The organism is Pelosinus sp. sgz500959 (genome assembly GCF_042610375.1).
In the GTDB taxonomy this organism is placed as follows: domain Bacteria; phylum Bacillota; class Negativicutes; order DSM-13327; family DSM-13327; genus CTSoil-075.
In genome coordinates, this window is record NZ_JBGJZL010000007.1 from 1 (window position 1) to 115,343 (window position 115,343).

Below are 115,343 nucleotides of genomic sequence, written 5' to 3' on the forward strand. Positions count from 1 at the left end.
ATAGTAGTAAACTGAATACCCCATTTACTTCTTTTTTCTGAATTTGCGCTGGTTCTTTTGAATGTTCCAAAATATCAACTCCTAATATACAATTTAATACGAATTTAGACTATCTTCACATGGTTTTACTAGTAGAAAGAGCAACAGTTGCAAGAATGTCCGAATCAGGTGATTTTAAAAGCTCCTGCAAGGCCAGGGCGCAAGAACCGATGACACCTGAATACGCACCGAAGGCGCCGGCAATAATTTTAGTGTCATGAGCCAATTCAGGGAAAGAATGGGATTTAACTGTTTCCTGCAGGATATCAATAAACACCGTCCACCCAGACGCCAGTTTCCCTCCTAAAAAGACAGTCTGCGGATTGTAAAAATTAACTACGTTGGCAACAGCAAGCCCCACATAAACGCCAAACTGGCGCAATAGCTTTTGAGAATAAGACCCTTCGACCTCTGCGGCCCTCATAATATCTTCAATAGTTATAATGCCTTTTTCACGAAAACAGATTGTCAGCGGATCATCACTGCCGATAAGCGGCATTTCTGATTTCACCTTGCGCAGAAGCGCAGGTATACCGCAAATAGATTCAAGACAGCCACGGTTTCCGCAGTTGCACAAAGTTCCTCCTTCCTGCATTACTATATGCCCAATTTGTCCAGTATAACCCTGGTAGCCATTTAGAATTTTATCGTCCACAATAATCCCAGCGCTGATTCCTTCACCTAAATTGATGTACGCCAAATCTCTGTATTTAATGCCACCGCCAAACCAGCGCTCAGCCAACACAGATGCCTTAGAGTTATTTTCCACGCAGACGGGCAGACCTAATTTTTCCTCTAAGAACGCTTTCAGTAAAAAGTTATCCCAACGGTGGCTTAAATTGACTGACCGTTTTACAATTCCACCACGTCCGTCAATCAAGCCTGGAAATGCAATGCCCAAGCTCAGGAAGGTCTTATCAATATTGACCGGATCGTCAATGATGCCTCTAATGGCTTCAACTAGCTCCCGCAAACCACTTTCCGGTTCAGTCATGTCAATCGCTTTTACCTGCATGCTCATCGGGTCATTTTTGAGATCGGCAATACCAAAACTTGTTTCATGCCGCGTTACCTCCACGCCAATCACATACCCTGCCCTACAATTGAATTTCAATTGCAGGGGACGCCGTCCGCCGTGAGATTCTCCTAACCCTATTTCTGTTATAAAACCCAAATCCAACAACTCACGGACAATTCCGGTTATTGCAGCTGGAGTTAAACCGGTATATTCAGATAATTGCTGGCGTGATACCGGTTCTCTTTCTTTGACAATATTCAGCACGGACATGCGGTTAATTTTTTTTACATATTTATTATTGCCCGGAGTTTTGCTCATCCCATCACTTCCTTTCAACCACAGCCAGCCGAGAGACTTATTTAACTTAATTAAGTTAAGCTATTATTATGATAATTAGCTATTTTTTTGAAAATTCCTTCTAAAAATTTTATTCTAAATTTTTTATTTTTTAAAGTGATAGCGAGACAGCGTGGAAGTGGGAGTGAAAGTGGGGATGGTTCTTTTTGTCATATTAGTTTATTTATCACTGGTTGTGAGAAAATCTTCCCGTAAAGGTGTGAAAGAGTCTACCAGAACTGAATCGTCCTCCAATGCCACAACACCATGCCAGACATTCTTGGCAGCATAGTAACAATCACCCTGTTTAGCAATTTTTGTTTCGTTGGCTACAGTAATTTCAAAACTTCCTTTAGCAACATACCCTATTTGCTCATGGTCGTCGTGCTTATGCAGAACGCCGATTCCGCCCTTATCGAAATAGAATTCTACCAGCATAATGTTGTCTCCGGCAACGAGGACCTTTTGTGACGTTTTGTCACCTGTTTTTTTTGTTTGTACATCTTGGTTGGTGATAATCAAGAAAATTCCCCCTTTATAGAACTCTATGCTATATTTCAGCATTTCCAGTTCTTACTATGAATTATATTTCTAGTTTAATATAATCTTCACACTTTGTCTTGATTGCATATTGTGATAAATTATTGTTAAATTGCGATTTCGAAAACTCTCCTCTGTGCTTTTGTGGTAAAAACTGTCTTAAAAAAGAGAACAATTATAGTGATAGCAGTATATGGGTTTAAGTTACATTCAGAATAATCCGATCAAAGCAGGACTAAGTAAAACGGCAGCTGAGTATGAATGAAGTAGTTATAATGATTATATGGGATCAACCAGTTTTATTGATGTAAATTTTGTATGGGGCATGATTACAAAATCTCAATTTATAAATTTACATAGTCAGAATTATCTAGGAGAAATGTTGGAAAGCAATATAAATAGTTTTGGTGTAACTGATACAGAAGCCATGAATATGATTAAAAAGTATGCTGTTTTTAGTAGGAGACAATCCTCCGTCCCCTGCCACCCGTCCTTTGCGTTCCTAAGTGGAGACAAGGTAGCTGCCTGATTGCCCGCAAAAAAATATATAGGAGTAGTGAAAGAAAAAATATTGATATAAGGATGAGATTATTTAATAATTACTATATAGAAATATGTACTGGAAAATGTTATATAGATAAATCGAAAAAGTGGATTTATTGCCGATAAAGGACTGTCATTTGGTAATTTATGAAAGGGGTACAATAAATGCTTAAAAACAAACGACATAATACTCAGAGTCTGTATTTTTCGGAGCAACTTATTGCCGCTTTGAAGCAAATTACTGGTTATCCCCTGACCGTTATTGAAGCACCAATGGGCTATGGAAAAACGACAGCGGTTAAAGAATACATTGCGAATCGTAATTTTGAAGTGCTTTGGCAAACAGTCTATGATAATGTAGACATGCACTTTTGGGGAAGTTTTTGTAAACTGTTTGCCGAATTGGACTTCGCCTGCTCAGTTAAGTTAACGGAAATTGGTATGCCGGAAGACAGTGTAACAAGGCGCGAGGTGGTAGATTGTATTGCTGGCATAGAACGCAAAAATACCACAATCTTGGTTATCGATGACTTCCATCTGATTACCAAGACGGAATTTCACGACTTTATCGTGTATTTGGTTAAGAATGAAATTCCTGATTTTCATGTAGTTATCACGACTCGGATGGCCTCATTTGACAAGTTGGATGAACTGAAAATAAAAGGACTTGCTCAGCATATTACGCAAATGCTCCTAGAATTGCAGCCAACTGAAATTGTGAAATATTATCAGAAGTGCGGTGTTCGGCTAAAGCAAGAAGAAGCCCACATTCTGTATGCCTATACCGAAGGCTGGGTCAGTGCCTTATACTTGTGTTTGCTGGGTTTCTTGCAAGATGGGCGATTAGAAAAGCCGGCTAACCTTCAGGAACTTTTTTCTAAGACTATTTTTCGACCGCTGTCCGGTGAACTTAAGAATTTTATGCTGCACATTTGCCTGTTTGACTATTTTACCTTGCCACAAGCTCAGGCCATGTGGCCGCAGAATAATGCACCAGTTCTATTGAGGCAGCTATTGACGCAAAATGCTTTCATTCAGTTTGATACACGTCGTCAGGTCTATCACCTGCATAATATCTTTATCGGCTACCTACGAGAGCTTTTCGCAGAGCAGGCGGAAGAAACAAAACGGAAAATCTGGCAAGCAGCGGGAGAATGGTATGCCAGTGCGGAAAACTATTTTGCGGCTATGGAAGCTTTCTATCAGGCAGGAGACTTTGATCAGCTGCTTGTTGCTGTGGAACTAGACAAAGGCAATAGTATCAATAGTGAATATAAAGAAACGATTATTCGCTATTTCAGCGAATGTCCAGAAAAAGTTAAGCAAAACCATCCTGTTGCCAGCTTAGTCTATGCTAGGGAATTGCTCATCTTTGGAGAGACAGAGTTGTTTATTCTGCACTGCCGAGAGTTGGAACAGGATATTGCTCAGATTACCGACCAGACAATGAAAAACTGGTTGGGGGGCGAACTGGAACTGGTTTATATGTTTACTAAATATAATGATATATTTGCTATGGCAGAACATGTCCATCGGGCTGATGAACTACTGCCGGGGCGGTCTAAGCTGTGTGATCATAATACGCCTTGGACCCTAGGGGCGCCTTCTGTTCTCTATATGTTTTACCGCAAAAGCGGTGAACTTCAGCAAGAAGTCAAAAGTTTGACTGCCACCATGCCGCTGTATTATAAACTGACTGCTGGTCATGGCTTAGGTGTGGAATATATAATGGAGGCCGAACAATATTATTATACTGGTGATTTAGAAAATACCGAGATTGTTAGTCACAAGGCGTTTCAGATGGCCAAGGCTGGGCGGCAGATTGGCAGTATTGTCGGTGCCTTATTTCTTCAGATCCAAGTGGCCTTTGCCCAGGGCGACTTGGCATTTGCACTGAAACTGTTGGAAGAGATGCGGGCAGAGATTAGAGCTAGCCGGCAAGTGTTGTATTTGCATACTGCTGATTTATGTGAGGCTTTTGTGTTCGCTCATTTAGGTCAACCAGACAAGATTGCCGCCTGGATTGAAGCCGGTGATTTTGCTGCTAGCCGACTTCTCGCTCCTGTCCTTGCGTACTTTAATATAATTTATGGTCGGGTGATGCTAATTAATGGGCAAGAACGGAAGTTGCTAGGTGTGGCGGATCATTTTATGGGTATTGCTGTTTTCTGCCCCAACCTGCTTAGCCAAATATACATTTACATTTATATTGCAGCGGCGAATAAAAAACTTTTCCGTAGGGAAGCGGCGCTTTCGGCACTGAGACGAGGGCTTGACATAGCGGTGTCTGATAATGTGATCATGCCATTTGTGGAAAACATGGATTTGATTGAGCCGTTGTTCGCAGAACTGAGCAGCAAGGGTATCTATCGCGAAGAAACAATGGAGATAATAAAGTTATCAAAGAGTTATCAGCAGGTGATCGCTGCTATGAACAAGACAATTGGTGGCGAGGCAGCAAAACCTAAGTTGACGGATCGAGAACGGGAGATTGCCCTTTTAGTCGTGGACGGATTGACCAATAGGGAGATTGCAGCTGGACTGAGTATTTCTGAAAATACGGTAAAGACACAGCTCAAACGCATTTTTGAAAAGCTAGGCGTCCACTCGCGGGCACTGCTAACAAAATATTTTGAATAAAAGTAATAGTGAAGTGAAAAAAAATCATTTTGTCACCCGATGGGTGATATTACTTGGGTAAAATCCCCTATACAATCATTGGTATAGGGGATTTTTGATTTGGCAGAGAGGAGGATTACATTGCTTCATATCATCAAGGTAAATGCCAGAGAACAGTATCGACTAGAAGTGCTATTAAACAACGATAACACCATCATTCTGAATATGGCTGCTAGACTAAACAGTATCCGCTTTAGTGTACTCAAAGACCAGTCTTTTTTTAAAAGTGCAACTACAGATGGTCAATATATTCGCTGGGGAAAGCAAGTGGAAATTTCGCTTAGTGAAGTATTCCATTTGGCGCAAAAATAAAATTATCAATTGAGATGATATGACGCAGATAGCCAGCGAATTTGTTTAAACCATAGGGTTCCATTACATGAAGAAAATTCAAATAGGATGTACGTTAATAAGAAGCCAGCCAAGATATGCAAGAATTTTTAAGTAATTTTCACGTTGCCGGCTAAAGGGGATTTCATGATGGATGGTATTCCTTGGATTGTAAGCAATAAAATCTATTAATAAATAAAAGATGGAGAGTGAAAAGTATGATAATCAGAATCTTGATGGTGGGAGTACTTGCGTTGTCATTATTACTTTCAGGGTGTTCAAGAAGCCCAGAGGATGCCAAGAAGGAATTATCGGATAAAAAAATTCAATACAATGAACAAAACTTTGTAAAAGCAATAGAGGAAGAAAATGTGGATGTTGTTGAGCTGTTTATTGAGGGAGGAATGAGTCCGAATGTTACGACTGCCAATGGGAGTCCGTTGCCAACCGCAGCTGCAATTGGTAATCTAGAAATAGTTAAACTTTTGGTTGAAAAAGGTGCTGATGTAAATATTAAGAGCAAAGATAAGGGGGATTTGACACCTCTGTTTGCGGCAATTCTCGGGAACGGGAAAGAAAAGCAGGATACGATTAAGTTATTGCTGGAGAAAGGTGCGGATGTGAATGCGCGTTTCATTTCAAAAGGCTTCGAAGCAACACCACTAATGATGGCGGCTGCGCAAAAGGATACTGAGATTGTTCGATTGATATTGGCAAAAAAACCAGATATCCATGCGGTGGATGCTGGTACGGGAATTACTGCTCTAATGATGGCCGTACTCAACAATAATGTTGAAAATGCAAAAGAACTTTTAGCACAGGGGGCAGATGTCAATAAAAAAGCAAAAAATAATGTTACAGCCCTTTCTCTTGCTAAACAAGAAAATAATAAGGAAATGGTGAGTGTCCTAACTAATGCGGGAGCAAAGTAATTTTTATTATGGTGCTTGAACAAAATTACGCTGAAAAAGGATGGTTGTATCAATGAAAAAAATGATTTTTATTGCAACGTTGTGTCTTTTTTTCGTAGGAGTACTGGGGCCGGTCGCCAGCGCAGGAAATCTGGATTGGGAAACAACGGAGGTTTACGAAGACATTGGTTCGATCTATGTAAAAGGGTATTTTACGAACAATATGCCCAACAAGGTGGTCGACAAGATTAATTGGTTTCAACCAAATCTTACGGTAACATTAGCAGATGGTTCGAGGATTTTTCTGGATGAGACCGCTGATTATAAACAAGATTGTTGGATTGAACCAGGCGGCAGCTCAAATATTATGTGGTTCAGAATCGCCGGTACGAATATGGAATGGGTTCGTTGGCATGTCAAGCCCAGATACAATTATCATACAATCGTACCGAAAGGATAATCAGGTTTGACTATGATAAAATAATAGTAGCTCTATACGAATGTTCCGTTGGTATTGGTGACATAAAAAACGATTGGTGTCAGCCATCAAATGGCTTCAACCTGATAGTATACTCTGAGTCTAGAGCAATTAAATCAATGGCATGACAAATTATAATATTGAGTGAGATTGTAAAAACAGCCAAAACCTCTATGAGATGAGAGGATTTAGGCTGTTTTTTTGCTAGAGTAGGGAGTGGAGTGGGTTTTGAAATGCCGGTAATGGATTTTATAAGGTTTCACTTGATAGAAATTGTTTTATCTTTGCTTCTGTATCTGATCCTGGAATGGCGGTGAATATGGACAGTTTTAAATTCGCATCTGATATAATGGCATAACTGGTAAATTCAAAATTCAATTGTCCTAAAACTGGGTGGTTGATAATTTTTACGATCTCCTCATCTTTGTTAACGTCGTGCATTGACCACCATAAAGCGAATTCTTTGCTTTCGTTTCTGAGTTCATTTATAAAATCCTCAATCCATGGATTTCCGACGAATTTTGCATGAAATGTACGAAAACAGGCAATCATCCCTTGTGCTGCGAACTCCCAATCGGCAATTGTCCTTTTATATTCCTCATTTGTAAACATAATTCGCAATAAATTACGTTTAGAAACATTAATCTTACTATAATCGAACAAAATTTTTGCAGTAGCTCTATTCCACGCAATAACATTAAAACGTACATCAAGAATAATTGCTGGAGAAAATTCTAAGTTGTCCAGGACATGCTGTAGCATGGTATTGACAGTATCATTGCAAATTGGAAAATCGACTGGTGGTGTATGTTGAGCAAGCGTGTAAAGATGTCTGGTTTCATGCTTATCAAGTAGTAAGGCTTTGGCTAAACTTTCAAGTATTTGTGAAGAAATTTGTATAGGACGTCCTTGTTCAATCCACGTATACCATGTTAAGCCGATTCCTGACAGAAGAGCGACTTCCTCCCTTCTAAGACCAGGGGTTCGACGGCGCATTCCTTCAGGCAAGCCAACCTGCGACGGCAAAATTTTTGCCCGGCGTGACTTTAAAAAATCCCCTAATTCTTTGTAACGCTGTTTTTCATCATTCATAAACTTTCACCTTTCTTTATCCTAGCAGTAGTAATACTAGTATAAATACATATCTATTACTATGATAAATTAAATGATAGTATAAATAGAATGCTAAGTAAAGATAGGGGGAATTACAAAATGAAAAAAGTGGTTGCTTTTATAGGGAGTCCAAGAAAAGAGGGTAATACAGTCACTCTTATTAAAGAAGTTATTCGAGGAGCACAAGATGCTGGTGCCGAAACAACTATTTTTAACTTGTATGATATGAACATCAAGCCTTGCCAAGGATGTTTTGTTTGTCGAAGGACTGGACAGTGTATTATACAAGATGATTTTCAGAATATGTTTAAGCATATTGTGGAAGCCGATGCTGTAGTTTTCGGCTCGCCCGTATACATGTGGCAAGTTACAGCTCAGATGAAACTGTTATGGGACAGACTTTGTGGCTTGTTCACTGAAGACTTCAAGCCTAGATATGCCGCTAAAAATTTAATCATGGTATATTCTCAAGGCAATCCAAACCCACAAGCTTTTCAAACCGCCTTTCAAACCAATGAAGCTATGTTGAAGATGCTTGGTTTACATGCAGTGAATACCATTTTACTGCCAGGTGGTAGAGAAACTAATGCCGCAGCGAATAATAAAGAGCTTTTATCAAAAGCGTATGAAGCAGGAGCCGCAATTTAAATATCTAATAATCGCGCAATATTTCCACCTAAAACCTCTTTTAAAATCTGCTTGTCATGAACAATCTGTTCTAATATCGTACGGGTGGCAAGCGGTGAAGCGTAGGGAGCATCTGAACTAAAGAGGGTACGTTCGGGATATTCTTGAATAGCAAAGAACGGTGCTATGGTCGTAAAGGTTGCCGACAAATCAAGGTAAATATTGGGCAGACTCCGTACTGCTTTCAGTGTATCTAGCCAATGTATTCCGCCTAAGTGTCCTACGATTAAAGGTACAGTCGAATATTTTTGGGCTAAGTAAAGAAGCTCTTTGATGTCAGCAAAATTTAAAGGAAAAAAAGTATGAACCCAAAGGGGGAGATCGCCGGATTCATGAGATGCCTGAAACAGTGGATCTAGCTTTCCTACTTGTCCTGAACCGGGTGCAAGTTCTCCAATCCCCTTAAAATTATTTGCTAAAATATAGTTATTGATCCACTCCAGATTTTCTTCATAAGACAGTCCAAGCGGAATGGGGCCAAAGCCAATATACTTCTTAGGGTTACTTTTGATTGTTTCTGCCAGTTCTGTGATTGACTCTATTCTTTCTTGGACTGGATTTTTTCTTCCATTTAAAATATCATATAAGTTTTTCAACTCAGTTGAAAAATCATCCATAGTTTGTGCCGTTTCCGGATGAATTGTCGTAGCAAATAAAATAGTACGGTCTATGCCTGCCTGTTTCATCATATCTATTTGCCGATCCTTCGGCAGCATTACATGTGCATGACTATCAATAATCATAAAAGTTCTCCTTTTTAGTTTCTTTCAAGTTCATTAATACGCTCCTTTAGGCGGAGTTTTATATTTTGTAACACGGAAAGCTGCTTATTTACTTCTTCTAGCTTGGTTTTATAGAGTTCATAGGCTGCCTTGCATAATGGTCTGTTTGAGAGTGAAGTTGGACAATCAATAATGTGGGTAATATCCTCTGTCGTTAGTCCAAGACTCAGATATAACTGAATGGTTTTTACTTTTTGGATCGTTGTTTCGTCATAATCACGATAACCATTTTCAAGCCTGTTCGCATTAATTAAATTTTTGGTTTCATAATATCGCAATGAACGAATACTTGCCCCGGTTTTTAAAGATAATTCTTTGATAAGCATCTTTAGTTCCCCTCCATTTTTATTATAAGCTATGACATCAATGTTATAGTCAATCAAAAATTTTGGCTTTGTCTTTTAAAAAATACTGCACTAACTTTCTTAGTGAGACAGACAGGTTTTCGATAATTGCTGAAGAGGATATGCAGAGTCCTGCAGAGGAATTCTTGCCGTTAAAATAAATATCCCCCGATCTGATCGAGGGATATTACTAACGTTATATTCGATATTAAATACTGTCCAGGTTACTTCTCTTCCTTGATGTCTGACGGGCAGTTGGTAAGAGCATCCGGCTTACCGCTAGTTGTAGTTCGAATGGCAGCCGTTATATCTGCTAAAAACCTGCTGGCAAACTCTAATTCACTTTGACTATACGCACTAAAAATTTTTTTGAAAAATTCTTCTGCTTCCTTGTGCAAGGTTTCATGAAAGTCAAAAACCTTTCTCCCCAGCGGCTTTAAGCGGTAGTAGATTTCTTTCTGGTTATCTGTCAGACGATAAGCTTCAATCATATTTTTCTTAATTAATTTGGTTGTTATCTTGGAAATACCGCCTTTAGTGATAGTTAATTTTTTGGCAATCGCCGTTGTGTTGAACAGTTCGTTGCGCTCAATACAATCAATTACATGACATTCCGCCAAAGAGATGCTTACATTACGTAGTTCTTCATGCCCTTGCTCCAGTAGGACAGTGCCTAAGGCTTGCTTCTTATATTCTTCCAGATCATTATAATGGTAGATTAAGACTTGAAACTCGTTAATTAAATTTTCAACTTTTCGTTCTTTGCTTTGCATATTATCAACCTAACTTTTACATATGTTATTTGTAATTAGAAATATTTTTTATTATACAGCATATAAAGATATAAAGCCAAGCGCAAATTGTTTCCTCGTCAACAAAAATATAGTTGACATGGAAACAATAATCTTTTATAATAAAATTGTTTCCATGGAAACTAACGATGCTGCAAGGAGCGATATATAATGAAAATTGATTTGACAGTTACTGTTACCGAAGAAATTAGAAAGTTAATGGAGGATATGACTGCTACTGCTCAAATACCCCCTTATATTCAATTTGGTCATCTCGGCACTCACTTCGATGTTATGGACAAAAAATTTCCGCTGGAGAATACTGAAAGAAGAGGAATACTGTTTGATGTCAGTCACGTGAAAGAAAGAGAAATTGAAGCAGGCGATATCAATATTGACAAAATTACTGAACACGATTTTGTTATATTTTATACTGGATGCCTAAAAGAAAAGAAGTTCGCAACTCCTGAATATCTCCAAACCCATCTCGAATTATCCAATGGGTTAATAACCGATCTTATAAATAAAAAAGTAAGCATGATTGGTATTGACTTTCCTGGTATCCGTAAACCTGCCGAGCATCCCCAGGCTGATCAGTATTGTGCTGATCATGGAATCTTTGTAATTGAGAATCTGGCCAATCTGGATGTATTGCTTGCAGCGGTTAAAGGTCAGGCATTCCTGTTACATACTTATCCAGTCAACTATGAGGGGCTGACAGGATTACCCTGCCGGGTTGTTGCAGAAGTTGAATAGGATATAGACCAGCTAACTTGTACCGCCCCTAAATTTGTCGACTCCAATGGCCGTGTTTGTCCCAAAAGTAATGGCATGCTGCAAAGTAGGCAGCATGCCATTTAAATTTATGAGCCAACTGATCTGATTTCAAGTTTGCTGACTCTTAGTTCAATAAGAGATTAAATAATTTCTAGTCGTCAATGCCTTAAATCAATAGTCACAAGCTTTATTGCTAACCGTAAACTGAAGTTAGTTCGGGGACGCCTTTTTCTCTTTTTCAAAAGAAACCCTTCCTGGCTCTATATATTAATACTTTTTTCGTATATTCTTTTAGGTGCTTTTATTGTAAGTACTATAAGCAACGAAATTGAATATTTTATAACAGTTTTGCAGGATACATCATGCATCATGCAGAAAAGTGGAATAGCCTAATAGTAGGTTGTCGCTTTCTCCATTGCTCGTTTTCTAAATAATGAGAGGCAGGGAGGTGTTCTATTTTGCAAAAACGACTAGGTTTTTTAATCGATCTGGGGAAGTGTGTTGGTTGCAAGAGTTGTGAAATCGCTTGCATGAATGAGCACCAGTTTAGTCGGACAAGATATCGACGCGTGCTCAATATTGGCCCTGGTAATCAGGTATTTGAATTTTTATCATTGTCTTGCAATCATTGTCTGAACCCAGAGTGTATTCGTGTATGCACAGAACGCTGTTACAAAAAACGTCGCGATGGAATCGTATTGAATGATTCAACACGTTGCAATGGTTGCCAGAGATGCGAAGGAGCATGTCCGTTTTCTGTTCCTAAAATGAATCCTCAAACGAAAAAGGTGAGCAAATGTAATTTTTGCAGTGAACTTATTGATCAGGGCTTGGAACCTGCTTGTGTTTCTGTTTGCATTGTTGGTGCTTTGCGTGTAGTTAATTTGATGCAGCCTCTGCCTTTTGGCTCTCAGCAAACATTACCGAACTTCCCAATGATCCAGTTTACTAAGCCGTCTATTCGTTTTTTATTGCCGAAGAATCCAATCTGTTTTGGGAGGATTTCATAGATGGATGAGCGAGAGGGAAAACCGTGCTGTACAGTACAGGAATTATTGGCAATTGAACCGCTGAATAAGTCTGTAATCGCTGCCGGGTGGCTGGGGAAACAGCGAAAAATTTCCAAAGTAGTTGAAATGAGGGCGACAAGCAACATAGCAGGATTAGAGGATACACTGGTTATTGTTTATCCAGATGAAAAAGTATCCGCTTGCGAAAGTGTAATTGAGTTATGTTTGCGCAGTTCTGCAGCTGCTATATTGATTGTCAACCCAAAACAGATATTGTCACAGCGCTTATTAGACGCAGCGGAAACATATCAGATACCGCTCTTATTTCATTATCAGCCTATTGATGAAACCGATGTTGTATTTTCGTTGGAACTTGTAGTAAAGCTAAAAGACAAAGATAAGTTAATCGACTTTGCTGAAAATAGTGGACTTCATCAAGTTACTACTATATTGCAAACCGATTTGCCCACATTTCTAAAAGGGCTCAGCACATATCTGCAAACTACAGTTGCTCTTGTCAATTCGGTCTTTCAAATAGCAGATTATTGCATCAAGGGTGAGAAGATCAAAGAAGATGAATTGAGTAAAATTACCAAAAGGATCTGTCGGCAATATCACCAGCACGAACTAAACCCAAATTTGCAGAATCGCTACCGTGGTGATGTCTGTACGGAAGTTGGGGAACTTATTCATTACTATATTAATAAACTGCAGATTGGTGACCGAATGTTTGGATTTCTATTAGTTTTTAAAACCGGGGATCACCTCAATGGATTGGACTTGTGCAGGATGCGTCAAACAGGCCTGCTGTGCACCAAAGAATTGATGAATCAAAATAATATAAAAAAAATAGAAATGAAATATAAAGATCAATTTATTTATGATTTACTTTACAACAATTTTGAAAATGAGAAAGTATTAGTGCAGCGTGGCCAGTACTGGGGATGGAATCTGAGGGTTCCGCAGCAACTTTTCATTATTGAGCCTGACGATTACAAAAGGCAAATCAATAAAGAACAGTTACTGGAAGAGCTAATTCTGGTAGCGCAGTCGTTTTTAAAGGGTAAGTTCCAGCAATTTATTATTGCTGAGCAACAGGAGCAGGTTTTAGTCATCGTTCCAGTCATCGCGGAAGATGCTAAGACATGCCGGAAAAATATCAAGAACATAACAACGCTGCTGCAAGAGAATATTCGGGAGGCTCTGCCTGATCTTGGTGTCTCGATCGGCATTGGCAAATTTTATTCAACAGGGGCTGACTTATGCCGCAGTTATCAAGAAGCCAAACAAGCCTTGGAACTGGGGCGATTTATTCGCGACAAAGGGCATATTACCCATTTTGAAGATTTGGGCATCATTCGTCTGTTGGCTCATATCAGTATGGAGCAACTTGATGATTTTTATAAGGAATATCTACAGGCAGTTATTGATTATGATGGGAAAAACAATACAAACTTTTTGGAAATACTACAAACTTATTTTGGAATGAATGGTGATTTTAATCTTACAGCAGAAAAGCTATTTATGCATCCGAATACCCTGCGAAACCGTTTGAAGAAGATCGAGGAAATTCTTGATACTGATTTTCAACAAATGGAGAATTTGCTTACGTTATCCGTTGCTTGCAAAATCAGCAAAATATGCAAAACCGGTCTTTAAGACTGGTTTGTTTTTTTTTCTATAAAATCTGAAAAAATTGATAATTTATTACAAAACAGGCCTCATTGCTGTACGGTATAATGAAAACAGAAGATGATGGAGGTGGGGCGATTGTTACATAACGATTTACGTTACTTTCTTGTATTATCGGTAGTGATGGCTGTGACTCTTACAGCATGTGGGAAAGCTACGGATGGTGTCAAAGTACAACTTGATAGCGGTGTTGTCAATGAAAACTATCAAGGGGTAGCAAAACCTGTTGTTGAAAAGAAGTTAAAACTATCGAGTGAAGAACTGACGAATGGAATACAAAAGGCTCCTATAAAATCCAGTACTAGGCAGCAACTCACTCCGGACGTTCAGGTAACAGACACTACAGGTAAGGATAAAGAGGGGCAGGTGAAGGAGGATAATGCTGCAAAACCACAAGTTTAATATGTTAAAAGAATTAGAAACTCGTTACTGCATATATTCTTTATTCAAGAAGTATTATCAGGGTGATTGGCAAGAAATAGGTCAAGCCTTACAAGCAGCTAGCGGCCACCAGAATGATCATTGGCAAGGTGCAGAGCCAGTGTTCAATCGTTTGCTAAAAAAACTATCAGAGATGAGTCTTGTTATCGATGAAAATTCGGTATATGAATATAACAAATTGTTTGTTGGTCCAGGAAAGTTACTGGCACCGCCATTTGAAAGTTCTTATCGCAATAAGCTCGGCCTTGTCATGCAAGAAGAAACACTTGCTGTACGTAATTTTTATAAAAAGATCGGTGTGGAAGTGAAAGCGAAAAACAGTATACCCGATGATCATTTAGTCTTAGAGTTGGAGTTTATCTGCTACCTATTGGCACAAGCCGCAAAGAAAACAGAAAGCGAGCACATAGAAGCCCCAAATGAGTATTTAATATTGTATAAATTGTTTTTTATTGAGCATATCAAGCCTTGGTTGTATGAGCATTGCAACGATGTTTTGCAGCATGCGGTAAATCCATTCTGTCTTGGAATGGCAGAGATATTTGAGGAGTTTTTACAAGGCGAAGAACGGAAAATCTCAATTTAAGGAGGGCGTAAAATGGATAAAAAATACGCAATAACGAGACGCTCATTTTTGAAGAACTCAGCAGTTGCAGCAGCATCTTTTGGATTTGGCAGTTCAATCTGTGATTTCTTTTTTTCGGGACTTACGCCGGTTACCGCTGCTGAAGTGAGTATTGGCAAAAATTTTTTTAATGCTTGTCCACGCAATTGTTATGATACATGTTCTATTGTGTCAACCGTCAAAGATGGTGTATTAACAAAAGTAGAAGGCAGCACGATTAGTTCTTATACCCGGGGAAAATTGTGTGCCAAAGGATATAGTTACACGCGTAGTGTCTATAGTCCAGATCGGATTAAATATCCTATGAAGCAAAAGGTTCGGGGATCAGGCAATTGGGAAAGAATTAGCTGGGAGCAAGCTTATACAGAGATTGCCCAGAAGATATTAGCAATCAAAAAAGAATATGGCAGTACCCTGCCAATTTGTTTGAATAAGTATTCCGGGAATTTTGATATTATGCATTATGGCATTGAAGGAATGTTAACCAGCATTGGTAACACAACTAGGGCAACAGGAACACCATGCTGGCCAGCAGGCATTGACGCTCAGACGTTTGATTTTGGGACCATTTACTGCAATGATCCTGAAGATATTGTAAATTCAAAGTATCTGATCATCTGGGGCGCCAATCCTTCATGGTGTTCTGTTCACTCCATGTATTTTGTTAAAGAGGCGCAGAAACGTGGTTGTAAATTGATTGTTATTGATCCAATTATGACTCAGACTGCTTCCCAGGCTGATATGTATATTCAAATTAAACCAAGTACTGATGGGGCTTTAGCACTGGGAATGGCGCGTTATATTTTCGATAATGAACTTTATGATGGAGAATGGCTGGCAAAAAACAGCAAAGGGGCTGAAGAGTTTTTCAGTTATTTACAAAAGAATATTACCATCGAATGGGCAGCTGAAAAGACCGGCATACCAATACATGTCATTGAAAGCATGGCTCGTGAGTATGCCACAACGAAACCAGCCAATATCTGGATTGGATATGGCATGCAACGTCATACCAATGGCGGGCAGAATGTGAGGGCCATTGACGCTCTGGCAGCGATTACTGGAAATATTGGCAAGTCAGGCGGCGGGGCTCAGTACGCTCAGTTACAAACATGGGGATTCCAATATCACGCCATGGTGCAAAAGAAACCAGAAAATAGTGGAGGAATAGCGGACAGAGCCATTAATATCAATAACTTTGGCGCTGAAGTGTTAAATGCAAATGAACCTCCGATAAAAATGATGTGGATTGCTTGTCGAAACCCCATATCCCAAGATCCAGAAACAGCTGTGGTAAAAAAGGCATTTGAAGCCATGGATCTTGTTGTAACAGCAGATATGTATATGAACCCTACTGTGGAAATGTCAGATATCGTTTTGCCAGTTACGACCACCTTTGAAACACCAGGGGTCAATGTATCTTACTGGCATTACTGGATGAGCCTCAATGAGCAGGCCATTACGCCCATGTACGAGTCGAAGAATGATGTGACAATCGCGATGGAATTATCAGCAAAACTAAATGAACTGGAAAAAGGATCATGCACATTCCCCGTTTCTGGCAACTTAGAAGAATGGGTTGGGAAAGAGTTTAATGACGGTATTTATAAACAGTTTGGGATTAAAGACTGGAAGGAATTGAAGAAAGGGCCTGTAAAAGCCAAAACAGGCTTGATTGCTTGGCAGGATGGGAAATTTAAGACGCCTTCCGGCAAATATGAACTCTGGTCAGATGAGGCCAAGAAATTTGGGCATTTCCCTTTGCCTGTATATGTAGAAGAAATGCAGCCTGATAACAAATTTCCATTACGATGTATATCTTCCCATTGGAAGTTAAATATTCATAGCCAATTTCAAAATTTAGATTGGATGGCTGCCATCAATAACGAGCCATGTTTAGAAATTCATCCGATTGTAGCCAATAAGTTTGGTATTCAAGACAAGGATCAGGTGAAAATGTACAATGACATTGGTTATATCACTTTGCCGGCCAAGGTAACAGAAACCGTTTCCCCTGATATTGTCGTTGTCTATGAGGCTTGGTATAAAGGTAAAAATTTTAATGTTAACTATACGGTTAAGGCCATCCCTGCCGATATGGGGAAAAAAGCAACTGGGTCGCCAGGTATTGCCTTCCATGATAATTTCGTCGCAATAAAAAAAGTGTAATAAGGAGGATTTAATATGGTCAAAAAGGCATTTGTTGTAAAGAGTGATCGCTGCGCAGGCTGCCATGCCTGTGAGATGGCGTGTAAAAATGAATATCAGCTGGAACCTGCAATCCGCTGGCGTAAAGTATATCCGTTGCCAGAGAGTGAATTTGGAATGCCTGGCAGATATTTTGCCTCTCTTGCTTGTAATCATTGCGAAGATCCTGCGTGCCTTAATGCATGTCCAGCGAAGGCTTATACCAAGCGAAAAGACGGAATCGTTGTTCATCATAAAGAACGGTGTATTGGCTGTAAGATGTGTATGTTAGCTTGTCCATACAAAGTCCCTGCATTTAATGAAAAAACAAAAAAAGTAGAGAAATGTCATATGTGCGCTGCCAAGCAGGATAACGGTGAAATGCCAGCTTGTGTTGCTGGATGTCCGATGGAAGCGCTAGCGATTGTGAACCTAGAAGAAGTTAATTTAGATAAAACCCGCAGCTCTCTTCCAGGCTTTCCCGATATTTCAATCACTAAACCGACTACACGGTTTATAAAGCCAACCCTCGGAATCCAGGTTAGGAGGGATCAATAATGGGTGAGTGGGCATTGGTCTTGTTTACGGTATTGTCACAAATGGCGGCAGGTGCTTTTGTTACTCTCTGGGTACTTGATCAAAGGACAAAAAAAATCGATGCTGCGGTGGGAGCTTTTGCCGCAAAGGGGATTGTGATCATCATCGGCATCGGTTTAGCAGCATCGACTGGCCATCTAGGACATCCACTAGAAGCTTATCGTGCTTTAAGCCATATTGGTACATCCTGGCTTAGTGCAGAAGTATTATTGTTTGGTATGTTTTTTGTGATGGTACTGGTTAATTGCTACCAGTGGCAGCGAGGAATTGACAGGAAATTTACTGGTGCAGTTGGCGCTGCTATTGCTTTATTAGCGGTAATGTCTTCGGGAATGATTTATGTTTTACCAGCAAGGCCTGCGTGGAATCATTTTGGACCTGTGTTGTTCTTTTTGCTAACAGCGGCTGTATTAGGACCATTGTTGATTTCCGTTCTGTTTAAAATGAAAAACTATGTAGTAGGTAAAAATGTATATCTTTTTGAAGGTGCAGTCTTGGTTATCGGTTTAATTAACTTTCTGCTGTACCTGTCTATGTTGATGTCGATGGGCGATGTAGCGACCTTGACGGGCAAGAACATGATCATGAGTGCTGCTTTTTGGCCGCGTATACTAGCAGGTTGGCTGGTGCCGATTGGTGTCATTGCTTATACTGCTTTGCAGAGGGAATGGAATATATCCCGATTAATGATAGCTTTGTTTGTACTAACCTTTATCGGAGAAGTTTTGGGGCGCGGGATGTTTTTTGGTTCAGCAACAGCCTTAACTATATTTGGTTTTTAATAATAAGATAAAGGTTTTTCGAGGGTGAAGCGGGAAGATATTCTACAAATAAGTAAAGTATGTGATGATAATGGCCTATTTAGAAAATGGATACCAAGTAACTCGGCATGTCTGTCCACGCAATTGCTATGACACATGCGGCATGCTGGCTTATGTTCGTAATGGTAAATTAGAAAAGATTACGGGAGACCCGAATCATGGTTATACGAAGGGGAAACTATGTTCGAAAGGGTATAATTATATTCGAAGAGTATACGACCCGGAAAGACTGCAATTTCCCATGCGACAAATCGGACGAGGAAGCGGCAGATGGGAACAGATTACGTGGGATAAGGCTATTGAGATTATCGCACAAAAAATGATAGAGCTTAAAGAACGATATCACTCAACGCTTCCGCTCTGTCTTAATAAATATTCCGGTAACTTTGGGATATTGCATTATGCTGTTGAAGGAATGTTTAACAGCTTTGGCCCAACGACCCAGCTGAAAGGTTCACCTTGTTGGTCAGCTGGGCTGGATGCTCAGTTTTACGATATGGGTGGGAATATAAACTCAGATCCTGAAGAAATTGAGAATGCGAAATTGATACTGTTATGGGGAGGGAACCCGGCTTGGACGGCAATCCATTCCCTTCCTTACATTTATCGGGCCCAGGAAAAGGGGGCAAAGGTAATTGTAATTGATCCGCTATATAGCCAGACTGCAAAAAAAGCCGATTGGTTTGTACAGATTAAGCCTGGTGGAGACGGGGCACTGGCCCTCGCTTTGGCGAAGGTAGTTTTTGAACTCGGTAAATTCGATGGAGAATTTATAAGGCTTAATACGATTGGATGGGAAGAATTTACTGCCTATCTTGAAGAAGTTGAACTCCCTTTTCTCTCTGAGCGATGTGGGCAATCAATAGAATTTATCAAAGAGTTAGGAGAAATGATAGGTTCAGTCAAGCCAATGTTTATTTGGGCGGGCTTCGGTCTGCAACGGCACGTAAACGGTGGGCAAAATTTACGAGCCATTGATGCGTTGGCTGCTATGACTGGTAACATCGGAATGGCAGGCGGCGGCGTCCATTATGCCCATCAGCTGACTTGGAACTTTAATGATCATTTTACGAAAGATCCTGGAGGCAATCGGTATCTTAATATTAATCGATTTGCTGATGAAGTCAGTCGTATAAAGGATGTACCAGTAAAATTATTGTGGCTGGCCTGTCGAAATTTACTGACACAGGATGTGTGCAGAAGCAGTCTTTTTAAGGAACTGGATAAGTTAGAGCTTATCGTAACAGTCGATCAGTTCCTGACTCCCACAGCACAATATTCTGATATCGTATTGCCGACAACGACACAATTTGAAGAAATGGATATTGTCCCTAGCTATTGGCATCATTGGGTAGCCCTAAATGAACAAGCCATTCCACCTTATTTTGAGGCTAAAAGCGATTTAGAGATTGCACGGCTGTTATGTAAGAAATTAAATGACCTTCGCCCAGGGACGAGTACGTTTTCTAGTGATAAGTCCCCCGAAGATTTTCTTGATCATGAGTGTACCGAAACATTATATGCAATGTTAGGTATAGAGCATTGGTCGGAACTTGCTAGCGGGGCGCGTAGGGCCAATGTTGGCCAAATTGCTTGGGAAGATAAAAAGTTTGCTACTGCATCGGGTAAATTTGAATTTTTTTCTAAAAATGCAGAAGAACATCAAAATCCTGCACTGCCAGAATATATAGAAGGTATACAGCCTGATGTGAGATATCCTTATTGGTTAATTACAGCACATAACCAGCAGGGCCTTAATTCCCAATTTCAAAACATTGCTTCGAAAATTCATAACTATGAAGCGATTATATTGATTCACCCCCAAACGGCACAGAAGAAAGGAATCCAAGGGGGAAAGTTAGTAAGAGTGTATAATGATTTAGGTAGTATTACTCTAAAAGCCTGCATGTCTGCTGATACACCACTGGATATATTGGTATGTTATCAGGGATGGCTGCCTGGTTATGAAGTACAGTTGAATGACTTGAATGCAGGGTTACCCACCGATATGGGTGAATTGCGTACCGGAAGTAAGGGGGTAGCCTTTTACGATGTTTTTGTCAATTTTGAGTTAGCTTGAATGGGCTACTTATAAGGATAAACTCCTGCAAAAAGTTAATTAGTCTCAAAAGCAATTTAATAATATACTTATGAATTTATATGAGAGGGGGGTATATATGCTAAATTTCAGTATGCCTGAATTGGCATTGGTTCTAGTAATTGCTTTGGTAGTTTTTGGTCCTGGCAAGTTGCCTGAAGTGGGTAAAGCACTGGGAAAGGGAATCCAAGAATTTAAAAGAGCAACAACTGGCGAGGCTATTAAAGATGAATTAGTGAAAGTTGAACAAGTGCCTGTAGAGAAAAGGTGAGGTTGTACAGTTTTCAATGTCCGTACACTATAAATAAAAAAGGATTTTTTGTAAGAGTATAGAATTGTATTAGAATCAAAAGGCTGACTAAAAATTAAAACAAGTTTAACGCCCAAAAGCATCTTTTCCTGTTTCTTTATCAAACAGGAGAAGATGCTTTTTAATTTACTGTTAATAGTGCAAGGGTAGTAGTTGAATTCATTTTGTAAAAAGATAAAGAAAGGTTGAGGTAATATGGAAAACATCAATTTTGTAGAGTGTTTAGGGTATTTGGCTTCAGTTCTAGTGGCTATTTCTTTCTTAATGAAATCTATGAACAAACTGCGTTTTATGAACATGGTAGGTGGCATATGTTTTGTCATCTATGCTGTTGCTATAAATGCAATACCAGTGGCCTTGATTAATTTATTCACAGTCTGTATAAATGTATATTATTTGACTAAAAAAAATACTTCTAAGCAGGCTGAATAAACGATATATCGTCTGAGATACTTCCTGGAGATCCCTCCGTAATCTCTTCAATCTTTGAGAGATCCTTTGACAGATTTTTGTTAATTCGTGAATCCATCTGACATTGGTCTGACGTCCCAGTGTCATAATGTAGAATTAACAATTATCTTGAAGTAATTGTTAATTTTTCTACAAAAACAGGGGGACAGGCACAGTTTCTCAAAATACTACACCTGTCTCCTCTAATGGTGCAAAAGATTTGTACAGTAGTTCATTTCAAAAAATACTGTGATTATAGAAGGAATTGGTAAAAAATTGACGAAAAATATTGATAAATGCAAAATATAATGGGAGGGTTTATTATGCAATGGATAGCAAACTTAAAAATGACCTTCAAATTAGGAATCCTTATCATAGTCGGACTTGTTTCTTTAGGGGCTGTAGATTATACGGGTTATCATTATCTGAAAGAGTCAAACAGCTATATGGGCATTATGTATGATGATCAACTAATGCCAATAAAAATACTAAATGAAACGAGATCTCATATTGTATCATCAAATGGTGCGGTTCTGGAATTGATGTTAACCGACGATGATCGGAAAAATGTAGCGCTTAAGGGCTTTATTGAGCAGAGAGGAAAGGAAATCGACGAAAATTTTGCAAAAGTGAATAAAATACAGCTTGACCCTAAAGCGAAAGAGCTGTTAGAAAAAGTTATAGTGGCAAGACAAAAATATCTTGTTGCACGAGAGCCCGTTATCGCTTTGGCACTGGAGAACAAAAATGCTGAAGCATATGCACTTTATACGGTACAAGTTGATCCATTTAGTAATGCATATATTAAAACTATCGAAGATATTACTGACTATTTTGCTAAATCATCAGAGGAAGTTAAGCGTAATAATGAGATTTCGTTTCAACGCGCTGTGATGATTATGCATGGAATTGCATTAATCTCATTAATCATACTTGTTATTTCTGGTTTGATGATCACCAAAGTAATCACCAAAGCACTAAAAGCTTTGACGATTACTTGTGAAGAATTAGCTGATGGAGACTTTTGTGAAAAGCCACAACGTGTTGTACAAAAGGATGAAATAGGACATTTAGCGGATGCCTTGCTTATGACGCGAAAAAAGGTAAATGATTTGATGGTGAAGATCAATGTAGCAGCGCACCACGTTGCATCTTCTAGCGAAGAGTTAACTGCTAGTGCTGAGCAATCTTCCCAGGCGACCAATCAAATAGCGATATCAATAACTGATGTGGCAAATGGTGCAGATAAGCAATTGGCTGCTGCCAATGAGGCATCCGCAGTAGTGGCAACGATGACAAATAATGTTCAACAGGTCGCCAAAAATACCAATCATGTTGCAGAACAGTCAGCGCAAGCTGCTTATAAGGCCCAAGAGGGAGGCAAAGCTGTTAATAAAGCCATTACACAGATGGGGAATATTGAAAATACAGTTAACACGTCTGCTGGAGTAGTCTCAAAGTTAGGTGATCGCTCCAAAGAAATTGGAGCGATCATTGATACGATTTCTGGAATTGCTGGGCAGACCAATCTTTTGGCTCTTAACGCTGCTATTGAGGCCGCCAGGGCTGGTGAGCAAGGGCGAGGTTTCGCTGTAGTAGCGGAAGAGGTGCGAAAATTAGCTGAGCAGTCTCAGGAGGCGACCAAAAAGATTGCTGAATTGATTGGTGAAATTCAAAAAGATACACAAGATGCGGTTAGCGCTATGAATGATGGCACTCGTGAAGTGAAGACTGGGGCTGAAGTGGTCAATGCTGCAGGGGTCGCATTCCAGGAGATTGCGGAATTAGTAACACAAGTTTCATCTCAAGTCAAAGAAATTTCAAATTCTCTTCAGGAAGTAGTATCGGGAAGTCAGAAAATTGTTAATTCTATGATGAAGATTGATGAACTCAGTAAAAAGTCATCAGCTGAATCCCAAAGTGTCTCGGCAGCCACCGAAGAGCAAACGGCATCAATGCAAGAAGTTGCTTATGCAAGTGAGTCATTGTCAAAAATGGCGTTAGAATTGCAAGCGACCGTAGACAGATTCTGTGTATATACATATGAAGAGTGGAAAAAATAAAAGGATGGATTTGTAAATTTAGTTATCCGGGAAATTGGCAAAGAGGAAAATAGGGTATTCATACTTTTGGATATCGGCAATTTGTTCAGAAGGTAAGAAAAGAAGGTTCTGCCGGGACTGGCAGAACCTTCTTTTAGTGCGCCTAGCATGAGTCCTTACTTGTCGCTAGAAGTCCGAGGGGTTGATCGTGCCAACGTTTAAGAAAAAGGTGTCCACCGTGAGGTGGAATCTAAAGAACATCGACGGAAAAACTCTGGTTTGAGGAACAGCGAATGATTCAGGTGATGGTTCTTTGACACGTCACATCGATTTATAAAATTATTTTAGATACTATATCTTAAAAACAAATACACACTTACCTTGCTGTGGTTTACACAAGGTGATGCAGGAGGACGCTATGCAGAATTTTGAAATCGTATTACAGAGTGATCGGCTATTATTACGAAAAATTACATATGCTGATTTTAACGATCTTTCCAGAATGCTTACCGATCCAACTGTGATGTATGCCTGGGAGCATACCTTTTCGGAACGGCAAATCAAGGATTGGATTGAGAGACAACTAGAATATTATCGTTATGATGGCGTCGGATATTTTGCGGCTATCTCAAAAGAAAGTGGCGATTTTGTAGGGCAAATGGGCTTGCATTGGAGTGACATGAAGGGGACGTGCATTTTAGAAGTATGTTACATGCTAAAAAAGGAATACTGGCACAAAGGCTTTGCATCAGAAGGTAGTAAAGCGTTGATTAGCTATGCCTTTGGAGAGATGCATGTAGATAAAGTGTATGCATGCATACGGACAAATAACTTTGCTTCACTTAGAGTCGCTGAAAATGTGGAAATGAAATATGAAAGCTCGTTTATCAAACATTACAATGGTAGGGATATGGAGCATTTACTTTATTCTAAAGTAAGAGACGATTGGGATGCGTGACGAAGAAATAAGTTATACCTAGGGACAGGTGTATTATTTCTCAAAGATATAGAATTGGTTGTTTTTATTGTGGGATAAGAGATCATAGGATTATTCTAAGTTTTTCAAGAGCAATGAGGGCGACTCATTACCATGTTTCTCTGTTATAACTGATACACAGAACCGTAGCATCTATAACGGCGAAAAAAGACATCAACTCTTTTATAATAAAGGCTGATGTCTTTTATTTTGGTTGGGTAATAAGTGATTCAATTTGCAAAATAATGAGAAAATGTTGCCGAGGAAAGACTGTATATAGATTGAATAAAATAGGATAAAAATAAAAATGCAGGAAAAGGATATATTATGTAGAAATATATGGATTATAATGTTCTCATATATGAAAAAAATTCACATATGAGAACATTATAATTCTGCATGTGCTGATATCACTGGAGGGTGAGGGAAGAAGGACTTCTAGTTCTCGTGGATAGGCTTGGTAAGGGATAGGGAGGCGATAGGAAAGAGAGAACCTAGTACTTACATTTATTGTACAGCAAAGTGCAAAGGAATATTCACTTGGAGGTAAAACATGAAAAAACGGATTATTATGATACTTTTAATTGTTAGCTGTCTACCTTTAATATTATCTTCATTTTATTACTACAATTTAATCTATAATCAAACGATACAAGAATATAATGAAAAAAATATGGAAATATTATCTGCCGTACGCAATGATGTTAGCCATTATCTTGATATGCACTTTGTGGTGTTAAAGGTACTTGCTCAGAATCCTAGCATTATTAGTTTGGATCCTAATGGAAAATCATATTTAGTAGATGCTAGGAAACTCTATCCAAAGTTAGAGCTGGTTGTAGATGATAAAGTGGGGAACCAACGTTTTCGTGATGATAATCAAAAACTTGGGAATGCAGCTCATCGACAGTTTTTTCAAGATTCAATAAGTGGTAAGGAAGTGGTATCTGATGTTATCATTAGTATGTCAGATGGAAAGCCAATAGTAGTATTAGCCGTGCCACTTAAAAATCCAGAAACTATTACGGGTGTCATCCAAGGAGCCCTGCCGCTATCTGTCTTAGATGACTTTTTGCGAGAAAGAGCGGGGCGGCAGTCTATAGCTTATATAGTGGATCGTTCAGGGAAAATCTTGGCTCATACTGATTCTAACATTGCAGCCGAGCATAAAGATGTAAACCAGGAAAGTTATATACAAGATGGATTCACAGGTAAGAATGGTACTACAACGATTACAGATGATCAAGGGAATATTAAATTTGTCTATTACACCTATGATGCTAAGACTGGTTGGATTATTTGTTCTGAAGTCCCCAAGGATGTAGTAATGGCGCCTATAAAAATTGTGCAGAAACGATTTGTTATAGTTCTTACTTTATTGATCCTTATCATAGGCACGTTAGGATACTTCATATCAAATAAATTTGTCCGGCCTATAAAAATGGTATGTAATCACGCCAGAGAAATTGCAAACGGCAACTTAGCAGTCGATAAAGTTGATATAACAACACGAGATGAAATGGGTGATCTTGCTAGCAGTTTTAATGAGATGGTAAATGACCTAAGAAAACTGGTATCTAATATCTCCCAATCGGCTGAACAACTTGCAGCGTCCTCCGAGGAACTGACAGCCGGTGCAGAGCAATCCTCTCAGGTTACAAGTCAGATTGCTATCGCTATTACTGAAGTTGCACAGGGAGCAGAAAATCAGGTCAATGCTGTTAGGGAGGCAACTGTGGTTATCGAGCAAATGTCAGCAGGTATTCAGCAAGTGGCTTTAAACGCTAGCGCCGCATCTGTAATATCTGAGAAAACATCGGTGGCAGCTGAAGACGGTTCGAAGTCAATTGCTACGGCTATCTCCCAGATGGTAAATATTGAAAGGGCGGTTACTCATTCAGCAAATATAGTGGTGCAGCTAGGCGATCGGTCTAAGGAGATTGGACAAATTGTAGATGTTATCTCCGGTATTGCAGGACAGACGAATCTCCTTGCCTTAAACGCTGCTATTGAGGCAGCTCGCGCAGGTGAGCAAGGAAGGGGGTTTGCTGTAGTGGCTGAGGAAGTACGTAGGCTTGCCGAACAATCCCAGGAGGCAACGAAGCAAATTGCCAATCTTATTGGCGAAATTCAAAATGACACAGATCAAGCTGTTGTTGCAATGAATGAAGGTACGCAAGAGGTTAAGATTGGAACTGAAGTTGTAAGCAGTACAGGAGAAGGCTTTAATAACATCATGAAACTTGTTAATGAGGTATCAAGCCAAGTGAAAGAAATTTCGGCTGCAATTCAACAATTGGCAAGTGGAAGTGACCAGGTTGTTGCTTCTGTGGAAATTATTCATAAGATCAGTAAAGAAACAGCGGGACAAACCCATACTGTATCGGCATCTACTGAAGAACAGTCGGCTTCTATGGAAGAAATAGGATCTTCTAGTCAGAGTCTTGCAAAAATGGCTCAAGATTTGCAAGGTGCTATTCAAAGGTTTAGAATATAAGCATATATGAAAAGTGAGTAAGACATAGGTTGCTCTAAGCAGTCTATGTCTTATTTATTTTTGAGTGAGTTTGATGAAGTTTGATATCTTTAGCGAAAAAACCTTTAGAAGTATACAAACTGTAATTGGGAGACTGATTTTTTTTATGGCGAAAATAAGAGAGAATTTGCGTATTTCCTATAGTTTAGTCAAATTATATCAATAAATGGCATCTTTTTTTATTATTCGATACATTGCGCAGGAATTGCATAATCTATCTTGAACATAGTACTTATTGATTATAAATTAGATATTCTTTATATGTATTATACCGTTAATTGAGATAAAAGTGGGGATCGTGTACCTTCTATTTTTACTGTAAAAACGATGCCGAAAACATAGCTAGATAGAGTATCTGAGCAAAGGATACATCAAATTGTGTAGTGGAAAATTTGATTGGGATGGTGGTTTTTATGAAAGATACAATAGGCAGGCATAATCAGCAACAATTACAGAAATGCCTTACAGGTATACAGGGTTTGGACGAGATTACTAATGGTGGATTGCCACAATCCCGCACCTCGCTGATATGTGGTTCCGCTGGTTGTGGTAAAACATTATTAGCGATGCAGTTTTTAGTGAATGGCGCCACTTTCTACAATGAACCCGGTGTCTTTATGTCCTTTGAGGAAAATGAAAGTGAACTGGTCGAAAATTTTTCTTCACTCGGTATTGATCTGAAAGGGCTGGTGGCTGAGAAAAAGATATGCATGGATTATGTGTATTTCGATAAGAGTGAAATTACTGAAACTGGTGAATATGATTTGGAAGGGCTCTTTGTACGATTGGACTATGCCATCAGTTCAATTGGTGCAAAACGTGTAGTGTTAGATACCATCGAGGCATTGTTCGCTGGCTTGAACAATGATGCTATCATCCGGGGGGAGCTGCGCCGACTCTTTCGTTGGCTGAAGGATAGAGGCGTTACTGCTATCGTAACTGGTGAAAAAGGTGACGGCACCATAACTCGCCATGGTATTGAGGAATACGTTTCTGATTGTGTGATCCAGCTTGACCACAAAGTACTGGATCAGATCTCCACCCGTAGGCTGCGGATTATAAAGTATCGAGGCAGCGCTCACGGGACAAACGAATACCCCTTTCTCATCGACGAGGAAGGAATCTGTATTATGCCGATTACGTCGGTGGGGCTCACGGCACAGGCTTCGACTAAACGGATCTCTTCAGGTATCGATCGTTTAGATACCATGCTGGGTGGTGAAGGTTTTTATGACGGTAGCAGTCTTTTAATTTCCGGTACGTCCGGCACAGGAAAATCGACCTTAGCCGCTTTTGTGGCCGATGCCGCTTGTCATCGAGGCGACCGTTGCCTGTATTTTGCGTTTGAAGAATCCAAGCACCAGATCATCCGCAACATGGAGAGTGTTGGTCTTCAGCTTCAGCAATGGGAAGATCAGGGACTGCTACGTTTCATTGCGGCTCGGCCTACCCTTTTGGGACTGGAAATGCATTTGGTCAAGATCTACAAGCAGGTAAATGAGTTCAAACCACGGATGGTAGTTCTTGATCCCATTTCCAATTTAACCGCAGCCGGCGAAAATCCTGAAGTGAAAATCATGCTGACACGGCTTCTAGATTTTCTAAAACTGCAGGGAATTACTACTGTTTTTACCAATTTATCTTCGCCGGAACAAGTCGAAGAGACCGAAGTAAAGACCTCTTCCCTGATCGATACTTGGCTTGCGTTAAGGGACATCGAAATCAACGGCGAACGGAACCGGGGACTGTATATTATTAAATCACGCGGTATGGCCCATTCCAACCAAATTCGTGAGTTTATCCTGACAGATCATGGCATCGAACTTGTCGATGTATACAGGGGGACAGAGGGTATCCTTACTGGTTCGGCCCGATTCGCCCAGGAGGAAAAGGATGTGGCACGGCGTCTGTTAAATCAGCAAGGAATCGAGCGGAAACAGCGTGAAGTAGAGCGTAAACGCGAGAAGATGGAGGCAGAGATTAACGCACTAAAACTGGTCTTTGAAGCTGAGCTGGAAGAACTAGAGAAACGGATTACAGAAGAAAAGATGGAGGCTGCCGCTCTTTCACAAACCCGGCAGGACATTGCAGTTTTGCGTAAAGGGGATAAATAGATTTTGGGAGGGCGACAATGAGTATAGATGAAGAGTTAGGCCAGGGCCCAGCAGAGCCAGAACTATGGTTGCTGCGTTTATATATCGCCGGCCAGACGCCGAAATCGGTGCGGGCGATTAACAACTTACGTGAGATTTGCCAAACTCACTTAGAGGGTAAGTACAGTATCGAAGTAGTCGATTTAATGATAAATCCGGAGGTGGGAAGGACTGATCAAATCTTAGCAATTCCAACTCTTGTACGACGACTTCCTCCTCCGCTCACCAAAATTATCGGGGATTTGTCCAATGTGGAGCGTGTACTGGTAGGATTGAACATTATTCGGAACTGAGGAGTTGGATAGAGATGATACGACAGATTGAGTACAATAGACAAGGTGAAGCGACTGGCTCCGCCCCAATAACCTATGAACTTCGTCTGTACATAGCTGGCTCTTCCCCACGATCACAACACGCAGTCGCCAACGTAAGAAATCTATGTGAGAATTTGCTACTAGGAAATTGTGATCTCAAAGTAGTCGATATTTTCCAACAACCCCAAGCCGCTAAAGACGACCAGATTATCGCTGTTCCAACTTTGATAAAAAAATCACCAAAGCCTGTACGAATTTTTATCGGTGACATGTCAAATAAACATGAGATTCTGCTGGCACTGGGGGGAGATAGGTGACGATAGTGGGTAACGAATCCAAGACACGAAAAGAATTGATGGCTGAAATTAATGAACTTCATTGGCAACTGAAAGAGACTAATAGTATTATAAATGCTATCCGTGAGGGTGAGGTAGACGCTCTACTAATCTCCGCAAAAGAAGGAGAACAGGTTTATATTTTACATGGTGCAGACTATGTTTACCGCGAAATCGTCGAAGAAATGCAAGACGGTTATATTACCCTCAGTAAAGACGGAGTGATTCTCTTCAGCAATAGAAATTTCGCCCAGATGCTACATAAGCCTCTTGAGAAAGTGATCGGAATATCAATTTATGAACTACTTTCCCCAGTAGAGGCGGAGGTCTTTCGACGATTAGTGACAAGTAATAGGAAACGTTTTAAAAGAGAGTTCAGTCTTAAAGCAATGAGCGGCATATCAATTCCAGTATTGGTCTCAGTGAATTATTGCTTTGAGGAACAACAATTTGCTTACATGATAGTAACCGACCTTACAGAGCAAAAACGTAATGAGCAAAGATTCATGTACCGAGTATTCGATCAGGCAGCTGAGGCGTTTATCGTTTGCGATGTGACTGGTCAGATTGTTCGGGTTAACAGAGTTGCGACAATGTTATTTGGGACAGAAATTTTGGATGGTATTTTTGAGCAGGCCATACCACTCTATTGGGAGAAGGATGGAAGACCGTTCTCAATTAAAGATGCTATACGGGAGGGCAATATCAAGGGTATTGAAGCTGGTTACACGAACCATGTTGGCAAGACTTTTACTTTATCGGTTAGCGTTGGCCTTTTAACAGGAATGAAACCTACGGAACCCATGGGATTTTTAGTCACACTTGCAGATATTACAGAGAGCAAAAAGATACAGGCCCAAATGATCCTTGCCATGGAAAGAGCAGAAGTAGCAAATGCTGCAAAAAGTCAATTTCTTGCCAATATGTCCCATGAGATTAGAACGCCGATGAATGGAATTATTGGAATGACAGATATAACTCTCATGACAGACTTGCAAGAAGAACAACGAAAATGTCTAAATATTGTGAAGACATCAACAATGGCACTGCTTCGAGTATTAAACGATATTTTGGATTATTCGAAAATTGAAGCTGGTAAAATTACTTTGGAAAAAGCTCCCTTTAACCTTCAAAACACAATGCATGAAGTCCTAGAATTATTTGATACAGGTGCCAAGCAAAAAGGGTTAAGTGTTACATTACATGTTGATCGGTCAATACCAGATCAGATCATTGGCGATTCCGTTCGACTACGGCAAGTGCTTTCTAATTTAGTAGGGAATGGAATTAAATTTACAAATCAGGGTGAAATAGTGATTAATGTTGGTATTGAGGAGAGACTTAGCCAAAAAATAAAATTGAAGTTCACTATAAGAGATACAGGAATTGGAATTCCAGAAGAAAAATTGGATAAACTTTTTAAACGGTTTAGCCAGGTAGATGATTCTCATACAAGAAAATTTGGTGGGACGGGGCTTGGACTTGCAATTTCAAAAAAAATCATTGAAATATTGGATGGTGAAATTGGTGTAGAAAGTAAAGAAAATATTGGAAGTACTTTCTTTTTTACTGCTGTATTTGAACTGCAAGAAGAAACAATAAAAAAAATAGACAATATTGATAATGAATCCACTCAACATAAAAATCCAAAATATGGAAAAATATTAGTTGTCGAAGATGATCTAGTCAGTAGGAATATGGTAACTCTTATTTTAAAGAGAAATGGATTTGAGGTTGTTGCAGTAGAAAACGGAAAGCAAGCTGTTACTGCCTTTGAGCAGGAAAAGTTTGACTTGATATTAATGGATATTAATATGCCATATTTGGATGGTTATGCTGCTACTGAAATGATTCGAGTAAAAGAAAAAAATATGAAGTTCTCCACGCCAATTATTGCAATGACGGCATATGCTCTAAAGGGAGATCAGGAAAAATGCTTGGCAGCAGGTATGAATGGTTATGTTTCAAAACCAATTGATCTAAAGGAATTTATTGACGTAATTAATAAATGGCTATCAAAATAAATGATAAAAATACTAGTATCCGTTAGAGGTGATACGCAAAACCGTATCATTTATAATGGTTAAAAAGCATTAACTCTGTGCCCATCACGCTTTTACGAAAAGATGGAGCTACCGCCATACGGTGGACAATCATAGCAGTTTTCTGTATCGACCAGGGTAAACTGGTGTATTCGGCGGGTTCAATTTTGTTAATGCAAGCAAAACCTACTAAATTTCCGTTTCGTTTACTTACATAAAGATCGCCTTTTTGAATGTCCTTCAAAAAATCCTTAATAGAGTTGATCAAGTTTTACGTTAATAGGATTAGTATAATTAGTTTTGTTAAGTAGGAGAAATAAAATGAATGAGAAATGGGCTATTGGTGAAGTAGCGAAACTATTTGGTGTGTCGACTGATACACTTCGATACTATGAAAAGGCAGGCTTGCTTTCAGCGAATAAAAATAAGGAAAACGGATATCGATATTACTCCTATGATGAAATTGTTAAAATTATGGATATATTATTTTTTAGAAACATGGAGCTACCTATTAAAGAAATCAAGCGGATTATAACAAGATTGGATATTAATGATATTAAAAACATACTCTATCAAAATCAAGATATAATTGAAAATCGGATACAAAATTTAATGAAACTACAGAAGTTGATCAATCAAGCTACTTCTCAATACAAACTATGCGAAGAACTAGTGGGTAAGTTCAAAATTGTTACTGCCCCCACCTTTAAATATAAGCTAATAAGTGGGCAAACCAAAGATCTAGTTACCATGATTCGCAAATATAAAAAAGAAGATTGGATGAATGACCGTATACAATATACTCTTTTCGTTTCGCAGGAAGAACTTTTAACAAATCCTAACTTTTGTTCGGCTCAAATAGGAATAAGTGTTGAGGAGCAAAATGTTTTTGTACTGAGTAAATCAGAACAAAATGAACTTTCGTCTCTCAGCGAGGCAGAATATTTATATACTGTAATAGGAACAAGCTATTTAGAAGAAAGAAATGAAATGTTGAATAACGCTTTAAATTTTCTAAAGGCAACAGGTAGAAAGGTAAACGGACCAATGATTGGGAGATATATAGCAAGCGCACATAAAGATCGCCTTGACTACTATGAAGTTTGGCTTAAAATAGACAATAACCCTTGACCTTTGAGTTACTCCAAGGTTTATCATCTTATAGAGGTGATAAACTTTGGAGGAAAATATACTGGGAAAAGAGAAAATTTCTACGCTGTTTCTGAAATATAGCATTCCTTCCATTGCGGGGATGCTATTTTTGGGACTAAATACAATTGTTGATGGCTTTTTTATTGGCAACTATATTGGGATGAATGCTTTAGCAAGCGTAAATATTGCTATGCCTTTTATGAGTGTAATGATTGCGGTTGGTGTTGTAATAGGCATCGGTACACAGAGTATTATAGGACGAAGATTAGGAGAAGGAGATATTGAGGCGGCAAACGATACCTTTAAGACATCTCTTCTTATAATGGCAAGCATTTCGATATTACTTTTATTAATTGCTGTAGGTTTTACAAAACAAATAGCAGTTTTTTTGGGAACGAACGAGCAATTAATGCCACAGGTAACCACGTATGTAAGCTGTGTAGGATTATTTTTACCATTATTAGGATTAATGTTTGTATTAGACTACGTGTTAAAGATCATGGGGAAACCTATCTATTCTATGATGGTTTTGCTGGTTGCTATTATTAGCCACATTATATTTAATTACCTATTTATTAAACAATTAGGAATGGGAATTAAAGGAGCTGCTTTTGCTACAGGATTAAGTTATTGTATTGCATTTGCTATGGCTTTACTTCCTTTTATAACAGGGAGAACCACTGTAAAATTATTTAGAGGCAGTTTTAAGAAAACGATAGCTTGTAACATTATGTATAATGGATCTGCAGAAGGATTAACAGAGGTATGTGCTGGTATTACGACGTTTTTATTCAATATTACGCTGATGTGTTATGTTGGAGAGATAGGTATAGCGGCCTTTACAGCTATTAGCTATTTATCGTTTATTGGAAATAATATTTTGATAGGATTAGCAGATGGCGTTGGTGCCATAATTAGTTATAACTATGGGAGAGGTAATGTAGAACGTGTGAGAAAAGCATTAAAACTTACTGTTTTTTCAGCATTTTTTATTGGAGTGGGAATTTTTATAATTATTTCAAATTTTTCCAGAGAAATAATTATGATTTTTTTTGATGCGAATAATGATCGTGTTCTTAATTTTGCTGTATATGGTGCTAAAATATATGCATTTGCATTTTTAGTTAGTGGATTGAATATTGTCGCCTCAGGTTATTTTACTGCTATTTGTGATCCAAAGAGCTCTGCTTTGATTGCTATAAGTAAAGGTATGGTAGGTATAGGTATCTGTCTGACCGTACTGCCGAGCATATTAGGTATAAAAGGCATATGGCTAACTGTGCCAGTTGCTGAAATATTAACGTTAATATTAACCGTGTCATTGATGTATAAGCAGTTTAAATATCAAGAAAGCAACATGAATGGCAGGGATGGTGAAAAATAGGCATTACGTCTAAATGCCCTTTTCACCACATAACGGTGCTACTATTTCACAGCGCAAGATCTTTCGGTTTGATTGGGTGGGACTTATTGCTTCAGCAGACGGTTATTATGATCATTGGATTTTACGTTATACAATGGAATAGTGGGATTGCGCTCAAATTTATATTTATTTCTAGTACGACGTTAATAGCAATAATGGGATTTATTTAGCACTGATAAGGCCGTTGGCATGGGTGCGAGTTTTATTTGGAATGAAACAAAAGAGACTACAGGAAGTGCTCTAAAGACTTGAACCTTTCTTTAAACTTTAAAAATATTAAAAAAGATCAATATAAATGATTAAATTTATCACTGTGCAATGGGGAAGATCTATGTTACTATTCAATTAAGGATTAGAAGTTCTATAAAAATGTTAAGATAACTATTGAAATGAATTACCTTGTTGGATAATTTAATAAATGATTTGATATGAAAAGCTATGAAAAGGAATAGTATCCACAAATTGATTTCAGAAAGCTGTTGGGTGATGCGAAACAGTATGACAAATGTGGTGAACTCGCCTTGGAGCTTCTGACTGAAATATAGTAAGTCATGACGGAGTCCTCCGTTAGCGGGAGCGGCATTAGTAGTGCCTATGAGTGTATGTTGATCATGAAATAGAGTGGTACCGCGAGAGCATTGTCTTTCGTCTCTATAATTCGTTGTTATGGATTATAGAGATGAAAGATTTTTTTTGCGTGGTATGAGATGAAAGGATGGAGGATAACATGAAGAATTTTGAAAAATATGAAAGGGCATATTTTATGCCACCTAAAGTTTCTTATGACTGGGTTAAGAGAGATCATATAGAGAAAGCCCCAATCTGGTGTAGTGTTGATTTAAGAGATGGAAACCAAGCACTTATTGAACCAATGAGCTTAGAGGAAAAAATTGATTTTTTCCAGATGCTAGTGGATATTGGTTTCAAGGAAATTGAGGTAGGTTTCCCAGCAGCATCAGATACGGAATATAACTTTTTACGAGCATTAATAGAAAGGAACATGATACCTGAAGATGTAACTATTCAAGTACTAACACAGGCCCGGGAGCATATCATCAAAAAGACATTTGAAGCTGTTAAAGGAGCACCCCATGCCGTAATTCATTTGTATAATTCTACATCTGTTGCTCAAAGAGAGCAGGTATTTAGAAAGAGCAAGGAAGAAATCAAGCAGATCGCTATTGATGGAGCAGAATTATTGAAAAAATTGGCAGAAGAGACAGCAGGCAATTTTTCATTCCAATATAGCCCAGAGAGTTTTCCAGGAACGGAAGTGGATTATGCATTGGAGATCTGTAATGCGGTACTCGATGTATGGAAACCGACTCCTGATAAGAAGGCAATTATTAATCTGCCAACAACGGTAGAAAATGCAATGCCTCATGTATTTGCAAGTCAGGTAGAGTTTATGAGCAAAAATATGAAATACAGGGAGTCTGTAATTTTGTGTTTGCATCCTCACAATGATAGAGGCAGCGGTGTTTCTGATGCGGAACTTGGAATACTTGCGGGCGCTGATCGAATTGAAGGAACATTATTTGGCAATGGAGAGAGAACAGGAAATGTTGATATTATTACCTTAGCAATGAATCTCTTTTCCCATGGTGTTGATCCTAAACTTGACTTTAGCAATATGTCTGAAATATGCGAGAAATATGAGGTTTTAACCAGAATGCAAGTCCATGCTCGCCAGCCTTATGCAGGCGAATTAGTATTTACTGCCTTCTCTGGATCTCATCAAGATGCGATTGCTAAAGGAATGGATTACAGGCAAGAAAAGAAAGCAGATAAATGGTCAGTTCCATACCTTCCTATTGATCCCAAAGATGTGGGAAGACAATATGAGTCAGATGTGATCAGAATTAATAGTCAGTCAGGCAAAGGTGGTATTGGTTACATCTTAAAAGAAAATTATGGGATGTCTATTCCTACTAAGATGAAGGAAGAAGTCGGTTATACCGTCAAAGGAATCTCTGACAAAGAACATAAAGAATTGTCGCCAGAGTGGGTACATCAAATATTTGAAGATAAATATGTAAATAATACTCCCCATTTCCAAATCGAAGAATTTCACTTTAAGCAAATCGACGGCATTATAGCCCAAGTAACGATCTTTCATAAGGGGCAGACTCGAATGATTATCGGAAATGGAAATGGACGCTTAGATGCTGTCAACAATGCGATTAAACAATATTTTGATATTCAGTATGAATTAGCGATTTATGAAGAACATGCACTTTCCCAAGGATCATCTTCTAAGGCGGTTTCCTATGTGGGAATCAACTGTCAAAACAAATTTTACTGGGGTGTTGGAATTGACGACGACATTATTACCTCCTCGATAGATGCCCTTGTAGTAGCTGTCAATCAATTGGAGGAAATACAAGAAGATAAATGCAAAGATGAAAGAATTAATGAAATCATAAATTATATCCAAACTAATTATTTAACTGTTACTTTAGAAGAACTTTCAGAACAGATGCATCTGTCGATCCCGTATTTATCCAAATACATCAAAGAAAAATCAGGAGAGACATTTGGCGAAATCGTTAGAAATATTCGCATGAAAAAAGCTTGTACTCTTTTAAAAAATAAAAGTATGACAGTTGAAAAGATTGCCGATTGTGTAGGTTATCAGAATGTAGAACATTTCAATAGATTATTTAAGAAGAAATATGAAATGACGCCAGTTCAATTTCGCAACAAGAAGTAGTTGCAGCGATGGCAGTAATGACTAGGTGGCCCATTGATTGTTTAAATTAATTGAAGTATGATCTACTCGGTAAATTGCAAGGATAATAGAAAATTAATCAAAGTGTACTTGAAAGGGCATAAAGTGATAGTATATTAGACTCAACTGAATAGTTAGTAATGCGGGGAACCTTACCATTTATAATGACGACAGAACTCCTGCCAAATTTTTTAGAAATAAAATTTGGCAGGAGTTCTGTACTATGTAGGAAAGAAAAGACTCGAGGGGACGTTCTTTTGAGGCATATTTCGATAATTACTATCAAGTAATATTACAAGTTGACAATTGCTTACAGTAAATGTACTATTTAGCTATAATTAGTTATTTTATGCAATTGAGAATATAAAATAACAAGAACGTATCGGTCGTTCTTGGAGAATAAAATGTAGTGAACCAATGCGGAGGGATAGCAGTGCATGATACGAAGGATGAACATGAGAAAGTAATGGAAAGTTTAGTTCCCGCTGCATTTACATACATAGCAGAGCAAGTACATGATGCTATTCTCGTTTTTGATGTTCGCGGTAAAGTGATGTATGCGAATCAGGCGGCTTCTAATGTTTACGGTCATTCTGCAGATGAGTTTCAGAGCCTCTGCGCTCACGATCTATATTCTCCTAAAGAGCAATATCGTATTAGCGAGCAAATGAAAACAGCTCAACAAGAGGTTACTCTACACAATGTTGTTCACCTAAGACGAGATGGGATGGACTTTCCAGTAGAAATAAGTTTTTGTAAAGCTGTTTTTGGGGAAATGGAAATGTTAGTCAGCATTGTCCAGCCGCTTGATGGGGAAAAGAAAGAGATTCTAATAACAACTAACGAAAAAAAATATCAATCGCTACATGAAGAACTTTTGGCTGCATATGAGGAACTTACCGCTTCGGAAGAAGAGCTAAGGCAGCAATTTGACGAATTATTAGCGAAAGAAGAAAAAATTTATCATCAAAATGCGGTACTTAATTTATTGCATGATACAGCGATAAGTCTCATGACTGACTTCGATCATAACGATGTATTTAAAAAAATTATTGATAGCATTAGGGAACTTTTTGATGCGCCCAATAGTTTTGTACATTTTGTGAACGAAGAAACAAAGACATATACGGTAAAAATAGGAACAGGTCTTTTTGACAAGTTTGTGGAGACGGGAGACATTAGGGAAGGAATTATCGGACAAGCGTATAGAACAGGAAAAATTGCCGTTGTTGAGAACTATAGTACATGGCAGCATCGCTTATCCAATCCAATATTTGACGAATTATACTACTTCATCCTAGTTCCGCTAAAAAACAAAGATAAAATGATTGGTGCAATCGGACTTGCCTTTTCCGAGATAGGCAGGATTCTTACTGAAGATGAACTTTCTTTGTTGCAGCGATTTGCCGATCTCGCGGCGCTTGCTCTAAGTAATACCTTATTGGTAACCTCGTTACAGAATGAAATAGAAGAGCGTAAGCAGGCAGAAAAAGAAGTTCGACAATCTGAAGAAAGATTTTCCAAAGCTTTTCAGATGAGCCCAAGTGCCAACGCAATTGCACGCATGGATGGTACATATGTGGATGTGAATGAGAGTTTTTGTAGAAGCACGGGTTACAGTAAAGAAGAATTGATTAGTAGAACAAGAGAGCAAGTAGGTCTTTGGGCGGATATGCAAGATCTGGACTTCTTACTTAACGAACTCAAAAAACACAGGGAAGTTAATAATCTAGAATCATGGTTTTGCTGTAAGGATGGTAGAAAAATCTGTGGTTTAATGTCAGCGCGAGTGGTTACGATTAACGGTGAACAGTGCATTATATCGATCACTCATGATATAACGAAGCTTAAAAAAATCGAGGAAAAGCTCAAATTATCGGAGGAAAAATTTTCCCAAGCTTTTTATTTGAGCCCAGATATTATAACCATCAGTCGGATGAATGGAACCTATGTGGACGTGAATGAAGGTTTTGTCCGTGTTAGTGGCTTTTCTAAAGAAGAAGCTATCGGGAAAAGGCCTACAGATTTAGGGCTTTGGCAGAATCAATGGATGCGTGATCATATAGTGGAGGCTCAAAAAAAGCATCGTGAAATTCGCAATATGGAAGTTCCGTTCCGTTGCAAAGACGGACATATTGTATATGGACAATTGTCGGCGAGCATGCTTAACTTTGATGGGGAACCATGTTATATGGTAGTTGTTCGTGATATTACCCTACAGGTACAGGTGGAGAAGGAGCGGCACCAGCAGAAAGAAATCTTATTAGCCAACAGAAACAAGCTATCCTTAGCGGTGGGATTGGCTAAATTAGGTCCATGGGAATATAATTTAGAGACAGGACTTTATGAATTCAGCGATGAGTTTTACACAGTATATGGTACTGACGTAGCACGAGAAGGAAGATTTATGTCGCTGGATACCTATATCAGAGAGTTTGTGCATCCAGAAGATGTCTTGATTTTTGAGAAAGAAAAAAAACTTCTTTCGTCCAGTGGAGAATTCAACTTTTGTGATATAGGGCATCGAATCATCCGGCGGGACGGTGAGATACGCAATATTCTTGTACGTCGAAGTATTTTCAAAGATGCGGATGGGAAAATTATAAAGAAATACGGCATGAATCAGGATATTACCGAGCTAGTACGGGTAGAAGAAGAACGGCGAAAGCAGGCGGAAACGATCAAGCATATGGCCTATTTTGATTTGTTGACGGGGCTTGCAAATCGGTATCATTTAAATGAATGGCTAAATGGCGAAATGGAACGGGCTCGCGCAGGAAAAACGTCGGGCGTTATTCTGTTTATTGATTTAGATGATCTAAAGATGGTCAACGATACCTATGGTCACTCTTGTGGGGATCAGATTATAAGTGCGGCTGGGGATAGAATTGTCGACGGAGTAGGTGAAAAGGCGTTTGTGGCTCGTATTGGCGGAGATGAGTTTGTCGTAATCTTATCTGGTACGTATGACCGAGGGCAAATCGAAGAAATTGCTCGTAAGATAAATAAGTCACTAGGAAAGAAGCAAGAATTTTTTGGACGACTCTTTCATATGACAGCAAGTATTGGTATTGCTTCTTACCCCGCCGATGGCGACACAGTAGAAGAAATTATTAAAAACGCCGATAATGCCATGTATGCGGCCAAAAAAGATAGCAAGAATTGCTGGCGTTTCTATACGAGGGAGATGCAAACGGAGGCATATAAAAAAATACAGCTGACTGCTAGTTTGCGTTATGCCCTGACGTGGGGAGAACTTTCCCTTGTATATCAACCTCAGGTAGTTACTGCCGAAAGAACTGTGATTGGATTTGAGGCCCTTTTGCGTTGGAATAGTTCTGAATATGGGGCTGTGCCGCCAATACAATTCATTCCACTTGCTGAGCAATCTGGTCTTATCCACGGTATTGGGCAATGGGTTTTGTATCAGGCTTGTCAATTTGCTCGGCGTTTGGCTGACCAGGGATGGGGGAGAATACATGTCGCCGTGAATATATCGTCAAAACAAATAGCTGCGGATGATTTTATCTCTGTTGTCCGCAGTGCTGTTAATACGGCTGGCATCCAGCCAGAGCAACTTGAACTTGAGATTACCGAGAGTTTACTGATGACGTCAATTGAGGATGCTACTAGCAAACTTGTCGAGCTTAAAGAGTTTGGGGTGCATCTATCGCTAGACGATTTTGGCACAGGTTTCTCGTCCTTGACCTATTTGCGTAGATTACCGGTCGAAACGCTTAAAATAGACAAGTCTTTTATTGATATGATAACAACTGATGCTCAAGGGGCAAAAATCATTGGCTCCATTATAAATATGGCGCACACGATTAATATGAACGTTGTCGCTGAAGGGGTGGAAACTCCAGAGCAATTAGAATATTTGGCCGATAATGGCTGTGATCTTATCCAAGGTTATCTATTCAGTCGCCCACTGCCTGAATCAGAGGCGATAAAATTACTGTCTGATAAGGGGGGGATAAACTGCTTTAAGCAAAATGAAAATACTGAGATACTTTCTTTATAGTAGACAGGATGCAGTTTATGTAATCAAGATCCCAAACATAATGCTGGCAATAAGATGTTGACAACCGGATGAGGCTGTACTGGACAGAGTAACTTCTTGAAAAATTTACTTATTTGACTCGGAGATATTCCATAACTTCGGTAGTGATATCCACGGCGGATGTGGACAGTTGAAACAGACGATGGTAGTATAAAATGTTTTTGAGCTTCTGATAATTTGGTAAAAATAGGAGAAGGTATAGATGAATAAAGTTATTTGCGTATATAGTTCTTCCAGTTGGGCTATCGATCCCGTTTATTTTGATGCAGCCTCAGATCTGGGACGTCAAATCGCAGAGAAAGAGGATCTATTTCTTTTTGGCGGCGGGCTTACCGGTCTGATGGGGGCCTGCGCCCGAGCGGTGCACCAGCACCATGGGCAGGTTATAGGGATTATTCCGGAGGCATTAAATATTAAGGGAATTGTCTATGATAGGTGTGATGAACTTGTTGTAACAAAATGCATGCGGGAGAGAAAGGCAATCATGGACGAACGCTCCGATGCGTTTATTGCATTACCCGGAGGATACGGTACCCTGGAAGAAATACTGGAGATCATAACATTAAAGCAGCTGCGATATCATAACAAACCGATTGTCATTCTGAATATCAACCATTTCTATGACAAACTCCTAGAACAGTTTGAGACGTTCATCAGCCAGCAATTTGCAAAACCGGAATGTAATGAACTATACTTTGTGACTGAGGATATTTCTTCGGCTCTAGATTACATTGATTCATATGAGCCACCTGTGTTTGAAAAACGGTGGCTTACAAACGTAGAGGATTAAACGCGCATCTGGTTTTATTTTGTACAAGAATGGCCTCAACCTTTTGTGAAGGTTGAGGCCATTTGAATTGGATGAATTAAGAGGTTATAAGAGCATTTACTCGGTATATGATGGTACAGAACAGGGAGTCAAAACATAGCAGCTACTAGTTAGTATCAATCAATGTCTCGATTGCTTGTTTCGCCCACTCAGAATTTTTGAATACTGCCCGACCGACACCGATGAGATCTGCTTTACCTTCAGCTAAGAGTTGCTCGGCGATCTTAGCATCCGTAATTCCACCAGTAAGAATAACTGGAATGGATACGACCTTTTTGATTGCAGCAGTTAATGGTGCAAAATAGCCTTGCTCATCGCTGCCATCTGGTATAATATAGCCGCAAAATCCGCCAGAAATATCAAGAATATCCACTCCTGCCTTTTCAAATTCTTTGGCTGCAAGTAGGCTGTCTTCGATAGTTGTTCCTCCTGGAGTAAAGTCTGATGCCCCTAAGCGCAACAGAATAGGAAAGTCTTCTCCTACGGCTGTACGTACTGCAGAGATAACTTCAAGGTGAATACGAATGCGGTTAAGTACAGTTCCACCATATTCATCTTTTCGTTGATTCGTCAAAGGCGAGAAAAATTGATTAAGAAAATATCCGTGAGCTGAATGGATTTCTACTCCGTCAAAGCCAGCTTCTTTCACACGAAGAGCAGCTTTTTGAAAATCAGTTACAATCTCGGTAATTTGTTGTGTGGTAAGTTCATGAGGCATTGATCCTTTACGTGGGTTAATTACTGCTGACGGTCCCACTGGGGTTGTACCGATAACTTTCGGATCGGCTGCACTACCGGCATGATTAATTTGCATTATGACCTTGGAACCGTTATTGTGGATAATCTCTGCTAACTTCTTACAGCCTGCTACTACACTATCATCGGCAATGGATAATTGATGTTCACTGGCCTTCCCTGCCAATTGGATAAAGCTATGCTCAATAATAATGAGAGAGAGATAACCACCCTCTGATTTTTCTTTATAATAATCTAATACACCTTGACTTACTTTTCCATCCGATCCTGCTTTCGCAGTAGCCATGGGCGGCATAATGAGACGGTTGTGCAGGGTTAATGAGCCTGATTGTAAAGGTTCTAGTAAATGTGCCATGAGGAGCCTCCTTAAATTTTAAACTTCATTCCAATTGAGTAGGCTGGTTCTACCTGAAAACTCATTATATATATTATTATATAAATATGTATCAGATGATAGTATGCACTTATTCGTGAGTTACTAACTAAAAGGAGAGTAATAGTATGATTCAAGAAGATGAAGTATTGTTCTTAGCATTTGAATATATATATTTAATAATTGGTGAAAAATGATTATAATATTTTGGTTATCTGAACGTAAAATAATGTGATATGGAAAATTAATGAACAAAATGAACTACTTGCGATTGTATAGTAGTTGTAATAAAATATCAGCATAGAAAGTAAAAAATGGAAAATAAGGAGAATTTGGTATATGAATGAAGCGATACAACATAGAAGAAGCATTAGAAAATATGATGGCAAATTGGTAGAAAAAGAAAAAATTGAAAAACTATTAAGAGCTGGGATGCAAGCACCGTCGGCGGCTAATCAACAGCCATGGGAGTTTATCGTTGTTGAAAATAAAGAGACTCTTCAAAAATTATCAAATGCATCTATATATGCCACACCTATTAAAAATGCCCCTTTAGGAATTGTTGTACTCGTTAAGGAAGAACTCCTTAAATTTCCGAGCTGTTGGCAACAAGATCTAGCTGCTGCGACGGAAAATATTTTACTTGAAGCTGTAGAACTTGGATTGGGCGCTGTTTGGTTGGGTGTTGCACCAGAGGAAGACCGAATGGCATATATTAAGGATTTGTTTAAGCTTCCAAAAGGAGTGGAAGCGTTTGCATTGTTAGCAGTAGGTTATTCTTCTGATAATAAATTTGAAGACCGATTTGATGCAAATAGAATACACTATGAAAGATATTAATTGAGCAAGACACGGTGAGTTTATAGATAAATAATGATGAATTGATAAATATTTATTGTCCAAATACGTCTGGGGGTAGCTGGAATGCAAGTTCATCTAATTTTAGCTTTTGTAGCCTTTTTGTGGGGATTAAATCCACCAGCAATGAAAATTGGTCTTCTATATGTTGATCCTATGCCTTATAATGCAATTCGTATGTTGGTTGCGTTGGTAGTCGGTTGGGGAGTGTTAAGGCGCATGGCGAGTTGGCAACCGCTTAGGCGAGAAGATTGGAAAGTATTACTCATTTCCAGTCTGGGTTTTTTCTTCTTCCAGCTTTTCTTTACTGCAGGCGTGCAGATGACTACAGCAGGTAATGCATCACTCATTCTTGGCTGCCTGCCAGTCAGTGTCGCCATTATTAATCACTTTCATCGACTTGAACGCATTAGCGTGATGGTGATGGTCGGTATACTGATTTCAATTGCTGGAGTAGTGATTATGGTGGCTGGGACTGGTAAAGAAATCAGTCTGAGTGAAGGACATATTATTGGAACACTGATACTACTGGCCGCTCAAATGAGCTACGGCTACTACACCGTTTTTTCCCGTCTACTGATACATGGTTATTCGGCATATCAGATAACCGCATATATACTTCTAATTTCTACTGGACTCTTCCTAATTGTATCACTTCCCTCCGTGCTGGCAACTGATTGGCAATCTGTACCCTGGGCAGGTTGGATTAGCATCTTATATTCTGGCTTATTTCCTCTCTGCTTGGGCAATTGCCTGTGGATTTGGGGTACAGGAATATTAGGCAGTACCAAGGCATCGCTATATAATAACCTGCCACCAGTCTTTGCTGTTGCAATCGGTTACCTATTTCTTGGAGAAAGTTTTGGGTGGCTACAGTTTATGGGTGCCGTCATTATATTTGCAGGTCTTTATATCGCTAAGGGGAGAGGGATAAAACCGACTACGAAAAAAGGCATTTCTAACTGTAGTAATTAATTAGAAGGGGTAATTTATTTTATATATAGTAGTGAGGAAAAAAAGTTGGATATTATAAGGGTGAATAATAGTAATATCGATACAGAACATATTTGTTGCGCACTATCGGATAAAAAAGGAGAGGGAGGCGCCGCAGCAAAGAAAAATTGGATGAAAGATCGCTTTGAGGACGGTCTTGTCTTTAAAAAACTTAATGCCAGAGGAAAAGCTTTTATTGAATACATACCAGTTGAACAGGCATGGTGTCCACTTGCAGCAAAAGAATATATGTTTATTAATTGTTTTTGGATTTCAGGAAAATTTAAAGGGCAAGGTTATGCAAATTTGCTTTTAGAAGAGTGTATCTCTGATGCAAAGGCGCAAGGAAAGATAGGTCTAGTAGTCCTCTCATCTAAGTCTAAAATGCCTTTTCTATCAGATCCTGCCTACTTGAAACATAAAGGTTTTCAAGTGTGTGATATGGTCAAACCATATTATGAGTTACTTGTATTACCTTTTTATGAACAGGCGGAAAAACCTACATTTAAAGAGTGTTGTAGACAGGGAGTGATAGAGCATAAAGGAATTGTTTTATACTATTCTGATCAATGCCCGCATACAGAAAAATATGCCACTATTACTGCAAATATCGCTCATACCAGAGGTGTGGCATTGACTCTGATAAAATATCAAACAAAAGAACAGGCACAGAATGGACCTGCTCCTTTTACAACCTATAGTCTTTTTTGGGATGGGGCATTTGTAACCCATGAAATATTATCGGAAAAAAAGTTTGTCAAACTCCTTGATCGAATTCAATTATAATGAATGCTCGACAATGAGGACAGGTTGATTCTCAAGAGTAGAAAAAAGGATGAACTAGACAGTTGTTGCTCCAATAGAAACAGCCCTTTTATGATATTTACCTATCAATAGGTATCATCATGAAAGGGCTGTTTAATTTGGCATAGTGACCTCTAGACTTTAAATTCTTCTGCTAATGCTTTAAAAGCAGGAATGGAATTTTTAATGCTATTGAAATCCACGCAATAAGCCAATCTAAAGTGTCCAGGACAACCAAATCCAGTTCCAGGTACAATGAGGAGATTGTATTTCAGTGCGCGTTTGGCAAATTCAATATCATCGGGAATGAGAGACTGAGGGAAAAGATAAAATGCTCCTTGGGGTTTTACGCAGGAATATCCGAGCTCAATGAGATTATTGTATAAAAAATCACGTCTTTTTTTATACTCATCTGTATTTACAACTGTATCCAAAGAGTCGGCAATTACTTTCTGGAAGAGAGAAGGTGCATTTACGAAACCTAGCGTCCGATTGCAAAAAATCATACCATTAATTAATAAATCCACATCAGTAATACTAGGATTTATTGCAATATAGCCAACTCGCTCTCCTGGAATAGCTAAGGATTTGCTATAGGAATTCACAATAGCTGAATGCTTAAATAACTTCAAAATACTGGGTACTTCTACTTGGTCATAGACTATTTTGCTGTAAGGTTCATCGGATATAACAAGTATTTTAGAATTAAACTCTGCTTCTTTAGCTTCTAGTAAAGCAGCGATCTTTTTAAGTGTTTCTTCGCTGTATACTACGCCTGTTGGATTATTGGGTGAATTGATAATGATTGCTTTGCATTTAGGTGTGATACTTTTGGCGAGCAAATCCAGAGAAGGTTCAAAGGTTTTTGTATCTGCTGGGACAACTACTGGTTTACCGCTACAGTTTTCAATATAAAATAGGTATTCAACAAAGTATGGTGAAAAAACGATGACTTCATCTTCAGGATTTAAGATACTTTTTAAGACAACATTCAGTCCTCCAGCAGCTCCGCAGGTCATAATGATATGATTTTGCGTTATCGGTAAGCCGCTTTCTTCAGAAGCCTTTGCGGCAATTTTTTCTCGTACTTCTGGGTGCCCTGCATTGCTCATATAACGGTGAAGGCCAGCGCATTCCTCAGAAGTATATCTTTTGATGGCATTTTTTACTTCTGCTGGTGGTTCGTAATCAGGATTACCCAAACTAAAATCGTATACATTTTCTGGACCATGAATCTGCCGAAGCTTTGCTCCTTCCTCGAACATAGCACGTATCCACGAAGATTTATTAATTTTGTTGTAAATATTTTGTGAAAGCATAGTGATTCCTCCTGAAATTTGTAAATAGAATCTATTAAGAGACTTCTTTTATACTTTCTGGATGGATTGATGAAAATCCTTTTAAGTGAAAAAAGAATCAATAATGGATAGAACGATATTGAGTACGGTTTATGGATGGACCGCATTCAAATAGTGTCTCCGGTTTCCTTCCTCGATAAGTTCCAAGAATAAGGCTGATTCTTATTGCAGGAGCTTTGTATGTTGATGGTAAATATAATTATAGGTAGTTAGATTTCAATATAAAAATCGATCATTACATGTGGCGGAAGGAGAATAATTAAATGAAAATATATCAGGTATATCAAGTTGATTCATTCACTACCGAAAAATTTAAAGGTAATCCTGCTGGTGTGGTGTTAAATGCGGATGGACTTTCTGAAAAACAGATGCTATCCATTGCCAGAGAATTGAATAATTCGGAGACCGCATTTGTTTTTTCACCCCAAGGACCTGATCATGATCTTTATATTCGATACTTTACCCCAACTGTAGAGGTCCCTATTTGCGGACATGCTACGATTGCCACTCATTATGTTAGGGCTATCGTAAATCATGCAGTTTCTTCAAAGGTACTTCATAAAGTTGGTATTGGTATTTTACCAGTGGAAATTACTAAGGAAGAAAATGACTATTTAATTATGATGACTCAGGGGAAAATAGAATTTTCTGAGCCGTTTATAGGGGAAGAACGTCACAATATAATGGTAGCATTAGGATTGGAGCAGGACGAACTTGATCAACGTTGTCCTATGCAAGTTGTATCAACAGGACATTCTAAAGTGATGATTGGGATTAAATCTAGAAAAAAATTAGATTCTTTAGCGCCAGATATGATTTCACTAAGTAGGCTGAGTCAGTTAATCGGATGTAATGGTTACTTTGTTTTTACGCTAGATAGTGAAATGCCTGGTGTTTTAACGCATGGAAGAATGTTTGCTCCAGGGATTGGCATTACAGAGGATCCGGTAACCGGAAATGCTAACGGTCCCCTTGGAGCATATCTTGTGAAACATAATTTGGTTACATATAATGAAGGAATTTTTTCATTTAGAGGGGAACAAGGGACGGCCATTGGTCGTAGTGGAATTGTAGAAGTAGAAGTGCAAATCGAAAAAGGTGAGCCAATCGAGGTCAAGATTGGTGGACGGGCAGTCATTGTTTTTCAAACTACAATTGAATTATAACTTATCATAGTAAAAAGGCTTGTGCAAAATTTTGTGAAATAAAAATATTCTCAACTGAACTATCAGCATGATAACTCGTTTCTGAGAAGAAATAACATGAGTGATATTGAAAGGAGTTTTATAATTTGAAGACAATTGCAGTATTAACTGGCGGCGGAGATTGTCCAGGATTAAATGCAGTAATGAGGGCGGTTTACAAGACTGCGCACTCAAATGGAATAGAGGTCTATGGGGTAAAAAATGGATTTAAAGGTTTAGTTGATAATGACCTATCTTTACTTGGTCCTGAAAATATTTCTGGTATATTACCTCGCGGAGGAACCATTTTAGGTACTACAAATCGAGATAATCCTTTTAAATATCAATGCAACGATCATGGAGAAATTGTTTATAAGGATATGTCCCAGCAAGTTTTATTCAATCTTAAAGAGCGAGATATAGAAGCGTTAATTGTAATTGGCGGTGATGGTACACTGAACATTGCAAGTAAAATTGCAGAGCTTGGATTTCCCGTAGTCGGCATTCCAAAAACAATTGATAATGATTTGCCAAAAACAGAGAGAACCTTTGGTTTCGATACAGCCGTTAGTATTGCCACAGAAGCATTAGATCGATTGCATACAACAGCCGAATCCCATCATAGGGTAATGATTCTAGAAGTCATGGGACGCTATGCAGGGTGGATTGCTCTTCATAGTGGTATTGCTGGCGGAGCGGATTGCATTATCATTCCTGAGATTCCTTTTAATTGGGATTCCATTACAGCTAAAATTAAGCTCAGACAACAAAAAGGGACTTTGTTCAGTATTATTGTAGTGGCCGAAGGAGCTAAACCCATCAATGGAGAGTTATCAGTAGCAAGGATAATCAATAATAGTCCTGAAAAAATACGACTAGGTGGCATAGGCGATAAAATTGCTCACGAATTAGAAAATTTATTAGCGGTAGAATGCAGATCTACAGTATTAGGACATCTTCAACGTGGCGGTAGTCCGACTGCGTATGATAGGGTATTGTCTACCAGGTATGGTGAGGCTGCAGTCAATGCAATCATTAATAAAAAATTCAAGACAATGGTGGCATTACAGAATAACGAAATTGTCCCAGTTGATTTAAATGAGGTTGTTGGAACTCCATATTTAGTTCCAGCAACACATGATTTGATTAAAACGGGACGTTCTCTTGGAATTTCTTTTGGTGATTAGTGTGAGCTATAACGATTAAAGAATTCCTGCTCAAAGTTGCGGATTTGGCAGGAATTCTGTATGTTTATGGGAAATAGAGTAATGCTAAATATTGCCTGTAGCAAATAAGTTGGATGAAGGCGAGTCGAAGTACCATCATATGACTCTCGAATAGAGTAAAGAGGAGTGATCCATAGAGTGAAATTTATTAATAATGCTGATTTGACGATGCTAACGAATTTGCTAATAGAGACTTATAGAAAGAATGAAAATAATCGATTTTTATTAGCTATTACAGGAGTTCCAGGCGCGGGGAAAAGCACATTAGCAGATTTGTTAATGAAAAAAACTAATGAAATTTTACAAGAAGAGAGTGCAATCGTCATTCCAATGGACGGGTATCATTATCATAATGATATATTAGTAGAAAAAGGCTTACTACCATTAAAAGGAATCCCCCAAACCTTTGATTCTCAGAGATTCGTAACGCTGATAAAGGAAATAGCAACGGAAAAAGCAGAGGAAATATATTGTCCATCTTATGATAGAAGTCTTCACAATCCAGTTGAAGGTTCAATCGTAATTGAGAATAAACATAGAATTATCATTGTTGAAGGTAATTACTTACTATTAGATACGTACCCTTGGAATGAACTTGCGGATTTGTTTAGTGAAAGTTGGTTTATTGAGACTCCGCTCGCTACGACAAAAGAACGCCTGATCAGTCGGCATGTACTCACAGGCCGTTCCTTGGAAGAAGCGTTAGATAAAATTAGCTCTACAGATGCACCAAATGCAGAATTGATTATTCAAACTCGCCATAGAGCCACTAAAGTAATTACGGTAGCAACTATGGAGGGGTGATGAGGATGCAGACTTTGAATGCCGTTCGCTTAGCACAAGAACTGTTATTGCCTAAAGTTTCTCACGCTAGGTGTATTGTTGATGCTACGGCTGGAAATGGGAAAGATACTTTATTTTTGGCAAAAAATAGTCCTGAACATGGAACTATATATGCCTTTGATATTCAGGAGAATGCGATTGAAACATCAAAAAAAAGATTGATGGAGCATAATCTTGATGGCAAAGTTCAGTTGATTTTAGACAGTCATGCCAATATTCGGTCGTATATCAATAAACCAATCGATGTCGCTATGTTTAATTTGGGCTATCTTCCAGGGAAGTGCCACGAAACTATGACGATGGTTGAGTCAACTATTCGTGCTTTAACTGATGTAGTCAGTCAATTGTCAGTTGGGGGGATTATTTCAGTTGTTGCTTATCCTGGGCATCATCATGGGAAAGAGGAAAATGATGCTGTTCGCAACTATACAATGACATTACAGCCTAAGGAATTTACTGTACTATGTATTGATATGATCAACCATCTCAATCATCCACCGATATTGTATATGATTGAGAAAATTAAGAGTGAATCGGAAAGATCAGAAGAAATATTGAAAAAAACGTAGTTTTTTAAATGAGAGACAGTGAGGACGGCACTTAGTACCGACCTCCTGACAGCATGTTTTTCTTATATTAGTATTCGCCAACTTTTGAAAAATCGCGCTTGATTCCCGGCATACCAGGGACCCAACCTGCGGGCACGCCTTGACCGGTTGCCTCACCATATTGGATTCCTTCTAAAGTACGCACGACTTCTTCTACGTTTCGTGCTACTTCACGTGGATATACGGAATAGTAGCGGATTCGCCCTTTTGGGTCAATGATAAAGGTGGCTCGATAGGCGGCACCTGTGCTAGAACCGTAGACCCCGTAGGCTTTTACCACATTGCCAGTACGATCGGATAACAGAGGGTATTGAACTTTACTTGCATTTGGCGATATTTCATGGAAGACTTTATGGGAGTAGACACTATCAGTACTGATTGCGATGGCATCAGCGCAGAGACTGCGGATGTATGGATACATGTCGGCAACTGCCGCTAATTCTGTTGGTCAGACAAAGGTAAAATCACTAGAATAGAAAAAAAGCAATAACCATCTCTCGCGGAAATCTTTTAGGCAGACTTCAATTTCCTTGCCACGATAATAAGCAGGGAGGCAAAAATCTGGTGCTTGTTCTTCTAACTTAAAACATTGGCGTGGCTCAAGCATGGTCTTTGCAGACATTTCCAAAGTAGAAGACCTCCTTGTTTCATAAGATATAGTATTTTATGAAAAGTTGAGATCAAGGGTGTATAGGCAAAACAGGGTGATACATATACAGGATGGAAACGAATTTTAACTGAAGCAATTAATTTTACGTTGAAAATCGTTTATCAAAGAAAGAGTACTGTCTAGAATCGGCAAGGCTAATTATTGAAAATACTAATGTAATCCATAAGATATTCTGAATATACTTAGTGTTATTTTTACGGTAAGATTAGATCAATGATTATCGAGTTGGATATCTCCTAATTAATATCTTAACTTTATTATAAAAATACACCGAGGAGGATTTTAAACATGAATAATGCTTATTTTCAAATTATGCTTCCCAAGAATGAGCCTGTAAAAGCTTATATGCCAGGATCTCCAGAAAAGGAAGCTTTAAATGCGGAGCTTCAAAGACAATTGGCAAACCCAGTTGAAATACCAATGATTATTGGCGGAAAAGAAGTTCGTTCAGGAAAAAAAGAAAAAATGATTTGTCCTCATGACCATCAAAAAGTACTTGGTGAATATTATGTAGCAGGTGAAAAAGAGTTGCTCATGGCCATTGAAGCTGCAGAAGCGGCAAAGGAAGAATGGGAAAACATGGCGTGGGAGCATCGTGCTACGATTTTCTTAAAAGCAGCGGATTTATTGACAGGAAAATATAGAGCAAAAATAGCAGCCTCTTGCATGCTTGTACAAAGCAAAAATCTTTATCAGGCAGAAATTGATATTATTTGTGAATTGGCGGATTTCCTTCGCTTTAATCCATATTATGTACAAGAAATTTATAAACAACAACCTAGCAATACCGATGGAGTATGGAACCGTGTCGAATATCGCGCTTTGGATGGCTTTGTGGCAGCCATCACTCCTTTCAATTTTACATCGATCGGTGGAAATCTTTCGACAGCTCCTGCGATGGTTGGTAACACTGTTTTGTGGAAGCCATCTTCTACAGCAGTTCTATCGAACTACTATTTCATGCAAATTCTTATAGAAGCAGGTTTACCTGCAGGCGTTATTAACTTTGTTCCATGTAGAGGTGTTGATTTTGGCAACGTTGTAATCGGTCATCCCAATATGGCTGGTGTCCACTTTACAGGTTCAACGGCTGTATTCAATGGTATATGGAAACAGGTCGGTGAAAATATTAATAACTATGTATCATATCCTCGCCTTGTTGGGGAGACAGGGGGTAAAGATTTTATTTTTGCTCATGAATCAGCAGATGCTCAGGCCCTTACATGTGCCATGGTCTTAGGTGCTTTTGAATATCAAGGACAAAAATGTTCGGCAGCGTCCCGTGCTTACATTCCTGAAAGTCTTTGGGGTACAGTAAAAGATCTTCTTGAAAAAGAAATTGGAAAGGTTAAGATGGGGGATGTTTCTGACGCTACCAACTTGATGAATGCGGTTATTGATCAAAAATCATTTAAGAACATTCAAAGTTACCTCGATTATGCCAACGAATCGAAGGATGCAGAAATTATTATTGGCGGTAAATGCGATGATAGTGTGGGATACTTTGTAGAACCTACAGTAATCTTAGCAAAGACACCTACCTTTAAAACAATGGTAGAGGAAATATTTGGGCCAGTTCTAACTATTTATGTGTATCCGAATGATAAACTTGATGAGACATTAGAACTATGTGATACAACAACGAGCTATGCATTGACTGGCGCTGTGTTTGCACAGGATAGAACGGCAATTATCAAGATGGCAAAAAAATTGGATCATGCTGCAGGTAATTTCTATATCAATGACAAACCAACTGGTGCGGTAGTTGGGCAACAACCATTTGGTGGTAGCCGTGGATCAGGTACAAATGATAAAGCTGGTAGTGCAATTAATTTATATCGTTGGATGAGTCAACGTGCCATCAAAGAGACGATGGTTCTCCGTACTGTGGTCAATTATCCTTATATGTCAGAGAAATAATCTTTGATATAAGCAAGATTATTTTTAAAAATTTCAATAGTTGGTGCTTTCTCTCTCTCTTTTTCTCTCTATAGAAAAGCCGATTAGTCTAACGTGATGATACGCTAGACTAGTCGGCTTTTTATTTTTTATGGTATGGAAAGTGAAACAATAAGATTTTAGAAAAAAATAAAATGACAGACTGAGTTTTTATATAGTATAGTGTGAATAGGATATAATACTGATACGTGAGGAGTTGGTTATTTGTCACTTTCGAAATATGAAATATTCAACATGATTGTTGAAGTTGGCAGTTTAACCAAAGCCGCCGAAAAACTTCATTTGACCCAATCAGGCGTCAGTTATGCAGTGTCTACGTTAGAAGCTGAGCTCGGAATTTCGTTGCTCAAACGTGCCCATTCAGGTGTCAGTCTAACCAGTAATGGAGCTCGAATTCTTAAACATATCAAAAAAATTTTACATGAAGAAGAACTTTTGCGGCAAGAAATTGCGGCAATTAAAAGTTTTGATACCGGAACAGTTCGCCTGGGCACATTATCCAGCGTTTCTGTTCAATGGTTGCCGGGAATCTTAGCTTACTTTAATGAAAAGTATCCTCATATTGAAGTCAAAACATATTTGGGCTGCTATGATGAAATGAATACCTGGATATCTAACGGTACGATTGATTTTGGTTTTGTTTCTTTACCAACATCGAAACCCTTTGATACGATCCCATTAAAAAGAGATAAATTGATGGTTATCCTGCCGCCCGATCATCCGTTACGGCATCAAAAGGAAATCTCTTATTCTCAAATAAAAGATGAATGTTTTATCATGCCACAATGGGGTAGTGATGATAATATAAGACGTATATTGAACGAACATAATTTAAATCTCCGCGTTAAATATGAATTAATGGAAGAAAGAACTATATTGGCGATGGTTCAGAAGAATTTAGGTATCAGTATTCTTCCCGAGCTGATTTTATCTCATGTACCTGACGATATTCACATCGTTGATTTAAAAGAAGCAGATTATCGTCTTGTAGGAATCGCAGCCCTCTCCTTGAAAGAGCTCCCTCCCGCCGCCAAGAAATTTCTTGATTGTATCTGTTCTTGGTTACATGAGAATCATATAACTGATTTTTGAATCGATAAGATGCTCTTGTAAACTTGACCTTTGAACTGATGAAGAATATCATATTCCATTAGAAAAGAGTATGCTCAATCACACAGATGAATCGAAGAATTGTTTCAAAGGACTATTTTTTTGGACTGCCTACTTAATAGAAGGCAGTCCAATTTTTTAGGGAATGAGAAGGTATAACACTTTCTAGGGTTTCAAGTAAGAACGACTAAGGCTTTTCTTATATCGAGCTTTTTTTTATTTCATCTAGATAACTGTAAACAGTGACTTTAGAAATATCCAATTTTTCAGCAACTTTTTCAATGGCACCTTTAATTAAAAATAGGCCTTTTTTTTCCATAAATGAAATTAATTCAATTTTATCTTTTCTTTTTAAATGCTCGATTTTATTAGTACCAATAATTTTATCTATTAAATCATCGACTATTTCCATCACATTGTCAAAAGGTTCTACCGTCGTCTCAATCTTCTCCTGATCGGCAGCCATGAATTCATCTAAAAAAATTCTGATGTTATTTAGATTTTCTAAGTCATAATTTATACACAATGCCCCAATGACTTTATCTTCAGAATCTCTAATAAGTGCAGTAGAAGACTTTATTTTTCGACCATCTTCAGCAGTGGTTATATAATTTGCATGATAGTCGCTATCAAACTTTTTAGATAATAGAACGTCTTTAACTAGATGCTCAAATGATTGTCCAACTTTACGTCCGGTCACATGATTATTTATGGTATAAACCACTGAATTTTGAGGGATGGATAAATCGTGGATTACCACTTCGCAGTTTTTACCAAAAGTTTTAGCTATCAAATTTGCTATAGGTATATATTTTTCTAATTTTTTATTTGTATAAATCAATCTAATCATTCTCCGTTTATATAAAAATTTATTTAAATAACTTGATTTTATATAAAAAAATATATATTATATAAAATATAAGGTAAATTATATGACTATTATATAATTTTTTATATAATAGTCAACTGTTTTACCTGAATATATAAAATTGATGTATGGATTATTTGTGAAAAATATGTTGAATAGGGTGGTGTATTTTATGCATTTTTACTGTTCTGTATGCGAAAAAGATTATCCGATTGAGGGGCTTAATTATCAGTGTGAGTGTGGTGGGCTTTTTAAATTATATAAAGAAAAAGAAGAAGGTATTACGACAACCGTATCCTTAGGAGAAGTTAAAACACCAATATTGAAGCGGAAACTACAAGAGCGAGAAGTCTATTTAAAGTTGGATTATATGCAACCAACAGGTTCTTTTAAAGATCGTGGGGCATTTACCATGGTGAATAAATTGAAAGAACTAGGTATTACAGAAGTTGTTGAAGATTCTTCTGGTAACGCAGGGGCGGCATTTGCAGGATACTGTGCTGCTGCAGGAATAAAGTGTAATATTTATTTGCCGGAGAGTACTTCACCAGGGAAAATTAAACAAATTAGTGCCTATAAAGCAAATGTAGTAAAAGTTCCAGGGACACGTGACGATACAGCTAAAGCAATATTAAAAGCTGCTGAAACTACTTATTATGCTTCACATGTATATAATCCTTTATTCTTTGAAGGTACTAAGTCTCTTGCTTATGAGATTTATGAACAAATCGGCATTCCTGATTATATAGTAGTACCTGCTGGTAATGGGACAATGCTGCTCGGAGTTTATAAAGGGTTTAAGGAAATCGGAAAAATTCCTCGAATTATTGTTGTTCAAAGCAAGAATTGTGCTCCTATATTCAGCAAATTTAAAAATCAGCCGGTTGGTGAAATGAAATCAACTGCAGCAGAAGGAATTGCGATTCAAGAGCCAAAAAGAATAGACGAAATGATAGAGGCTGTAAAAGATAGCAAGGGTGATATTGTTATAGTAGACGATGCAGAGGTAATAAAGGCTCAGGAAATGCTTGGTGAAATGGGAATTTATATAGAGGTAACTTCAGGGGCAGCTGTCGCAGGAATGCTACAATATTTTGATAAAGAGTATGATAATAAGCTGACTATTGTTGTTCCTCTCACAGGAATGGGACTAAAAAAATAGTGATAGTGGATGTTATGATGAAAGTTAGCAGTGGAAATATAGGGGGTCTTCTATATGCAGTTAGTTAATACGCTCTATTCAGTTCAATCAAAGGGGCATTATTCTCCTGCGGTCATACATGGCGATCTTGTATATGTGTCAGGTCAATTACCAATTAACTATGATGAGGGTGAAATGCTACCTGTTGGTGGACTTGAAGAACAGACGCAGCAAGTGTTAAAAAATCTTGATGAGATATTGAAACAATGCGGAAGTTCTAAACAAAAAGTACTTAAGACTACGGTATACATTCCAGATATCACTTATTGGGCAGTTGTTAATAAAATATATGGAGAATTTTTTGGAAAGCATAAACCAGCTCGAACAATAGTACCAACCAGCAGGCTTCATTTCAATGCAATGATTGAAGTGGAAGCAATCGCTTATATTTAATTGGTATGATTATAAGATCATTGAGAAGTTCCATATTTAAAACTTTGTCGCCCTCGAAATGTTATATTAACTTTGCAAGATTACAATTGACCAGTGGAATTTCTATGAAGTAGTTAAGAAAAAATAATAGAGAAAGAACTCCTGCCAAATTTTTGTGGAAATAATCTGGCAGGAGTTCTTTGGTTATAGAGTAAATATAGATGCTATAAGATATAGTCTAAAAATATTAAAAATCATTAATTAGTGTAAAACATCCCAAAGCTGCTTTCCTATGAGAAAGGTTGTCACCGAAATAAATAGTGGTTTTACATAAGCAGCGCCTTTGCTAATGGCAAATCTCGAACCTACAATAGCACCAATGATCATTGCAATGCCCATGCTAATACCATAAACATAATTGACTGAATCAGCTAACAGAAATGTTGCAACAGCACCTAGGTTACTTGCTAAATTCAGTGCCTTAGCATTTCCAGCAGCTACGACAAAATCAAAACCAAGCATCAAAAATACAAAGATTAAAAAAGATCCTGCTCCTGGTCCGAAAAAACCGTCATAAAAACCCAATATAAAAGCAGCACAACCTCCTAAGATGCCCACTCGTTTATCAATACCTTTATAAGTAGACTTATCGCCCCAATCCTTTTTGAAAACTGTATAAATGGCGACTAAAACCAACATGACTACAACTAAAGGTTTTAGAAATTCAGGAGGAATCAGCCGTACTGTATACGCTCCCAGTATGGAACCGATTAAGGATAAAGGAAAAAGATATTTGACTAATCCGAGATCCATCTTTCCTGAACGCAAAAAAGAGATGCTGCTCGTACTGGAACAGCAGATTGAAGCAAGTTTATTAGTCCCTAATACAATGTTGGGAGGTAATCCTGTCATTAGTAATGCTGGCATGGAAATTAAACCACCGCCCCCAACAACAGAGTCTATAAAAGCTGCGACAAAACCAGCCCCCAATAAAAAACTAAGCATTTCCATACTAATGTGATCCATAACTATTATCCTCCTACTTTTAAAATTCATATCCTGCATTTACTCATTAAGTGCCAGCTCTTGAATTTATTATAGATAACGCTGATACTTAAAGTAAAATATATTAAATACATTAATAATATGAAAAAAATTAATATTTAAATAGAGGGGCAATCAGAATGAATATTGATGACATACAAGCATTTTTAGCGGTTGTCTCTAATCAGAGTTTAACAAAAGCTGCCGAGGTTCTTCACTTATCTCAGTCTTCTGTAAGTCATCGTCTCAAAAATCTTGAACAAGAGCTTGGGCTAATTCTTGTTCAACGGGGAAAAGGGCTAAAAACGATTGCGCTTACTCCTGCTGGTGAAGATTTTATTCTAGTTGCTGAAAAATGGATTCAATTATTACTTGAGACACAATCATTAAAATCACGTACGAGATTGTCCTTATCAATAGGGGCAGTTGACAGTGTAAACACCTATTTACTGCCAAATGTTTATCAGCAAATCATTTGCCAACGACCTACCATGCGCTTACACATCTATACCCAAAATTCAACTGAACTTTATAATTTAATTGAGCAACGAACTATTGATATTGCTTTTGTCTTACATGAAAGAATTATAAAAAATATCGAAGTATCTCCATTCTTTGCAGAGCCTATGGTTGTTATCCGTTTGGCTTTGCCAGAACATCTATCTGTTCCAAACATTCATCCACAGCAACTAAATTCCCAGGATGAATTATACCATGGCTGGTTTCCGACCTATGAAATCTGGCATAATAAGTGGTGGGATCCTTTTCAGTCATCTCATATTCAGGTAAGCAATGGTCCGATGGTTTTGCCGCTACTGAGAACGCCGCAACAGTGGGCCATTGTTCCCTTATCAATCGCTCAATATAAGTCAGCAACTAACGAGTATACCATTCAAAAACTGATTGATCCTCCCCCTGACCGAATCTGTTATAAACTTACTCATAAATTTTCTAAATCTAGGACGAAGGAAGCAGTGGCTATTTTTGATACATTTGCTGCAGAACTCCTTGAACAAATTGATTACCTAACAAATTTAGTTCATTACAATGACTGAATTGTAAAAGAGTAATGTTGAATTTGATTTAGATGATAGAACTGACTTAATTAAGTAGGTTAAGGTCTATATTGCATACTCTTGTAAAGCTCTATATAATTTGTAGAGTATTATCTTTTTTAGATGTAAAGGGTTTTATGAAAGTCCATTTGGTAAATCATATAGGTAAGTAAAATAGGTAATAGGTAAATTGTTATGGAGCATAAAACATTATCAATAAAGTTGAGTGTAATATACAGTATCATCTATGGGGCGCTGGCTTGTATTTATCCATTTCTGATTTATTACTTTCAAGAGAAAGGACTCAGTTATATGGAAATGGGTATAGCTTTTGCAGTTATTTCCATAACGGGTGTCATTGTTCAGCCAATCTGGGGATTTATCACCGATAAGTATTCCAACCAGCGCACGGTCATCATTATAGCCATGTGTTTTAGTGCATTGTTTGTGTACTCATTAATCCTTGCGAATGGTTTCTATGTTATTATCTTGAGTATAATCCTATTAATGAGTTTTCAGAGTCCAATTGTACCGATTGCAGATGCCTATAGTTATGAGATTATCGAACAATATAAAAAATTACAGTACGGTAAAATTCGACTTATGGGGTCATTTGGTTATGCAGTAGTTGCATTGTTGATGGGGTACATTGTAAAAAAAACGGGGATAAACACTTCCTATGTGATTTATTCCATTCTGATGTTTTTCGGAGTGTTGCTGTTGGCTAGTATTGACTATAAAGGTAAAGGCATGCGAAAGAATATTAGTTTCGCTGATATAGTCGATTTGATCCGTTATAAGAAATTTATACTTTTGATGATTTCAGTCATTCTTACTAATATTGCAAATGGCAGCAACTCTAGTTATATGCCTGTTCTAATTGGGAAGACGGGAGGCGATGTTACCCAACTGGGTATTGTATGGTTCATTATCGCCATAAGTGAATTGCCTGCATTCTATTTCGGAGCAAAATTGATATATAAATATGGTGAACTTAATTTATATATCTTTGGAGTGGGATTATTTGCTCTACGTTATTTCTTAGATTCTTTATGTGATGATTATGTCCCAGTGCTCGTGATTCAAATGATGCAAGGTGTTACGTATACATTCTATTTGATGACGTCTTTGCAATATCTGAATAAAATTAGTCCTGCCAAAATGAGAACATCAGCTATCACTCTGCATGCAGCAGCAATCGGTATTGGTGCTGCCGTCGGAAATATAGGAGGCGGAATACTCTTAGAATATATCAGCATATTTACCCTATATCAAATACTCGCTTTCACTTGCGTAATATGCCTGTACATTCTGATTGTGTTAAAAAAAGTAGAGTAAAGCAAAAGTTCTATATGAACTCAATCTTTTTGTGCTCCGAGATTGAGATTTGTTTAGTGAATTTGATATAAGAACACAACAGATAAACAAATACAAAATAGTTAAGGACTTAACTATGATTAGGCGAATTGCGAACAACTTTAGGAGATGTTCGCAATTTGTATGTTGTAGCTAAGTCCTTTTTGGCTATTTTATTCTAATAAAAAGTCATTTATCTGAAGCTATCATAAATTCTATAAAAATAATGAATACTGCCGATTTATAAAGGTATTATCAAAAAAAAGTAGAATATTCTTAATAAAAATCTACTATATACAAATAGAAAATACTTGTAGCCTAATTGACAATTGATGTCCTATGTACAACTTCAAAAGAGGAGAAGTGAGAGCATGAAATGGTTTCATAATTTGAAAATGGTGCAAAAAATTGTTAGTCTTGTTGGTATTATGAGTATTTTTATCATGATTGTTGGGGTGACTAGTTATTACATTCAGAAAAATACAGAGACTCATTTAGACTATATGTATAAGGATTGTCTATTGCCTGTCAAATGGCTTAACAGTATAAAGTCTAATTTGAATGAGTCGGAATTATTTGTGTTAAAAACTGTTGTCACACAAGATCCTATACAGCAGAGGGAATATATAAAGGAAGTTGAAATCAATATCAAGGAAAATGATGAATTTCTTTCTTTATATGCAGAAAATCTAGATGAAGTAGAAAAAGTAAAGTTTAATGTAATCGCTCGTAAAATAACTGTATTTAGCGAAAGTAATGCTAAAATCATTACCTTGGCTACAACGGGTAAACAAAAAGAAGCAATGGAACTTTTTTATGCAACGGAAAAATCCAATAGGGAATTAATTTCTTTGATTGATGAATTAGCTACATATAATGAAAATATTGCAGATGATACGAATAAGGCGAACGATCAAGAATCTGCCCTTGCCGCGAACGTGATGGTTGGAATGATTGTTCTAATAATAATTGGCGCCTTTGTTATTGGGATAGTCATCGCTCGTAGGATTGCGAACCCAATAAAAGTGGTAGTAAGGCAAATTAAAGAAGTCGCCAGTGGGAACCTTGCTGTCAAGGATATTGAAATTAGTTCGAAGGATGAAGTTGGAGAACTTGCCAATGAATTAAATACTATGACAACTCATCTGCGTGATTTAGTAAAACATGTGACCCATACAAGCCAACAGGTGGCTACTTCAGCTGAAGAACTGACTGTTAACGCAGGACAATCCGCTCAGGCAACCAATCAAGTAGCAGGAACCATTAGTGAGCTTGCGCAAGGAGCTGAAAAACAAGTGAATGTCGTTGGTGCTACTGTTACAGTTGTAGAACAAATGTCAGTAGGTATTCAGCAAGTCTCTACCAATGCAAACGCAGTGTCGAGTGTAGCAGAGAAGACGGCTAGTGCAGCTATTCAAGGGGACAAGGCCGTAAATGCTGCGATGAATCAAATGAAAAGCATTGAAAAGTCTGTTTCTAGCTCTGCACAGGTGGTTGCGAAACTCGGTGAACGATCAAAAGAGATTGGACAAATTGTCGATACCATTTCAGGGATAGCAGGTCAGACCAATTTATTAGCACTAAATGCGGCTATTGAAGCTGCTCGCGCAGGGGAACAGGGTAGAGGATTCGCTGTAGTCGCAGAAGAGGTACGAAAGTTGGCAGAGCAATCCCAAGAAGCTGCTAAGCAAATAGCTGGTTTAATTTCCGAAATTCAGTTGGATACGGGTAACGCTGTTCTTGCCATGAATGAGGGTACTCGTGAGGTCAAGGTTGGCGCTGATGTAGTGAATAATGCAGGGCAGGCATTTAATGAAATTGTTTCTCTCATTGGTGAAGTTTCGTCCCAAGTCAGGGAAATTTCTGCTGCCATTCAACAGATCGCTTCAGGAAGTCAGCAAATTGTCATATCGATACGGGATGTAGACAGAATCGGTAAAGAAGCTGCTAGACAAAATCAGACTGTTTCAGCTACCACTGAAGAACAATCAGCTTCAATAGAAGAAATCGCTGCAGCAAGTCAAGCTCTAGCACGAATGGCTGAGGAGCTACAAGGTACTGTTAGGAAGTTCAAGGTTTAAGGTAAAGAAATGAAAGAATAAGAACTATATCATATAGAAAAATCTTGAACCTTTGCGAAATGCGATGTTCAGGATTTTTTTGTTCCCATTATTATTGAAGGAGGAATATCCTTAACCAGTGAATAATAGATAGGTATAAACGGCTCAAAATGGAGGGAATGACATTTATGTCGGATAAGCAAAGTTGGCGAACTGCTTTCTTACCAGCAACTCCAAGGTTGATTGAACAATATGAGACTAATGAAAGAAGATTATTTGATGATTTATTTATTAAAATTTTTTTCAGTAAGATGACTCTGTTTATGATGCAGTTTAGAATCATCAGAGATATTGAAAAAATGATGTCAGACATTCTTTCAGTAGGTGGTTCGGGGTTAATACTGTGTAGGACGAGGTATATTGATGATTTACTTCAGACCTCAATTGATCACGGTATTGAGCAAGTGGTTATATTAGGTGCAGGGTTAGACACAAGGCCATATCGAATAGCAGGTATTCATCATACCAAGATATTTGAAGTTGATTTACCTATGATGCAAGACATTAAAAAAGAAAAGATCAGAAAATGTCTTGGAACATTACCAAACCATATAAAGTATGTATCAATTGATTTTAATCAACAAAGATTGGACGAAGTATTGGAAGATGCGGAATTAGACATTGGAAAACCCATTTTCTTTATATGTGAGGCAGTAACTCAATATATCATGGAAGAAGCCATAGAGAGTATATTTAGATTTATTTCCAAGACCGTAACTGGCAGTACTGTGGTCTTTACATACATTTTAAAAAGTGTAATCGATAAAACTTCTAGTATAGAGGGAGCAAACAACGTAATGGATTATTTTGAGACAAAGGACCAAGAGTGGAAATTTGGACTTGAATCATCAAAGATTGAGGAGTTTCTAAAACAATTTAAACTTACACTGATAGAAGATGTGGGAGCTTCTTACTATCAAGAAAGATATTTAAAGCCTATGGGCCGGAAGTTGGATGTATCAGAAATAGAGAGAGTCGTTTATGCTAAAAGAATGGAGTGGTAAAGTGAAGAAAAGATTTTGTTTGTTAATTACTTATATGGTTCTAGGAATTAGTTTAAATGGGTTTAATATAGTTTTTGCAGCGGGTACAGATAAGGCTGAGATGATTGGGGAAAGCCATACGATTCCATATCCTTCTGGTTATAACATAACCAGTGAAGGTGCATCCTCGTATAATGGTGTAAGTAATGTTAAAAATTCTCTTTATTACTCAAATTTGGATTTTTACAATATGAAATCAACTGAGACCTTAGCAATTTTACCAAGGTATAAAACATATCAGCAAACAACAGAAGTGACTTGCGGTCCTGCTGCAGCTTTAACTGTTCTTTATTATTCAGGAAATACAAGTTGGGATGAACTTAAGATTGCTAAAATAATGGGAACGAAGCAAGGAACAGGTACGGATACTCGTGGAATGGTTAAGTTCTTTAAGGCCATTGGATGGGATGTTAAATCAAGTCTGACTACTGCTAAGAAAGATGGTACAACATTCGCAAGCGTTAAAGATTTTAAAGACTTTATTATCTCCAATTTGAAAAATAATACTCCGATCATGGTTGAAAATATTGATTGGGGTGGACATTGGAGAGTTATCATTGGGTATGATGATATGGGGACAGAGACGGTATCTGATGATGTTCTTATTCTGGCAGATTCTTACGATACGGCAGATCATTCCCAGGATGGATATAGTATGAGTCCGGTGGAGAAATTTTACTATATGTGGTTTGACGCTCATATGTTGCCCAAAGATCAACAGACGCAACAGTGGTTGACAGCAACATCGCCACAATCATAATGGATTAAAACCTTATCATTACGCTTTACTTCATTAGGATATACACAGCATGAGTAGAATATAGAATTTTAGATTGCTGACAATCAAAAATGCGTAAGAAAAATAGTTGACATAGAATTCTATAAAATATAATATTAAACAATGAAAAATAAATTTAGGGCAAACCTATTGAAAGGTAGGGACGCAAAGCTATGGGTCTGTTGGCAAAATGATGCCTATGATCGCCAGGTTGCCTAATTCTGCTGAAAAGCAGTAGGCACCTGTTTTTTTTATGTATTTTCGCTAAGACTCAAGCTAAAAGCTAGAATTACAGAGAATGTGAGGAGGTAAATATGGAAAGAAAAAATGTTGAGTTTGAATTGACCGAAGAGGAATTCACTAAATTAATGCAGGATTTACCGCAAATTCTTGCAGATCTGATGAGAGAAGTTGGTGAAAATGATTTAGAAATTTCGCGAGTTAGATAGTGTATATATTTTGATGACAAATAGAATAAAAAGAATAACTACTATCCTAATATTATAACTAGCCGCAACCTTAGCAAAAAGGCATGCGGCTAGTTATGATTCGTATTATTAATATAGCACTAGATATTTCATCGGATCGATAGGAGTGTTGTTGACGCGCACTTCATAATGTACATGGGGACCAGTGCTATAGCCAGTGCTGCCAGCATAGGAAATAACCTGTCCTTTTTTGACTTGTTGTCCGACAGCAACGGCCAGTTGAGAGTTGTGACCGTACAGTGTGGCAATGCCATTTCCATGATCAATTTGTACTAAATTGCCATAACCACCAGCCGGGCCGCTCACTACGACTTCTCCATCAGCAGTGGCTACTACTGGTGCACCCATGGCATAGGCAATATCGATACCAGGATGCAACTCATTGCCCCCACCAAATGGCCCAACACGCCAACCAAACCCTGAACTAACGGTTCCGCGGGCGGGCCAAATCGAAGGTGTCGCTGCTAGATTAGCAGTTGGTTTAGAGGTGGTCGGGGGTGGTGTTGGTAAACTGGCAGTGGTCGGCAGATCAGTTTTAGTTGCTGTTATACCCTGTGCGGCAATGGCTGGCGACTGATGTAATGGGAGAATGAGTATGGCGGTGGATAAGAGTAGCGCACAGAGCAGGAAAACCCGCCATGGTGTGAAGGGGATTAACCTTTTTATAATGGTTGCTTTTTTGGCAACTGGAGCTTTTGTGGAATCGGTCATAACTAAGTTTCCTCCTTGAGAACAGTTCGTTTGTCTACCATTTTATATTATAACGGAAATGGAGAAATTTTGCCTGCTTAATTTAAAAAACTACTAATCATAAGAATACTTGACGGCACTTTCGAAACATGAGAACATAGTAACGGTTAAGCTTTCATATTGGAGATGACAATTATGCAGGTATCTATACCTCAATTTCGTAAGTCCATGATCGTAATTATAGCACTGGCACTTATCGGCTTTCTCGCCAGTACAATTCCTTCTTCTCGGCAGCGACCGCTAGTTAACGTTACTGTTGCACCGTTCAGTACTGTTAATAAACCATTGTACATTGAACGAGCCGGGTCATCTGTGCATGCAACGATGGTTCCTGTTTATAGTGAAGGGGCGGGGCGTGTCAGCGATGTCTATGTAACCGCAGGGCAGGCAGTAAAAGCAGGTCAACCTTTGGTTAAGCTGGAGATCACTAGCGGGGGCGGTGAAACTATGACAGCGTCTACTCCTGCGCCGATAGACGTTTCTCCGGTAACGAAGGATGCATATGAAAATGCACTAAAAGATTATAATCGGTATAAAACACTCTATGAACAAGGTGCAATCCCTCGTAAACAGTTAGAAGCTGCAGAAGCGCGTATGCAGGCAGCAGAGCCAAGCACCCAGAGTCAGCAGAGCGTGGCAGCTGCTCCTGTAAGGAAAAGTACCATTGTGAGCGGTCCAGTTACGATTCAGGCATCGATTGATGGAACGATTACTGGAAGTGTAGTAACCGTCGGCAGTGGGGTTCAGGAAGGCCAAGAACTTATGGCCCTTGGCAGTGGGCAAGAGGTTGAAATTGCCGTAGCGCTAGAACAAAACGAATTATATTTTATTCAGCTTGGCTCACAGGCCGTTATAGAGGTAGCGGGACAGAAACTTTCAGGACAGATTTCTGGTATTTATCCTGAAGTTAAAGATAAGCAAATCGTATCTTTTATGGCCCACATAAAACTAATACAGTCACCAGGAAATCTGTTAACACCAGGAATGTCTGTCATCGTACGTATTCCTACTGGACAAGAGGTTGCTGCGATCGCGGTTCCTAGCCAAGCCGTGCTTCGTGATGAAGAAGGCCAGTATTTTGTTTTCTTTGCTAGTGAAGGAAAAGCAGTTCGTCAACAAGTAACTATCGGTGAAGCTATCGGAGAGTTTTTGGAAGTCACAACAGCGATACCACAAGGCAGTCTAGTAATTACAAGTCATCTTGATCAGCTTAAGAATGGGGATACAATTACTGTTGTAGAATAAAATTTTATATAACATAAGGAGTCCTGCTAAATGTAGAAAATTTGGCAGGACTCCTTATGTTATATAGTAAATATAGATGTTATCGCAGGTGATTTTAAATAATGGATAATTTGTTTGCTACGGCGGATGTTCCATTCATCATTTTGACTAACATCGTTGTACTACATGTTATAGGGGATGTAGTACAATATTACTTTTCACCAGAGGAGGATAATATAACGATATTGACGGAATAATCTTATAAATCTATAATGAATCATAAGTCAGTAAGGATTCAAACTTCGGATCTAGCAATGCACGCTGTGAGCAAGAGAGAGTCCTTTTTTGCTTTGAGCGAAGTTTTAAGGAGGGCTGAAAATTGGATTTTACTATTATTGCTGAATATGGTTGGATGTTAGTGATTCTTATCTTCTTGGAGGGGATTTTAGCAGCTGATAATGCTTGCGTCTTGGGGGTCATGGTTAAGCATTTGCCAGTGGAAGAGCGTAAGCGAGCTCTTATGTACGGGCTAGCAGGCGCATTTGTTTTTCGAGGAGTGTCTTTGTTCGCAATATCAATGCTGATTGAATGGTGGCAACTGCAAGCGGTGGGAGCGTTTTATTTGATTTTTTTGAGTCTTCATCATGTTTATAAATCATATTTGCACCAAAATGAGGCTGCTGGCAAACCGGTTTTTGCCGAGGGCTCGAGTTTTTGGAGTACCGTGATAAAAGTTGAAATCGCAGATATCGCTTTTGCGGCGGATTCGATTTTGGCGGCCGTCGCACTGGCAGTTAGTTTGCCAAGAACTTCGCTACCCCATATTGGAGGACTCGATGGTGGGCATTTCCTAGTTGTTTTTTCCGGTGGATTTATTGGTCTGGTGTTTATGCGTTTTGCTGCTCAGTGGTTCGTTGATATTCTGTTACGTAAGCCAGGATTGGAAACAGCAGCATATCTTTTAGTTGGCTGGGTAGGCGTTAAGCTTGGGATTTATACTCTCTCTCACCCAGGCGTTGGGTGGTTGGAGGCTGAATTTTCTGGCTCTGTAGAGTGGAAACTTATTTTCTGGATCGGATTCTTTCTAATTTGTAGCGGTGGGTGGTTTCTCTCAAAACCTGTAACCATCAACAAAGATCAAGAATAATAGAATTGAAATGATAGAGGTTAAGATAAAAATTATATTCACTTATTGGCATGGGGAAAGTCGACTAATCTTTAAATCACAGCGCTGTGATAGATCAACAATCTGTCCATCTTCAGTTCTAACGATCGGTGAACAATAATTCTCTCGATTAAAGAATACAATCTCAGCCTCTTGTCCACTTGAGAGAATAATTTTATTAAAAAGGAGACTGTCACGTACACGATCAATCAAATGTTGACATACATCTGGATCGAAATTAATGTACATTTCACGAGTGAGTACATCTAGTATTGGAAAAGGATTTGCGTGTTCATCGTTGTACGCCAAATTATGAAAAAGATCGGCAACCGCAATGATTTTAGCATAAGGGTGGATTTTCGACCCCGGCGTTCCATTGGGAAATCCGCTGCCATTACTACGCTCACGATGCTGCATAATTCCCAAAAGGACTTTACTAGAAAGCCCCTTTGTCTCTCTAAGTAAACGACCAGTTTCTGACATATTTGCCTGAGCATGTGGAACAGTAGTTTTATTGGTTGCCAAACTTCCAATGTCATGTAGAAGGCTGGCAAATACTACCTCTGAGATGTCATCTTCGTTCCACTTCATCTGACGGGCAATGATACCTGCGAAATAAGCTACCATTACAGAATGACGAGGAATGAAGTCAGCTAATTTGTGATCACTAATCAGCAAATGATTCATAACTTCAAATTTATTATTTGAAACGGATGAGAAAATGTTCCCAGCCGTATTCTTTAAATGAGAAACAGGTATCATCATCTGTTTTCGAATCATATCAAAAGATTGGGCTGTATCGGTAACAATTGAATCATATTCTTGCACGAATTGAAGATATTCTGTAGGTTGAGATAGCGGAGGTATTTCCAGTGAAGACGTATCAGTTTCTTCCGTATCGGTATGAATAAAAACACTTTGGATATCCCAAGTATCTAATAAGGAAATGTGTCTTGATGTTAATACCGTATCTTTACCGAGAAGTACTTTACCACTGATGGAATGGACTGCATCCGATGTAATATTTCCTTCGATTAACTCTTTAACAGCTACTATTTTTACCATAGTATTGATCCTCCTTCGTTCCAAATGAGTCTGCGACAGCTCGCTTTATCATACTTATAATAAGAGATTTATAGCAAATGACATGATCGTTACTAATTCAAATAATTCTAATCAACGATTCTCACAGTATTCTAGATTACATGATATATTCCATATAGATCATGATAAATCCCACAAACTAAAGCCCTATTTACATTAGGCATAAAGTCCTTGTATTTCCAGAAAGAGCTTGTAGGAAGGTTTGTCAATATGAGAAAACTATGATAATATAGTAGCGTATCAGAAAGCCACGAAATATTTTTTTATGAAATTGTAAAAAAGAAATTGAAAATAATTTTTATATCGTAGAATAAACAATAATGAATGGAGAATTTTAAATTATGCTTGAGTTGCCCAATTGCCCAAAATGTAATTCAGAATATACTTATGAAGATGGAAATCTTTTAGTTTGCCCAGAATGTAGTCATGAGTGGACTTTAGGATCAGAGGCTGAAAATAGTGATGATAAAAAAATTATCAAAGATGCAAATGGAAATGTCTTAAATGATGGTGATTCTGTAACCGTAATCAAAGACCTTAAAGTAAAAGGCAGTTCTTCAACCTTGAAAGTAGGTACAAAAGTAAAAAATATACGTTTAGTTGATGGAGACCATAATATTGATTGCCAAATTGATGGCTTTGGGGCAATGAAATTAAAATCTGAATTTGTGAAAAAAGCGTAAAATAAATCATTTTCCCTATAAAAAAACTCCTATCAAATTTTTGTCAAAAAATTTGATAGGAGTTTTTTCTATTATAACAAAGATGCATAGGGAAGGCGTTATCCTCTTATCATAGGGAATAGCTGTCTTCTTCAAGAGTTTGTTCTGCCGTATTAGCATAATTAAGTCCCCATTGGCACAGAGTACCTAATATAGGTAAGAGGCTTCTTCCCGTTTCTGTCAATGAATATTCTACTTTCGGTGGAATCTGTGTATATATAAATCGGGTTACAAGTCCACTGGCTTCTAATTCTCTTAGTTGTTGCGTTAACATTTTTTGCGTGATTTTGGGTAAGGTTTTCTTTAATGCACTAAACCGGAGGGTATTTTCTCCTAGATGCCAAAGAATTAATGCTTTCCACTTACCGCCGATCAGGTCTAATGTTAATTCCATAGAGCACTGATATTCGATATTTTTAAATGTAATCATGTGCGGTCACTCCAATTATTTTTAGTCATGAAATAGTAATACTATATATAGTATGAAAATAGATACTATGGCACAATAAAGTGCGTACTTGATGAAAAGTATCCTATGATTTACTATTATATCAGATCAGACATTTTTTGGAAAGCTGTTAATCTGTGGTGATTTGGTATTCTGCAATCAGTAGAAATTTTTAAGAGTGAGAGGAAGTGCAGTTCATTTGAAAGTGATTGCTTTTTAATGGGAGTCCAAGAGTGAATGGTACATGTGTAAAATAATAAATGGGGGAATTATAATGATTATTAACAGCCAAGAAATTGAAGAACGTGCAGTAGAGCGAATTGCTGACCTAATGTGTGTGGCAGCAAGGACAGCTCCCAAAGCTAAGGGAGTTGATAATCTGGTGACGTTGATCGTTAATGGACAAGACAAAGAACAACTATCAGCAGAGATGCGACGTATTGCTCAAGAGTCAGGTATGGACTTCTTTCAGCGTGATGCCAATTGTATTGATAAAGCAGCATTGGTGGTATTATTAGGACAGAAAGTGAAACCTATGGGCGTGAAGCCTTGTGGATTCTGTGGTTATGCTGATTGCAGCGAATGTGCACAAGGTACTGGACGATGTGCGATCAGCATTGGAGATCTAGGGATAGCTTTAGGTTCGGCAGTTGATGCTGCTGCTTCTTATCATGCTGATAATAGAGTCATGTTTAGCATCGGTAAAGCAGCCGTCAATCTCGGTCTTTTGGGAGCAGAAGTTAACGTGGCCTATGGGATACCACTCAGTATTACTGGTAAAAGCCCATTTTTTGATCGCTAATCGACAAGGCAAGTAAGATAGTCCTTGTTTTGAATAAGATGATACTAAGTGAAAAACTATTGTTGATTTTGTAAAAAAATTAACAATGGTTTTTCTATTTATTGAGTGTTATATTTTACGAAAGTTTTATAGAAGTTTATAAAAATTTTATAAAAGATTTAAAACCAGTTTAACATCTTTTCTTATAATAAACTCATAACAAATCAAGGAGGCTTATAAATAAGATGAATAAACTTAAACTGTTGTATGACGTGGTCAAAAATTTACGGGATAAAGAGATGATTAATGGTGCACTAACAGCACAAGTACAAAAAGATCAGGGGAAGATCTTTTATCTAAAAAACCAATTTGAAAAAAATCTGGTGACAATGCAGACGACTGCAACTGTAACTTCTGAAGTCGATTATGAAGGAAAACAAGTCAAACATCAAAGTACTACGGAATTTAAGCATCATTGCTCCGATAAGAGCATGCGTCATAAATTATTTAACCATATGCATCATGGCAGAAAATGCGGAGGACTCAAAGCAAAACTTACAAAATTCGCCTTTGTATTAGGTCTCTTAGATCGCATGAAAGCAGAACAACAAGAAAATAAAACAACTCTCGTTACACTCGAGATCACAGAACTACCCGAAGATATTAAGAGTTTAATCCAGGAAAAAATGAATCATATGGAATCGCGCCAAGATCACGATCGCTGCTGCTTTATGAAAGAGTTGCATTACATAGAAAAAGGCAATTTTTCATTAGCCATGTCCGTCAGTAAAGATGATGAAATTGAAAAAATCGTGATAACTTTTGATGGCGTACAACACGACGAAGAAAATAAAGAGCATGTTTTGGCAATCGTCGTTGAGTTAGAATTAAATACATAATCATGATGTGAGTTACGATCGTACTGGGTGCAAACTAAAAGAATGGTTTGCGCCTTTTTCTATACTTACAATATAATAATGTCATAAGAGAGAAAGTGTAGGTGATAGAGATGTTTAGGTGTGATAAACCTTACCCTCATTGTGATCGAGAAAATCAATATAAAGAAAAATTTTTTGCGACCTTTCCGAATATGCATCGACATCATCATCGAGAATTTCGAAAATATCATCAATATTTTCGTTATTTTCGACCGGTGATTGTGCTGTTCAATATTTTGATTTTATATCTATTATTTACTTGGGGAGGATTTAAAGGGGTCGGTATTTTTTTGGCAGTCATCATTAGCTTAAAAGAAATTGCTCAGTTTATTTTTATCCTACGTTTAGAGAAACGGATATTTACGCCAATTGAAAAACTCAGGCTTGGTGTAGATGAAATTGCTAAGGGAAACTATAATGTAAAAGTCGAATGTGATGTCCCTAATGATCTTGGTTTATTAATTTTTTCTTTTAATGAAATGGCACAAAAATTATATGAGGGTGAACGAATACAAAATGAGTATGAAGAAAATAGGAAGACCTTAATCGCTAATATTTCTCATGATTTAAAGACACCCATAACGGCTATTCAGGGCTATATTGAGGCGTTACTCGATGAGAATAACAAATTTGAAGGAGACAAGGAGAAGTATCTAAAAACCATCCATCATAATACACTTTATATCAATAAATTGATTGATGATCTATTTCTTTTCTCAAAACTAGATATGCAAAAATTAGATTTTAATTATGAAAGGATAGAAATTTGTTCTTTCATGGATGATTTCATGGAAGAATATAAGTTTCACCTTGAAGAAAAAAATATCCAATTTCAATATATTTCAGAGCTAGAAGAGAACTATCACATCAATCTTGATCGAAAAAGATTTCATCAGGCTTTTAACAATATTATTAGCAATGCCGTTCAGCATGGACCGGAGACGGATTTATCGATAAAAATTAGGCTATATCAAGAAAAAGATTGCATTTGTCTTGGAATTCAAGATAATGGATATGGGATTGCCCCGGATAAGCTACCGTATATTTTTGATCGCTTTTATCGTATTGATGCGGAACGTAAGAAAGATTATATGTGTACTGGCCTTGGCCTTGCAATCGCGAAAGAACTGATCGAAGCTCACTGCGGGGAAATTACTGTTTCTAGCAAGGAAAAGGAAGGCACTTGTTTTACGATGGTACTTCCGATTTTGCAAAGTATGAGGATGGGATGATAACATGAAACGCATATTAATTATTGAAGATGATATGGACATTGCTGAATTGGAAAGGGACTACCTTCAATTGAATGGCTATACTGCTGAAATCGTTCAAGATGGAGTGTTAGGACTAAAGAAAGCAATGACGGGCATGTATGATGTCATTGTTGTTGATTTGATGCTGCCCCAAAAGGATGGCTTTGAAATTATCAGAGAGGTTCGAAAAAAACTGGAGATACCGATCATCGTTGTCTCAGCTCGTAATGATGACATTGATAAAATCAGGGGACTTGACTTTGGGGCTGATGATTATTTGACAAAACCCTTTAGTCCTGCAGAGTTAATCGCTAGAATTAAGTCTCATATCAAACGTTATGAACGTTTAAAAGGTCATACTTTTTCTGAAATTATCCAGCATAAAGGTTTGGAAATAAACATGGCGTCTCATAAAGTCATGGTCAATAGCATACAGGTTCAATTGACAACCAAGGAATATGAGTTATTATTATTTTTAGCGACTAATCCTAATATTGTTTTTACTAAAGCCCATATTTTTGATACCATATGGGGCGATGAGTGTTATGGCGATAATGCAACCGTTGCTGTCCACATTCAAAAAATCCGCAAAAAAATTGAGAAAGATCCTTCCAATCCAGAATTTATTGAAACTCTCTGGGGAACGGGCTACCGTTTTAATCCCATATAAAAAATTGGAGCTTACAAGCTATGAAAAAATATAAAAAAGTTTATTTAGAAATAACCAATGTATGTAATTTAACATGTAATTTCTGTCCTGAAACCAAAAGAAAAGCTGAATTTATGTCAGAAGCTACATTTAAACAAATGTTAGATCAAATTAAACCCTTTACCGATTATATATACTTACATGTGAAGGGAGAACCTTTATTACATCCTCAGTTAGGGAGCTTTCTAGACATCAGTTATGAAAAAGGCTTTAAAGTAAACATAACAACAAATGGTACTTTAATCGATAGAGTGGGAGATACTTTACTTGGAAAACCTGCAGTGAGGCAAATTAATTTTTCCCTTCATAGTTTTGATGGAAATGAGAAAGTCATATCGAAAGATGAGTATATTGACAAGATTCTTAGCTTTGCTAATCAAGCAATGATTGAGTCAAAGCTCATTATATCCTTACGGTTATGGAACTTAGATGAAGCTTTATTAACAGAGGATCAAAGAAAAAGAAATATAGATGTTATTTGTAAAATTGAAGAGAACTTTAAACTACCTTATAAAATACAGGGTAATTTATCTGAAAGTAAATCATTAAAAATAGGGGATAGAATCTACTTAAATCAAGATTATGAGTTTAAATGGCCTGATTTAAAGGAAGAAGAGGATTTTGCTAAAGGATCCTGTTATGGCCTGAGAAATCAAGTTGCTATTTTAGTTGATGGTACAGTCGTACCTTGCTGCCTTGATGGAGAAGGGGTTATTCAGTTAGGTAATATCCATGAATACAAATTCGCTGATATTATAAGTACAACAAGAGCTGAAAAGATAAGACTTGGTTTTTGTAATTATGATGTCGTCGAAGAACTTTGCCGAAAATGTGGATATCGAAAAAGATTTGGACAAGGTATATAATTCCCGAGTAGAGATGATACAGTTAGCTGTGTCATCTCTACTGGTGAAATGTTGTAGAACGAAGGAGTATAATGTAATTATTTAGCAGGAATTAGTAATTTAAAAAGAGAATATAGCCATGAGGGACTTCACCAAGAACTTTTGAATCAACCTGTAACTACGGCCGAAAAAAAGGAGGGTGTAGCGAATAGCATATTTTTAAAGATGTTTAAAAAACTGAACATTCCGACGATAAGGTGTAGATTATTGGCAAAAGAAAGATTCACTGGTAGAACAACCATACAAAGATCATCTTGTTATGCTAGAACTAAAAATATCGGGTAATGAACTGTTTATTATATAAAAGAATAAGAAACTATTTGTAAGGAATAATAAAGCGTGGATGCAAATTAGCTATAAAATGATCATTATCTCGTAATTTTCCAATATGAAATCAAGAAAATTTTATAAAAACTATAAAAAAGAGGAGAGACTAATATGGAAAATGCAATGTTTTGCTATCAGTGTGAACAAACTTTCGGTGGAAAAGGCTGTACCAAAAGTGGTGTTTGTGGAAAAACACCTGAGATCGCAAATTTACAAGATTTATTACTATATCAGTTAAAAGGGATTTCTTGTTACGCAAAACCTTTAATTGAACAAGGAAAAATGATTGATAAAGAAATTGTAAAGTTTGTAGAGAATGGTCTATTTACAACATTAACAAATGTAAACTTTGATGCTGAAAATCATGTAAAATTAATCAAAGAATCACAAAAAATAAAGGAAACATTAAGAGAACAAGCACCAAAAGGACAATATCCAGATGCAGCTACTTATAATGCAAGTGATACAAAAGAAGCGATGCTAAAGGATGCAGTTAAAGCTGGAATTATGTATGACCAAAATCTCGACGCTGATATTCGATCCTTAAGATCAACTGTATTATTTGGTTTAAAAGGTATCAGTGCGTATGGTCATCAAGCAAGGTTTATAGATTATCATAGTGATCAAGTAGATCATTTTTATTTCCAAGGATTAGAATCGACGACTAATGATAATTTAACCCTTGATGAGATGATACGTATGGTAATGAGAACAGGAAATATGAGTGTAGAAGTCATGAAGGTACTCGATGAAGCAAATACTACAACATATGAAAATCCTTCTCCTCATAAAGTAAATATGAATATTAAAAAAGGTCCTTTTATCATTATATCAGGACATGATCTAAGAGATTTAGAAATGCTACTTGAACAAACAGAAGGTAAGGGAATTAATATTTATACTCATGGTGAGATGCTGCCAGCCCACGGCTATCCAGCACTAAAAAAATATAAACATTTAGTAGGTAACTATGGATCTGCTTGGCAAAATCAACAGAAAGAATTTGATGGCATACCAGGCTGTATATTAATGACAACCAACTGTTTAATGAGACCAAGAGAAACATATAAGGATAGAATCTTTACGACGAATGTTGTTGGTTGGGACGGAGTAAAAAATATCGAAGTGAATGCAGATGGGACAAAGGATTTTAGTGAGATCATAAATAAAGCACTGGAACTTGGTGGCTTTACAGAAGATCAGGAAGCAAAAGAAATCTTAGTTGGCTTTGGACATCATGCAACATTATCCCATGCGGAAACAATCGTTAGTGCTGTCAAAGAAGGAAAAATAAGACATTTCTTCTTAATTGGTGGTTGTGATGGAGCTCGACCAGGAAGAAGTTATTATACAGAGTTTGCTAAAATGGTTCCTGAGGATTGTATCATTCTTACCTTAGCTTGTGGTAAGTACAGATTTAACAATTTGGACTTTGGGACAGTCGCTGGATTACCAAGATTATTAGACATTGGTCAATGTAATGATGCTTATTCAGCAGTTAGAATTGCTACGGCACTCGCCGATGCCTTTGATACTGATGTAAATTCGCTACCACTCTCTATTGTACTTTCTTGGTATGAACAAAAGGCCGTTGCAGATTTATTGGCACTGTTGTCCCTTGGAATAAAAGGAATGTATCTAGGACCTAGTTTACCAGCATTTATATCTCCTAATGTATTACAATATCTAGTGGAAACATTTGATATAAAACCAATCAGTACCCCCGAGGATGATTTAAGAAGTTCACTTAAACAAGCAAACTAATAGAGACGTAACGTGAAAAACACTACTATAGATTGCTATAATCTATAGTAGTGGGAAAAGGTATAAATATAAACCATAGTAGATTCCTTATTTTAAGGGACTACTATGGTTTTTACTATTCATTCTGCTGTTTTGTAGATTTACTGAAATTTAATTATCTAATTTGATGCATGTCACTTTTTTTTTTAGCTATAGAGGATAGTATTAGACCATGATATAAAGAAAAAAATATTCTTCATCCACGACTAGGCGGCAGTAATCAAAAGCATTAAAGGGGTGGCGTTATGTATCGATTAGGTGTAGATATAGGCTATTCTACATTAAAATATACCATATTAGATGACAAAGAACGAGAAATCGGTAGTGAATATTTATTTCATAAAGGTAATATTGAAGCAGTATTTATTGAGATGTTGAAAAAAATAGAAACTGATTATAAAATTAAAGAATTTTATTTTGGTATTACTGGGGATCAAGCAGAGCGTATGCCTACATTAAAAAACTATCATCTTAATGAAGTTACAGTTTTGATTGAAGGAGCTTTTGCTAGCAATCCTTCCTTGCAGACTATTATTGAACTAGGAGCACAGAAAGCAAAGTTTATCACCAATCTTTCGGCACAAGACAAAACACACATCAAATTTTCCATGAATTCAAGCTGCTCGGCGGGAACAGGCTCTTTTTTAGAAGAACAGGTTTCTCGGTTAGGGATTAGTTTGTATGAGTATTCAAATTACACGGAAAAAGCGACAACTATACCTCGAATAGCGGGACGATGTAGTGTGTTTTCAAAAACAGATATGATTCATCATCAACAAGAAGGTGTGAAAACGGAAGATATATTATTGGGGCTTGCTTATGCTCTGGTAAGGAATTTTAAAGCCAATGTGGTGCAAAAAAGTACAGTTGTACCACCGGTTATGCTTGTTGGTGGTGTGGTTCATAACAAAGGGGTTATAAAAGCCTTAAAAGATGTATTTCATTTAAAGGACGGAGATATCTTAATACCGGAAAATTTTGATCGGGTGAGTGCTTTGGGCGCAGCTCAACTGGGGAGTGCAAAAAAGCATGTAGTGACCCTTGAAGAACTTAAAAGTGCAGTTGGTTTATCACATAAAAGTAGCACACAAGAGGATGGTTATCCTGCCTTGTACCCCTTCGGGAAAAATGAAAGCAGCAATAAACATAATTGCAAAACGAGTACGAAGATTTATGAAGGTTACTTAGGGATTGATATTGGCTCTACCAGTACAAATTTGGTATTGATTGATGATGAGAAGAATGTAGTAGCCTATCGATATTTGCGTACCAAGGGTAATCCACGGCAGGTCGTTCGCGATGGAATTGACTCTTTGCAAGAGGAGTTTGAGCATCGTCTCACGATAAAGGGAATGGGTACTACAGGGTCGGGGCGCTATCTTGTTGGTAATGAGTTGGGGGCAGCCCTTATTGTTGATGAAATTACGGCACAAGCAAAAGGTGCGGTAGAGGACGATCCAGAGATAGATACGATCTTTGAAATCGGTGGACAAGATTCAAAATATATTAGCATACAAAATGGTATGGTTGTGGATTTTGAGATGAACAAAATCTGTGCCGCAGGAACGGGATCGTTTATTGAAGAACAGGCGAAAAAGCTAGATATAGCAATTGAGGATTTTTCTGCCTTAGCACTGGGCAGCGAGAAACCTTTGAATTTGGGAGATCGATGTACGGTTTTTATTGAAGGAAATATTAGTAAAGCCTTGGCGAGTTATGAAAGTAAGGAAGATATCGCTGCCGGTCTAGCTTATTCTATTGTAAGTAACTATCTAAACCGTGTGGTGGGTAATCGGCCAATTGGTAAAAAAGTATTTTTGCAAGGGGGAATTGCTTATAATCAAGCAGTCATTAACGCATTTCGAGCTGTACTTAAACGTGATATTGTCTTGCCACGGTTTTTCAGTGTAACAGGTGCCTTAGGTACTGCACTTTTAGTTAAAGAAAAGTTAGGGAAAAGTGATGAGATCATTGAGAAAAAAGTCAGTGATTCGATTCCTCAAGACGTTGGGCTAGAAATGGAAAAGTTATTTCTAAAGGGCTATACTGGTGAAATTGATGATAAAAAAGCTACGATTGGTATTCCCAGAGTGTTATTTTTGCACAAATTATTTCCGATGTTTCATGAAGTATTTAAAACACTGGGTTTTAATGTGATATTATCGAAAGCAACAGATGAGGAAATTGTGGCTCTTAGCCAAGAATATTCTTTAGATGAAACCTGCTATCCTATTAAGCTGATTAATGGTCATGTAGCCTCTTTGTTAAATCAAGGTGTAGATTATATTTTTCTGCCAACTCTGTATACCATGAAACATGATGTTTCAAAAACCAGAGAGGATTATGCTTGTGTATATATGCAGACCACATCGCAAATTGTCTCCCATGTGATGGATTTAGAGAAAAGAGGCGTGAAATTATTATCTCCAGCTCTTTCTTTTAAATTTGGTAAAGCTTATATGCTAAAGACATTATTAGGTATGGGAAAAGAACTGGGAAAAAATAAAGCCCAGATGGCATTTGCTGTTATGAAAGGTATGGCGAGATTGCAAGAATATAGCCGAGATGTGGAAGTCTTAAGCCAGGAGTTGGTACAGAGTCTACAAGATGAGGAAAAGGCCTTTGTGATCATGACGAGAAGCTATAATGTGGCTGATCCTATACTCAATATGAAGATTCCTCAGAAATTAAGAGCGATGGGGTATAAGGTGCTAACTCTCGCTAACATTCCGGCATTTGACTATGACGTATCTGAAGATTATCCTAATATGTATTGGCCCTTTGGACAGCATATTTTGGCAGGGGCAAAGATTGTAAGGAATATGCCTAATCTTTATCCTATTTATATTACAAACCATGGCTGCGGGCCAGATACGGTGCTGAGTCATTATTTCAACGCTGAGATGAAAGGGAAACCCTATTTGCATATTGAAGTTGACGAACATTCGTCAAGTGTGGGTATTATTACTAGATTAGAGGCTTTCGTTAATAGTTTGGATAATTATGATGGAAACATAGAGACCGGAAAAGTACTCGAGAATATAACCGACAGTACAGAAGACATAATCCAGCCCAAAATCTTATTGCCCAATATTTATCCCTATAGTCAAGTCTTATGTGAATGGTTTAACCATAAGGGGATTTCAGCAGAACTTTTACCGCAAACAAAACAGCGATCACTAGAAATCGGAAAAAGATTTACTAAGTCGAAAGAATATTTATCTATGTTTTCCTTACTAGGAGATATTTTTTATCATTTGGAAAATACGGGTAAAAAGGCTATTAAATTATGGTTGCCACAAACTGAAGGTAGTGAGGTAAATGGTCAATATGGGAAATTGGTTCATGAGAAGATAAAAGAGGAGGGCTACCTAGGAGAAGTAATTTCTCCATTTATCGAAGATTTGTTAGAAGACGAGGAGTATGGCTTTGACTTTGCCTTAGGGGCGATCGTGGCTGATTTAGTGATGGTTTCTGATCCGCAAGATCGAGAAACTGTTTTGATGAAGGGATTGGATTTGATCAAAACAGACCAGCTAAATGAAGAAAATATTGTTCAGCTCTCCCGATATGTTTATGATCAGTTGGAAAAAAAGACATATGATAAACAGATCTATGTACTTGGAGAATTTAGCGTTGTATTTAATGGGTATCTAACTAATTTCCAATTAGAAGCTTTGGAAAAAAAACATAAAATTATGTATCAACCCCTGTCTGAAATACTGCTCTTTGTATGGCACGATCATCTAAAGAAAGACTCAAAGAATAGCAGAGAGTTTAAAGAAAAACTGAAGAATTTAAAGAATTTGATGAAAAGAGTTTCGGGTAGTTTATCAAAATATAGTTCCTTTGATGAAGATTTTGATGAGTTATTGAGAGAAGCTGATCGAAGATTACCCCTATATGCTGGAGGGGCTGGACGCTACCGATTAGCTAAGATGTTCCGTTGCCCAGAATATGTAGATGGTATTTTAACAGTGAGTTCAATGTATGAAAATACTGCCACAATCCAGAGGATACTGAGGGATCGTGACAAAGGAGAGCTAAAACATCCTGTGCTGGACTTGGCCTTTGATGGATCTAGTCATAGCAATAATAAAGAATTACTTGATACATTTATGCACTATCTATAAGACCTCAATTATAAGTTGGGCAGACATAGCTAGGAATCTTATTCCTTGTCATGTCTGCCAAATCATTATAAAACTTAGGTGAAACGCCATACATTTTTTTAAAGGCTCGGTTAAAATTAGAATAGTCATGAAATCCACTATCCAGGCACGCCGTAGTGATCGGTTGACCTGCCCGAATCAATTGATTAGCAGCAATTAATCTTTTTTGCAATGTATAATTATGTATGGTATGGCCTGTATGTTGTTTAAACTTGCGCATTAAATGGTATTTGCTTAAGAAAAAGACCGCAGATATCTTTTCAATTGATAGATCATGTGCGATATTTTGGTCAATATATTTTAATACTTCACAGATCATTTCATCACGTTCAATACCAGTGGACATCACATCTGTTGCTAAAGCCATTCGATTTATATGTATAATCAATTGCAAAAAAAGTGAGTTTCGAAGTACTTTGTCACCAAATTGTTCATTTTGACAAGTGTTATGGATTTGTTCAAGGATGGATTTGATTAGGATTAATAGCTCTGGAGAAGTGCGTAATAAATTGGACTTTTGTTGATAAGCTAATTCAAAACAGGTTAATAAATTAATTTCGTCATCTCTATTTTTTTGCAGAAAAGAAGGTTTAACCCATAAAATCATTCGTTTATAAGGAACTACCATATTAATGACCGGCTTATGGATTGTATCCTGATGAATGAGCAAAATATCCCATGGCTTTAATTGATAGCCTATTCCTTCAACATAATATGTTACCTCACCTGAAAGAAAAATAACAATTTTGTGAAAGTCATGATAATGGGATTCGATTTTCAGTTCTTTTGTATCACTTAAATTAAAAAAACTAAAATCATTAGAAAGATATCCTCTTTTGACATTTTCAAAGTCCACATCTCTTCTCATATCATATACCTCATATAAAAAATCTTGACGATCATTTATTGTCTATTCGTCATAGCATCTTTTGCAACCTTCTTAGCAGGTTAAGCAATGTTATAAGCAAAGATATTGCTTATAATTAAGTTGAAAGCAGCAGAAGATTATAATATGACAATCAATATGAGATTGCACGATCATCTGCTAAGCAAGGAGGATTTTAAATGAATTTTGATTTTTATAAATATCACGCTTTAGGTAATGATTATATTGTGATTGATCCGAATAAAGTTAATATCAATTTAACAAAAGAAAATATTCAGTTACTATGTCATCGTAATTTTGGGATTGGTTCAGATGGTATTTTATATGGACCGTTTTTTCAAGAAGATGCAATCTATTTTAGAATATTAAATCCAGATGGCAGTGAAGCTGAAAAAAGCGGTAATGGCATTCGAATTTTTTCGCGCTATTTGTTTGATGCTGGTTATCTGAAATCCAATCAGTTTTATCTTGAAACATTAGGCGGTAAAGTGCATGTTGAACTGCTGGATTCGAAAGCTCATCTCATTAAAGTGGATATGGGAAAAGTCACATTTATGAGTTCACAAATACCAATGACTGGTCCAGAACGGGAAGTGATCAATGAAGAATTAATCATCAAAGAAAAAAAGCTGACTATCAATTGTCTTTCCATCGGAAATCCTCATTGTGTTATTCCTCTTACTACAATCTCTAAAGAACTAGTGGAAGAGTTAGGTCCTATGATTGAAAATCATGAAATTTTTCCAAACCGCATCAATCTTCAACTGCTTAAAGTACTTGATCGTAATCATATACAAATCGAGATTTGGGAACGTGGTGCAGGTTATACCTTGGCTTCAGGAAGTAGCAGTTGCGCGGCCGCCAGTGTTGCCTATAAAATGGGACTGGTCAATGAAAATATTACCGTTTCCATGCCTGGTGGACAGATTGAAATAAAAATGGCTCCTACTGGACATGTATATATGACTGGTTCCGTCACTGAAGTTTATAAAGGATATATAGCTGACCAATTTTTAAAATGAAATACGCTGGAAATACGTGTCGATAACCCCGTCCCCACGACAATCAAGTAGAAAAGAAAAAAATGTTAGTCCTAACATGATAAAATCCTGCAAGATAAATTGGTCTTGCAGGATTTCTATTTTGTATAGTTAATATCTTATGAATAGGTAGTAGTGTTTTACAGTAAACTGATAAATCGATTACATGATCTCTTTCCTGCTCCAATTTACTTGTGAGTAAATTACACCGCATAATACGAGCAGTGCACCAATCCAACCTTGCATCGAAAGGATTTCCCCTAAAAATAAAAAGGCAAATACTGCAGCGAAGACAGGCTCTAAGGAAAAAATAAGACCTGTATTTGTAGGAGTTGTATGCTGTTGCGCAACGGTTTGTACGATAAATCCTATGGCACTGCACAAAATGCTTAATACTAAAATCGGTATCCATTCCTCAGTTGCAACTGGGAATCTGGGTACTTCGAGAAATAAAGAAAAAATAAGCCCTAATGCTCCAGCAAATCCCAGTTGTATGGTGCCAAGAAGAATTGAATCCACGGCCTTTGTTAGTTTCTCGGTGACAACGATATGAGTTGCATAAAAAAGCGCACCAGCAATGCATAATACATCACCGAAATTAATACTTAGCTGACTGTCGAGAGTTAATAAACCGACTCCGAGTAAGGCAAAGATAACTCCAATCATAACTTTACTTTCAGGAACTTTCTTGCTGATGAGGGCTGTGATGATCGGGACGAATATCACTGTGAGACTGACTAGAAATGCTGCATGGGAGGTTGAAGTAAATTTTATTCCGAAGAGTATACAAGAAAACACCAAAAATAAGATAAAACCTAATACAAAAGCATAACGAATTGTTTGTAGATTTGCTTTTCGTAATCGAGCCGAAAAGATGACCGCTGCTAAACAAAATGCGATACCAAATCGTAAGGCGATCAGATTATATTCCTGTACAAAATTTAATCCCATTTTCATAAATAAATAAGAAAATCCCCAGAATAATGTGACTAACAGTAACATTGCATTGGCTGTGAACTTAGTTTGCATATAGAATCTCTCCAATTCGTACAATCATGCTTAACATGATTTAGATTGTTTGCTTATTAGTATAAATAGATAGTTGGCATTAGAAAAGAGAATGTTTTTAATGTTATTCATGAGAAAAATTCATATAAAAGGATGGGACGATCAGTATGACAATTTCTAAATATGAAGTGTTCTATTCGGTTGTTGAATTAGGAAGTTTGACAAAAGCAGCCGAAAGCTTAAATTTGACTCAGTCCGGTGTAAGTCATTCCATTGCCAGCCTAGAAGCAGAGTTAGGATTTTCCCTACTCACACGAGATCGAGCGGGTGTAACCTTAACCAGTAATGGTGAATTAATATTAAAATATGTTAGGGAAACTTTGCAGTGTAATGATCGCCTAAGACAAAAAGTAGCTGAAATTAAAGGATTAGAAATTGGAACCGTACGGGTTGGAACCTTTACCAGCGTGTCTTCCCAATGGCTTCCTAGTATGATCAAAGAATTTAAAAGTCAGCATCCGGGGATTGAAATCAAGTTAGCAGAAGGGGATTATGATGATATCAATCAATGGATACTGAATGGAACTGTTGATTTTGGATTCGTGTCTTTACCTGTGACCCAATCCTTTGAATTTATACCATTAAAAAAAGACAAAATGCTTTGTATTTTACCAAATGAGCATCCCTTGAAACATCAAGATCAAATTTCTTTTGCTCAAATCAAAGAAGAAGAATTTATTATGCCCAAATGGGGCAATACGGGTGATGTGCGACGAATTTTGCTTGAGAATAATTTACAACCCAAAATCAAGTATGAAGTGGTAGAAGATCAAGCGATCATTGCCATGGTGCAAAATGGTCTGGGGATCAGTATTCTTCCTGAAATGGTGTTACTTCACAATGCTCATCATGTACATATTGTAAATCTCGAAAAACCTGCATACCGCACGATTGGTATTGCTCTAAACTCCATGAAGAATACGTCTCCTGCTGCAAGAAAATTTTTGTCTTGCATACGATCTTGGCTAGATCGTCAAGGATTATTAGATTGTTAAGACGGAAGGGGGACAAATTAGTAACAATAAAAAAATTAGTAGACAACTGTCTCAAAATGAGATATTCTTATTCCAAGAGATTACAAATATATTTTTGCATATGATCATAAGAACGAGCAGTGGCGCTCTAAGAAAAGAAATAACTTTCTTTTCTTAGAGCGCTTTTTTTACTTAGCAAGAAGAAAAATAGCATAATCAATAAATCAATTTAATAAGATAGGATACTACAAATACGGTTACTTACTCACCTAGCCATAGATATCTATAGCTAGGTGTCGCTATATAGAAAATGATGGGTAGAAATTATAATTTTTATTTAATCGATGAAATCAAAAAGAAAGAGGGGCTATCAATGCATGAGATCAGTAAATCAGTCAGGAAAAAAGATCATGCCGAGAAGATGAACGGTTCGGCAGTCTATATTGCCGATTTGAAACTGGAGAATATGCTTTATGCAAAGGTGTGCAGGTCGGAAAAAGCCCACGCGACGATTACTGCGATTAAAATTCCTCATCTTGAAAAGGGCTATTACGCTGTGGATTACAGAGATGTTCCAGGGGAAAATCTCTTAAAAGTAGTCACGAGCGAACAGCCGATCTTTGCAGAGCATGAGGTAAAATTTATTGGTGAGCCCATTCTCATTATTGCAGGACCCGATGAGAGAAAAGTTGCCGATCTAATCAAAAGGGTTGAGATCACTTATATAGAAAAAGAATCGGTTTTTAGTATGGCGCACTCTGTGGACATGGCTGCTGAGTATTCCTATAAAAAAGGAGAACCAGACAAAATATTTTCCCAAGGGCTAGAAGTGATTGAGGAAACCTTTGAAACAGGTTATCAAGAACAAGCATATATTGAGCCCCAAGGCGTGATTGGTGTTTATGAGCAGGGAAAGGTAACGGTTTATGGTTCATTGCAGTGCCCTTATTATGTCAAAGGCGCGGTGATGCAGTGTATGGGCCTAAAGGATGATGAAGTTCGTATTGTGCAAACAACGACAGGTGGTGGATTTGGTGGTAAGGAAGATTATCCATCGCTTCTTGCCTGTCAAGTCGCTGTGATTGCTCGTAAGGCTGGAAAACCTGTCCGTCTGATTCTCAAGCGACGCGAAGATATGGCTGTGACTCCCAAACGTCATCCGGCACGGCTTACCTATCGCGCTACATTGGATAAGGAAAAATTAATTATCGGCCTAGATGTGGACATCACTCTAGATGCTGGAGCATATGCAGGCTTATCAAGCGTTGTCTTGCAACGGTCCCTCATTGCCGCAATCGGCGTTTACAATATTCCTCATATCAAGGTCCACGGCAGAGCCATGTTGACGAATACTGTCCCAAATGGCGCATTTCGCGGTTTTGGTGCACCACAGAGTATCTTTGCCATTGAATCTTTGATGAATCATATAGCAGAGAGGATGGGCATGTCGCCACTAGAACTCAAAAAGAAGTATCTAGTCAAACAAGGCGATGCAACCTCGACAAATGGAATTTTTCATGATCCAGTTAAAATGGAAGAGATGCTTGGAAAAATCGAAAAGATTTCTGGCTACAGTGAGAAACACCATCGTTATCGAAAACAGACGGGTAGATATCGCACAGGCATTGGCCTTTCAATGTTCCTCCATGGCTGTGGTTTTACTGGCTCGGCTGAGCGAGATTTTATTAAATCCGTAGTCCGGCTAGTAAAACGGCAAGATGATATGGTGGAAATTCTAGTCAGCAATGTAGACATTGGGCAGGGGCTAAAAACAACCCTTAGCAAGGTGGTGGCAACAGTATTAGAATTACCCCTTGACCAGATTATATTGGAAAATCCTGATACAGACCGAGTTCCCGATTCTGGACCAACCGTTGCTTCAAGGTCTTTGATGATTGTAGGCAGGCTGCTAGAAAAGGCTGCGATTCGCATGAAAGCCGATTGGAAGGTCGGAGAATATCAGATGGTAGAGGAGCATTATGTGCATTCTGATTTAATTCCTTGGGATGGGAACAGTTTTTCTGGAGATGCATATCCTACCTATTCATGGGGGGTAAATGTGGTAGAAGTCTATGTGGATACACTGCTTGCGACTACGGAGGTACGCAATGTCTGGGGTGCTTTTGATATAGGCACTGCCATTGATGTAACAATTGTAAAAGGACAGATGGAAGGCGGCATGTTACAAGGGCTTGGCTACGGGTCCATGGAAAATATGAAGCAATCTGGTGGCATCATTCGGCAAGCCAGTATAACTGATTATATGATTCCAACAGCAAAAGATACGGTAAACTTTAAAACGGTTCTTGTGGATAATCCCTATAAAGAAGGACCCTTCGGGGCAAAAGGTGCAGGGGAGTTGACTTTGATCGGAACTGCACCTGCATATACAGCAGCCGTTGAAAATGCAATTGGAGCAGCCGTATATCAGATTCCATTGACTCCTGAAAAAATAATGGAGGTGTTGTCATAAATGGTACAATTTGAACTCAACGGCAAGCTAGTCACGGTAGAGTGTAGTCCGTCTGAGCGTTTGCTCGATATCTTGCGGAGCCAGTTTTTCTTGAACGGACCCAAAGAAGGTTGTGGGGAAGGAGAATGCGGAGCCTGTTCTGTACTCATTAACAGCAGGTTGGTCAATGCTTGCCTAGTCGCAGTAGGTAGCCTACAAGATGCAAAAGTGATGACCATCGAAGGTTTTTGCCATACTGAACGCTATCAGATGATGGAAGATGCTTTTGCCGAAGCGGGCGCGGTACAGTGCGGCTTTTGCACTCCTGGCATGATCATGGCGGCAGAATCTTTGCTTTCAAATAATCCTCACCCATCTGAGGAAGACATTCGCGAAGCTATTTCAGGCAACCTATGCCGCTGCACAGGATACAACATGATCATTCATGGAATTCAAATGGCGGCAGAAAAGGGGACGGGATTATGGTAAAGGCATGGAATCCTATCACTTTGGAGGAAGCACTCTACATTAAAAAAGAACATCCAGGCGCAGTGCCCTATGCAGGAGGAACTGACTGGATGGTGAATCCTAAAGCCAACGTGCCATTACTGTTTCTTAATCAAATTCCATCATTAAAAGAAGTGTTAGAGGGTGATATCACCCTAGCGATTGGTGCATGTAGCGTCTATGCGGATTTGTTACAGACAATAGCAGTACCAGAGATTTTAAAGTCCGCAATCCGTGGAATTGCCGCTCCTGCAATCCGCAATATAGGTACGCTAGGAGGAAATATTTGCAATGCTTCTCCAGCAGGGGACAGCTTGCCTGCATTGTATGTACTTGATGCACAGGTCGTACTAGCTGCCATCAGTGACGGAGGAAATGTTAAAAGACGTAAAATGCCAGTTTGGGAATTTATTCAGGGTGTACGCAAAACGGCACTGAGACCTGATGAATTATTAATAAAAATCTTAATTCCAAAACATAGCTTTTCTCATAGCTATTACCAAAAAGTAGGCGCGAGAAAGGCGCAAGCAATATCCAAACTCTCTTTTGCGGCACTGGCAAATGTAGAGCAAAGCAGAATTACAGAATTTCGTGTAGCCTTTGGATCAGTGGGTGCTACTGTGGTGCGTGATCAAAAACTAGAAAACATAGTATCACAACAGTCCTTAGACGTAGAAAAAGTTGCGCAGGTGTATGGGGATATCCTAAAACCAATCGACGATCAGCGCTCCAACACTGTTTACCGAAAAAAAGTATGTATTAATTTATTAAAAGATTTCATACTATCGATCAAATAAAGAAAAAGAACAATATAAAGAAACTATCTTTTGGAAAAAGAATCTATCAAAATTTACAGACATTTGTGTGAAATGAATATTGACAATATTAGAATTATCGAATAATATAAATGCGTGGAGTGTTTATTGGTTTCAGAAACCGGTTAACATGTATATAATAGGGAGATCATATGATAGAAAAAGGCAAAACAAATATTACAATAACGGATGTAGCTAAACGAGCAGGCGTTTCTAAAACGACGATATCTAGGTACTTGAATGGAAAGTTTGAATTTATGTCAGGCGAATCTCAAAAAAGAATTAAAGATATTATTGAGGAGCTAAATTTTCGCCCAAACAAATTAGCACGAAGTCTCAAATCAAGTAAAAGTGGTTTAATTGGTGTACTGATTGCTGACATCAGTAACCCATTTTCTTCTGTATTGGTAAAAGGCATTACGGATTGTTGTAAAGAATATGGATATAATGTTGTCATTGCCAATACGGATAATGATAGTGAAAAAGAACGAGAGTATATCTTGTCTATGATCGATCAAAGAGTAGAAGGATTGATTGTTAATACAGCGGGAGAAAATAATGAATTTTTGCAAAGTATTGACAATAATCATGTTCCGATTATTTTAGCTGATAGACCGGTTTTTCCCACTATGTTTGATACAGTTAAGACCAATGATTATCAAGCTACGATTGATACTTTGCAGTATCTTGCTCGCGAGGGATTTACTAGAGTCGGATTTTTTACTGAGCCGATCAATAATATTGGGACTCGGAATATTAGACAACAGGCATATCGACAGGTCTGTAGCGAAGTACTTGATAGTGAGCCACAAGAATATATGATTGACAGTAAAGATGAATGTGGTATTGAAAACCTTGTTCAGACTTTTTTATCGACTAATGTTGGACAGCAGAATGTTATATTTACTGCTAATGGTGTGACAATGTTAAGCGTATTGGGAGCCATTCATCGGCTGGGTCTTAGTATTCCCAAAGACATAGCTATCTGTGGTTTTGATAATTGGCCATGGATGGAATTAATTGGTTCGGGGATTACTGCAATATCACAACCTTTTTATGATATTGGTACTGAGTGTGTAAAACGTGTTATGTTTCGTTTACAAGACAATTCAAAATCAATTCCTGAGATTATCGAATTGTCAAATCAATTGATTATTAGAGGATCGACGCAATTAATCAAATTATAAATTTTTTTGCTATAGAAACCGATAAACTAAACCGATAAACTTTAGATTAGACATAATTATCTGTAAGAGACTAGAATGAATGTAGTCTAAGGAAACACATATTTTTTTATTTGTTTTAGAAACCGGTAAACGGAATCGATAAACTTTACTATATAAATTATTAATAAAAGAAAAAGAGAGTGAAGAAGATGAGGGAAAATATTGTAGTTAATACTATTGTTTTTGAAGATCTTATTAATAGTGGAGTAAAGCAGTGGCAACTATTTGAATCAGTGAAGTCCTTGGGAGTCTCTAAGATTGAAATTCGTCGGGAATGGATTGCGGATTTTCAAGAAGAAATAAAAAAAATGACATTAGAAGCACAAAAACACAACATAGAATTGTTATATTCTGTTCCAGCATCACTTTTTGTAGAAAAGCATCTTAATAAAGATCGACTTCTTCAATATCTAGATGAGGCTGATCGCATGCACGTCAAGATGATAAAGTTTGTAGTTGGTGATTTTGAGGTCACTAATGTAAGGGATGTCATTGAGCTTAAGAAAATTTTGCACAATAAAAACCTGATTGTTACTGTGGAAAACGATCAAACGGTTCAAAGTGGAAAATTTAAATCGTTGAAACTCTTTTTAGATTGTTGCAAGGAGCATGATGTTCCTATTTACTGCACATATGATGTTGGCAACTGGCACTGGGTTCAAGAAGATCCAGCAAGTAATGCTTTCCATCTTGCTGAATCTGTAAAATATATTCACTTGAAGGATGTTGCTCATGAGAACGGTCAACCACGTGTTCGAGTTTTAGATGCGGGAGAAATGGATTGGCGAACAGTAGTAAAAATATTGCCTCCTAACATTCCTTTAGGAATTGAGCATCCATGTGGTACTGAGCCACTTAAAGTACTAAAAGAAGTGATTAAAAAACTTGCAGATGGAAATACGATAAAAATTTAATTTATGTAAATGGTGGGAGGAAAATATATGTGTGAAATTCTAACTCTTGGAGAACCCATGGCTCTTTTTCTGGCCGATCAAGAAGGAGCACTTGATCAGATTGAAAACTTTACAAAGCTCGTTGCGGGGGCAGAAGTAAACTTCGCGATTGGTATGGCTCGATTAGGACATAATGTGGCTTATATTACCAAATTAGGTGAAGATCCTTTTGGGAAATATATCAATAATTTTCTTTTGCAAAACAAGATCGATACCCGTTATGTGACCTTTGATACAGGACATTTTACCGGATTTCAAATGAAATCAAAAGTTCAAGTGGGCGATCCAGAAGTTTTTTACTTCCGAAGGCATTCCGCAGCATCTCATTTACAGCCAGAAGATATTAACACCATATCATGGGATAGTGTAAAACATCTTCACGTAACAGGGATACCGCCTGCATTATCCTTAGATTGTCGAGATGTCATTTATGAATTGACAGCGATTGCAAGGAAGAAAGGTATTTGTATTTCTTTTGATACGAATTTGCGACCACAGTTATGGAAAAGTAAAGAAGAGATGATACGTGTTATTAATGACTTAGCTTTTCGCAGTGATATTGTATTACCTGGAATTAACGAAGGAAAAATCTTAACTGGTAGTGATGATCCAAATGTTATTGCAGATTTCTATCTAACTAAAGGAGTAAAAACCGTCATTATTAAGCTTGGAGATAAGGGCGCGTTTGTTAAGACGCAGGATACATCTTTTTTCGTTGATGGTTTTAAAGTTGAAACGGTGATCGATACTGTTGGTGCAGGGGATGGATTTGCCGTAGGTGTAGTGAGCGGATTGCGCGCAGGACTCTCTCTAAAAGAGGCTGTTGTGAGAGGAAATGCCATTGGTGCGTTAGCAGTTATGTCACCAGGTGATAATGATGGGTTACCGAATAAACAAGAGCTGGACAAGTATCTAAAAGATAATTTTCCGTCACATTGTTAGACGGAGATTAAATAAAAAACAGTCATGATAAGGGAGATGAGTGATATGGTAAAAGTTTTAGTAACAGCAAGGTCTTTTGCTTTGTGTGCTGAGGCAAAGACAATCTTAGAGTCTAAAGGATATTCCATTACTTGGAATCCAGTTGGAAGACCATTAAAGGAACAAGAACTATTAGAATTAATACCAGGCATGGATGCTCTAATTACAGGCACAGATGAAGTCTCAGAGAAGGTCATTGCAGCAGGATTACCAAGTCTTAAAGTCATCGCGAAATATGGTGTAGGATATGACAATATTGATGTTGCTGCTGCAAAACGTCATGGGGTACAAGTTACCTTTACACCAGGTGTTTTGACTAAAGCAGTCGCCGAATTGGCGATGGGACTATTGATGTCTGCTGCTCGTAATATTGCTGCAATGGATCGATTGGTACGGCAGGGTAAATGGGAGCGAATTACAGGAACTGAGCTATCAGGCAAAACAATTGGGATTGTAGGAACAGGCAATATTGGCAGGGAAGTTGCTAAAAGAGCAGCTGCGTTTGAGATGAATGTTATTGCTTATGATGTTTGGCCTAACAGCGATTTTGCTGCCCAGTATGGAGTTAGCTATGTTCCACTAAGCGAACTATTTGAAAAAGCTGATTTTATTTCCCTGCATACCCCTTCTACACCTGAGACTGTTGGTATGGTTAATATAGAAAGCTTGCAGAATATGAAGAATACGGCTGTACTGATCAATACAGCGCGTGGAGATCTTATTGTTGAAGAAGATCTGATTAAGGCTCTGCAGGAAGGTATCATTGCTGGTGCAGGTATGGATACTTTTGCAGTGGAGCCCCTTCAAGATGAAAGATTTTCTAAAATGAACAATGTTGTTCTTTCTCCACATGCTGGATCAAATACTCGTGAAACAGTAGCTAGAATGAGTGTAATGGCTGCAACTGATGTAGTTGCCGTTTTAACCGGTAAGCCACCCCACTATCCTGTGAGGTAATATAATAAACTTTTGGGAGTGGTCTCGTTCTGCAGTTACATACAGAGTTTTTGGTTACTGAGTGTGATGTAGCTGCAGTCGGGAAGATCGAGGCTTTTTATTAGGAAAGGAGTGAGTAAAGCAAATAAGATGTAAAGTCTAATTCAATAGTAAGAGTCAGAGGGAAATTCAATTGCTAATGATCGAATATTCGAAAGTATATAAAAAAGGGAGAGTAAGATGGAAATGAAACAATTAGCTCAATCACGTTGGATGAAACTGATTCCATTGGCGTTTATCACTTATAGTTTAGCTTACCTTGACCGGGCCAATTACAGTTTTGGGGCAGCATCTGGTCTTGCTAGAGATTTGAATATTACTGCGTCGGCATCCTCATTACTCGGTGCGTTATTTTTCTTAGGATATTTCTTTTTTCAAATTCCAGGTGCTCTCTATGCTGAAAATCGAAGTGCTAAAAAATTAGTTTTTTGGACTTTAATTTTGTGGGGCGGTCTGGCGACAGCAACAGGTATGGTTAATGACATTTCTGTATTATATGTGATTCGCTTTATGTTAGGAGTCGTTGAAAGTGTTGTTATGCCCGCTATGCTGGTCTTTTTAAGTCACTGGTTCACTAAAAAAGAACGTTCACGGGCTAATACTTTCCTTATTTTAGGAAATCCAATTACTGTGTTATGGATGTCTATTGTATCGGGATATCTTGTTAATTCTTTTGGATGGCGCATGATGTTTATTATTGAAGGTCTTCCGTCGATCATTTGGGCCGGTATTTGGTGGATGATGGTAACCGATCATCCTAAAGATGCAAAATGGCTTACTACAACAGAGAAAAAAGACCTTGAAGAAGCTTTGCTAGAAGAACAAAAAGGTTTAAAACCAGTGAAAAACTACAAAGAAGCATTCAAATCTCCTAAAGTCATTACTCTTGCTTTTCAATATTTCTTTTGGAGTATTGGTGTTTATGGATTTGTCATGTGGCTGCCTTCTATTATAAAATCAGCGTCCAATATGGACATTGTTGCTGCAGGTTGGCTTTCGTCAGTACCTTATGCGTTAGCTGCCCTATTGATGGTAATCGTATCTTATTATTCTGACCGGACACAAAATCGTAAAGGTTTTGTTTGGGTATCCTTATTAATTGGCGCAATTGCTTTTTTTGGATCTTATATAATTGGATCATCTAATTTTTGGTTATCGTATAGTCTGCTTGTTATTGCTGGTGGTGCGATGTATGCTCCCTATGGCCCATTTTTTGCAATCATTCCAGAAATTTTACCTAGGAATGTGGCAGGGGGAGCTATGGCGTTAATTAACAGTTTTGGGGCTTTGGGTTCTTTCATAGGAGCATATATTGTAGGCTACTTGAATTCTGCCACTGGTAGTCCAAGTGCATCTTATATCTTTATGTCAAGCTCATTAGTGATTGCCGTTATATTAACATTGATCACTAAAACTTCATCATCCGATGAGGCGACAAACAAGGTTGCTTGCTAATTTATTTGCAATATTTATAATGTTCGGTATAGTGAAATGATGAATATCAGGGAGGTTATACTCATATGAAAAAAAGTTTATTTATAACTCTACTACTATTGATCGCATTTTCTTCTATTGCTTTGGCAGCTCCAGTTGCTAAAGCATTGGTGGATTCAACTCCAGAGTCTGCAGTGTTAGAAAATATCGATCAATGGGTTATTGCTCATCCGGTTCAAGAGGGCGCTATTTCTCGTGCGGATACGATTTTCAAGTCACCACGTGGTCAAGTCCGTTTAGTAGTCAATAAGCCAGGACCAGGAGATGGTCGTCATATTCATATGAGTGCTGATGAAATCGTAGTTGTTTATAAAGGGAAAGGCGAGGTATATTTAAATGGTGAATGGACACCTATTAAAGAAGGAGATGTTCATATTTGCCCCCGTGGTGTAACACATGCTTTTCGCAGTAATGAAGATATGTGGTTAGTTTCTATCCATACTCCACCTCAAGTTGGTGGCGATGATAAAATTTGGATTGATCGATAATATAGTTATTGGCATTGTATGTTGCACTTCAAGGTTATGTAGAATGTATTAAAAATAGTACATCTATGTTGTTAGCTTGTCAGGAATGGGTATATTCCATTCCTGACGATTGGAATTTATAAATATTGTATTGTAAAAAAATAAAAAAATTTACATTTGTGAAAAACAAGGAAAAGCCCTTGTTTTATGTATGTTCCCTCGGGGTATAGACAAGAGAGTACAGAACGCGTAAGGGGGCAACTGATAATGAGTGCAATTTTGAGAGTATTAGTATCTGCGGGAGGACAGGCGACCGCAGATGAACATGCCCATGCAGTGCGAGAATTGCTTGGAGATGTTAAAATCATAACAACGATCAATAGTGAACTAAAGGATCGAAAGGACATTGATTTAGTTGTTTGTCCTGCCACTTTTTATGAGCAGGCCCAAAGTCTTGTGGCGAAAGAAAAACTTGTAGCACTTTTCTTGGAACCACCCGTTGAATTTTATTTTACAGTTAATCGCATTCCAGCGCATTCAATTGTAGTTGTTTATAATAACAATCAGGCAGGTTGTCAGGAAATCGTGAATAAGTGCCTATATTATGGCATCAAACATCTGGACTATCATCATATCGGTTTCAAAGAGATGGACGATGCTGAAATTAGAAATAGATTAAGTCGTGCGGATTATATCATTGGATCAAAATTATTTATTGATAAAAATGCGCACCTTTATACTCAATATAGTAAATATTTAAAAGAAAACGTAAAAGTTATCCCCTATGATAATCGTTTACCTAACATCCAATCCTCATGTAAACTGATTCAACGGGTGACATTGTTAAAACAGCAAAATAGAAATAAAATCCTCTTAGATCAAGTCAAACGTTTAAGCGATTCAATCACTCATATTGCTGCGATAGTAGAAGAATTGAATGCCTCTCAAGAAGAATTAGCATCCTCTATGCAAGAAGTAACAAAAAATTCAGAGCAGGCATCAGTTGACGTCAATAATACTACTCAAATCGTAGATACTGTTCGGCGGATTGCTACTCAGACTAATCTTTTGGGCCTCAATGCCGCTATTGAAGCAGCACGAGCTGGTGAACAAGGTCGTGGATTTGCTGTAGTAGCTGAAGAAGTTCGGAAGTTGTCCGATCAAAGTACAACAGCGGTCAAGAGCATCGGTAAGATGCTGGAACAGATGAAGTCATCCATGGACTTGGCAATCGATAATACTCAACAGACAGCAATAAATACCCAAGAACAAGCGAATGCCACCCAATCCATCACTACGATGATTAATGAGTTAAAACTTGTCAGTGAAGAAATGATCCATGCCGCGCAGTTAAAATAACATAAATGGTAAAAAAAATTATAAGATTATCTTTTTCTGATCGTTGTTTATGATTTCAAAATGCTTAAAGGTGCTGTTGTTAAAAGAAATGGCATTGAGTTTGTAATGAAAAGGTATAGAGAACAAGGGGGCAGCATGAATTTTCTTAAAAAATAAAGACTAGAAAACCACAAAATTATGGTTTTTCTAGTCTTTATCTATAAGTTGATTATTGATTTTATACGACTTTTTTTAGTACAGCTTTGTTAGATTTTTGTAAAGTACTATTGTGGTAACCATATGCAAAGTAAATGACCAAACCAATAGCCAGCCAAGCAGAATAACGAATCCATGTTTGAATTGGCAGGCTATACATTAGATAAGCACAACAGATAATGGCTGCCGGAGCAACAAAGTTAACAGCTGGGCAGCGGAATGGGCGATGGGCATCAGGAGCTGTTTTACGCAATACGAGTACGCCGACAGCCGTTGCAAGAAAAGCAAAAAGAGTACCAATGTTCACAAGTTCTGCTAAAATATCAACTGGAGTGAGGCCTGCAATTACTGCGACGATGATTCCAGAGATGATAGTAATAACGTGTGGAGTACCATATTTTGGATGTATTTTACAGATGCTGGCAGGAATTAATCCATCGCGAGACATAGCGAAGAATACGCGAGACTGTCCATACATGACTGCTAATAATACGGTAGTGAGGCCTGCGATCGCACCAGTGCCAACCAAAGCAGAACCCATATTATAACCAATTTGTCGTAAGGCGAAAGCCACTGGTTCTGCATTGTTCAATTCTTGATAGGGTATGACTCCAGTGAGCACAGCGGCAACGGAGATATAGAGAACTGCACAGATAAATAGAGAACCGATGATGCCAATGGGCAAATCACGATTAGGATTTTTGCATTCTTCAGCGGCTGTTGCCACACAGTCAAAGCCGATATAAGCTAAAAACATAGTAGCAGCCCCAGTCATTACCCCAGAAAAGCCGAAGGGCATGAAGGGAGACCAATTTGCAGTGTTAACTTTAGGACCAGCCAAAAATAAAAAGATAAATACTGCTAATAGTTTGACTGCAACGAGTATTTTGTTCATGGTCGCGCTTTCTTTCGTACCGCGCACCAGTAATATCGTTAGAAAGAGCAAGATTAACATGGCGGGTACGTTCATGATTCCGCCGTCGGCGGCAACTGCAGTAAAAGCTTTAGGAAGGTCGATGCCAGCAGATTTAAAAAGTCCAGTCGTATAAGCTGACCAACCAGCAGCGACTAAACTCGCAGCAAGGGAGTACTCGAGAACTAGACTCCATCCGACGATCCAGGCCATGAATTCACCTAGTGTTGCATAGGAATAAGTGTACGCGCTTCCGGAAAATGGTACGGTAGAGGCCATTTCGGAATAACATAATGCACAAAATACACAGGCTATTGCGGATAGTAAGAGTGAAATTACAATACCAGGGCCAGCATATTTGGCAGCGACAACACCTGTGAATACGAAGATTCCAGTCCCCATGATGCATCCGACTCCGAGGAGAAGCATATCCATGGCTCCCATATTTTTCTTCAAAGTTTGTTTGTTCGCGTCTTTTTGGAACGAGGAAAGGCTTTTGGTTCTAAATAGGCTCATCAGATTCCCTTCTTTCGGTAATAATAATTGACGGTGATATCCGAAAAAAGGATTTCATCAGTCGATGATGTATTCCAATTGCACGATAAACCGTTTACACGGGTATCAATATAACACATGTGCAAGAAAATTTCAAATATAGATACCCGCTTTTTTCTAAAAAATACGAAAAAAGTAGTAAAAAAATAATAATATTTAATGAAAGTTCGCGATGAAAGAACAAAAGTTTTTATTAATAATACTTTGTTTGGATGCTTCGATTAAGAAAATCGTTGCTATAACTGTTAAAAAGACTTGCCACAGGCTAAGTCTTTTTTTATGGTTACACTTCTTTTCAGCCATTAAGATTCAATTCTGTTTTGGAAATTTTTAAATAAAGTTGAGTTGCAAAATATTGCCCCCAAATAGCTGAGACCACAATATATTTAAGGCGTTACAGATACCTTAGTTTTTGGTAATTTTGGAATCGATCTTTCACAAGGAACCTTAGTTTGGCAAAGTCCACAGCTTGGTGTCGTAACCCCATAGACATCATTGACTGCTGGCATCACCTTTTCGCGTGTGTAGGCAAAACATAAATCTTTATTGTGTCCTTTGAGGGAGATAGCACCAGCTGGACAACGGTGGATGCATGCCCCACAACGATTTGAATTATAATGCAGACAATTATCGTACACTCCTTTATAGGGAATAGGGGAAGGAGCGAGTACCAATTCTGTGATTACGCTGCCAACACGCATTGCCATGCCATATTCAGTTATTAATGCATCAGTTAAACTGAATGTTCCTAGACCGGCAGCATATGCAGCATGTCTTTCAGACCAGGTTGATGCATGTCCGATATGATCGGAATAAATTCTTTTCCAGTGTGAACTCAAAGATGGGGCAATTGTACGATACCCCATTTTAGTGATTAGGCTAACGGCAAATTGTCTAAGTATATCATTAAACTGTTCCCCATAGAATCTGCCCTGAGCCCATTCTTTTGACGGAAGTTCCTTTTCTAAATAATTGCTTTTTAAGATGGTCTCACTAAATGGTAGTATCCAGCATATGACTGTTCCATCAGATAGAGAGCTATTCTCAAATTCTGCAGTAAACCATTCTTGTGGTGTCATGTGAAAGGGACCTATCTTTTGTTGATAGTTTTCAAAAAGATTATTGTTTACATCGGCAAATCCTATTAGGGGAGAATCATATATTTTTATTTCTGTATTCGGTAACTTATTAAATTCGGAGGTACTGATAAATTCCATTATTTTAGAAATAATCTCATTTTTCACTGATGTCACTCCTTTACTATATAATACGGTATTTTTACTTTCCCAAAACATTCTACTCCGCTTTTATCTTGCTAGTTCTTTTAATGCGAAAAGCATATGTTGGGACAATATATACTCATTTCTTTACTCTGTTAGCTGAGTCCTGCTTTATGTTGGAGTTATACTTATGAAATATAGAGTAAACAAGAAAGTAAGTTTTTATAGAATAGGTAGTAAGCTTTTAGGATAACTTAATAAATATAAAAGTTATAAAATGAAGAACTAAAGATCTTAAAGAGCGGGTAATATCTCCTAGGAGGTATGTAATCATGAATTTCGGTCTAGAAGAAATGATTAGTATGGTAGCGGCAGTCATTAGCTTATTGTTATTTATTTTTGTTGTGGATTGGAAGTATTTTCGAGAGTGGGTCGTAGTTTTTTTATTTAAGGCCCTTTTAGATTTAATTTGGGGCAGTCCAGTTGTTAGCCTAAATTTAATAAAATATCCTATCCGGTTATTGCCCCATTATTATGAAACTAGTATACTCTTTGAATTATGGGTATTTCCCATCTTATGTATTTTGTATAATCAAGTGACTAGGCAACGAGGCTTATGGCCGATTGTCTATTATGCTCTGCTGTTCAGCGCAGGTATAACGGCAATCGAATATCCCTTAGAGCGATATACTGACTTAATTGAATACATAGAATGGAGTTGGCTGACTACTTTTTATACGTTAACAATTACATTTTTAATTTCTCGTAGTTTCATTGCTTTCTACCGTTGGGGATGTGATTATTTCAGATACAAATGAGAAAACTCGTCTTTTTCTTATTAGTGGTAGAACCAAAATCGCTGATACTTGGTGAGTCAATAGTGATACATATGAAATAAATAAAGTGGTTGAGAAGAAAGTGTTCTCAATCACTTTATTTATATTAAACCTAGCTTGCCATGGCTTGAATTTTTTAGACTGGATTTTTAATAAGATGGAATTGTATTTGTGAGCTTTTGACTACACGAAAGCAAGAGTTGTTCATTTTTAAATAATATATATGATACAGTTAGTAAGGTATTATATATTATTGTTGGAAAATTATCCTGTGCAACGGGAAAAATAATAAATGAACATGGAGGGCTCTAAGATGAATAGACGTGTAGTTATTACAGGCATGGGAACTGTATCTTCTTTAGGGTGTGGTGCAGATCAACTCTGGCAGTCAATTAAGCAGGGGAAATCTGGAATCCATAGAATTGAGAGAATTGACGTATCTGATTTACCCACACAAGTAGGGGCTGAGGTAAGAGAGTTTGATCCCAATCAGTTTTTGGAAAAGAAAGAAATTAAGCGGATGGATCGATTTGCACAATATGCGATGGCTGCCACGCAAATGGCTGTTGAACAGGCAAATATTGATTTTGCTAAAGTCAATAAAGAGCGTATTGGTGTGATGATTGGAACAGGGATTGGTGGTATCGAAACCATTGAAAATCAACATAGTGTGCTTTTAGAAAAAGGCACTAGTAGAATTAGTCCTTTTTTGGTGCCTATGATGTTGCCTAATATAGCTGCGGGACTTATTGCGATTAAATATGGAGTCAAAGGATTTACAGAATGTACTGTCTCAGCTTGCGCTTCCTCGACGAATGCCATTGGTGATGCTTATAAGATTATTCAAAGAAATGCTGCTGATATGATGATTGCTGGTGGGACGGAAGCGGCCATTACAAGATTAGCATTAGCTGGTTTTTGTGCAATGAAAGCCATGACTACTAATTTGGATGCTGCGACTGCTTCTAGGCCTTTTGATTTAAAGCGAGATGGATTTGTACTTGGAGAAGGGGCAGGTACCCTTATTATTGAAGAACTGAATCATGCTTTGCAACGAGGGGCAAAGATTATTGCAGAAATTGTGGGTTATGGTTGCACCAATGATGCCTATCATATTACTGCTCCTGCTGAAGGGGGAGATGGGGCGGCTCAGTGTATGAAATTAGCGATTGAAGATGCAGGAATAAAACCTTATGATATTAGTTATATCAATGCTCATGGTACATCAACTCAATTGAATGATAAAAATGAAACAGATGCAATAAAAGCTGTTTTTCAAAAGTATGCATATGATCTTCCGATCAGTTCAACGAAATCGATGACAGGTCATTTATTAGGAGCTGCGGGAGCCATCGAGGCTATCATAACCGCATCTGCTCTTCAAGATGGGTTCTTACCACCAACGATTAATTATAATACTCCAGATCAGGGATGTGACTTATATTATGTTCCAAATGAAGGGAAAAAGGCAACTCTATCCTATGCTTTAAGTAATTCCTTTGGTTTTGGCGGACATAATGCAACACTAGTTTTAAAAGCTTTTTAAAGTTTGGGGGCTGGTCAAAGGTTATGGTCGATATGAAAGAAATTGTAGCAGCATGTGTTCATTATATTGAAAATAATATCTATAATAAAATTACGTTGGATGATATTGCTCACCAGTCAGGAATCTCAAAATATCATTTGCATAGGGTATTTAAGTCATTAACGGGTGAATCTTTAATGGAGTATGTCCAGTCACGAAAACTTTCATCAAGTATTAATGAGCTGATTCATACCAATATGAGAATTATTGATATTGCGTTAGATTATGGTTTTGATTATGAACAGTCTTATATAAGGGCTTTTCGCAAAAAATTTGGTCATACCCCTTTAAAAGTACGTTTAGAGAATTTATCAGTTATCATTAAGGAAAAATTAAATATACATGATATTTTATCTGTAAATAATTCAATTATATATAAGCCATTTTTTGTTTATAAACCGAAGATTTATTTAATTGGCAATCAGCATAAAATAGTGAGTAAATCAGGAGATAAAACTGCCAATGCTTATGGGAATGATTTTTACTATAATCATAAACATAAAATAATAAATGCAATCAATCCAGCAGTATATTTTGGTTATACAGATTGGAGCCAGAATGATGAGGGATATATTTATTATATCCCTTCTCTTCAAGTCTCCGATTTATCTCAGATACCAGAAGGCATGAAGGGGATTTCAATACCGGCGCATAAATATGTGGCCTTTCGTTTTATTGGTTTTTTTCATCCTAATGATATTAATGGCAGACAAGTCGGTCGATTGTTAGTTCATATGTATTCCAAATGGATTTTTAAGTCAGGTTTCAAATTTGCAGATACTTTTCGATTTGAATACATCGATACTTCCTTATCAAAAGATAACTATTGTGAACTGGATATCTATCAACCTATTATGGAGAATGATAGGAATGGTATCATGAGTCCTATAAATTATATTGACGAGTAGGTGACCATACTGAGTGCACCGAAACAAGTATCTTATTCTTAAACACTGCTAAGGTTTAATGATAAGATACTTGTTTTTTTTGGAAAATAAAGATAACATGTGAATAGGCATTTTATTCATTAGAGTAAAATCAATGAAAGGGTAGGTTGGTAAGATGAAAAACATAAATTGGGGTATTCTTTCAACAGGTACAATTGCCAAAAAGTTTGCAACAACCATTGCACAATTAGCAGATTGTGGAAATATCATTGCTATTGCATCACGTAACGAAGAAAGTGCAAAACAATTTGCAACTGATTATCATATTTCAAAAGCATATAGTACCTATAAGGAGTTAGCCCAAGATCCAGAGATTGATGTAGTCTATATTGGGACTCCTCATTCCTCCCATTATGAAAATGCAAAATTATGTTTAGAAAATGGTAAAAATGTATTGTGCGAAAAATCATTCACTACGAATGCTGCACAAGCCAAGGAGCTGATACAGCTAGCAAGAGAAAAGAACCTTTTCATCATGGAGGCTTTTTGGACAAAGTTTTTACCTGCTTATCAAGAATTACATGAAATTATAAAAAGTGGTATCATTGGTAAGATCACTCATTTTAGAGCGCAATATGGATTTGCTCCACCGGGTGCAAGGTATATAAGAAAAATGGACCCACAACTAGCTGGTGGAGCACTTTTAGATATTGGAGTTTATACGATTGGTGTTGCGGCCATGATTTTAGGATATGATCCTAAGAACGTATATTCCAGCGGAATTATTGGCGAATATGGAACAGATCAATTTAATAACATTATGCTAGAATATGAAGATGGTGTAACGGCAAATTTGATTGCAACGATTGGTTCTATTATTAACCAAGAGGCTATTATTTTTGGTACAAAAGGTCACCTAATACTACCTGAATTCTCTGCATTGCAAAGCTTTAAAGTCGTATTAGATGATGGTACTCAGTATGTTAAAGAGTTCCCTTTTATCGTAAATGGTTTTGAATATCAAATCAGAGAAACGGAAAAATGCTTGAGAGCTCAAGTTACAGAAAGTAATATTATGACGCATGAAAATACGATTGCGATTATGACTTTAATGGATAAAGTTCGTTCAGATTTGGGGCTCATTTTCCCTTGGGAATAAGAAAGTTTTGAGAATATCATTTCTCATAATGGCAAAACTCCTACAAAAGTTTGAACAAAAATTTTGTAGGAGTTTTGTCTTTTATATATAAATCATACCAAAATATCAGGAGGGACTATGTTTCTAGATAAAATTTCAATTTTCAAATCCGCGACGAGCTTACGCTTACGTCTTATTCTACTGTTGGTGCTGTTTGCATTATTACCTACTTGCGTTGTAGGTAGCGTTAATGCTTATCGGACGATTGGAGAAAAAAAAGCGGCCATTGTCCAAAATAATGTAGTAATCACCAGTCAATTAGTTAATCAAATTGAACGTCTTTTAGATGATTCTCGCGCTTCGTTGATAACAACAGCTACTGCTATTGGTGCATCCACTACGAATAATACACTCGATACTGCAGCCATTAAAACTGCAATCATAGAAATGAAAAAACAAAATCCACAATTTGAATTGATCATTGCTAATGACAGCACGGGAATGCAGATTATCAGAACTTCAGGTGAATTAAAAAATCAAGCAGGTAAACCAAGCTTTGTAAATGCTATACAAGGAAATGTTTATTTTTCAGATGTTTATATTTCAGTATCAACCCAGGCGCCATGTGTTACTATATCGACTCCGATTAAAGATAAAGCCGGAATTGTGATTGGAACAATGTCAGCTGATATCAGTTTGAATGCCATTCAAGAGATTGCCAATAGCGCTAAAATCGGAAATACGGGATACATTGATATCGTTGATAAACAAGGTGTATTGATTGCTCATCCTGATAAAGAACGGGTTTTAAAAAAAGAGAGTGTTAAGGAACTTAGCTATATTAATAAGGTCTTGAGTGGTCAGTCGGGTAATATGACGGCTCTTAACACTGATGGTATAGAGGCTCTAACCGTATTTGCTCCTATCTCTAAGTATAACTGGGGTATTGCTGCCTATATGCCCGTAAAAGAATTGCAAAGCACAATCATTTCATCCTTAATCATTACTGTATTACTCAGCTTGCTAGCCGTATTGTGCGCAGGAGTCACAGCGTTTTTTATTGGTAGAGGTATTGCAAAGCCTTTACAGCAACTTGCTCTCAATGCTGGGCAACTTGCAGAAGGTGATTTAACTGGAAAAATTACAGCACAAGGTGCTCTAGAAATCAATCAATTATCAGAAGCTCTTACTAAGATGCAGATCAACTTCAAGCAGATTATCCAAAATATTGTTATTACTTCAGAACAGGTTGCTGCCTCCTCTGAAGAGTTAATGGCAGGTTCTGAGCAGTCATCACGCGCTGCCGATCAAGTAGCAAACTCTATTACCGTAGTAGCAACGGATACAGATAGGCAACTGGCCGCGACGAGTGAAGCTACTGTAATCGTGAGTCAAATGTCATCTAATATTAAGCAAATTGCTGAGCAGGCGAATATCGTTTCAGCGGCCTCAGATCAAACAGCTCATACTGCTAAAGATGGTGGCAAAGCAATCGATACTGCGATTGCACAAATGATCCATATTGAAAAAGCCGTTGTAAGCTCTGGCCAAGTTGTAGCCGTTCTTGGCGAACGTTCCAAAGAAATCGGTCAAATTATTGATACTATTGCTGGGATTGCTAGTCAGACAAATCTTCTAGCTTTAAATGCTGCGATCGAAGCCGCTCGTGCCGGCGAGCAAGGCCGTGGTTTTGCCGTGGTAGCTGAGGAAGTACGCAAATTAGCCGAACAATCCCAGAGCGCTGCAAAGCAGATTGCCACTTTGATTAGTGATATACAAATCGAAACAGCTAGAGCCGTTGAAGGGATGAATAATGGTACACAAGAAGTTCGGATCGGTACAGAAGTTGTCAATAATGCTGGTCAAGCTTTTCATAACATTACCATTTCAGTAGAGCAAATGTCTGGTCAAATTAGACAAATATCAGGTGCCATTCAGCAAATTGCTAGTGGCAGCCAAAAAATAGTTACAACTGTCCAAGATATTAATCGTATCGGTACAGATACTGCGTTAGAAACACAAACAGTATCTGCAGCGACTCAAGAGCAATCAGCTTCCATGGAAGAAATCGCTCATTCCAGTCAAGCATTGGCCCAAATGGCCGAAGAATTACAAAATGCTGTACATAAATTTAAAATGTAGCGATTCTATCGTCACTTTTTTGAGCCGTAAGGCTCTTTTTTTTATGGATTTACAAGGGCGAAGTATTATTTTGAAGAGGGGATTATAAATGGTAATTTTAATTGGAAACAGTATAAAGTAAACTCATCAATTCCTTTTTTTATGATTTTAGGCTATAATTATAATATTAATGATTTTGATATATGAAATATAAGTAAAAGGCGGCTATACAATGAAAAAACCATTATTTATCGGCTCTGCAGTAGCTATTGTAACTCCATTTACTGAAGAGGGTGTTGATTATCAAACATTAGAAAAGCTGATTGAGTTTCAAATTGAAGGTGGCTCAGATGCGATTGTGGTCTGTGGGACTACAGGAGAAGCTTCTACTATGCCAGATGATGAGCATATTGCTGTGATCAAGTTTGCAGTAGAAAAAATTAACAAACGTGTGCCAGTCATTGCTGGTACTGGCAGTAATGATACTCGTCATGCTATCGAATTATCGAAAGCAGCGGAAGATGTTGGTGCAGACGCAATTTTATCAGTTACTCCATATTATAACAAAGCGACACAAAAAGGATTATATGGGCATTTTAAACTCATTGCTGACAATATTAAAATACCAATGATTCTTTATAACGTACCGAGTAGAACCAATTTAAACTTGAATCCTGATACAATAAAAGCATTATCTGAGATTGATAATATTGTTGGGATCAAAGAATGCAATCTTGGGCAAGTTGGCGATGTGGTAAATTTATGCGGTGAAGATTTTTCGATATACTCAGGTGATGACAATGCAATTTTACCTATGCTGTCACTAGGGAGTAAAGGAGTCATTTCCGTTATGGCTAATATCATCCCACAAGATACCCATGACATGGTTTCGAATTTTTTTCAAGGTGATGTTAATGGTGCCATTAAGCTGCAGCTTCAGACGCTGAATCTGATTAAAGCATTATTTAGTGAGGTAAACCCTATTCCGATTAAGGCTGCTGTAAAGTTACTAGGTTTTCAAGCTGGTCAATGTCGTATGCCTTTAACTGAACTCAGTGACAATAATCTTGAACTTCTTCGTACTGAAATGAAAGCGTATGGATTGATCTAATTAATCGAATCATCTCTTATACACTGTATGTGAGATCACTCTAGAAGAAATGTATCTTTAACATCATATATCACTCTTAATTCGAAAAAATAAGCTTGAACCTTTATCAAAGGGTTCAGGCTTATTTTTTTGCTCTAAGTAGAAAGATAAAAAAATTGACAAACTTAATTTTATAACATATTATTAGTTTGAAGATCAAACAATATTAAATTCAAATTATATGGATATCAAAGGAGATGCTGATAATGGATTCTTTAGATGAATTAACTCATGAATTATTTACTTTTTTTAATGGCTTTTCTTCTTGGGAAAACTCAGTCATTAAAACGAGTGATTTGACTGTTTCGGAAGCTCATGCCATTGAAATACTGGGTCAATATGGCCAAATGAATATGAAAAAACTTTCGCAGCATCTAGGGGTAACGACCGGTACGACTACCGTTACAGTTGATCGATTGGAAAAGAAAGAATATGCCAAACGAGGGGCGGTTAAGGAAGATCGACGCGTTCATTTAATTACGTTAACTGAAAAAGGTCAGCAAGCCTTCTCGGAACATCATCAATATCATTACAATTTAACTGAGCAAATATCTTCAGTTCTCTCAAATGAAGAAAATGAACAATTACTAAAAATACTTAAAAAAATTAATGTGGAGGCGTTTTAGGTATGGAAAGCCGGGGAAGTCATATCGAACAAACAGAGATAAATGACTGCGGTGGTCATGAAGGACATGGAGAAGGAAGTCATATACAAGACTATCTTGTAATCGCCCTTACATCCTTTTTATTGCTTACTTATTGGTTTGAATGGTTACCGATGATCTTAGGGATAAATACGGCACTTATTGCAGCGGTCATTGGTGGTTTACCCATCATAAAAGAAGCAGTGATTGCTATTTATAAACGTGGAGATACCAAAGTTGGCTTACTCGTTAGTATCGCAATAATTGCTTCAATTGCCATTGGAGAATATTTTGCAGCGGCTGAAGTGGCTTTGATTATGACCATCGGAGAAATGCTAGAACATGTTACTTTAGAAAAATCAAATACTGCATTGAAAAAACTTGCGGAGCTGGCTCCCTTAAAAGCCCGTATTATTGAGGATGGAAGGGAACGGGAAATTGCTGCTGAATTGGTCAAGTTAGGCGATCAATTACTAGTCAAGCCAGGAGAAAAGATTCCCGTGGATGGAATGGTGATAGGGGGTTATGCGACAGTTGATCAGGCGACGATCACAGGAGAGTCAATCCCAGTTGAATGCCGTAATGGGGCTAATGTTTTTGGCGGCACGATCGTTACGATGGGAAGTATTGAAATTGTCGCAACAAAGGTTGGTCAAGATACGGCTTTAGGTCATATCATTAAAATGGTTAAAGAAGCGCAAGCAAGTAAGGCTCCGAGTGCTAGAATTATTGACCGTTGGGCAAATTGGTTTGTACCCTTAAGCTTGTTAATTGCCGTACTTGTCTATTTAGTGACAGGCGATATTGTAAGAGGAGTCACTATTTTAATTGTATTTTGTCCATGTGCCATGTTACTAAGTACTCCCACTGCTGTAGCTGCTGCGATTGGGGCTGCTGCTCGCCGTGGGATTTTGATAAAAGGAGGGGAAATATTAGAAAAAATAGGTTCCTTAGATGCTATTTTATTTGATAAGACTGGCACAATAACCTTAGGAAAGCCGTCCTTAAAGGATATTCGTTGTTACAATGGCTGGCAAAGAGATGAATTGTTGGCGATTGCAGCTGGTATAGAAAAAAGATCAGAGCATCACTTGGCAAAAGCCATTATTCAGGCCGCAGAAAAAGAGAATGTGTCTTTGGTTGAACCAACATACTGGGAACCTATCGTGGGGCAAGGCATAGTAGCCAAAAAAGATGATCATGATTTCTTATTAGGGAATCAATTATTAATCGAAAGTCAACATATCGCTCTCACGCAAGAACAACAAGAATATTCTATGGAAAATCAAAAAGCTGGTGGAACAGTTGTTTTTATTGCGGCTAATCGTGTGTTGATAGGGATTTTGACGATACAAGATCTCATACGCAAAGATTCTAAAGCTGCTATTGCATCATTAGTTGATGAAAAAATTAAAAAAATCGTATTGCTAACAGGAGATGGGGTAGCGGTAGGAAATGCGATTGGAGGGCAAGTTAATATTCCAATTATACATGGTGATTTATTACCGGCTGATAAAGTCGAATATGTTGAGACATATCAACGTTTAGGTTTTAAGGTCGCAATGATTGGAGATGGAATAAACGATGCTCCAGCTTTAGCTAAGGCCGATATTGGAATTGCCATGGGATATTCAGGAACCGATGTAGCTGTTGAGGCTGCCGATGTTGTTTTATTGTCAGATGACTTAAAAAAGATACCTGAAACCATACGAAAAAGTCGAAAGGCCATTCGTACAATTTGGCAAAATATTGCGGTTGCAAATATAATCAATTTTGCTGCGATTATTTTAGCCGCTTTAGGTTTATTGGGACCTGTGGCAGCAGCTATTGTACATAATGTTGGAGCGATTATTGTTGTATTGAACTCTGCACGTTTATTACGAACTGAATGATATCTGATAAAATAAAGAAAACTCATGTAAGGATTCTCGTAAGAATTCCTACATGAGCTTTTCTTATTTAAAAGTGGATGAGCGGACTCTTTTTTCGATCGCATTTTTCCAGCGCGTTAGGGCTTCTGCGATGATGCTACGCGGACAAGCTGCATTTAAGCGCATGTAACCTTCATAGGCATCACCAAACCAAAAACCGTCATCCAAGGCAATTCCTACTTCATCAATCATAAAGGAGTGAAGTTCATCCTTATTCATTCCTAAATCTCGGCAATCAATCCATAATAGATAGGTACCTTCAGGAAAATTAGGTTGAATCTGTGGGATATTTTTTTGGCAGTAGTCTTGAATAAAAGTAAAGTTACCTTCAATATACTCCTTTACTTGCTCAAGCCATTCCTCTCCGTAGCGATAAGCGGCTTCCGTTGCCACGACGCTAAAACAATTATTTCTTCTGATATCTAGATCTCCAAGTATCTGGTCAAACTTATTTCGATCTTCTTCATTAGGGAAAATGGTAATTGATGCTTGTAGACCTGCTAAATTAAAGGTTTTACTAGGGGCAATGCACGTAAAGGTATTCTTTGCGAATTCTTCAGAAAGCATGGAGAAAGGGACATGTTTATGTCCAGAGAAGACTAAGTCACCATGAATTTCATCGGCAATGACACGAATGCCATGAGCTAGGCAAATATTTCCCAAACGGAGGAGTTCTTCTTTTTTCCATACTCGTCCGATTGGATTATGAGGACTGCATAAAATAAGGAATTTAGCACCTTTTTTCGCAACTTCTTCTAAATGATCATAATCCATTTCATAGTGTCCGTTCACTAGTTTTAAAGGATTTTCTACTAATGTTCGCCCATTGCTTTTAACCACATCAAAAAAAGGATAATAGACTGGGGACTGAATAATAATACGATCGCCAGGTTGTGTAAAGTATTGGATCATCATGCTCAAGAAAGGGACAACTCCTGGACAATGAAGCATTAATTTAGTATCTGTTGTCCAACCATGTTGTTTAGTAAGCCATTCTTGGATAGATTGAAAGTAAGAATCAGGTCTAGAGGTATAACCAAAAATTCCTTGTTCTGCACGTTTTTGAATCGCTTCTGTAATTGGCTGCGCTACTTTAAAATCCATATCTGCTACCCATAACGGGATAAGGTCATCGCGGCCAAATTTTTTACCAACCTCATCATACTTGGCAGCAAAGTTCTTAGTTCTGTCGAGTACAGCATCAAAATCATATTTCATACTTAAATTACCACCTAACTTATCAATGTATTATTCATTATTCTTCGTAATTCCTATAATTCCTTTTGCAGATGGTGAAGAAAAGATTCTCTACAAGTAAAACAGCCTGTCCCCTTTTAAATAAAGCGGACAGGCTGTCTAACGTATGGATTAAACTTCTTCGTCCGCGAGGACGGCACTCGTTGTACCTTTTATAAAAGGCAAAAGACCGATGACTACGAGGGAACATGAAATTAAATAAGGGTATGTAGCACCAATATGTTCTGAGATGAGTCCAGAGGCAATTGGTGCAATGCCGGCACCTAACCAACGTACTAAATTATAGGCACTTGAAGTAATTCCCCTTTCATAGGGGGAAATTTCCATTACATAGGTGGTAAATAAAGCATTCGTTAACCCACAAACCAAACCAGATAAGATAATAAGAAGTAAGCGGATGATATGATGATCGACTAGAAAAATAGCAAGAAGAATAAGGGCAAAAGCCAATAGGCTAGCAGTTAATGCAATCTTTGGCTGTATTTGACTTTCTAATTGATGTGCAAGTTTAGCTGAACCATAGGCTAACATTAATCCCCAGCCAAAGAAAACATAACCCAATTCGATAGCTGATAAATTAAGTAACAGTGGCGAGTAGGCTAGTACTGTGAAAAATCCGAAAAAATATAACATGGCAGATAAAGCAACAGTTAAAAAGGGCATATATTGTATTAATTCTACCAATTCACTGAGGCCGTGACTCTTTCTGTGAAGTTGTTTTGGCTGTTGAATGAAAAAAGCAGCTAATAAAAAGGCGATAAAGACTAAAATACTAGTCGTTGCAAATGGATACCGCCAGTTTATTTGACCTAGAAATCCACCAACTAATGGACCTGTTGCTAAACCGAGGCCAATTGCTGTCTCGAAAGCTCCTACGCCAGCACTCACATCGGGTGCCATGGAAATAAGTAACGTAATAGCAGTAGCAAAAAACATAGCATTACCTAACCCCCAAATGGATCGAAAGATTGAGAGTTGGGGGATTGTGTTGGAAAAAGCACATAACATAGCCGATATTGCTACCACAAATAATCCTACAACCATTACTTTTTTTTCGCCAAAGCGGTTTGAAGCCATTCCAGCTGGAATCATAATAAACGCCATTGTGAAAATATAAGCTGAGAAAAGCATTTCTACTTCCCAATGTTTAGCTCCTATTTGTTTGGCGATTACAGGAAGGATTGGATCGACAACTCCCATTCCCATAAATGCAAGAAAAGCAGCGAATACGGTGATATACATTGATTTTTTATCATTCTTGACCATTAGTTAACACCTCGTTATGTAATTGTTGTTTCTTTTTAGCTATTCTTTCAAGTTTCTCGTTGAAAACTTCTACAATTTGATTCATGCTTTTAATCTTTTGTAATAAAAACAAACGTTGCTGATTGATTGCTTGCTCTAAGCGTTCGAGTGCCTGGGTTTGTTCCTTATTATCCGTTCGCCAATAATCGCGCCTCAAAATTTCGGTTTGTTTTTCAAGGTCAATGTATTCTTTTAATTCTCCTAAGGAAACACCAAGTAGTTCTCTGCTCATTTTTACATACTTAATTTGGGTAATATCTTCCTCACTATAAAGTCTATAGCCACCATCGGTTCGCGTCGATGGTTGAATTAATCCGAGTTCTTCATAATAACGAAGAGCTCGTTTTGTAAGGCCAGTTTGTTTGGCAACTTCTTCAATTTTATAGGTCAATTGATTTCCCCCTCCTATTTTTCATGAATTTATTATATATAACGTTAACGTTAATGTCAATGTTGGCGATGTTTAAAGATTTAATAAAATATATTCTATAAAAAATATCGGATATTGTCGGGATAGAGCAGGTTTTTTGTGTTTTATGGCTAAATATTATTTATCTGAATTTACTATTTTTTATCTTTGCCGATTCGATTTCTTGAGTTTTACTTGCCATTCAATAAAAAATATGAAAAATGGGAATGAGGAGTTTGGATATGAAGAATCAAACATTGCAACGCCAATTTAGAATATGGGCAGTGTTATTAATTGTAGTTCCCAGCCTGCTGATTATGGCGATTTACACCGTTGGACAAATTTCAGTAGCGAAGCAACAAAACTTGGAATTGATTGGGCAGCGAGTCCGTTCCCAGGAGAGGCTGATTGGCTTTTGGCTGGGAGAACGGGCTTCAACAGTTCGCGAATTGAGCTGGACAGATGATTTTCGAAAATTAGATGAGCAGAAAATGAAAGATGCTCTCTATTTAAAGCAACAGGCAGATGAAAACTTTGATTCTCTATCATACATCACGAAAGATGGATTGTTTAAAATGTCAACTCTAAGTTTAGGGATACAATATCCGTCGGTAACTGATAGGCCTTATTTCCAAGCAGCTTTATTAGGGAAAGAGTACATTTCTGATGTAGTTATTGGGCGCAATAGTGGTTTACCTCTCATAAACTTTTCTTCCCCAATTTATGATTACACTGGGAATTTTCAAGGATTGATCTTAGGTTCGATAAAAACGACAACCTTAGAAAAGATCTTCCATGATAATTGGGTTGGTGAAACGGAGGATACATACCTTGTAAATCGCCAAGGGACATTGGTTACTGAGCCTAGATCTATCAATGCATTGAATGAGAAAGGTATCATTAAAGGCAGCGCAGTTTTAAAATTGAAATTACCAGATGAGGCTTTGACTAATATCCATTTTGGCGAAACGGGTATCGCCACTTGGACTACTTACTCGGGTGATAAAGCGGTGGGGGCTTACCAGGACATTCCAGGGCGGGGGTGGACGATTATTGGTAAGATCGATGAAAAAGAAGTCCTTGCGCCTATTTATAAACAAGTAACGATGATGGCTGTTGGAACGATTTTTTTATTGTTATTAATTCTACCTCTAGGCACATTAATAACCAATCGACTTAAAAGACCAATTGATTGGTTGATCGGACAGTCAAACTTGATTGCGGAAGAAAAATATGAAATGGTTGGTCGTGATAAAAAGGTAGGCACGACAATCTATGAATTAGGCATTTTATGTGAAACTTTCATTCAAATGAGCCGTAAGATCGAAAATACTGTCAGTTTACTCAAGGAAAATGAGGTCAAACTAGAGAGTAAAGTCATTGAGATCGAAAAGATCAATTATCAACTTGAAGAAACCAATGCGACGCTTGAGGAAGAAATTTTTGAACGACAAAAAGTCGAAAAGGAAATAAAAAACTTAAATGACAAGCTCGAAGATAAGGTTAAAGAGCGCACGAGTCAGTTAGATGAATTAAATAATATACTCAAAAAGAGTGAAGAACGATTTAGAATCATGTTTGAGCAAGCACCTTTAGGAATTGCCTTAATTGACTCATTAACGGGATGTATTTATGAAGTCAATTCGAGATTTGCTGAGATCATTGGTAAAACGAAGGAAGAACTGTTCAATACGGATTGGATGAGCATCACTCATCCAGATGATTTGCAAAAAGACTTAGAGAATATGGACTTATTGAATTGTCATGGAATCATATGTTCCAATATAAATAAACGATATATTCATCCAGATGGCTCTGAAATTTGGATGAATGTGACGATTGCTCCTCTAAGAGTTCAGGGACAAGGAAATCCTCGTCATCTATGTATGGTGGAGGATATTACGGAGCAAAAAAAGGCACAGGAAAAAATCATTCTTGCTATGGAAAAGGCTGAAGCTGCCAATGCTGCAAAGAGTCAATTTCTTGCGAATATGTCTCATGAAATCAGAACACCAATGAATGGAATTATTGGGATGACAGATATCACTCTGATGACGGAGTTAGCAGCGGAACAAAGAGAATATCTAACAACCGTGAAGGCGTCGACCATATCATTACTAAGAGTACTTAATGATATTTTAGACTACTCAAAAATTGAATCTGGTAAAATTGATTTAGAAAAAAGACCTTTTGAACTTCGAAATACAATGCATGAAGTGATGACTTTATTTGATGTTGGTGCCAAACAAAAGGGTCTACGTATGACCTTAGAAATTGATCAGAAGATACCAAATCATATTATTGGTGATTCCGTTCGATTACGACAAGTGCTTTCCAATTTAGTAGGGAATGCAGTTAAATTTACAGCACAAGGTGAAATTATAGTCAATGTTTATAGCGAAGAAATTACTCAGGA

The 115,343-nt window shown here is 37.8% G+C and carries 98 protein-coding genes, 2 pseudogenes, 1 riboswitch and 1 other annotated feature (1 of these 102 running past the window's edge); of the genes and pseudogenes, 78 read left to right on the forward strand and 22 right to left on the reverse strand.

Translation table 11 applies throughout. The annotated features are described in order from the left end of the window. Positions 1-115: 115 nt before the first annotated feature. Positions 116-1,375, reverse strand: coding sequence for an ROK family protein (locus ACAN52_RS12135; protein ID WP_378955065.1), 1,260 nt, complete (start codon positions 1,373-1,375; stop codon positions 116-118). A 198-nt stretch (positions 1,376-1,573) separates the two neighbouring features. After that, complete coding sequence (locus ACAN52_RS12140) at positions 1,574-1,915, reverse strand: cupin domain-containing protein (protein WP_378955066.1); 342 nt, start codon at positions 1,913-1,915, stop codon at positions 1,574-1,576. Positions 1,916-2,641: 726 nt separating this feature from the next. Here ACAN52_RS12140 and ACAN52_RS12145 point away from each other — a divergent pair. From ACAN52_RS12145 to ACAN52_RS12160, 4 genes are all read left to right on the forward strand, one after another. Further along, a complete protein-coding gene (locus ACAN52_RS12145; protein WP_378955068.1) occupies positions 2,642-5,116 on the forward strand; it encodes a LuxR C-terminal-related transcriptional regulator in 2,475 nt (824 codons plus the stop codon). Positions 5,117-5,215: 99 nt separating this feature from the next. Further along, positions 5,216-5,467: a hypothetical protein gene (locus ACAN52_RS12150; RefSeq protein ID WP_378955069.1), complete on the forward strand. Its 252-nt coding sequence runs from the start codon at positions 5,216-5,218 to the stop codon at positions 5,465-5,467. Between the two features lie 272 nt (positions 5,468-5,739). Beyond that, complete coding sequence (locus tag ACAN52_RS12155; protein ID WP_378955072.1) at positions 5,740-6,417, forward strand: ankyrin repeat domain-containing protein; 678 nt, start codon at positions 5,740-5,742, stop codon at positions 6,415-6,417. 52 nt (positions 6,418-6,469) lie between these two features. Beyond that, positions 6,470-6,856 (forward strand): hypothetical protein, encoded by a 387-nt coding sequence (locus ACAN52_RS12160; protein WP_378955073.1) that lies wholly within the window; start codon positions 6,470-6,472, stop codon positions 6,854-6,856. A 267-nt stretch (positions 6,857-7,123) separates the two neighbouring features. On the opposite strand, the gene ACAN52_RS12165 is transcribed toward ACAN52_RS12160, so the two are convergent. Continuing rightward, a complete protein-coding gene (locus tag ACAN52_RS12165) occupies positions 7,124-7,966 on the reverse strand; it encodes a helix-turn-helix transcriptional regulator (protein ID WP_378955074.1) in 843 nt (280 codons plus the stop codon). Between the two features lie 120 nt (positions 7,967-8,086). On the opposite strand from ACAN52_RS12165, the gene ACAN52_RS12170 reads away from it, so the two are divergent. After that, positions 8,087-8,635, forward strand: coding sequence for a flavodoxin family protein (locus tag ACAN52_RS12170; protein WP_378955075.1), 549 nt, complete (start codon positions 8,087-8,089; stop codon positions 8,633-8,635). Here the strand turns inward: ACAN52_RS12170 and ACAN52_RS12175 are convergent. The 3 genes from ACAN52_RS12175 to ACAN52_RS12185 all read right to left on the reverse strand — a co-directional run bounded on the left by ACAN52_RS12175 (position 8,632) and on the right by ACAN52_RS12185 (position 10,573). Then, complete coding sequence (locus ACAN52_RS12175; protein ID WP_378955076.1) at positions 8,632-9,417, reverse strand: amidohydrolase family protein; 786 nt, start codon at positions 9,415-9,417, stop codon at positions 8,632-8,634. The genes ACAN52_RS12170 and ACAN52_RS12175 overlap by 4 nt on opposite strands. Positions 9,418-9,431: 14 nt before the next feature. Next, entirely contained in the window at positions 9,432-9,782 is a 351-nt protein-coding gene (locus ACAN52_RS12180; RefSeq protein WP_378955077.1) for a MerR family transcriptional regulator, read from the reverse strand. A gap of 242 nt (positions 9,783-10,024) precedes the next feature. Beyond that, positions 10,025-10,573, reverse strand: a complete 549-nt coding sequence (locus tag ACAN52_RS12185) for a MarR family transcriptional regulator (RefSeq protein WP_378955079.1) — start codon at positions 10,571-10,573, stop codon at positions 10,025-10,027. A gap of 189 nt (positions 10,574-10,762) precedes the next feature. Here ACAN52_RS12185 and ACAN52_RS12190 point away from each other — a divergent pair, with 189 nt between their 5' ends. The 18 genes from ACAN52_RS12190 to ACAN52_RS12275 all read left to right on the forward strand — a co-directional run bounded on the left by ACAN52_RS12190 (position 10,763) and on the right by ACAN52_RS12275 (position 31,979). Beyond that, positions 10,763-11,347 carry a cyclase family protein gene (locus ACAN52_RS12190; RefSeq protein ID WP_378955080.1) on the forward strand — a complete coding sequence of 195 codons (585 nt, stop codon included), beginning with the start codon at positions 10,763-10,765 and terminating at the stop codon, positions 11,345-11,347. A 479-nt stretch (positions 11,348-11,826) separates the two neighbouring features. Then, the gene (locus tag ACAN52_RS12195) at positions 11,827-12,378 is read left to right on the forward strand and encodes a 4Fe-4S dicluster domain-containing protein (RefSeq protein WP_378955082.1); all 552 of its coding nucleotides are present in this window, start codon (positions 11,827-11,829) and stop codon (positions 12,376-12,378) included. Further along, complete coding sequence (locus ACAN52_RS12200) at positions 12,379-14,037, forward strand: helix-turn-helix domain-containing protein (RefSeq protein WP_378955084.1); 1,659 nt, start codon at positions 12,379-12,381, stop codon at positions 14,035-14,037. 111 nt (positions 14,038-14,148) lie between these two features. Next, complete coding sequence (locus ACAN52_RS12205) at positions 14,149-14,472, forward strand: hypothetical protein (RefSeq protein ID WP_378955086.1); 324 nt, start codon at positions 14,149-14,151, stop codon at positions 14,470-14,472. Further along, positions 14,450-15,097 (forward strand): molecular chaperone, encoded by a 648-nt coding sequence (locus ACAN52_RS12210; RefSeq protein ID WP_378955087.1) that lies wholly within the window; start codon positions 14,450-14,452, stop codon positions 15,095-15,097. Before ACAN52_RS12205 ends, ACAN52_RS12210 begins: the two co-directional genes overlap by 23 nt. 12 nt (positions 15,098-15,109) lie before the next feature. Then, positions 15,110-17,305: a molybdopterin-dependent oxidoreductase gene (locus ACAN52_RS12215; RefSeq protein ID WP_378955089.1), complete on the forward strand. Its 2,196-nt coding sequence runs from the start codon at positions 15,110-15,112 to the stop codon at positions 17,303-17,305. 15 nt (positions 17,306-17,320) lie between these two features. Continuing rightward, complete coding sequence (locus tag ACAN52_RS12220; RefSeq protein ID WP_378955090.1) at positions 17,321-17,881, forward strand: 4Fe-4S dicluster domain-containing protein; 561 nt, start codon at positions 17,321-17,323, stop codon at positions 17,879-17,881. Beyond that, positions 17,881-18,702 (forward strand): dimethyl sulfoxide reductase anchor subunit family protein, encoded by an 822-nt coding sequence (locus ACAN52_RS12225; RefSeq protein WP_378955092.1) that lies wholly within the window; start codon positions 17,881-17,883, stop codon positions 18,700-18,702. The genes ACAN52_RS12220 and ACAN52_RS12225 overlap by 1 nt, the downstream gene beginning before the upstream one ends. A 70-nt stretch (positions 18,703-18,772) precedes the next feature. Further along, entirely contained in the window at positions 18,773-20,821 is a 2,049-nt protein-coding gene (locus ACAN52_RS12230; protein ID WP_378955093.1) for a molybdopterin-dependent oxidoreductase, read from the forward strand. A 97-nt stretch (positions 20,822-20,918) separates the two neighbouring features. Then, positions 20,919-21,110: a twin-arginine translocase TatA/TatE family subunit gene (tatA, locus tag ACAN52_RS12235; protein WP_378955095.1), complete on the forward strand. Its 192-nt coding sequence runs from the start codon at positions 20,919-20,921 to the stop codon at positions 21,108-21,110. A 234-nt stretch (positions 21,111-21,344) separates the two neighbouring features. Next, complete coding sequence (locus tag ACAN52_RS12240; RefSeq protein ID WP_378955097.1) at positions 21,345-21,581, forward strand: YgjV family protein; 237 nt, start codon at positions 21,345-21,347, stop codon at positions 21,579-21,581. 341 nt (positions 21,582-21,922) lie between these two features. Further along, positions 21,923-23,662, forward strand: a complete 1,740-nt coding sequence (locus tag ACAN52_RS12245; RefSeq protein ID WP_378955099.1) for a methyl-accepting chemotaxis protein — start codon at positions 21,923-21,925, stop codon at positions 23,660-23,662. A 397-nt stretch (positions 23,663-24,059) separates the two neighbouring features. Continuing rightward, positions 24,060-24,599, forward strand: coding sequence for a GNAT family N-acetyltransferase (locus tag ACAN52_RS12250; RefSeq protein WP_378955100.1), 540 nt, complete (start codon positions 24,060-24,062; stop codon positions 24,597-24,599). A 571-nt stretch (positions 24,600-25,170) separates the two neighbouring features. Further along, entirely contained in the window at positions 25,171-27,114 is a 1,944-nt protein-coding gene (locus ACAN52_RS12255) for a methyl-accepting chemotaxis protein (RefSeq protein ID WP_378955101.1), read from the forward strand. A 452-nt stretch (positions 27,115-27,566) separates the two neighbouring features. Next, positions 27,567-29,267 (forward strand): circadian clock protein KaiC, encoded by a 1,701-nt coding sequence (gene kaiC / locus ACAN52_RS12260; RefSeq protein WP_378955102.1) that lies wholly within the window; start codon positions 27,567-27,569, stop codon positions 29,265-29,267. Positions 29,268-29,284: 17 nt separating this feature from the next. Next, on the forward strand, positions 29,285-29,599 hold the full coding sequence (locus ACAN52_RS12265) for a circadian clock KaiB family protein (RefSeq protein WP_378955104.1): 315 nt from the start codon (positions 29,285-29,287) through the stop codon (positions 29,597-29,599). Positions 29,600-29,613: 14 nt separating this feature from the next. Continuing rightward, positions 29,614-29,937, forward strand: coding sequence for a circadian clock KaiB family protein (locus tag ACAN52_RS12270; RefSeq protein ID WP_378955106.1), 324 nt, complete (start codon positions 29,614-29,616; stop codon positions 29,935-29,937). Further along, positions 29,934-31,979 carry an ATP-binding protein gene (locus tag ACAN52_RS12275; protein WP_378955107.1) on the forward strand — a complete coding sequence of 682 codons (2,046 nt, stop codon included), beginning with the start codon at positions 29,934-29,936 and terminating at the stop codon, positions 31,977-31,979. The genes ACAN52_RS12270 and ACAN52_RS12275 overlap by 4 nt, the downstream gene beginning before the upstream one ends. A gap of 46 nt (positions 31,980-32,025) precedes the next feature. On the opposite strand, the gene ACAN52_RS12280 is transcribed toward ACAN52_RS12275, so the two are convergent. Further along, entirely contained in the window at positions 32,026-32,265 is a 240-nt protein-coding gene (locus ACAN52_RS12280) for a GNAT family N-acetyltransferase (protein ID WP_378955108.1), read from the reverse strand. Positions 32,266-32,318: 53 nt separating this feature from the next. Here ACAN52_RS12280 and ACAN52_RS12285 point away from each other — a divergent pair, with 53 nt between their 5' ends. The 6 genes and pseudogenes from ACAN52_RS12285 (at position 32,319) to ACAN52_RS12310 (ending at position 42,156) form a co-directional block, all read left to right on the forward strand. Then, a complete protein-coding gene (locus tag ACAN52_RS12285; RefSeq protein ID WP_378955109.1) occupies positions 32,319-33,128 on the forward strand; it encodes a MerR family transcriptional regulator in 810 nt (269 codons plus the stop codon). 46 nt (positions 33,129-33,174) lie between these two features. Continuing rightward, entirely contained in the window at positions 33,175-34,533 is a 1,359-nt protein-coding gene (locus tag ACAN52_RS12290) for an MATE family efflux transporter (RefSeq protein ID WP_378955110.1), read from the forward strand. Between the two features lie 468 nt (positions 34,534-35,001). Then, positions 35,002-35,228 (forward strand) — a binding site (T-box leader). 71 nt (positions 35,229-35,299) lie between these two features. Further along, positions 35,300-36,949 (forward strand): annotated as a pseudogene (locus tag ACAN52_RS12295) (2-isopropylmalate synthase); the annotation flags it as partial. A 102-nt stretch (positions 36,950-37,051) separates the two neighbouring features. After that, positions 37,052-37,285, forward strand: coding sequence for a helix-turn-helix domain-containing protein (locus ACAN52_RS12300; protein WP_378955364.1), 234 nt, complete (start codon positions 37,052-37,054; stop codon positions 37,283-37,285). A gap of 451 nt (positions 37,286-37,736) precedes the next feature. Further along, positions 37,737-41,327 carry an EAL domain-containing protein gene (locus tag ACAN52_RS12305; protein ID WP_378955112.1) on the forward strand — a complete coding sequence of 1,197 codons (3,591 nt, stop codon included), beginning with the start codon at positions 37,737-37,739 and terminating at the stop codon, positions 41,325-41,327. Positions 41,328-41,568: 241 nt separating this feature from the next. Beyond that, complete coding sequence (locus ACAN52_RS12310) at positions 41,569-42,156, forward strand: TIGR00730 family Rossman fold protein (RefSeq protein WP_378955114.1); 588 nt, start codon at positions 41,569-41,571, stop codon at positions 42,154-42,156. A 145-nt stretch (positions 42,157-42,301) separates the two neighbouring features. Here the strand turns inward: ACAN52_RS12310 and ACAN52_RS12315 are convergent, their stop codons facing one another. Further along, positions 42,302-43,306, reverse strand: a complete 1,005-nt coding sequence (locus ACAN52_RS12315; RefSeq protein ID WP_378955117.1) for an NADH:flavin oxidoreductase — start codon at positions 43,304-43,306, stop codon at positions 42,302-42,304. A gap of 357 nt (positions 43,307-43,663) precedes the next feature. Between ACAN52_RS12315 and ACAN52_RS12320 the strand changes: the two genes are divergently transcribed. From ACAN52_RS12320 to ACAN52_RS12330, 3 genes are all read left to right on the forward strand, one after another. Further along, the gene (locus ACAN52_RS12320; RefSeq protein WP_378955119.1) at positions 43,664-44,164 is read left to right on the forward strand and encodes a nitroreductase family protein; all 501 of its coding nucleotides are present in this window, start codon (positions 43,664-43,666) and stop codon (positions 44,162-44,164) included. 84 nt (positions 44,165-44,248) lie between these two features. Continuing rightward, the gene (locus tag ACAN52_RS12325; RefSeq protein WP_378955121.1) at positions 44,249-45,157 is read left to right on the forward strand and encodes a DMT family transporter; all 909 of its coding nucleotides are present in this window, start codon (positions 44,249-44,251) and stop codon (positions 45,155-45,157) included. A 45-nt stretch (positions 45,158-45,202) separates the two neighbouring features. After that, the gene (locus tag ACAN52_RS12330) at positions 45,203-45,961 is read left to right on the forward strand and encodes a YoaP domain-containing protein (protein WP_378955123.1); all 759 of its coding nucleotides are present in this window, start codon (positions 45,203-45,205) and stop codon (positions 45,959-45,961) included. Positions 45,962-46,113: 152 nt separating this feature from the next. Here the strand turns inward: ACAN52_RS12330 and ACAN52_RS12335 are convergent, their stop codons facing one another. Then, on the reverse strand, positions 46,114-47,298 hold the full coding sequence (locus tag ACAN52_RS12335) for a pyridoxal phosphate-dependent aminotransferase (RefSeq protein ID WP_378955125.1): 1,185 nt from the start codon (positions 47,296-47,298) through the stop codon (positions 46,114-46,116). Between the two features lie 302 nt (positions 47,299-47,600). On the opposite strand from ACAN52_RS12335, the gene ACAN52_RS12340 reads away from it, so the two are divergent. The 4 genes from ACAN52_RS12340 (at position 47,601) to ACAN52_RS12355 (ending at position 51,159) form a co-directional block, all read left to right on the forward strand. After that, positions 47,601-48,503: a PhzF family isomerase gene (locus tag ACAN52_RS12340; protein ID WP_378955127.1), complete on the forward strand. Its 903-nt coding sequence runs from the start codon at positions 47,601-47,603 to the stop codon at positions 48,501-48,503. A 125-nt stretch (positions 48,504-48,628) separates the two neighbouring features. Continuing rightward, a complete protein-coding gene (locus ACAN52_RS12345) occupies positions 48,629-49,708 on the forward strand; it encodes a 6-phosphofructokinase (RefSeq protein WP_378955129.1) in 1,080 nt (359 codons plus the stop codon). A gap of 177 nt (positions 49,709-49,885) precedes the next feature. After that, the gene (locus ACAN52_RS12350; RefSeq protein WP_378955131.1) at positions 49,886-50,551 is read left to right on the forward strand and encodes a hypothetical protein; all 666 of its coding nucleotides are present in this window, start codon (positions 49,886-49,888) and stop codon (positions 50,549-50,551) included. Positions 50,552-50,556: 5 nt separating this feature from the next. Next, positions 50,557-51,159 (forward strand): class I SAM-dependent methyltransferase, encoded by a 603-nt coding sequence (locus ACAN52_RS12355; RefSeq protein WP_378955133.1) that lies wholly within the window; start codon positions 50,557-50,559, stop codon positions 51,157-51,159. Positions 51,160-51,226: 67 nt separating this feature from the next. Here ACAN52_RS12355 and ACAN52_RS12360 read toward each other — a convergent pair whose 3' ends face one another. Beyond that, positions 51,227-51,805: a peroxiredoxin gene (locus tag ACAN52_RS12360; protein ID WP_378955365.1), complete on the reverse strand. Its 579-nt coding sequence runs from the start codon at positions 51,803-51,805 to the stop codon at positions 51,227-51,229. Positions 51,806-52,156: 351 nt separating this feature from the next. Between ACAN52_RS12360 and pruA the strand changes: the two genes are divergently transcribed. Continuing rightward, complete coding sequence (gene pruA, locus ACAN52_RS12365) at positions 52,157-53,788, forward strand: L-glutamate gamma-semialdehyde dehydrogenase (RefSeq protein WP_378955135.1); 1,632 nt, start codon at positions 52,157-52,159, stop codon at positions 53,786-53,788. 243 nt (positions 53,789-54,031) lie between these two features. After that, the gene (locus tag ACAN52_RS12370) at positions 54,032-54,919 is read left to right on the forward strand and encodes a LysR family transcriptional regulator (protein ID WP_378955137.1); all 888 of its coding nucleotides are present in this window, start codon (positions 54,032-54,034) and stop codon (positions 54,917-54,919) included. Between the two features lie 217 nt (positions 54,920-55,136). Here the strand turns inward: ACAN52_RS12370 and ACAN52_RS12375 are convergent, their stop codons facing one another. Further along, on the reverse strand, positions 55,137-55,778 hold the full coding sequence (locus ACAN52_RS12375; RefSeq protein ID WP_378955139.1) for a transcriptional regulator: 642 nt from the start codon (positions 55,776-55,778) through the stop codon (positions 55,137-55,139). A 199-nt stretch (positions 55,779-55,977) separates the two neighbouring features. Here ACAN52_RS12375 and ACAN52_RS12380 point away from each other — a divergent pair, with 199 nt between their 5' ends. Both ACAN52_RS12380 and ACAN52_RS12385 read left to right on the forward strand, forming a co-directional pair. Further along, complete coding sequence (locus tag ACAN52_RS12380; RefSeq protein ID WP_378955141.1) at positions 55,978-56,967, forward strand: pyridoxal-phosphate dependent enzyme; 990 nt, start codon at positions 55,978-55,980, stop codon at positions 56,965-56,967. Between the two features lie 54 nt (positions 56,968-57,021). Next, a complete protein-coding gene (locus ACAN52_RS12385) occupies positions 57,022-57,399 on the forward strand; it encodes a RidA family protein (RefSeq protein ID WP_378955143.1) in 378 nt (125 codons plus the stop codon). Positions 57,400-57,639: 240 nt separating this feature from the next. Here ACAN52_RS12385 and ACAN52_RS12390 read toward each other — a convergent pair whose 3' ends face one another. Then, positions 57,640-58,404, reverse strand: a complete 765-nt coding sequence (locus ACAN52_RS12390; RefSeq protein WP_378955144.1) for a sulfite exporter TauE/SafE family protein — start codon at positions 58,402-58,404, stop codon at positions 57,640-57,642. Between the two features lie 158 nt (positions 58,405-58,562). On the opposite strand from ACAN52_RS12390, the gene ACAN52_RS12395 reads away from it, so the two are divergent. The 6 genes from ACAN52_RS12395 (at position 58,563) to ACAN52_RS12420 (ending at position 65,223) form a co-directional block, all read left to right on the forward strand. Continuing rightward, the gene (locus ACAN52_RS12395; protein ID WP_378955147.1) at positions 58,563-59,477 is read left to right on the forward strand and encodes a LysR family transcriptional regulator; all 915 of its coding nucleotides are present in this window, start codon (positions 58,563-58,565) and stop codon (positions 59,475-59,477) included. 195 nt (positions 59,478-59,672) lie between these two features. Then, a complete protein-coding gene (locus tag ACAN52_RS12400) occupies positions 59,673-60,815 on the forward strand; it encodes an MFS transporter (protein WP_378955149.1) in 1,143 nt (380 codons plus the stop codon). Positions 60,816-61,204: 389 nt separating this feature from the next. Then, positions 61,205-62,914: a methyl-accepting chemotaxis protein gene (locus ACAN52_RS12405; protein WP_378955151.1), complete on the forward strand. Its 1,710-nt coding sequence runs from the start codon at positions 61,205-61,207 to the stop codon at positions 62,912-62,914. 167 nt (positions 62,915-63,081) lie between these two features. Continuing rightward, on the forward strand, positions 63,082-63,957 hold the full coding sequence (locus ACAN52_RS12410; protein ID WP_378955153.1) for a class I SAM-dependent methyltransferase: 876 nt from the start codon (positions 63,082-63,084) through the stop codon (positions 63,955-63,957). Continuing rightward, positions 63,935-64,756: a C39 family peptidase gene (locus ACAN52_RS12415; RefSeq protein WP_378955155.1), complete on the forward strand. Its 822-nt coding sequence runs from the start codon at positions 63,935-63,937 to the stop codon at positions 64,754-64,756. The genes ACAN52_RS12410 and ACAN52_RS12415 overlap by 23 nt, the downstream gene beginning before the upstream one ends. 148 nt (positions 64,757-64,904) lie before the next feature. Beyond that, positions 64,905-64,993, forward strand: a riboswitch (cyclic di-GMP riboswitch). Between the two features lie 95 nt (positions 64,994-65,088). Beyond that, positions 65,089-65,223 carry a hypothetical protein gene (locus ACAN52_RS12420; protein ID WP_378955156.1) on the forward strand — a complete coding sequence of 45 codons (135 nt, stop codon included), beginning with the start codon at positions 65,089-65,091 and terminating at the stop codon, positions 65,221-65,223. 108 nt (positions 65,224-65,331) lie between these two features. On the opposite strand, the pseudogene ACAN52_RS12425 reads toward ACAN52_RS12420, so the two are convergent. After that, positions 65,332-65,736 (reverse strand): annotated as a pseudogene (locus ACAN52_RS12425) (M23 family metallopeptidase); the annotation flags it as partial. A gap of 411 nt (positions 65,737-66,147) precedes the next feature. Between ACAN52_RS12425 and ACAN52_RS12430 the strand changes: the two are divergent. From ACAN52_RS12430 to ACAN52_RS12440, 3 genes are all read left to right on the forward strand, one after another. Then, positions 66,148-67,257: an efflux RND transporter periplasmic adaptor subunit gene (locus ACAN52_RS12430; RefSeq protein ID WP_378955158.1), complete on the forward strand. Its 1,110-nt coding sequence runs from the start codon at positions 66,148-66,150 to the stop codon at positions 67,255-67,257. 101 nt (positions 67,258-67,358) lie between these two features. After that, positions 67,359-67,493, forward strand: coding sequence for a hypothetical protein (locus tag ACAN52_RS12435; protein ID WP_378955160.1), 135 nt, complete (start codon positions 67,359-67,361; stop codon positions 67,491-67,493). A gap of 122 nt (positions 67,494-67,615) precedes the next feature. Then, positions 67,616-68,383 (forward strand): TerC family protein, encoded by a 768-nt coding sequence (locus ACAN52_RS12440; RefSeq protein WP_378955161.1) that lies wholly within the window; start codon positions 67,616-67,618, stop codon positions 68,381-68,383. Between the two features lie 42 nt (positions 68,384-68,425). On the opposite strand, the gene ACAN52_RS12445 is transcribed toward ACAN52_RS12440, so the two are convergent. Beyond that, the gene (locus ACAN52_RS12445) at positions 68,426-69,466 is read right to left on the reverse strand and encodes an HD-GYP domain-containing protein (RefSeq protein WP_378955162.1); all 1,041 of its coding nucleotides are present in this window, start codon (positions 69,464-69,466) and stop codon (positions 68,426-68,428) included. 380 nt (positions 69,467-69,846) lie between these two features. Between ACAN52_RS12445 and ACAN52_RS12450 the strand changes: the two genes are divergently transcribed. Beyond that, the gene (locus ACAN52_RS12450; RefSeq protein WP_378955164.1) at positions 69,847-70,188 is read left to right on the forward strand and encodes a zinc ribbon domain-containing protein YjdM; all 342 of its coding nucleotides are present in this window, start codon (positions 69,847-69,849) and stop codon (positions 70,186-70,188) included. A 109-nt stretch (positions 70,189-70,297) separates the two neighbouring features. Here ACAN52_RS12450 and ACAN52_RS12455 read toward each other — a convergent pair whose 3' ends face one another. Continuing rightward, entirely contained in the window at positions 70,298-70,657 is a 360-nt protein-coding gene (locus tag ACAN52_RS12455) for a winged helix-turn-helix transcriptional regulator (RefSeq protein WP_378955166.1), read from the reverse strand. A 292-nt stretch (positions 70,658-70,949) separates the two neighbouring features. Between ACAN52_RS12455 and ACAN52_RS12460 the strand changes: the two genes are divergently transcribed. The 7 genes from ACAN52_RS12460 (at position 70,950) to ACAN52_RS12490 (ending at position 81,524) form a co-directional block, all read left to right on the forward strand. Then, on the forward strand, positions 70,950-71,477 hold the full coding sequence (locus ACAN52_RS12460) for a ferredoxin domain-containing protein (protein WP_378955167.1): 528 nt from the start codon (positions 70,950-70,952) through the stop codon (positions 71,475-71,477). 224 nt (positions 71,478-71,701) lie between these two features. Beyond that, the gene (locus ACAN52_RS12465; RefSeq protein ID WP_378955169.1) at positions 71,702-72,355 is read left to right on the forward strand and encodes a hypothetical protein; all 654 of its coding nucleotides are present in this window, start codon (positions 71,702-71,704) and stop codon (positions 72,353-72,355) included. 110 nt (positions 72,356-72,465) lie between these two features. Next, positions 72,466-73,626 (forward strand): sensor histidine kinase, encoded by a 1,161-nt coding sequence (locus tag ACAN52_RS12470; RefSeq protein ID WP_378955171.1) that lies wholly within the window; start codon positions 72,466-72,468, stop codon positions 73,624-73,626. A gap of 4 nt (positions 73,627-73,630) precedes the next feature. Continuing rightward, positions 73,631-74,317 carry a response regulator transcription factor gene (locus tag ACAN52_RS12475; protein ID WP_378955174.1) on the forward strand — a complete coding sequence of 229 codons (687 nt, stop codon included), beginning with the start codon at positions 73,631-73,633 and terminating at the stop codon, positions 74,315-74,317. 20 nt (positions 74,318-74,337) lie between these two features. Further along, positions 74,338-75,222 carry a radical SAM/SPASM domain-containing protein gene (locus ACAN52_RS12480; protein ID WP_378955176.1) on the forward strand — a complete coding sequence of 295 codons (885 nt, stop codon included), beginning with the start codon at positions 74,338-74,340 and terminating at the stop codon, positions 75,220-75,222. A gap of 477 nt (positions 75,223-75,699) precedes the next feature. Next, positions 75,700-77,352: a hydroxylamine reductase gene (hcp, locus tag ACAN52_RS12485; protein ID WP_378955178.1), complete on the forward strand. Its 1,653-nt coding sequence runs from the start codon at positions 75,700-75,702 to the stop codon at positions 77,350-77,352. Between the two features lie 284 nt (positions 77,353-77,636). Then, complete coding sequence (locus ACAN52_RS12490; protein WP_378955180.1) at positions 77,637-81,524, forward strand: acyl-CoA dehydratase activase; 3,888 nt, start codon at positions 77,637-77,639, stop codon at positions 81,522-81,524. A gap of 4 nt (positions 81,525-81,528) precedes the next feature. Here ACAN52_RS12490 and ACAN52_RS12495 read toward each other — a convergent pair whose 3' ends face one another. Further along, positions 81,529-82,431, reverse strand: coding sequence for an AraC family transcriptional regulator (locus ACAN52_RS12495; RefSeq protein WP_378955182.1), 903 nt, complete (start codon positions 82,429-82,431; stop codon positions 81,529-81,531). Positions 82,432-82,628: 197 nt separating this feature from the next. On the opposite strand from ACAN52_RS12495, the gene dapF reads away from it, so the two are divergent. After that, positions 82,629-83,471 (forward strand): diaminopimelate epimerase, encoded by an 843-nt coding sequence (dapF, locus tag ACAN52_RS12500; protein WP_378955183.1) that lies wholly within the window; start codon positions 82,629-82,631, stop codon positions 83,469-83,471. A 180-nt stretch (positions 83,472-83,651) separates the two neighbouring features. Here the strand turns inward: dapF and ACAN52_RS12505 are convergent, their stop codons facing one another. After that, positions 83,652-84,518: a DMT family transporter gene (locus ACAN52_RS12505; protein ID WP_378955184.1), complete on the reverse strand. Its 867-nt coding sequence runs from the start codon at positions 84,516-84,518 to the stop codon at positions 83,652-83,654. A 146-nt stretch (positions 84,519-84,664) separates the two neighbouring features. Here ACAN52_RS12505 and ACAN52_RS12510 point away from each other — a divergent pair, with 146 nt between their 5' ends. The 11 genes from ACAN52_RS12510 to ACAN52_RS12560 all read left to right on the forward strand — a co-directional run bounded on the left by ACAN52_RS12510 (position 84,665) and on the right by ACAN52_RS12560 (position 96,781). Continuing rightward, the gene (locus ACAN52_RS12510) at positions 84,665-85,552 is read left to right on the forward strand and encodes a LysR family transcriptional regulator (RefSeq protein ID WP_378955187.1); all 888 of its coding nucleotides are present in this window, start codon (positions 84,665-84,667) and stop codon (positions 85,550-85,552) included. Between the two features lie 289 nt (positions 85,553-85,841). After that, on the forward strand, positions 85,842-88,004 hold the full coding sequence (locus ACAN52_RS12515; protein WP_378955189.1) for a xanthine dehydrogenase family protein molybdopterin-binding subunit: 2,163 nt from the start codon (positions 85,842-85,844) through the stop codon (positions 88,002-88,004). Further along, positions 88,005-88,472 carry a (2Fe-2S)-binding protein gene (locus ACAN52_RS12520; protein ID WP_378955191.1) on the forward strand — a complete coding sequence of 156 codons (468 nt, stop codon included), beginning with the start codon at positions 88,005-88,007 and terminating at the stop codon, positions 88,470-88,472. Beyond that, a complete protein-coding gene (locus tag ACAN52_RS12525) occupies positions 88,466-89,287 on the forward strand; it encodes an FAD binding domain-containing protein (protein ID WP_378955192.1) in 822 nt (273 codons plus the stop codon). The genes ACAN52_RS12520 and ACAN52_RS12525 overlap by 7 nt, the downstream gene beginning before the upstream one ends. Positions 89,288-89,457: 170 nt before the next feature. Continuing rightward, positions 89,458-90,492, forward strand: a complete 1,035-nt coding sequence (locus ACAN52_RS12530; RefSeq protein WP_378955194.1) for a LacI family DNA-binding transcriptional regulator — start codon at positions 89,458-89,460, stop codon at positions 90,490-90,492. A gap of 188 nt (positions 90,493-90,680) precedes the next feature. After that, positions 90,681-91,445, forward strand: a complete 765-nt coding sequence (locus ACAN52_RS12535; protein WP_378955196.1) for a sugar phosphate isomerase/epimerase family protein — start codon at positions 90,681-90,683, stop codon at positions 91,443-91,445. Positions 91,446-91,472: 27 nt separating this feature from the next. Then, positions 91,473-92,426: a sugar kinase gene (locus ACAN52_RS12540; RefSeq protein ID WP_378955198.1), complete on the forward strand. Its 954-nt coding sequence runs from the start codon at positions 91,473-91,475 to the stop codon at positions 92,424-92,426. Positions 92,427-92,471: 45 nt separating this feature from the next. Further along, positions 92,472-93,422, forward strand: coding sequence for a phosphoglycerate dehydrogenase (locus tag ACAN52_RS12545; RefSeq protein ID WP_378955200.1), 951 nt, complete (start codon positions 92,472-92,474; stop codon positions 93,420-93,422). Positions 93,423-93,641: 219 nt separating this feature from the next. Further along, on the forward strand, positions 93,642-94,916 hold the full coding sequence (locus ACAN52_RS12550) for an MFS transporter (RefSeq protein WP_378955202.1): 1,275 nt from the start codon (positions 93,642-93,644) through the stop codon (positions 94,914-94,916). Between the two features lie 65 nt (positions 94,917-94,981). After that, entirely contained in the window at positions 94,982-95,443 is a 462-nt protein-coding gene (locus ACAN52_RS12555; RefSeq protein WP_378955203.1) for a cupin domain-containing protein, read from the forward strand. Between the two features lie 246 nt (positions 95,444-95,689). Then, positions 95,690-96,781: a methyl-accepting chemotaxis protein gene (locus tag ACAN52_RS12560; protein ID WP_378955204.1), complete on the forward strand. Its 1,092-nt coding sequence runs from the start codon at positions 95,690-95,692 to the stop codon at positions 96,779-96,781. A gap of 217 nt (positions 96,782-96,998) precedes the next feature. Here ACAN52_RS12560 and ACAN52_RS12565 read toward each other — a convergent pair whose 3' ends face one another. Together ACAN52_RS12565 and ACAN52_RS12570 are read right to left on the reverse strand one after the other, a co-directional pair. Further along, positions 96,999-98,405 carry an amino acid permease gene (locus tag ACAN52_RS12565; protein ID WP_378955206.1) on the reverse strand — a complete coding sequence of 469 codons (1,407 nt, stop codon included), beginning with the start codon at positions 98,403-98,405 and terminating at the stop codon, positions 96,999-97,001. 425 nt (positions 98,406-98,830) lie between these two features. Beyond that, positions 98,831-99,688 carry an epoxyqueuosine reductase gene (locus ACAN52_RS12570; protein WP_378955208.1) on the reverse strand — a complete coding sequence of 286 codons (858 nt, stop codon included), beginning with the start codon at positions 99,686-99,688 and terminating at the stop codon, positions 98,831-98,833. A 308-nt stretch (positions 99,689-99,996) separates the two neighbouring features. Between ACAN52_RS12570 and ACAN52_RS12575 the strand changes: the two genes are divergently transcribed. The 8 genes from ACAN52_RS12575 (at position 99,997) to ACAN52_RS12610 (ending at position 109,917) form a co-directional block, all read left to right on the forward strand. Continuing rightward, complete coding sequence (locus ACAN52_RS12575; protein ID WP_378955210.1) at positions 99,997-100,482, forward strand: CBO0543 family protein; 486 nt, start codon at positions 99,997-99,999, stop codon at positions 100,480-100,482. A gap of 331 nt (positions 100,483-100,813) precedes the next feature. Then, positions 100,814-102,046 (forward strand): beta-ketoacyl-ACP synthase II, encoded by a 1,233-nt coding sequence (fabF, locus tag ACAN52_RS12580; protein WP_378955213.1) that lies wholly within the window; start codon positions 100,814-100,816, stop codon positions 102,044-102,046. Between the two features lie 23 nt (positions 102,047-102,069). Then, positions 102,070-102,993: a helix-turn-helix domain-containing protein gene (locus ACAN52_RS12585; RefSeq protein WP_378955215.1), complete on the forward strand. Its 924-nt coding sequence runs from the start codon at positions 102,070-102,072 to the stop codon at positions 102,991-102,993. A gap of 154 nt (positions 102,994-103,147) precedes the next feature. Then, positions 103,148-104,131 (forward strand): Gfo/Idh/MocA family protein, encoded by a 984-nt coding sequence (locus ACAN52_RS12590; protein ID WP_378955217.1) that lies wholly within the window; start codon positions 103,148-103,150, stop codon positions 104,129-104,131. Between the two features lie 117 nt (positions 104,132-104,248). Then, positions 104,249-106,252: a methyl-accepting chemotaxis protein gene (locus tag ACAN52_RS12595; RefSeq protein WP_378955218.1), complete on the forward strand. Its 2,004-nt coding sequence runs from the start codon at positions 104,249-104,251 to the stop codon at positions 106,250-106,252. A 211-nt stretch (positions 106,253-106,463) separates the two neighbouring features. Beyond that, positions 106,464-107,342, forward strand: a complete 879-nt coding sequence (gene dapA / locus ACAN52_RS12600; protein WP_378955220.1) for a 4-hydroxy-tetrahydrodipicolinate synthase — start codon at positions 106,464-106,466, stop codon at positions 107,340-107,342. A 245-nt stretch (positions 107,343-107,587) separates the two neighbouring features. Next, on the forward strand, positions 107,588-108,007 hold the full coding sequence (locus ACAN52_RS12605) for a MarR family winged helix-turn-helix transcriptional regulator (RefSeq protein WP_378955222.1): 420 nt from the start codon (positions 107,588-107,590) through the stop codon (positions 108,005-108,007). 2 nt (positions 108,008-108,009) lie between these two features. Continuing rightward, positions 108,010-109,917, forward strand: a complete 1,908-nt coding sequence (locus tag ACAN52_RS12610; RefSeq protein WP_378955224.1) for a heavy metal translocating P-type ATPase — start codon at positions 108,010-108,012, stop codon at positions 109,915-109,917. Between the two features lie 63 nt (positions 109,918-109,980). Here ACAN52_RS12610 and ACAN52_RS12615 read toward each other — a convergent pair whose 3' ends face one another. From ACAN52_RS12615 to ACAN52_RS12625, 3 genes are all read right to left on the reverse strand, one after another. After that, a complete protein-coding gene (locus tag ACAN52_RS12615; protein WP_378955226.1) occupies positions 109,981-111,174 on the reverse strand; it encodes a MalY/PatB family protein in 1,194 nt (397 codons plus the stop codon). A gap of 150 nt (positions 111,175-111,324) precedes the next feature. Continuing rightward, the gene (locus ACAN52_RS12620) at positions 111,325-112,479 is read right to left on the reverse strand and encodes an MFS transporter (RefSeq protein WP_378955228.1); all 1,155 of its coding nucleotides are present in this window, start codon (positions 112,477-112,479) and stop codon (positions 111,325-111,327) included. Beyond that, positions 112,466-112,909 carry a MerR family transcriptional regulator gene (locus tag ACAN52_RS12625; RefSeq protein WP_378955229.1) on the reverse strand — a complete coding sequence of 148 codons (444 nt, stop codon included), beginning with the start codon at positions 112,907-112,909 and terminating at the stop codon, positions 112,466-112,468. The genes ACAN52_RS12620 and ACAN52_RS12625 overlap by 14 nt, the downstream gene beginning before the upstream one ends. A gap of 260 nt (positions 112,910-113,169) precedes the next feature. Here ACAN52_RS12625 and ACAN52_RS12630 point away from each other — a divergent pair, with 260 nt between their 5' ends. After that, positions 113,170-115,343, forward strand: partial view of an ATP-binding protein gene (locus tag ACAN52_RS12630; RefSeq protein WP_378955230.1) — the 5' portion only. 676 nt of this gene lie beyond the right edge of the window; 2,174 of the gene's 2,850 nt are visible here — the first part of the coding sequence; it begins with the start codon at positions 113,170-113,172; the stop codon falls past the right edge of the window.

What these genes read in the sequence shown, in the direction of transcription:
- ACAN52_RS12135 (WP_378955065.1), bottom strand. Translation starts at nt 1,375, where the DNA reads ATGAGCAAAACTCCGGGCAATAATAAATATGTAAAAAAAATTAACCGC.
- ACAN52_RS12145 (WP_378955068.1), top strand. Translation starts at nt 2,642, where the DNA reads ATGCTTAAAAACAAACGACATAATACTCAGAGTCTGTATTTTTCGGAG.
- ACAN52_RS12160 (WP_378955073.1), top strand. Translation starts at nt 6,470, where the DNA reads ATGAAAAAAATGATTTTTATTGCAACGTTGTGTCTTTTTTTCGTAGGA.
- ACAN52_RS12165 (WP_378955074.1), bottom strand. Translation starts at nt 7,966, where the DNA reads ATGAATGATGAAAAACAGCGTTACAAAGAATTAGGGGATTTTTTAAAG.
- ACAN52_RS12170 (WP_378955075.1), top strand. Translation starts at nt 8,087, where the DNA reads ATGAAAAAAGTGGTTGCTTTTATAGGGAGTCCAAGAAAAGAGGGTAAT.
- ACAN52_RS12175 (WP_378955076.1), bottom strand. Translation starts at nt 9,417, where the DNA reads ATGATTATTGATAGTCATGCACATGTAATGCTGCCGAAGGATCGGCAA.
- ACAN52_RS12180 (WP_378955077.1), bottom strand. Translation starts at nt 9,782, where the DNA reads ATGCTTATCAAAGAATTATCTTTAAAAACCGGGGCAAGTATTCGTTCA.
- ACAN52_RS12185 (WP_378955079.1), bottom strand. Translation starts at nt 10,573, where the DNA reads ATGCAAAGCAAAGAACGAAAAGTTGAAAATTTAATTAACGAGTTTCAA.
- ACAN52_RS12190 (WP_378955080.1), top strand. Translation starts at nt 10,763, where the DNA reads ATGAAAATTGATTTGACAGTTACTGTTACCGAAGAAATTAGAAAGTTA.
- ACAN52_RS12200 (WP_378955084.1), top strand. Translation starts at nt 12,379, where the DNA reads ATGGATGAGCGAGAGGGAAAACCGTGCTGTACAGTACAGGAATTATTG.
- ACAN52_RS12210 (WP_378955087.1), top strand. Translation starts at nt 14,450, where the DNA reads ATGCTGCAAAACCACAAGTTTAATATGTTAAAAGAATTAGAAACTCGT.
- ACAN52_RS12215 (WP_378955089.1), top strand. Translation starts at nt 15,110, where the DNA reads ATGGATAAAAAATACGCAATAACGAGACGCTCATTTTTGAAGAACTCA.
- ACAN52_RS12220 (WP_378955090.1), top strand. Translation starts at nt 17,321, where the DNA reads ATGGTCAAAAAGGCATTTGTTGTAAAGAGTGATCGCTGCGCAGGCTGC.
- ACAN52_RS12225 (WP_378955092.1), top strand. Translation starts at nt 17,881, where the DNA reads ATGGGTGAGTGGGCATTGGTCTTGTTTACGGTATTGTCACAAATGGCG.
- ACAN52_RS12230 (WP_378955093.1), top strand. Translation starts at nt 18,773, where the DNA reads ATGGCCTATTTAGAAAATGGATACCAAGTAACTCGGCATGTCTGTCCA.
- tatA (WP_378955095.1), top strand. Translation starts at nt 20,919, where the DNA reads ATGCTAAATTTCAGTATGCCTGAATTGGCATTGGTTCTAGTAATTGCT.
- ACAN52_RS12240 (WP_378955097.1), top strand. Translation starts at nt 21,345, where the DNA reads ATGGAAAACATCAATTTTGTAGAGTGTTTAGGGTATTTGGCTTCAGTT.
- ACAN52_RS12245 (WP_378955099.1), top strand. Translation starts at nt 21,923, where the DNA reads ATGCAATGGATAGCAAACTTAAAAATGACCTTCAAATTAGGAATCCTT.
- ACAN52_RS12250 (WP_378955100.1), top strand. Translation starts at nt 24,060, where the DNA reads ATGCAGAATTTTGAAATCGTATTACAGAGTGATCGGCTATTATTACGA.
- ACAN52_RS12255 (WP_378955101.1), top strand. Translation starts at nt 25,171, where the DNA reads ATGAAAAAACGGATTATTATGATACTTTTAATTGTTAGCTGTCTACCT.
- kaiC (WP_378955102.1), top strand. Translation starts at nt 27,567, where the DNA reads ATGAAAGATACAATAGGCAGGCATAATCAGCAACAATTACAGAAATGC.
- ACAN52_RS12265 (WP_378955104.1), top strand. Translation starts at nt 29,285, where the DNA reads ATGAGTATAGATGAAGAGTTAGGCCAGGGCCCAGCAGAGCCAGAACTA.
- ACAN52_RS12270 (WP_378955106.1), top strand. Translation starts at nt 29,614, where the DNA reads ATGATACGACAGATTGAGTACAATAGACAAGGTGAAGCGACTGGCTCC.
- ACAN52_RS12285 (WP_378955109.1), top strand. Translation starts at nt 32,319, where the DNA reads ATGAATGAGAAATGGGCTATTGGTGAAGTAGCGAAACTATTTGGTGTG.
- ACAN52_RS12300 (WP_378955364.1), top strand. Translation starts at nt 37,052, where the DNA reads ATGCATCTGTCGATCCCGTATTTATCCAAATACATCAAAGAAAAATCA.
- ACAN52_RS12310 (WP_378955114.1), top strand. Translation starts at nt 41,569, where the DNA reads ATGAATAAAGTTATTTGCGTATATAGTTCTTCCAGTTGGGCTATCGAT.
- ACAN52_RS12315 (WP_378955117.1), bottom strand. Translation starts at nt 43,306, where the DNA reads ATGGCACATTTACTAGAACCTTTACAATCAGGCTCATTAACCCTGCAC.
- ACAN52_RS12320 (WP_378955119.1), top strand. Translation starts at nt 43,664, where the DNA reads ATGAATGAAGCGATACAACATAGAAGAAGCATTAGAAAATATGATGGC.
- ACAN52_RS12325 (WP_378955121.1), top strand. Translation starts at nt 44,249, where the DNA reads ATGCAAGTTCATCTAATTTTAGCTTTTGTAGCCTTTTTGTGGGGATTA.
- ACAN52_RS12335 (WP_378955125.1), bottom strand. Translation starts at nt 47,298, where the DNA reads ATGCTTTCACAAAATATTTACAACAAAATTAATAAATCTTCGTGGATA.
- ACAN52_RS12340 (WP_378955127.1), top strand. Translation starts at nt 47,601, where the DNA reads ATGAAAATATATCAGGTATATCAAGTTGATTCATTCACTACCGAAAAA.
- ACAN52_RS12355 (WP_378955133.1), top strand. Translation starts at nt 50,557, where the DNA reads ATGCAGACTTTGAATGCCGTTCGCTTAGCACAAGAACTGTTATTGCCT.
- pruA (WP_378955135.1), top strand. Translation starts at nt 52,157, where the DNA reads ATGAATAATGCTTATTTTCAAATTATGCTTCCCAAGAATGAGCCTGTA.
- ACAN52_RS12380 (WP_378955141.1), top strand. Translation starts at nt 55,978, where the DNA reads ATGCATTTTTACTGTTCTGTATGCGAAAAAGATTATCCGATTGAGGGG.
- ACAN52_RS12385 (WP_378955143.1), top strand. Translation starts at nt 57,022, where the DNA reads ATGCAGTTAGTTAATACGCTCTATTCAGTTCAATCAAAGGGGCATTAT.
- ACAN52_RS12390 (WP_378955144.1), bottom strand. Translation starts at nt 58,404, where the DNA reads ATGGATCACATTAGTATGGAAATGCTTAGTTTTTTATTGGGGGCTGGT.
- ACAN52_RS12395 (WP_378955147.1), top strand. Translation starts at nt 58,563, where the DNA reads ATGAATATTGATGACATACAAGCATTTTTAGCGGTTGTCTCTAATCAG.
- ACAN52_RS12400 (WP_378955149.1), top strand. Translation starts at nt 59,673, where the DNA reads ATGGAGCATAAAACATTATCAATAAAGTTGAGTGTAATATACAGTATC.
- ACAN52_RS12405 (WP_378955151.1), top strand. Translation starts at nt 61,205, where the DNA reads ATGAAATGGTTTCATAATTTGAAAATGGTGCAAAAAATTGTTAGTCTT.
- ACAN52_RS12410 (WP_378955153.1), top strand. Translation starts at nt 63,082, where the DNA reads ATGTCGGATAAGCAAAGTTGGCGAACTGCTTTCTTACCAGCAACTCCA.
- ACAN52_RS12415 (WP_378955155.1), top strand. Translation starts at nt 63,935, where the DNA reads ATGCTAAAAGAATGGAGTGGTAAAGTGAAGAAAAGATTTTGTTTGTTA.
- ACAN52_RS12420 (WP_378955156.1), top strand. Translation starts at nt 65,089, where the DNA reads ATGGAAAGAAAAAATGTTGAGTTTGAATTGACCGAAGAGGAATTCACT.
- ACAN52_RS12430 (WP_378955158.1), top strand. Translation starts at nt 66,148, where the DNA reads ATGCAGGTATCTATACCTCAATTTCGTAAGTCCATGATCGTAATTATA.
- ACAN52_RS12435 (WP_378955160.1), top strand. Translation starts at nt 67,359, where the DNA reads ATGGATAATTTGTTTGCTACGGCGGATGTTCCATTCATCATTTTGACT.
- ACAN52_RS12445 (WP_378955162.1), bottom strand. Translation starts at nt 69,466, where the DNA reads ATGGTAAAAATAGTAGCTGTTAAAGAGTTAATCGAAGGAAATATTACA.
- ACAN52_RS12450 (WP_378955164.1), top strand. Translation starts at nt 69,847, where the DNA reads ATGCTTGAGTTGCCCAATTGCCCAAAATGTAATTCAGAATATACTTAT.
- ACAN52_RS12455 (WP_378955166.1), bottom strand. Translation starts at nt 70,657, where the DNA reads ATGATTACATTTAAAAATATCGAATATCAGTGCTCTATGGAATTAACA.
- ACAN52_RS12460 (WP_378955167.1), top strand. Translation starts at nt 70,950, where the DNA reads ATGATTATTAACAGCCAAGAAATTGAAGAACGTGCAGTAGAGCGAATT.
- ACAN52_RS12465 (WP_378955169.1), top strand. Translation starts at nt 71,702, where the DNA reads ATGAATAAACTTAAACTGTTGTATGACGTGGTCAAAAATTTACGGGAT.
- ACAN52_RS12470 (WP_378955171.1), top strand. Translation starts at nt 72,466, where the DNA reads ATGTTTAGGTGTGATAAACCTTACCCTCATTGTGATCGAGAAAATCAA.
- ACAN52_RS12475 (WP_378955174.1), top strand. Translation starts at nt 73,631, where the DNA reads ATGAAACGCATATTAATTATTGAAGATGATATGGACATTGCTGAATTG.
- ACAN52_RS12480 (WP_378955176.1), top strand. Translation starts at nt 74,338, where the DNA reads ATGAAAAAATATAAAAAAGTTTATTTAGAAATAACCAATGTATGTAAT.
- hcp (WP_378955178.1), top strand. Translation starts at nt 75,700, where the DNA reads ATGGAAAATGCAATGTTTTGCTATCAGTGTGAACAAACTTTCGGTGGA.
- ACAN52_RS12490 (WP_378955180.1), top strand. Translation starts at nt 77,637, where the DNA reads ATGTATCGATTAGGTGTAGATATAGGCTATTCTACATTAAAATATACC.
- ACAN52_RS12495 (WP_378955182.1), bottom strand. Translation starts at nt 82,431, where the DNA reads ATGAGAAGAGATGTGGACTTTGAAAATGTCAAAAGAGGATATCTTTCT.
- dapF (WP_378955183.1), top strand. Translation starts at nt 82,629, where the DNA reads ATGAATTTTGATTTTTATAAATATCACGCTTTAGGTAATGATTATATT.
- ACAN52_RS12505 (WP_378955184.1), bottom strand. Translation starts at nt 84,518, where the DNA reads ATGCAAACTAAGTTCACAGCCAATGCAATGTTACTGTTAGTCACATTA.
- ACAN52_RS12510 (WP_378955187.1), top strand. Translation starts at nt 84,665, where the DNA reads ATGACAATTTCTAAATATGAAGTGTTCTATTCGGTTGTTGAATTAGGA.
- ACAN52_RS12515 (WP_378955189.1), top strand. Translation starts at nt 85,842, where the DNA reads ATGATGGGTAGAAATTATAATTTTTATTTAATCGATGAAATCAAAAAG.
- ACAN52_RS12520 (WP_378955191.1), top strand. Translation starts at nt 88,005, where the DNA reads ATGGTACAATTTGAACTCAACGGCAAGCTAGTCACGGTAGAGTGTAGT.
- ACAN52_RS12525 (WP_378955192.1), top strand. Translation starts at nt 88,466, where the DNA reads ATGGTAAAGGCATGGAATCCTATCACTTTGGAGGAAGCACTCTACATT.
- ACAN52_RS12530 (WP_378955194.1), top strand. Translation starts at nt 89,458, where the DNA reads ATGATAGAAAAAGGCAAAACAAATATTACAATAACGGATGTAGCTAAA.
- ACAN52_RS12535 (WP_378955196.1), top strand. Translation starts at nt 90,681, where the DNA reads ATGAGGGAAAATATTGTAGTTAATACTATTGTTTTTGAAGATCTTATT.
- ACAN52_RS12540 (WP_378955198.1), top strand. Translation starts at nt 91,473, where the DNA reads ATGTGTGAAATTCTAACTCTTGGAGAACCCATGGCTCTTTTTCTGGCC.
- ACAN52_RS12545 (WP_378955200.1), top strand. Translation starts at nt 92,472, where the DNA reads ATGGTAAAAGTTTTAGTAACAGCAAGGTCTTTTGCTTTGTGTGCTGAG.
- ACAN52_RS12550 (WP_378955202.1), top strand. Translation starts at nt 93,642, where the DNA reads ATGGAAATGAAACAATTAGCTCAATCACGTTGGATGAAACTGATTCCA.
- ACAN52_RS12555 (WP_378955203.1), top strand. Translation starts at nt 94,982, where the DNA reads ATGAAAAAAAGTTTATTTATAACTCTACTACTATTGATCGCATTTTCT.
- ACAN52_RS12560 (WP_378955204.1), top strand. Translation starts at nt 95,690, where the DNA reads ATGAGTGCAATTTTGAGAGTATTAGTATCTGCGGGAGGACAGGCGACC.
- ACAN52_RS12565 (WP_378955206.1), bottom strand. Translation starts at nt 98,405, where the DNA reads ATGAGCCTATTTAGAACCAAAAGCCTTTCCTCGTTCCAAAAAGACGCG.
- ACAN52_RS12575 (WP_378955210.1), top strand. Translation starts at nt 99,997, where the DNA reads ATGAATTTCGGTCTAGAAGAAATGATTAGTATGGTAGCGGCAGTCATT.
- fabF (WP_378955213.1), top strand. Translation starts at nt 100,814, where the DNA reads ATGAATAGACGTGTAGTTATTACAGGCATGGGAACTGTATCTTCTTTA.
- ACAN52_RS12585 (WP_378955215.1), top strand. Translation starts at nt 102,070, where the DNA reads ATGGTCGATATGAAAGAAATTGTAGCAGCATGTGTTCATTATATTGAA.
- ACAN52_RS12590 (WP_378955217.1), top strand. Translation starts at nt 103,148, where the DNA reads ATGAAAAACATAAATTGGGGTATTCTTTCAACAGGTACAATTGCCAAA.
- ACAN52_RS12595 (WP_378955218.1), top strand. Translation starts at nt 104,249, where the DNA reads ATGTTTCTAGATAAAATTTCAATTTTCAAATCCGCGACGAGCTTACGC.
- dapA (WP_378955220.1), top strand. Translation starts at nt 106,464, where the DNA reads ATGAAAAAACCATTATTTATCGGCTCTGCAGTAGCTATTGTAACTCCA.
- ACAN52_RS12605 (WP_378955222.1), top strand. Translation starts at nt 107,588, where the DNA reads ATGGATTCTTTAGATGAATTAACTCATGAATTATTTACTTTTTTTAAT.
- ACAN52_RS12610 (WP_378955224.1), top strand. Translation starts at nt 108,010, where the DNA reads ATGGAAAGCCGGGGAAGTCATATCGAACAAACAGAGATAAATGACTGC.
- ACAN52_RS12615 (WP_378955226.1), bottom strand. Translation starts at nt 111,174, where the DNA reads ATGAAATATGATTTTGATGCTGTACTCGACAGAACTAAGAACTTTGCT.
- ACAN52_RS12620 (WP_378955228.1), bottom strand. Translation starts at nt 112,479, where the DNA reads ATGGTCAAGAATGATAAAAAATCAATGTATATCACCGTATTCGCTGCT.